Origin of the sequence: Coleofasciculus sp., from assembly GCF_046565525.1 — a bacterium.
Classification (GTDB): Bacteria; Cyanobacteriota; Cyanobacteriia; order Cyanobacteriales; family Coleofasciculaceae; genus Coleofasciculus.
The window spans coordinates 1-102556 of record NZ_JBKHUP010000012.1 but is presented as its reverse complement, the minus strand read 5'-3'; the positions used below and the strand labels follow the sequence as shown (position 1 = coordinate 102556).

The 102556-nt window shown below is 45.5% G+C and carries 85 protein-coding genes; 51 read left to right on the top strand and 34 right to left on the bottom strand.

The window, feature by feature from the left end:
• Window positions 1-371: 371 nt before the first annotated feature.
• Entirely contained in the window at window positions 372-581 is a 210-nt protein-coding gene (locus ACLGGO_RS06645; RefSeq protein ID WP_446335464.1) for a hypothetical protein, read from the top strand.
• 144 nt (window positions 582-725) lie between these two features.
• On the opposite strand, the gene ACLGGO_RS06640 is transcribed toward ACLGGO_RS06645, so the two are convergent.
• Complete coding sequence (locus ACLGGO_RS06640; RefSeq protein ID WP_446335465.1) at window positions 726-1121, bottom strand: PPC domain-containing DNA-binding protein; 396 nt, start codon at window positions 1119-1121, stop codon at window positions 726-728.
• A gap of 42 nt (window positions 1122-1163) precedes the next feature.
• On the opposite strand from ACLGGO_RS06640, the gene ACLGGO_RS06635 reads away from it, so the two are divergent.
• The gene (locus ACLGGO_RS06635) at window positions 1164-1490 is read left to right on the top strand and encodes a hypothetical protein (RefSeq protein ID WP_446418713.1); all 327 of its coding nucleotides are present in this window, start codon (window positions 1164-1166) and stop codon (window positions 1488-1490) included.
• Between the two features lie 104 nt (window positions 1491-1594).
• Here ACLGGO_RS06635 and ACLGGO_RS06630 read toward each other — a convergent pair whose 3' ends face one another.
• The gene (locus tag ACLGGO_RS06630) at window positions 1595-2173 is read right to left on the bottom strand and encodes a TIGR04376 family protein (protein WP_446335467.1); all 579 of its coding nucleotides are present in this window, start codon (window positions 2171-2173) and stop codon (window positions 1595-1597) included.
• Between the two features lie 308 nt (window positions 2174-2481).
• Between ACLGGO_RS06630 and ACLGGO_RS06625 the strand changes: the two genes are divergently transcribed.
• Both ACLGGO_RS06625 and ACLGGO_RS06620 read left to right on the top strand, forming a co-directional pair.
• Window positions 2482-5601: an MFS transporter gene (locus ACLGGO_RS06625; RefSeq protein WP_446418715.1), complete on the top strand. Its 3120-nt coding sequence runs from the start codon at window positions 2482-2484 to the stop codon at window positions 5599-5601.
• 184 nt (window positions 5602-5785) lie between these two features.
• Window positions 5786-6277 (top strand): BON domain-containing protein, encoded by a 492-nt coding sequence (locus ACLGGO_RS06620; protein ID WP_446418712.1) that lies wholly within the window; start codon window positions 5786-5788, stop codon window positions 6275-6277.
• Between the two features lie 123 nt (window positions 6278-6400).
• Here the strand turns inward: ACLGGO_RS06620 and ACLGGO_RS06615 are convergent, their stop codons facing one another.
• Complete coding sequence (locus ACLGGO_RS06615) at window positions 6401-7492, bottom strand: response regulator transcription factor (protein ID WP_446335470.1); 1092 nt, start codon at window positions 7490-7492, stop codon at window positions 6401-6403.
• Between the two features lie 250 nt (window positions 7493-7742).
• Between ACLGGO_RS06615 and ACLGGO_RS06610 the strand changes: the two genes are divergently transcribed.
• The 7 genes from ACLGGO_RS06610 to ACLGGO_RS06580 all read left to right on the top strand — a co-directional run bounded on the left by ACLGGO_RS06610 (window position 7743) and on the right by ACLGGO_RS06580 (window position 14839).
• Window positions 7743-9761 carry an AMP-dependent synthetase/ligase gene (locus tag ACLGGO_RS06610; RefSeq protein WP_446418711.1) on the top strand — a complete coding sequence of 673 codons (2019 nt, stop codon included), beginning with the start codon at window positions 7743-7745 and terminating at the stop codon, window positions 9759-9761.
• Window positions 9762-9900: 139 nt separating this feature from the next.
• Window positions 9901-10356 (top strand): YlqD family protein, encoded by a 456-nt coding sequence (locus ACLGGO_RS06605; RefSeq protein ID WP_446335472.1) that lies wholly within the window; start codon window positions 9901-9903, stop codon window positions 10354-10356.
• Window positions 10357-10526: 170 nt separating this feature from the next.
• Window positions 10527-11726, top strand: coding sequence for an NAD(P)/FAD-dependent oxidoreductase (locus ACLGGO_RS06600; protein ID WP_446418710.1), 1200 nt, complete (start codon window positions 10527-10529; stop codon window positions 11724-11726).
• Between the two features lie 151 nt (window positions 11727-11877).
• Entirely contained in the window at window positions 11878-12540 is a 663-nt protein-coding gene (locus ACLGGO_RS06595; RefSeq protein ID WP_446418709.1) for an HAD-IA family hydrolase, read from the top strand.
• Window positions 12541-12597: 57 nt separating this feature from the next.
• The gene (gene cofG, locus ACLGGO_RS06590; RefSeq protein ID WP_446418708.1) at window positions 12598-13557 is read left to right on the top strand and encodes a 7,8-didemethyl-8-hydroxy-5-deazariboflavin synthase subunit CofG; all 960 of its coding nucleotides are present in this window, start codon (window positions 12598-12600) and stop codon (window positions 13555-13557) included.
• A 29-nt stretch (window positions 13558-13586) separates the two neighbouring features.
• Window positions 13587-14345 carry a hypothetical protein gene (locus ACLGGO_RS06585; protein ID WP_446418707.1) on the top strand — a complete coding sequence of 253 codons (759 nt, stop codon included), beginning with the start codon at window positions 13587-13589 and terminating at the stop codon, window positions 14343-14345.
• A gap of 110 nt (window positions 14346-14455) precedes the next feature.
• The gene (locus tag ACLGGO_RS06580) at window positions 14456-14839 is read left to right on the top strand and encodes a TFIIB-type zinc ribbon-containing protein (RefSeq protein ID WP_446418706.1); all 384 of its coding nucleotides are present in this window, start codon (window positions 14456-14458) and stop codon (window positions 14837-14839) included.
• A 360-nt stretch (window positions 14840-15199) separates the two neighbouring features.
• On the opposite strand, the gene ACLGGO_RS06575 is transcribed toward ACLGGO_RS06580, so the two are convergent.
• Both ACLGGO_RS06575 and ACLGGO_RS06570 read right to left on the bottom strand, forming a co-directional pair.
• Window positions 15200-15514, bottom strand: a complete 315-nt coding sequence (locus tag ACLGGO_RS06575; protein WP_446335480.1) for a DUF2973 domain-containing protein — start codon at window positions 15512-15514, stop codon at window positions 15200-15202.
• Window positions 15515-15629: 115 nt separating this feature from the next.
• Entirely contained in the window at window positions 15630-15995 is a 366-nt protein-coding gene (locus ACLGGO_RS06570; protein ID WP_446418705.1) for a DUF2605 domain-containing protein, read from the bottom strand.
• A gap of 333 nt (window positions 15996-16328) precedes the next feature.
• On the opposite strand from ACLGGO_RS06570, the gene thrS reads away from it, so the two are divergent.
• A complete protein-coding gene (gene thrS / locus ACLGGO_RS06565; protein WP_446418704.1) occupies window positions 16329-18158 on the top strand; it encodes a threonine--tRNA ligase in 1830 nt (609 codons plus the stop codon).
• A gap of 91 nt (window positions 18159-18249) precedes the next feature.
• Here thrS and ACLGGO_RS06560 read toward each other — a convergent pair whose 3' ends face one another.
• Window positions 18250-19656 (bottom strand): hypothetical protein, encoded by a 1407-nt coding sequence (locus tag ACLGGO_RS06560; RefSeq protein WP_446418703.1) that lies wholly within the window; start codon window positions 19654-19656, stop codon window positions 18250-18252.
• An 873-nt stretch (window positions 19657-20529) separates the two neighbouring features.
• Between ACLGGO_RS06560 and ACLGGO_RS06555 the strand changes: the two genes are divergently transcribed.
• The 5 genes from ACLGGO_RS06555 to ACLGGO_RS06535 all read left to right on the top strand — a co-directional run bounded on the left by ACLGGO_RS06555 (window position 20530) and on the right by ACLGGO_RS06535 (window position 24462).
• Window positions 20530-21522, top strand: a complete 993-nt coding sequence (locus ACLGGO_RS06555) for a hypothetical protein (protein WP_446418702.1) — start codon at window positions 20530-20532, stop codon at window positions 21520-21522.
• Window positions 21523-21677: 155 nt separating this feature from the next.
• On the top strand, window positions 21678-22232 hold the full coding sequence (locus ACLGGO_RS06550; RefSeq protein ID WP_446335486.1) for a hypothetical protein: 555 nt from the start codon (window positions 21678-21680) through the stop codon (window positions 22230-22232).
• 434 nt (window positions 22233-22666) lie between these two features.
• The gene (locus ACLGGO_RS06545) at window positions 22667-23029 is read left to right on the top strand and encodes a response regulator (protein ID WP_446418701.1); all 363 of its coding nucleotides are present in this window, start codon (window positions 22667-22669) and stop codon (window positions 23027-23029) included.
• A 177-nt stretch (window positions 23030-23206) separates the two neighbouring features.
• Window positions 23207-23554 carry an aspartate 1-decarboxylase gene (gene panD, locus ACLGGO_RS06540; RefSeq protein WP_446335488.1) on the top strand — a complete coding sequence of 116 codons (348 nt, stop codon included), beginning with the start codon at window positions 23207-23209 and terminating at the stop codon, window positions 23552-23554.
• 50 nt (window positions 23555-23604) lie between these two features.
• Entirely contained in the window at window positions 23605-24462 is an 858-nt protein-coding gene (locus tag ACLGGO_RS06535; RefSeq protein ID WP_446418700.1) for a class I SAM-dependent methyltransferase, read from the top strand.
• Between the two features lie 78 nt (window positions 24463-24540).
• Here the strand turns inward: ACLGGO_RS06535 and ACLGGO_RS06530 are convergent, their stop codons facing one another.
• The 3 genes from ACLGGO_RS06530 to uvrB form a co-directional block, all read right to left on the bottom strand.
• Window positions 24541-24996: a pentapeptide repeat-containing protein gene (locus ACLGGO_RS06530; RefSeq protein WP_446418699.1), complete on the bottom strand. Its 456-nt coding sequence runs from the start codon at window positions 24994-24996 to the stop codon at window positions 24541-24543.
• A gap of 235 nt (window positions 24997-25231) precedes the next feature.
• Window positions 25232-25843 carry a transposase gene (locus ACLGGO_RS06525; RefSeq protein WP_446418698.1) on the bottom strand — a complete coding sequence of 204 codons (612 nt, stop codon included), beginning with the start codon at window positions 25841-25843 and terminating at the stop codon, window positions 25232-25234.
• A gap of 11 nt (window positions 25844-25854) precedes the next feature.
• Complete coding sequence (gene uvrB / locus ACLGGO_RS06520) at window positions 25855-27852, bottom strand: excinuclease ABC subunit UvrB (protein WP_446418697.1); 1998 nt, start codon at window positions 27850-27852, stop codon at window positions 25855-25857.
• Window positions 27853-27951: 99 nt separating this feature from the next.
• Here uvrB and ACLGGO_RS06515 point away from each other — a divergent pair, with 99 nt between their 5' ends.
• The 4 genes from ACLGGO_RS06515 (at window position 27952) to ACLGGO_RS06500 (ending at window position 30654) form a co-directional block, all read left to right on the top strand.
• On the top strand, window positions 27952-28929 hold the full coding sequence (locus ACLGGO_RS06515) for an outer-membrane lipoprotein carrier protein LolA (protein WP_446418696.1): 978 nt from the start codon (window positions 27952-27954) through the stop codon (window positions 28927-28929).
• Window positions 28930-29006: 77 nt separating this feature from the next.
• Window positions 29007-29609, top strand: coding sequence for a superoxide dismutase family protein (locus tag ACLGGO_RS06510; RefSeq protein ID WP_446335493.1), 603 nt, complete (start codon window positions 29007-29009; stop codon window positions 29607-29609).
• A gap of 458 nt (window positions 29610-30067) precedes the next feature.
• Window positions 30068-30301: a DUF433 domain-containing protein gene (locus ACLGGO_RS06505; protein ID WP_446378471.1), complete on the top strand. Its 234-nt coding sequence runs from the start codon at window positions 30068-30070 to the stop codon at window positions 30299-30301.
• Window positions 30301-30654, top strand: coding sequence for a DUF5615 family PIN-like protein (locus ACLGGO_RS06500; RefSeq protein WP_446418695.1), 354 nt, complete (start codon window positions 30301-30303; stop codon window positions 30652-30654). Before ACLGGO_RS06505 ends, ACLGGO_RS06500 begins: the two co-directional genes overlap by 1 nt.
• Before the next feature lie 500 nt (window positions 30655-31154).
• On the opposite strand, the gene ACLGGO_RS06495 is transcribed toward ACLGGO_RS06500, so the two are convergent.
• Both ACLGGO_RS06495 and ACLGGO_RS06490 read right to left on the bottom strand, forming a co-directional pair.
• Window positions 31155-31916 carry a TIGR03943 family putative permease subunit gene (locus ACLGGO_RS06495; protein ID WP_446418694.1) on the bottom strand — a complete coding sequence of 254 codons (762 nt, stop codon included), beginning with the start codon at window positions 31914-31916 and terminating at the stop codon, window positions 31155-31157.
• Window positions 31917-32036: 120 nt separating this feature from the next.
• Complete coding sequence (locus ACLGGO_RS06490; protein ID WP_446418714.1) at window positions 32037-33065, bottom strand: permease; 1029 nt, start codon at window positions 33063-33065, stop codon at window positions 32037-32039.
• A gap of 150 nt (window positions 33066-33215) precedes the next feature.
• Between ACLGGO_RS06490 and ACLGGO_RS06485 the strand changes: the two genes are divergently transcribed.
• Window positions 33216-34355, top strand: coding sequence for a glycosyltransferase WbsX family protein (locus ACLGGO_RS06485; RefSeq protein ID WP_446418693.1), 1140 nt, complete (start codon window positions 33216-33218; stop codon window positions 34353-34355).
• A 375-nt stretch (window positions 34356-34730) separates the two neighbouring features.
• Here ACLGGO_RS06485 and ACLGGO_RS06480 read toward each other — a convergent pair whose 3' ends face one another.
• Complete coding sequence (locus tag ACLGGO_RS06480; RefSeq protein ID WP_446418692.1) at window positions 34731-35207, bottom strand: DUF29 domain-containing protein; 477 nt, start codon at window positions 35205-35207, stop codon at window positions 34731-34733.
• Between the two features lie 176 nt (window positions 35208-35383).
• Between ACLGGO_RS06480 and ACLGGO_RS06475 the strand changes: the two genes are divergently transcribed.
• Window positions 35384-36973 carry an NAD(P)H-hydrate dehydratase gene (locus ACLGGO_RS06475; RefSeq protein ID WP_446418691.1) on the top strand — a complete coding sequence of 530 codons (1590 nt, stop codon included), beginning with the start codon at window positions 35384-35386 and terminating at the stop codon, window positions 36971-36973.
• A gap of 503 nt (window positions 36974-37476) precedes the next feature.
• Window positions 37477-38760 (top strand): dihydroorotase, encoded by a 1284-nt coding sequence (locus tag ACLGGO_RS06470; protein WP_446418690.1) that lies wholly within the window; start codon window positions 37477-37479, stop codon window positions 38758-38760.
• A 341-nt stretch (window positions 38761-39101) separates the two neighbouring features.
• Here the strand turns inward: ACLGGO_RS06470 and ACLGGO_RS06465 are convergent, their stop codons facing one another.
• The 3 genes from ACLGGO_RS06465 to ACLGGO_RS06455 all read right to left on the bottom strand — a co-directional run bounded on the left by ACLGGO_RS06465 (window position 39102) and on the right by ACLGGO_RS06455 (window position 41989).
• Window positions 39102-40583 (bottom strand): hypothetical protein, encoded by a 1482-nt coding sequence (locus ACLGGO_RS06465; protein WP_446418689.1) that lies wholly within the window; start codon window positions 40581-40583, stop codon window positions 39102-39104.
• A gap of 12 nt (window positions 40584-40595) precedes the next feature.
• A complete protein-coding gene (locus tag ACLGGO_RS06460) occupies window positions 40596-41336 on the bottom strand; it encodes a filamentous hemagglutinin N-terminal domain-containing protein (RefSeq protein WP_446418688.1) in 741 nt (246 codons plus the stop codon).
• A 284-nt stretch (window positions 41337-41620) separates the two neighbouring features.
• Window positions 41621-41989, bottom strand: coding sequence for a hypothetical protein (locus tag ACLGGO_RS06455; protein ID WP_446418687.1), 369 nt, complete (start codon window positions 41987-41989; stop codon window positions 41621-41623).
• 473 nt (window positions 41990-42462) lie between these two features.
• On the opposite strand from ACLGGO_RS06455, the gene ACLGGO_RS06450 reads away from it, so the two are divergent.
• Window positions 42463-45741, top strand: a complete 3279-nt coding sequence (locus ACLGGO_RS06450) for a plasmid replication protein, CyRepA1 family (RefSeq protein WP_446418686.1) — start codon at window positions 42463-42465, stop codon at window positions 45739-45741.
• A 166-nt stretch (window positions 45742-45907) separates the two neighbouring features.
• Here ACLGGO_RS06450 and grxC read toward each other — a convergent pair whose 3' ends face one another.
• Window positions 45908-46225, bottom strand: a complete 318-nt coding sequence (grxC, locus tag ACLGGO_RS06445; RefSeq protein ID WP_446418685.1) for a glutaredoxin 3 — start codon at window positions 46223-46225, stop codon at window positions 45908-45910.
• Between the two features lie 217 nt (window positions 46226-46442).
• Between grxC and ACLGGO_RS06440 the strand changes: the two genes are divergently transcribed.
• The 5 genes from ACLGGO_RS06440 to ACLGGO_RS06420 all read left to right on the top strand — a co-directional run bounded on the left by ACLGGO_RS06440 (window position 46443) and on the right by ACLGGO_RS06420 (window position 56539).
• Complete coding sequence (locus ACLGGO_RS06440) at window positions 46443-48896, top strand: CHASE2 domain-containing protein (protein WP_446418684.1); 2454 nt, start codon at window positions 46443-46445, stop codon at window positions 48894-48896.
• A 190-nt stretch (window positions 48897-49086) separates the two neighbouring features.
• Window positions 49087-52344 carry a two-partner secretion domain-containing protein gene (locus ACLGGO_RS06435; RefSeq protein WP_446418683.1) on the top strand — a complete coding sequence of 1086 codons (3258 nt, stop codon included), beginning with the start codon at window positions 49087-49089 and terminating at the stop codon, window positions 52342-52344.
• Window positions 52345-52502: 158 nt separating this feature from the next.
• The gene (locus tag ACLGGO_RS06430; RefSeq protein ID WP_446418682.1) at window positions 52503-53285 is read left to right on the top strand and encodes a Uma2 family endonuclease; all 783 of its coding nucleotides are present in this window, start codon (window positions 52503-52505) and stop codon (window positions 53283-53285) included.
• Window positions 53286-53295: 10 nt separating this feature from the next.
• Window positions 53296-55926 carry a CHAT domain-containing protein gene (locus tag ACLGGO_RS06425; protein ID WP_446418681.1) on the top strand — a complete coding sequence of 877 codons (2631 nt, stop codon included), beginning with the start codon at window positions 53296-53298 and terminating at the stop codon, window positions 55924-55926.
• A gap of 94 nt (window positions 55927-56020) precedes the next feature.
• On the top strand, window positions 56021-56539 hold the full coding sequence (locus tag ACLGGO_RS06420) for a DUF928 domain-containing protein (protein ID WP_446418680.1): 519 nt from the start codon (window positions 56021-56023) through the stop codon (window positions 56537-56539).
• A gap of 642 nt (window positions 56540-57181) precedes the next feature.
• On the opposite strand, the gene ppsA is transcribed toward ACLGGO_RS06420, so the two are convergent.
• The gene (gene ppsA, locus ACLGGO_RS06415) at window positions 57182-59638 is read right to left on the bottom strand and encodes a phosphoenolpyruvate synthase (RefSeq protein ID WP_446418679.1); all 2457 of its coding nucleotides are present in this window, start codon (window positions 59636-59638) and stop codon (window positions 57182-57184) included.
• The gene (locus ACLGGO_RS06410; protein WP_446418678.1) at window positions 59632-59865 is read right to left on the bottom strand and encodes a hypothetical protein; all 234 of its coding nucleotides are present in this window, start codon (window positions 59863-59865) and stop codon (window positions 59632-59634) included. Before ACLGGO_RS06410 ends, ppsA begins: the two co-directional genes overlap by 7 nt.
• 355 nt (window positions 59866-60220) lie before the next feature.
• Between ACLGGO_RS06410 and ACLGGO_RS06405 the strand changes: the two genes are divergently transcribed.
• The 3 genes from ACLGGO_RS06405 (at window position 60221) to rplT (ending at window position 63172) form a co-directional block, all read left to right on the top strand.
• Window positions 60221-62101: a tetratricopeptide repeat protein gene (locus tag ACLGGO_RS06405; RefSeq protein WP_446418677.1), complete on the top strand. Its 1881-nt coding sequence runs from the start codon at window positions 60221-60223 to the stop codon at window positions 62099-62101.
• Window positions 62102-62568: 467 nt separating this feature from the next.
• Window positions 62569-62766, top strand: a complete 198-nt coding sequence (gene rpmI, locus ACLGGO_RS06400; RefSeq protein ID WP_446335511.1) for a 50S ribosomal protein L35 — start codon at window positions 62569-62571, stop codon at window positions 62764-62766.
• A gap of 49 nt (window positions 62767-62815) precedes the next feature.
• Window positions 62816-63172, top strand: coding sequence for a 50S ribosomal protein L20 (gene rplT / locus ACLGGO_RS06395; RefSeq protein WP_446335512.1), 357 nt, complete (start codon window positions 62816-62818; stop codon window positions 63170-63172).
• Window positions 63173-63310: 138 nt separating this feature from the next.
• On the opposite strand, the gene ACLGGO_RS06390 is transcribed toward rplT, so the two are convergent.
• A complete protein-coding gene (locus ACLGGO_RS06390) occupies window positions 63311-63589 on the bottom strand; it encodes a hypothetical protein (protein ID WP_446418676.1) in 279 nt (92 codons plus the stop codon).
• Between the two features lie 117 nt (window positions 63590-63706).
• Between ACLGGO_RS06390 and ACLGGO_RS06385 the strand changes: the two genes are divergently transcribed.
• The 3 genes from ACLGGO_RS06385 to ACLGGO_RS06375 all read left to right on the top strand — a co-directional run bounded on the left by ACLGGO_RS06385 (window position 63707) and on the right by ACLGGO_RS06375 (window position 65692).
• Window positions 63707-64489, top strand: coding sequence for a transporter substrate-binding domain-containing protein (locus ACLGGO_RS06385; RefSeq protein WP_446418675.1), 783 nt, complete (start codon window positions 63707-63709; stop codon window positions 64487-64489).
• 44 nt (window positions 64490-64533) lie between these two features.
• On the top strand, window positions 64534-65061 hold the full coding sequence (locus ACLGGO_RS06380) for a tetratricopeptide repeat protein (RefSeq protein WP_446418674.1): 528 nt from the start codon (window positions 64534-64536) through the stop codon (window positions 65059-65061).
• Between the two features lie 217 nt (window positions 65062-65278).
• Window positions 65279-65692, top strand: a complete 414-nt coding sequence (locus ACLGGO_RS06375) for a hypothetical protein (protein WP_446418673.1) — start codon at window positions 65279-65281, stop codon at window positions 65690-65692.
• Between the two features lie 105 nt (window positions 65693-65797).
• Here the strand turns inward: ACLGGO_RS06375 and ACLGGO_RS06370 are convergent, their stop codons facing one another.
• Window positions 65798-66313: a DUF1499 domain-containing protein gene (locus ACLGGO_RS06370; RefSeq protein ID WP_446418672.1), complete on the bottom strand. Its 516-nt coding sequence runs from the start codon at window positions 66311-66313 to the stop codon at window positions 65798-65800.
• Between the two features lie 140 nt (window positions 66314-66453).
• Window positions 66454-67773: a dihydroorotase gene (locus ACLGGO_RS06365; RefSeq protein WP_446418671.1), complete on the bottom strand. Its 1320-nt coding sequence runs from the start codon at window positions 67771-67773 to the stop codon at window positions 66454-66456.
• 179 nt (window positions 67774-67952) lie between these two features.
• Between ACLGGO_RS06365 and lepB the strand changes: the two genes are divergently transcribed.
• The 3 genes from lepB to ACLGGO_RS06350 all read left to right on the top strand — a co-directional run bounded on the left by lepB (window position 67953) and on the right by ACLGGO_RS06350 (window position 75187).
• The gene (gene lepB / locus ACLGGO_RS06360) at window positions 67953-68555 is read left to right on the top strand and encodes a signal peptidase I (RefSeq protein ID WP_446418670.1); all 603 of its coding nucleotides are present in this window, start codon (window positions 67953-67955) and stop codon (window positions 68553-68555) included.
• A gap of 1020 nt (window positions 68556-69575) precedes the next feature.
• Window positions 69576-72194 carry a filamentous hemagglutinin N-terminal domain-containing protein gene (locus ACLGGO_RS06355; RefSeq protein WP_446418669.1) on the top strand — a complete coding sequence of 873 codons (2619 nt, stop codon included), beginning with the start codon at window positions 69576-69578 and terminating at the stop codon, window positions 72192-72194.
• A gap of 182 nt (window positions 72195-72376) precedes the next feature.
• A complete protein-coding gene (locus ACLGGO_RS06350; protein ID WP_446418668.1) occupies window positions 72377-75187 on the top strand; it encodes a CHAT domain-containing protein in 2811 nt (936 codons plus the stop codon).
• On the opposite strand, the gene ACLGGO_RS06345 is transcribed toward ACLGGO_RS06350, so the two are convergent.
• Window positions 75162-76001 carry a DUF928 domain-containing protein gene (locus ACLGGO_RS06345; protein ID WP_446418667.1) on the bottom strand — a complete coding sequence of 280 codons (840 nt, stop codon included), beginning with the start codon at window positions 75999-76001 and terminating at the stop codon, window positions 75162-75164. The genes ACLGGO_RS06350 and ACLGGO_RS06345 overlap by 26 nt on opposite strands.
• Before the next feature lie 199 nt (window positions 76002-76200).
• Complete coding sequence (locus ACLGGO_RS06340; RefSeq protein WP_446418666.1) at window positions 76201-76593, bottom strand: hypothetical protein; 393 nt, start codon at window positions 76591-76593, stop codon at window positions 76201-76203.
• A 754-nt stretch (window positions 76594-77347) separates the two neighbouring features.
• On the opposite strand from ACLGGO_RS06340, the gene ACLGGO_RS06335 reads away from it, so the two are divergent.
• Entirely contained in the window at window positions 77348-78685 is a 1338-nt protein-coding gene (locus ACLGGO_RS06335) for an AAA-like domain-containing protein (RefSeq protein WP_446418665.1), read from the top strand.
• 14 nt (window positions 78686-78699) lie between these two features.
• Window positions 78700-81669, top strand: coding sequence for a CHASE2 domain-containing protein (locus ACLGGO_RS06330; RefSeq protein ID WP_446418664.1), 2970 nt, complete (start codon window positions 78700-78702; stop codon window positions 81667-81669).
• 37 nt (window positions 81670-81706) lie between these two features.
• Here the strand turns inward: ACLGGO_RS06330 and ACLGGO_RS06325 are convergent, their stop codons facing one another.
• Window positions 81707-83578, bottom strand: a complete 1872-nt coding sequence (locus ACLGGO_RS06325; protein ID WP_446418663.1) for a protein kinase domain-containing protein — start codon at window positions 83576-83578, stop codon at window positions 81707-81709.
• A 443-nt stretch (window positions 83579-84021) separates the two neighbouring features.
• On the opposite strand from ACLGGO_RS06325, the gene hemJ reads away from it, so the two are divergent.
• A complete protein-coding gene (gene hemJ / locus ACLGGO_RS06320; protein ID WP_446335526.1) occupies window positions 84022-84624 on the top strand; it encodes a protoporphyrinogen oxidase HemJ in 603 nt (200 codons plus the stop codon).
• Between the two features lie 168 nt (window positions 84625-84792).
• Here the strand turns inward: hemJ and ACLGGO_RS06315 are convergent, their stop codons facing one another.
• The gene (locus tag ACLGGO_RS06315) at window positions 84793-85701 is read right to left on the bottom strand and encodes a cation diffusion facilitator family transporter (RefSeq protein WP_446335527.1); all 909 of its coding nucleotides are present in this window, start codon (window positions 85699-85701) and stop codon (window positions 84793-84795) included.
• 231 nt (window positions 85702-85932) lie between these two features.
• Between ACLGGO_RS06315 and ACLGGO_RS06310 the strand changes: the two genes are divergently transcribed.
• Both ACLGGO_RS06310 and ACLGGO_RS06305 read left to right on the top strand, forming a co-directional pair.
• Window positions 85933-86283 carry a hypothetical protein gene (locus tag ACLGGO_RS06310; protein WP_006100292.1) on the top strand — a complete coding sequence of 117 codons (351 nt, stop codon included), beginning with the start codon at window positions 85933-85935 and terminating at the stop codon, window positions 86281-86283.
• Window positions 86284-86363: 80 nt separating this feature from the next.
• A complete protein-coding gene (locus ACLGGO_RS06305; protein WP_446418662.1) occupies window positions 86364-86855 on the top strand; it encodes a hypothetical protein in 492 nt (163 codons plus the stop codon).
• Window positions 86856-87019: 164 nt separating this feature from the next.
• On the opposite strand, the gene ACLGGO_RS06300 is transcribed toward ACLGGO_RS06305, so the two are convergent.
• The 5 genes from ACLGGO_RS06300 to ACLGGO_RS06280 form a co-directional block, all read right to left on the bottom strand.
• On the bottom strand, window positions 87020-87154 hold the full coding sequence (locus ACLGGO_RS06300) for a hypothetical protein (RefSeq protein ID WP_446418661.1): 135 nt from the start codon (window positions 87152-87154) through the stop codon (window positions 87020-87022).
• A 22-nt stretch (window positions 87155-87176) separates the two neighbouring features.
• Window positions 87177-87419: a DUF4327 family protein gene (locus ACLGGO_RS06295; RefSeq protein WP_446335530.1), complete on the bottom strand. Its 243-nt coding sequence runs from the start codon at window positions 87417-87419 to the stop codon at window positions 87177-87179.
• Window positions 87420-87687: 268 nt separating this feature from the next.
• Complete coding sequence (locus ACLGGO_RS06290) at window positions 87688-89334, bottom strand: glycoside hydrolase family 3 N-terminal domain-containing protein (RefSeq protein WP_446418660.1); 1647 nt, start codon at window positions 89332-89334, stop codon at window positions 87688-87690.
• The gene (gene rbfA / locus ACLGGO_RS06285; protein WP_446418659.1) at window positions 89331-89735 is read right to left on the bottom strand and encodes a 30S ribosome-binding factor RbfA; all 405 of its coding nucleotides are present in this window, start codon (window positions 89733-89735) and stop codon (window positions 89331-89333) included. Before rbfA ends, ACLGGO_RS06290 begins: the two co-directional genes overlap by 4 nt.
• 118 nt (window positions 89736-89853) lie before the next feature.
• Window positions 89854-90057 (bottom strand): DUF751 domain-containing protein, encoded by a 204-nt coding sequence (locus ACLGGO_RS06280; protein WP_446335533.1) that lies wholly within the window; start codon window positions 90055-90057, stop codon window positions 89854-89856.
• 22 nt (window positions 90058-90079) lie between these two features.
• Here ACLGGO_RS06280 and ACLGGO_RS06275 point away from each other — a divergent pair, with 22 nt between their 5' ends.
• Both ACLGGO_RS06275 and ACLGGO_RS06270 read left to right on the top strand, forming a co-directional pair.
• On the top strand, window positions 90080-90556 hold the full coding sequence (locus tag ACLGGO_RS06275; protein WP_446418658.1) for a DUF924 family protein: 477 nt from the start codon (window positions 90080-90082) through the stop codon (window positions 90554-90556).
• A gap of 599 nt (window positions 90557-91155) precedes the next feature.
• Window positions 91156-92868 (top strand): ABC-ATPase domain-containing protein, encoded by a 1713-nt coding sequence (locus ACLGGO_RS06270; protein WP_446418657.1) that lies wholly within the window; start codon window positions 91156-91158, stop codon window positions 92866-92868.
• 183 nt (window positions 92869-93051) lie between these two features.
• On the opposite strand, the gene ACLGGO_RS06265 is transcribed toward ACLGGO_RS06270, so the two are convergent.
• Window positions 93052-93267 carry a hypothetical protein gene (locus ACLGGO_RS06265; RefSeq protein ID WP_446335147.1) on the bottom strand — a complete coding sequence of 72 codons (216 nt, stop codon included), beginning with the start codon at window positions 93265-93267 and terminating at the stop codon, window positions 93052-93054.
• Between the two features lie 81 nt (window positions 93268-93348).
• Between ACLGGO_RS06265 and ACLGGO_RS06260 the strand changes: the two genes are divergently transcribed.
• From ACLGGO_RS06260 to ACLGGO_RS06250, 3 genes are all read left to right on the top strand, one after another.
• Window positions 93349-93675, top strand: coding sequence for a hypothetical protein (locus tag ACLGGO_RS06260; RefSeq protein WP_446335148.1), 327 nt, complete (start codon window positions 93349-93351; stop codon window positions 93673-93675).
• A 9-nt stretch (window positions 93676-93684) separates the two neighbouring features.
• Window positions 93685-94224: a GIY-YIG nuclease family protein gene (locus ACLGGO_RS06255; protein ID WP_446418656.1), complete on the top strand. Its 540-nt coding sequence runs from the start codon at window positions 93685-93687 to the stop codon at window positions 94222-94224.
• An 88-nt stretch (window positions 94225-94312) separates the two neighbouring features.
• Window positions 94313-96115, top strand: a complete 1803-nt coding sequence (locus ACLGGO_RS06250; protein ID WP_446418655.1) for a protein kinase domain-containing protein — start codon at window positions 94313-94315, stop codon at window positions 96113-96115.
• Window positions 96116-96157: 42 nt separating this feature from the next.
• On the opposite strand, the gene ACLGGO_RS06245 is transcribed toward ACLGGO_RS06250, so the two are convergent.
• Window positions 96158-97081 (bottom strand): N-acetylmuramoyl-L-alanine amidase, encoded by a 924-nt coding sequence (locus ACLGGO_RS06245; RefSeq protein ID WP_446418654.1) that lies wholly within the window; start codon window positions 97079-97081, stop codon window positions 96158-96160.
• 243 nt (window positions 97082-97324) lie between these two features.
• Between ACLGGO_RS06245 and ACLGGO_RS06240 the strand changes: the two genes are divergently transcribed.
• Window positions 97325-97756 carry a nucleoside deaminase gene (locus ACLGGO_RS06240; protein ID WP_446335152.1) on the top strand — a complete coding sequence of 144 codons (432 nt, stop codon included), beginning with the start codon at window positions 97325-97327 and terminating at the stop codon, window positions 97754-97756.
• Window positions 97757-98096: 340 nt separating this feature from the next.
• Window positions 98097-99080, top strand: a complete 984-nt coding sequence (locus ACLGGO_RS06235; protein WP_446418653.1) for a hypothetical protein — start codon at window positions 98097-98099, stop codon at window positions 99078-99080.
• Between the two features lie 185 nt (window positions 99081-99265).
• On the opposite strand, the gene ACLGGO_RS06230 is transcribed toward ACLGGO_RS06235, so the two are convergent.
• Together ACLGGO_RS06230 and ACLGGO_RS06225 are read right to left on the bottom strand one after the other, a co-directional pair.
• The gene (locus ACLGGO_RS06230; protein ID WP_446364784.1) at window positions 99266-100015 is read right to left on the bottom strand and encodes a response regulator transcription factor; all 750 of its coding nucleotides are present in this window, start codon (window positions 100013-100015) and stop codon (window positions 99266-99268) included.
• A gap of 255 nt (window positions 100016-100270) precedes the next feature.
• On the bottom strand, window positions 100271-102391 hold the full coding sequence (locus ACLGGO_RS06225; protein ID WP_446418652.1) for a tetratricopeptide repeat protein: 2121 nt from the start codon (window positions 102389-102391) through the stop codon (window positions 100271-100273).
• Between the last annotated feature and the right edge of the window lie 165 nt (window positions 102392-102556).

The window sequence follows — 102556 nt, the reverse complement described above, 5'->3', positions numbered from 1 at the left end:
ACCTTCGGACAAAAAAAGACTGGCAGGATAAATCCTGCTCGCCTGGACGTTTTCTCGTTTTCATCCCCCGCTTAAAAAACGGGGGCTTTCAACTTCGATCTCTGTAAGATGAGTATATTCACTCAACCGGGTTATGTGAAGCTTGTATGAAGCTCAGTCTCACACAGACTTCGGCAACCTCCCATAACCTCGTGTTTTGTTCCAACTGAATTATGATATTTCGGTAAAGATGACGGGTAAACCTTACCAACTCCCGAAAGGGGTGGCATGATGATTGGTAGGAATCAGGGCATCACCAGTAAGCTATAGGCGATCGCTTCCTTACCCTAAATCACAATTTTTTTGACCACTAAGGGTATTACGAGCAAGCAATGATGATTACTAACGCCAACACCCCGATTATTCCTCCCCGGATTGATTATTGCCTCACCGCGACTGAGCAAGGATGGCAACTGACGGCTTGGGAACCCGCTATTGTTGGAGGAAATAGAGTTAAGCCCTATCTATGGAAGTTTAATTCAGAACTCCAAACCCTACAGGAAGCACATCGGGCGCTTCAGCTCATTCTAGGTGAGGAATAGTTTTTTATTATCCAATCGGCTTTGTGCGACTGTCTGAGTGAGTATTAAGCTCATCTGTTTTGAGTTTATGAGCCTAAATGACTGTGATAGACTGATTTGGCTAGATTTGAGGAAGACAGGTTTCAGCTTGTCCTATAGTAAACTTTATTTAGGTTTGATTTCTAGCTCTTTATATCCCGTCGTTTCATCTATTGTTCGCAGAAAAATTAAATTATCGCTGACGCCTATAATAATTTCAGCCGTCGTATAGATAATGCATCCCTCTAGGAGATGCCCCCCGATTGTTTTCCCTTTTTTATCCGACAGGGCAATGTGTAAATGGATACCATGGATAGACAGAGTGCCAACGAAGGAAACAATCTCGAAATGTTCCTTGAAGGCTTGAGCATAATTTTGACCCGAAAAGCGCAGGGTGGCTTGTTGTAGGCTGCCCACAGCTGTAATCATAAACCCAGCTTCAATCTGGTGCTGTGCGACGAAATGCCTTAAGCTTGTCATTAAATCATCATTGGGTTTTAAGCGAAGCGCAAAAATTTGCATGGTGTATGATTAGGGCGGCGGCGCTAATTTCAAGTCAGATATATGAGAGTTGTAATTACCACCTTTGTGGTATTATTTAGCCTAATAGAATTGTCTCAGTGGATGAGTCATTTTACCTTGCCCATGCCAGTATTAATTTTGGCAGGAGCGTTACTCGCGATCGCATCTAACTACGGTAAATCTCCCGGTTGGTTTGTCTCTCTACAATCCAGGCAATTCCCAACTAATCAAACTCAGGCTCCATCTGTGGAGAGTGCCAATCCAGCATCCAACTCGACGGCACTTAATCCATCGTCATCCACACTAATGCCTAAACTGCATCGCTCGATTTCCTTTACGATTCCTCGCCGTTCATCCGGGGATGGGTAAATGGGGAGAGGTAAGTTTAACCTAATATCTAGCCATACCTAGCCATGTCTACTCAAATTGCCCCTATCCCAATGTGGTGTTAGATATAGCCTTACCAAGGCAGATTAGCGCCCCATATTCCGTTTCATTTGATCTAACTCCTCATCGGTTTCCCAGCGCTGAAACTGAGACTCCAACGGATCTACACCTGATCCAATGTTGTAGTTTGAATTCTGGTTCCAAGCTGATGTCTGCCACTGAGATTGAGTTTGGGCTTGAGCGCGGGCGGCTTCTGCTTCTCTTGCCTTGGTATGCACTTCATTACGACGGGTTTGAATCTGACGCTGTAATGCTTTAGTCTGAGCAATTCTCTGTTTAACCCCTTCCATCTTGCCCCAGAGTTGATTACCTTGATGTAAAAGAGCGGCTTCTCGCTGTTGAGCGGCTTGGGCTAAATCAAGTCTGCCTTTCGATTGAGCCTTACTCACTCGTTCATGCCAACGCTGAATTTCTTGGGCAACTCCTAATATTTCGTCCTGGAGGCGCTTTTGCTGAAGTTGCAAATCAGCAATCAGTTTCAACGTGTCTTCTTCTTGCTCCCGTAACTGCTCTTCGAGTGCTTGTAACTCTAGATGGGGATTGTTGCGGAGAAATTCATCCAGGCGATTTTCCAGAAAGCGATTGAGATCCTCAAATAAACCCACGTCAAACTCCTAATACCCGTGCGCCTCGCTAACATACTATCTCATCCTTATAAGTACGGACACAATAAAAGTTGACTTTTGAGGTGAGATTGGGAACAGGGGACAAGAACAAGAGATCGAAATGAACTCACAAGTCACTCTATCGGTAGGCATAAATTTGCAACTTGCCCATAAGTTTCACCCCTTGGGGAGATGATTTTCAGCCTTTAGACAACGATTCTGGCATAAGGACTAGGATGATCTGCCAAGAAACAGGCAATGGTATTCCAGTCATCGTTAACACAACCGAAACAACGAGGAAGAAGATTATGGTTGAGAGTGTGGGACTAGTATTAGGACTCACGAGTTGGGCAGCTTGGATAGCACAAATACCGATAGAGCCAGAACTCGAGACCGTCGAAGATGCTGCACTCATCTTTGACGGACCCCAATTTTTTACCACATTAGTCGCTGGTGTAGTCTTAGCGTTTGCTTTCCAGATGCTATTAACGAATCTGGGTGTCGCGTTGGGAATTTCCTTTGCTGGAGGCGGAGACTCATCATCGTCTTCGTCTGATCATAAGTCATCAGAGACTATGCAGGGGACGATTCGCAAGATTGGTATGGCATTAGGGTTAGGAACATTAATTAGCGTTACCCTAGCACTATTTTTTGCCTGTCTATTTGCCGTAGAATTAAGCTTGCTGGAGAGTCCCGGCTTGGGTGCGATCGTCGGGTTGGTGATTTGGGCAACTTACTTTTCGTTACTGGTTTGGGTGAGTTCGACAACGGTTGGTTCTTTAATCGGCTCAGTAATTAGTACTGCTACCTCTGGTTTTCAAGCCATTTTAGGCACCGCCACAGCCGTAATGGGGGGTAATGCAGTCAGAAAAGAAATGGTGCACACTGCAGAAGCAGCGGCGGCGGCGGTACGTCGAGAACTGGGTTCTGCCATTGACCCAGAGACGATTCGCGAGAACCTAGAAGATTATATGCAGTCTATACGACCTCCAGAACTGAATCTGCAAAAGATTCGGACGGAATTAGAAGATTTACTCAATGACCCAAATTTACAAGAGATTGCTGGTAGTGAAAGCCTGCGTGATATTAATCGGCAGACATTTATTGAATTAGTTAGCAGCCGCAGCGATTTAGCCCCACGGGATGTGAATCGGATTGTTGACCAACTCGAAAACGTCTGGAAGAAAACGGTGAATCGGCTGCCTTCTTCTCAAGATGCTATGGCAGAATTTAGGGAGTATCTTCAGTCTGCCACGCCGGATCAGCTCGTTAGCGGTGAGTTTACCCAAAAGCTAGATGATTTGATAGCAGAACTCCGCAAGCGCCGCAAAGCCCAAAATCCAGGACCTCTGGCTCAGGCTGCATCCACAGGTTTGCATAGTCTGATTGGATTGGTGATGGGACGCACGGATCTGTCAGACTTTGATGTTGAGAAAATTGTTGGTCAGCTTAAAAGCGTCGGAAGCCAAGTCACTGAACAGGTTGATAAAGTTTCCGCTCAAATCAGTGGTAGTAGTAAGGATGAAGTTTACAGTACCGTGCGAGCAGATGTGGAAAATTACCTGCTCAATAAATATTCTTGGCAAATGCAGCAACCGACGCTGGATCGGGAATTCCGAGATGTGCTATATGATCCAGAAGCTGACCCAGCAACCGTGGTGCAGGAATTAGAGCAGCTAAATCGGTCAGATTTTGCTGACTTGTTGAGACAGCGGGGTGTTTTTACAGAAGAACGGATCAGAGAAATTTCTACCTGGTTGGATATTATTCGCTTAGAAGCATTATCTGTGGCGATCGCAGCCAGAGAACGCGCCGAGGCGATCGCACGGTTAGCCGCCATGGAGCAATATCTCCTATCCGCGCCGAAAGAAGCACTCACTCCTGAGAACATTCAACTGAATATCAGGGATATTCTCGGCGATCCGGACGCCGATTACGAACACCTAAGCAATCGTCTGGCTCAGTTTGACCGTCCCTTATTTGAGCGGTTGGTCGAGAAACGCCAAGATTTAACGCCTATTGAACAGGAAGCCGTAATCGTTGAGCTGGAAAAAGCCCGCGATCGCGTGTTGGATACAGCCAGAGAAACCCAAGAGGCGCTTAAGGCAAAAGTTGAAGCTCAGTGGCTGAAAGTTCAGTCTATATTGAGTAACACGGGTAAAGATCAACTGAATCCTCAAGCCATTGAACAGGAACTCAAATTACTCTTGGATGAACCCCAGGTGGGATGGCTACTGCTGCGTAAACGCGCCGAACGCTTTGACCGGGATACGTTGGTACAACTGTTAAGTCAGCGTCAAGATTTGAGTGAAACGCAAATTAACCAAGTTCTCGATCAGGTTGAGGGTACCTGGACTCGTGTTCGCCGCATCCCCCAAAAAATGGTGGATACAACTAAAGAGCAATACGATAAAACCATGTCGGCGATCGCTCAGTATCTGCGGAACACCGGGAAGCCAGAACTCAATCCAGACGGGATTCAGCGTGATTTAACCAAACTGCTGGATAATCCACAGCTTGGAGTCCGTTTAATCACAAATCGGTTAGCTTCAATGGATCGCGATACCCTGGTACAGTTACTCGCCCAACGGGATGATCTGAGTGAACAAGAGGTTAATCAGATCATTGATCAAGTTCTTTCCACCGTTCGCGGCGTAGTCAAATCCCCCCGACGCTGGGCGCTACGGACTCAGGAAACTGTACAAGATTTTCAAGCAGCATTTGCTGATTATCTGCGTTCTACGGGCAAAGAGGAACTCAATCCCGAAGCAATTAAGCGGGATGTGCAATTGCTGCTGAATGAACCCGGTGCTGGAATGTCAAGTCTGCAAGAACGCTTGTCCCACTTTGATCGCTCGACGCTGGTGGCGCTGTTATCCCAACGGGAGGATATTTCAGAAGAAGATGTGAATCGAATTGTCGATCAAATTGTGAATGTGCGTGACCAAGCGATCACCCAAATCCGAACGGTGCAACATCGCATCCAGTCGGTTATTGATGGTATTTTTGAGCGCATTCGCAACTACTTCAATAATTTAGAGCGTCCTGAGCTGAATTATGATGGCATCAAGCGAGATATCCAGACGTTATTTGATGACCCAGAAGCTGGGTTTGATGCACTGCGCGATCGCTTGTCTCACTTTGATCGGGATACCCTAGTCGCTATTATCAGTTCCCGTGATGATATCTCCGAAGCCGATGCTAATCGGATGATTGACCAGATCGAGCAGGTTCGCACTCGTTTGCTACAACGGGCAGAACGTATCCAAAAACAAGCTCAAATGCGTCTAGAACAGGTTAAGTATCAAGCACAACGCCAAGCCGAAGAAACTCGCAAAGCCGCTGCGATAGCTGCTTGGTGGCTGTTTGCTACGGCGCTGGTTTCGGCGTTGGCTTCCGCAGGTGCAGGGGCTATAGGTGTTGCTTAAAGATGTAGAGACGTTGCATGCAACGTCTCTACATCAGGGCGCGTCTCCAGGGATTCCCCCTTATCCCTGTTTCCTTCATTTTGTATCTATCTTTGGATAGAAAAGTAATTTATGACTGTAGAATGAAGTCTATTTTTGCATAAGTTGGTAACGTTAGCTGTAGAGTACGGAGAAAATGATAGTTATGGATATGATCAACTTATTAATGGTCATCACTGCCTTTGCGATCGCGAGTTTTGTTCTTGTTCTCGCTAAGCCAAATCGCCTGTTCCGCTCAGCTATGATGCTGCTGGGTGTTGTCATCTTTACATTTAATAGTGCTTTTCCTGCCTTAGCTGCACCCCCTCAAGCTGCTGTTGATTCCGCTCAAAATTCTCAACAACAGCAACAAGAAAGGGAGAAGTTGACAACCTCCGCCGTGGGCAGTCAGTATCAAGGAATTGAATATGTTGAATCGAGCAAAGGTGGAAACGAACTGAGTGATTCCCAGATTCAAGATAAGATTAAGTCCGATATTTCCGAGAACCTAGTCGCTGGCGTTGCTAGTGGTGCGGTTCGTCTCAGCGGAACCGTTAAAGACCAAGCAACGGCTCGTAAAATCGTTGAGAAGATTAAAGACATTCCTGGTGTTCATGAGATTACCTTCGATTTAGCCCTCGAAGAACTCCCTTCTTAATTAATCAGAAATTAATAAATATTCCGTCAATATCAAACGGAGTTTTTCTTGCTTAAATTGGTCTTGTGGAAGAGAACAAGACCAATTTTTTATTAGATATAGCAGTAGACACATCAGAGGCATTTAAAATCCCAATAAAAGATAGGTTTCATTTTCTTGTTGAGTAACGGTTTGTCTCCAGCTCATTTCCGGGGAGACATCTTCAAATAGGAGAAATAACTGATTATCAACATTCATGCTATAGATATCAATATACTCCGGTCGCTGAGGATTATGGGAACGAGCTACACCTTCGATCCTAAAATCTTCTGTTTTTCCTGCCAAAACAGCCAATAATATATCGTCTAAACCAATTAACTCTGGAAAACTAACACTGACTGACTTGCCAATAGTTAATTTTTCGGGAAAATCACAAAACCTTTGAGCCTGCTCAGAAATCTCTCGAATCGTTAAATCTGGATTGAGGATTAAATACTCCATCTGACGCATTGCCACAAACCGTTCCAGAATAGGATTGAGGGTTGATGACGAAGTTTGAAGTTCAGATAGCTCCTTCAGACGATACCCGAACCCATACACAGTTTCAATAATGTCACCTGCACCCGCTTTGTTAAGCTTGCGTCGTAATCCTTTAACATGTGCCTTAACCGTTTCCCGGTTTGGTGGCTCTCCGAGGGGCCAAAGTTTTTCGATAATATAATCTTGACTAAATATCCGGGTTGGAGATGACATCAACAAATATAAAAGACTGTATTCTTTGGGAGATAGACGCAAGGGCTGTCCCTGACAAGTCACTTCACAAGTACTAGGAGCTAATTCCAACTTTCCCCATTGCAAAGTTGGGGTGCTAGCCTCTCGGTTACGTCTGAGTAATGCCCGGATTCTAGCCGCTAACCCTTCAACCGGACAGGGTTTAATAATATAATCATCAGCGCCCGCATCTAACCCCGCCACCATATCTTGAGTCGCTACTGATGCACTTAATAAAACAATCGGACTGGTATTTCCGGCTTGTCTTAAACGGCGACAAAGGCTAATACTATTCAGATGAGGCAAATTAATATCAAGCAGAATCAGATCATAGTTATAGGCTAAAGCATTATCCAAACCTGTCTCACCGTCATCTGCCAGATCAACAACATAGTTTTGTTGAATTAACCCTGCCATAATAGTTTTGGCTAAGGTTGGATTATCCTCAACAAATAAAAGTTTCATTGTCTTCCCCCTTTGAATAATAGATGATCCTGAATCTTCCCTTGATACCCCCCCTAGTTCTGATGGAGGAAAATCCTCCCCTACCTGAACCTCAGCGTTCCCGACATCGTTTTGGACAATTTTTCAGGAGACACAGAGATGGGGCATAGGCAGAAAATCTATCAACAGACAGAAGACATTCTGTCCACTGAAACTCCTATTCTGACTCACAGCAAAAGAGTATGGTAAAAAAAACAAGGGATTGTAATAGATGTTAAACACAGAGCCGGCTGATTCTATGTCGTTGTCGATGAGTTCCCAAGAGCGTAACCTGCTCAAGCACCTAGTTGACTACTCCTCTATCCAGTCTCTGCCAGAAATTTGGTCGATTGCGGCGCAGCGATTTGGACAAATCATTGCCCTGAGAGATCCCCATGCCCAACCCGAGGTGATCCTAACGTACACCCAGTTGGTGCGCCAGATTCAACAATTCGCGGCGGGGTTACAAACCCTGTTCGACAATCCAGTAATTAAACAGGAACAAGACTCCTCGGATCTTCCTCCCCGTGTCGCCTTGATTGCCGATAACAGCCCCCGTTGGCTGATTGCCGATCAGGGGATTATGACGGCTGGGGCGGCAAATGTGGTTCGCAGCGCCCAAGCTGATCCTGATGAACTGCGGTATATCTTAGAACACAGTGGCAGTATTGCTTTAGTTGTCGAAGATATTAAAACACTAACTAAACTCAGACCTTATCTTGACGATTTGCAGATTCAGTTTGTGATCCTACTCTCCGATGAAGATCCACCTGCTGAAGACAAGCTCAAGGTGCTTAATTTCTCTGAGGTGATGAGTCTGGGGTCAAAAACAACTCTACAACCGGTTCAGGCAACCCGTCAAACCCTAGCCACCTTAATGTACACCTCCGGCACCACAGGTAAACCCAAGGGGGTAATGTTAAGTCATGGAAACCTGCTGCATCAAGTCACCACCTTTGGTATCGTCCTCCAACCCAAAGGAGGCGATCGCGTATTGAGTATTTTACCGACTTGGCATGTCTACGAACGCACCGTAGAATACTTCCTCCTATCCCAAGGCTGTACCCAAATTTACACCACCATTCGCCATGTCAAAGCCGATCTCAAAGCATTTAAACCCATCTACATGATCGGTGTTCCTCGGCTGTGGGAATCCATTTATGAGGGGGTGCAAAAGCAATTTCGTGAGCAACCGCCGAACAAGCAAAAATTAGTTTTTACCTTACTCGATATCAGTCAGCGCTATATTAAGGCGCGGCGAATCGCTCAAGGGTTAGACCTGAACCAGCTGAATACTGGTCCTTTAGAACGTATCAGCGCCAGCATCCAAGCCTCACTCCTGTTACCCGCCCATAAATTAGCCGACAAACTAATTTATCAAACTGTGCGGGCGGCAACCGGGGGTCAAATCAAAACCATTATAAGTGGTGGGGGTTCCCTGGCAATGCATTTAGAAAACTTCTTTGAAATTGCTGGGATTGAGATTCTTGTGGGATATGGACTCACCGAAACCTCTCCAGTCACCAACGTCCGCCGGATGGAACGGAATCTGCGCCGTTCATCCGGATTACCCATGCCTGGAACCCAGATTCGCATTGTTGATCTCGAAACCCACAAACCCCTACCTCCAGGCAAACGGGGGTTGGTTTTGGTGAAAGGACCCCAAGTGATGCAAGGGTACTATAAAAACCCAGAGGCGACAGCAAAAGCCATTGACTCCGAGGGATGGTTTGATACCGGAGATTTGGGATGGGTGACTCCCAACAATGACTTAGTATTAACGGGACGGGCAAAAGATACCATCGTATTGACCAACGGCGAAAATATTGAGCCGCAACCGATTGAAGATGCCTGTCTGCGAAGTCCTTATATTGAACAGATTATGCTAGTGGGTCAAGATCAGCGATCGCTCGGTGCGTTAATTGTGCCGAACCTAGAAGCCCTGCAACAGTGGGCAGCCGCTGAAAATGTTACCCTAAACTTGCCCAACTCCGATACAGAGGAGAACAGCGAGTCGTTCCGGACGACTATTGAACTCAAAAGTAAAGAGGTGCAGAACCTATTCCGGCAAGAATTGAACCGGGAAGTCAAAAATCGACCAGGTTATCGCCCTGATGATCGGATTGGTCAATTCGTGCTGATTTTAGAACCCTTTTCCATAGAAAATGGCATGATGACTCAAACAATGAAAATCCGGCGACCCGTTGTTACTCAACGATATCACGATATCATTAACGGGATGTTCGCCTGATTGATGGGAAATAGGGTGAAAGAGTCTGCTGGCAAGTTGCCTGTTGATCTTAATCCTCATGCCCCAAACTTTGGGTTATGCTATTACCCGGATTAACCCATATCCTTTTAATGTTTCAGACCTACCGAGAAAGAGCTATATGACTACAGAAGAATCTAAATCAAATCTACTCTTGAAGCGACCGGTTAATATTAAAGCCATTGTCACACCCCGTTGGAAGGAGGAGGTGCAACAACAACTTCAGGGACAAATTAACCAACTTGACTCTCAACTTCAACAGTTAGACATGCAGGGGCAACGGGCGATCGCGGAAATCCAAAAGCAAAGTGTGCAACCTCCAGGTCCTCAAGTCAAGCAGCAAATCGACAGTATTCAACTACAGGTCAATCAAAAGAAAAGTGAGCTACTAGAACAGAAAAACCAGCAACTCCAGCAACTTCAACAGGTACAGATGCTCGAACTTGACCAAGAAGTCAATCAAGGTCAAATCGAAAGCTTCTTCCGCGTCGAAGCCGGAGATAACCTGGTTCGCAAAATGCAGGTCGAAATTCTCCTGCGAGATGGCGTAGTCGAAGAAATTCGCGGCGATATCTAAACTTGTGAGGCAAGTAGGAGTGGGTGTGAGGGAAGGGTTTTTTGCTATTGATGATAACGTTACCTCCAACCCACCCTGCCTGTAGAGACGCGCCATGGCGCGTCTCTACATTGGGTATCTTGCTATCCTGAAGAGAGTTGCCCTACTATGGCTAATCTGCCCATTCAACGATGAGTGACCAACCGACCCGCTTATGTATTCTCGGTGGAGGCTTTGGGGGGCTTTATACTGCCCTGCGCTTAAGCCAACTCCCTTGGGAAAAATTACAGCAGCCAGAAATTATACTCGTTGATCAAAGCGATCGCTTCGTATTTATGCCCCTGCTGTATGAACTTCTGACAGGTGAACTGCAAACCTGGGAAATTGCCCCACCCTTTGAGGAACTCCTGGCAAATACAGGGGTACGCTTTACCCAAGCCACGGTGATGGGTATTGATAGTGAGCAACAGCAGGTACAATTGCAGGATGGCGTAGAATTTTCTTACGATCGCCTGGTCTTATCCTTAGGCGGAGTTACACCTATCGAGAGCGTTCCCGGCGTCGCTGAACATGGAATTCCCTTCCGCGCGATCGCAGATGCTTATCGTTTAGAAGAACGGTTACGCATTCTGGAAGAATCCCACCGGGAAAAAATTCGTGTCGCGGTTGTGGGTGGTGGGTACAGTGGGGTAGAACTCGCCTGCAAACTGGCTGAACGGCTGGGAGAACGAGGGCGCCTCCGGTTAATTGAACAGGGTGAGATGATTCTGAAAACCTCTCCCGAATTCAACCGTGAAGCTGCACAGAAGGCTTTAAATGAGCGAGATGTGTGGATTGACCTAGAAACATCAGTAGACTCGATCAGCGCTGACACAATTTCTCTGCTATACAAAGGACAGGTGGATACCATTCCTGTAGATATCGTACTATGGGCAGTTGGCACTACAGTAGCGCCGTTGGTGCGATCGCTCCCCTTTAAACAAAACCACCGGGGTCAGCTGATGATCACCCCAACCCTGCAAGTGGTTGATCATCCAGAACTTTATGCTCTAGGGGATCTCGCTGATTGTCGAGACGCCACAGGTCAACAAGTCCCCAACACCGCTCAATCAGCCTTCCAGCAAGCCGATTACGCCGCTTGGAATATCTGGGCATCCCTGACTGGGCGTCCCTTACTTCCCTTCCGCTACCAGCATTTAGGCGAGATGATGACATTAGGGACAGACAACGCGACACTGACCGGGTTAGGATTAAAACTTGATGGGGTCTTCGCCCACGTAGCGCGACGCCTTGCCTATCTTTATCGTATGCCCACCCTAGACCATCAGGTTAAAGTTGGTTTAAATTGGATTGCACAACCTTTATTAAATCTTCTCAAAGATGAGGGATAAGGAAGTTTTGACCTTTCACTTAGGAAAGAGGAAACCCGGTTGTGAATTTTGAATATGTAGGGGCGGGTTTTACTACTATCGTTTTTTACCTCACCCAGATGCAACTAAACCCGCCTTCACTATTTGACAAATGATAAATGACAAATAACAAATGACCAATCCAAAAGTCATTTTACTAGATGCCGTCGGTACATTGTTTGGGGTGCGTGGTAGTGTGGGTCAGGTTTACAGCCGCGTAGCTCGTCAGTTTAACGTGAATGTACCACCCAAACTGGTTAATGATGCCTTTTTCCAAGCCTTTGCTGCGGCTGATCCCTTAGTTTTTCCAGACACAGACTCACAAGAGATTCCTCAGTGTGAATTTGAATGGTGGCGCGTGATTGCCCTTCGCACATTCCAAAAAGTCGGTGTTCTGGAACAGTTTGCCGACTTTACCGATTTTTTTGACCACCTTTACACCCACTTTGCCACAGCCGAACCGTGGTTTATTTATCCCGATGTGATCCCATCCCTGGAGGGGTGGCGGCGGGTTGGTATTCAACTGGGTGTTTTATCCAATTTTGATTCTCGCCTTTACTTAGTGCTAAAAGCCCTGAATCTGGATGAGTTTTTTAGTTCAATCACCATTTCGACAGAAGCGGGGGCGGCTAAACCTGATCCCAAAATTTTTACCCATGCTTTACATAAACATGGATGTGAACCTTCAGAAGCATGGCACATTGGTGATAGTTTGCGGGAGGATTATCAGGGGGCTAAAGCGGCGGGATTGAGAGCGATTTGGTTGGAGCGTTCCGAAGATATGGCTGAGATTTAATCGTCATTAGTCATTTGTCAGGATAGAGGGAATTATACTTCAAATTCATAAACGGCAATGACCGATTCTCGAATTATTACCTATAGTCCCGCTTACACCCTGGTGCCTACATACGAATGCTTTAACCGTTGTAGCTATTGTAACTTTCGCGCAAATCCGGGTCAAAGTCCATGGTTGACTTTAACAGAGGCTGGTGAGCGCTTAACACAGCTTCAACCTCAGGGAATTTGTGAAATCCTCATCCTCAGTGGTGAAGTACATCCCCACTCACCACGCCGTCAAGCTTGGTTCCAGCGAATTTATGATCTATGTGAACTTGCCCTATCGATGGGATTTCTCCCCCATACTAATGTAGGACCGTTGCAGTTTGAGGAGATGCGATCGCTAAAATCGGTAAATGCATCAATGGGATTAATGCTGGAGGAGATAACACCCCAACTCCAGCAAACCGTTCACCGTCATGCACCCAGTAAGATACCACAGGTGCGGCTACAACAGCTTATTTGGGCGGGGGAATTGCAGATTCCGTTTACTACAGGCTTATTGTTGGGTATTGGTGAGACACCCGTTGACTGGTGGGAAACCTTAGATGCGATCGCGCAGCTTCATCATCAGTATGGTCACATCCAAGAAGTTATCTTACAACCCCACAGTCCCGGTCATCAACAAAATTGGCAAGCCCCCGCCTTTGATCCGCAGCAGTTACCCCAAGTCATTGCTAAAGCACGTCAAATTTTACCCGCCGATATCACCCTGCAAATTCCGCCCAATTTAATCCTAGATGATCAATGGTTACTCGCCTGTTTAGCAGCAGGGGCGAGAGATTTGGGGGGAATTGGACCCAAAGACGAGGTAAATCCCGATTATCCCCATCCTCACATTCAGCGATTACAAAATATCGTCGAACCAGCCGGATGGCATCTATCACCACGCTTACCCGTTTACCCGCAGTATAATAATTGGTTGTCCCCACGACTACAACAAGCCGTTTTGAATTACCAATTCCCTATTTCTTAACCAATTACCTCTTCCCCAATCTCCCCTGTATGTCTGAACTTGAAACTGCCTTAGAATTCATCCAAAACATTGAACAGAAAAACCCTAATAAATCAGCCTATGAAATCGCCAATATTTTGCGCGGCTATACCCGAAAAAACTATACAACAAGGTTATGGAGTACCGCAACAGGTTATCACCAAGACTATATTGAAGGAGAATTTCAAGGAAAACTGAACGGGGATGTACTCTTAAGTGGTGAAATGACAGATTTTGGTCATTTTCTGGCATCCTTGTCTGACCAAATTAATCAACCGGGGGTTCAATGGTCAGATTTAACCCAATGGACAGCCGATCATACAGCATGGGCGGGTGATATTGGTTCAGCGATTATTGTATATCGAACGCAATACGCTACCCTAGCTGTCAAAACTCTAGGGGAAGCCTTAACTCGCTTTGCTAGAGATTCTGACTATACCGCAGATGTCGCAGCTTGTGTTATCGGATCTCTGATTAATTCGGGTCGCTATCACTCGGTTTCTCAAGCCATTGCTGACTATAATTCTACCTCGTATTCCCAGCAAGTGAAAACATTTATTCGGAAACGTTTTGGCGGATCATTTCAAGGTAATCAACTCAATAATCCAGCAACTGTCGAAGCAAAAATGGCTCAAGTTGTCTTTTTATTCGTGCGGTTATCCAATGCTCCAGATAGGGTGAAATCAATGAAAGAGTTTTGGCAATCTCCAGAGCAATTAAGCTTAAGTAATATTGTGCAACCGCAACGGAGTGATATTCCCTGTTGCTAAAGAATTAATTTCGTCTTTTCGTTAAGTTTTAAAAACAAGCCTCTATCATTGGCAGAAAAAATTGCTAAACTACAGCAATCGAAAACAATCCCGAATGGAATGGTTGAAAAATGACTCAAATGAAATGTCCTAAATGTCAAGGAAGCTTAGAGGCTGTAGTTTATGCCGATATTGAAGTAGATCGATGCACGGATTGCCATGGCATTTGGTTTGATTCTCAAGAGGCTCAAATTCTCAAGAAAATAGAGGGCTCTGAAGTTATCGATACGGGTGATCCTAAAATCGGGAATAAATTTAATACCATCGAAGATATTAATTGCCCGAAATGCAAAGCAAAGATGACCAAAATGGTTGACCTAAAGCAGTCTCATATTTGGTACGAGAAATGCCCTATCTGTTATGGAATCTGGTTTGATGCGGGGGAATTTAAAGATTATAAACAGGAGGATGTTCAGGATATCTTTAAAGGAATCTTTAGTCGAGAAAGACGCTGATAGGTGCTGATCAGCTATTCAAGCAAATGGGGAGTTATTCGGGTTATCTATACTAGCGAATCATCAATCAAAATACAAAATAAGCGGGTTAAAGGGACTTACCTTACCCTCTGGGAAAGCTATACCTAAATCCCCACCTAACATTTGAGAGGTAGGGACTTCCTAGAAAACAAGTCCAGTAATCGGATCATCTACTTAAATTTTCCAAAACAAAATGGTGACATGAAGAGCTAAAATTTCCGATCTCTTGACCCTTTACGAGCTTCGAGGGTATGCTTTTTACTTCTTGTGACCACTAACTGCTATTACTGGACTTGACATTCTGGGGATTTTGTTAAAATAGCCTTTAGTTTATATACGCTAAATCTCTTCTGACTTATCCACGCTATGGCTGGGAGAGGCATTATATAAAGCATCAAGCTGGGTGCGGGCGTCTTCAACCGTCATTGATTTCATCACCAGCAGCGGCTCACTTGTTGGTTTACCTGCATCATCCAACAGTTCTGGGTGGGGTACACCAGTGTGATGAAAGCCAGACGCGGAAAATGATTGTCTTCCCGCAGGGGAGTAGTGCCGCTGAGCATCTATACTCAAGTTCAGCAAGCTGCGAATCAAATTCCCGATCGCAAGAAATGCAATAACGGTAAAGGCAATTACATAGAGTAGGTGTAACATGGCATCATCCTCAAGACTAAACCGTTGATTTGTTAATCGATTATCTTAGATGGGTCAAGAAATTACGTCTTTATCAGTAATCCGTTTAGCTTATCAAATCTCGGCAGAAATTTGATCACTCCCTCGACTCAATATTCACATTGTTGGAAACCTCCGACTCAGATTCTCCCGATTTCAATGAGCGCCAGCGCATCCCTACTTGCCAACATTCGTTGACTAATCGATGCCATGGCACTAATGTAGCGGGTTCAATCCCGACTTGACCATCCGTTGCTTGAAACAGTGTCACCGCCGCATTGACTTCCCGTTGAGCTGTTTTGACTCGATCGAGTAAATCCGTCTGCTGCTGTCGGCTGAAAAAGCTGATCTCCTCGGATTCGAGTAAAGAACGCGATCGCGAAAACCAATATTGAAAATCATCCAAGAGCGGTTGCAGTATTGACTTGAGCAGATCTTGCTCGTGAGGCTGAGACTGAGGCATGAATCTTAAGCGCTAATTCATCTGTAAACTTATCTTAACGCTAGTTACAATTCTTTACAATACGCAAACAACTGAGCAACCTGCATTGATTGAATAAGGTAGGTATCATGGAATGGAGCAAGGGAACCAGGGAAACCGGGCTAATTAGGTTCATTGTTCATCGTTTTGTTCACACACACCGATGAACCATGTAGCTGGCTTGGAGAGAAGCGAGTACCATGATCCATGATCCATGTAGTTTGCTTCTGTTGCCGGAATACGCTGGCATCCCCCATCTTTTCGTGGGATAAGCTTAAACCCGATTGCATAAGAACTGCTTTCAATCTCAACTCAATGGTACACTCACCCATGTCCAACGTAGAAGCCCCCCAAAAACCCGAAAAAATCCATTTGCCTCGGACTAGTGAATCCGAGAGCTTAAAAAAAATTCGCCATACCGCCTCCCACGTCATGGCGATGGCGGTGCAGAAGCTGTTTCCGGGGACACAGGTGACCATTGGTCCGTGGATTGAGAATGGCTTTTATTACGACTTCGCTAAACCCGAACCCTTTACGGAGCAAGACCTAAAAGCCATCAAAAAAGAGATGGTCAAAATCCTCAAGCGCAAACTGCCCCTGATTCGGGAACAAGTCACTCGTGAGGAAGCCGAACGCCGGATCAAAGAACTCGGAGAACCCTACAAACTAGAAATCCTTCAGGATCTAGAAGACCCAATTACGATATACCATCTCGGAGACGCTTGGTGGGACTTGTGCGCTGGTCCCCATCTGGAAACCACCGCTGACATTCATCCCAAAGCAATTGACCTAGAAAGTGTCGCTGGGGCATACTGGCGCGGCGATGCGACTAAGGCACAACTTCAGCGAATTTACGGCACCGCCTGGGAGACGCCGGAACAACTAACCGAATATAAGCGGCGCAAAGAAGAAGCCCTCAAGCGTGACCATCGCAAGCTGGGCAAAGAACTAGGACTGTTTATCTTATCCGACGCTGTAGGACCGGGATTGCCCTTGTGGACGCCCAAAGGCACTGTATTGCGGAGTACCCTGGAAGACTTCCTCAAGCAGGAGCAAATTAAGCGCGGTTACCAACCGGTGGTTACACCTCATATTGGTCGCGTCGATTTGTTTAAAACTTCGGGACATTGGCAGAAATATAAAGAAGACTTGTTCCCGATGATGGGTGAGTCAGAAGCCGAGGGCTTTGTCCTGAAAGCCATGAACTGCCCGTTTCATGTGCAAATCTATAAGCATGAACTGCGTTCCTACCGAGATTTGCCTATGCGCCTAGCGGAGTTTGGCACGGTTTATCGGTATGAACAATCGGGAGAACTGGGCGGATTAACGCGGGTTCGGGGCTTTACCCAAGATGATGCTCATCTATTTGTCACCCCCGAACAACTCGATGATGAGTTCTTGCGGGTGGTTGATTTAACTCTATCGGTGTTTGGCACACTAGGGTTGCAAGACTTTAAAGCCCGTTTAAGTTTCCGTGACCCCAGCCAAGACAAATATATTGGTTCAGATGAGGCGTGGAATAAGGCAGAGAACGCCATTCGTCGGGCAGTCGAAACCTTGGGAATGGCTCATTTTGAAGGCATTGGCGAAGCCGCGTTTTATGGACCAAAGCTGGATTTCATATTCCATGACGCCCTCGATCGCGAATGGCAATTGGGGACAGTACAGGTGGACTATAACCTGCCAGAGCGATTTGATTTAGAGTATGTGGCGGAAGATGGGACGCGCCAGCGCCCTGTGATGATTCACCGTGCGCCCTTTGGTTCATTGGAGAGGCTGATTGGCATTGTGATTGAGGAGTATGGGGGAGACTTCCCCTTCTGGTTAGCTCCCGTGCAAGCACGACTGTTACCTGTGAGTGATGAACAGTTACCCTTTGCCAAGGAAGTGGCACAGAAGATGCGCCTGGTGGGGGTTCGAGTCGAAGTTGATACCAGTGGCGATCGCTTACCGAAGATGATTCGCAATGGAGAAAAGGAAAAAATCCCGGTGATGGCGGTTGTCGGGGCGAAGGAGGTTGAGTCGAATAGTCTCAGTGTCCGGACTCGCACCGCTTTTAAGCCCTCCCAAGACTTAGGGGCGATTCCTGTGGCGCAGGTGTTAGAACGCATGGAGAGTGCGATCGCCAACCGCCAGAATTTTTAGGTTAAATCTCTCTCTATATATATGATGTAGAGACGTAGCATGCTACGTCTCTACAAGGTTTTGGCGTCTGGACAAAGTGGCTAACTTGGTATTAATCATGTTGCAATTGCTTAACCCTATTAATCGATAGAGGTTTATAGAGAGAACATAAGGCGACTTTTCGCTTTTCCAAAAGTTTAGCCACTTCATTCATAACAATGTCCACCAAATCGGTATCACAGCTAGCTAAAAACTCTTCCGACGTTATTGTTCCTTGAAAAAACTCCTGGGTGCGTTGCCACATCTGGCAAATCCCCTCAAATCCGATGTACTGGACAACAAAGCTAGTCAAAGGAGAGGTTTTGAAATCGAAGGAAATGCCTTGAGCGCGTCCCCCTGCCAATAACTGCCACACTTCGCATTCCAGCACAGTTTTAGGTCGATAAGGATTAATCAGAGTGGGAAACGAATCGCCCAAACGACCGATTGAACTGTGTTCATCTCCAAAATCTCCCATCATAATGCTTAAGGGAACATCTGAACCTAAACGCAATGATAAGGCTTCTAAAATAGCATTAGCCACCAACTTACTGTCTAAATATAGCCGCGCCACTTCTAAATTACGGCGAGCTTGCTCTACTAAATGGAGATAAATTAAATCATTGGGTTCGCCTCGGAACTGTCTAAAAATAAGTTCGGCGTTAAGGAATTTCATAAAAACTGCCATTTTTTGGATGGCAACTCGATAATCCCGCACCGTATACGACCCAGATTTGTTTAGATTATGGTTAGTTTCGGGTAATAAATTCCAAGTATTGGATAAAAAAACAGCCGAGCTGGGATGAGCAAACCCACCAACATCCCGATTCGCAAGTCTTACTGAACGCTTCACGCTTTCTAGAATTTCTGTATCCGTTAAGTTAAGATTAAATCGCTGATTTGTAGACTTCAAACACTGATATAATTCTTCGCTAGGACTTAACCCAAAATCGGATTGAGTGCGGAAGGGAATAGTCGCTTCGATACAAGCTATAACCTGCACAATCAATCCCGGCGTCAGTAAAGGCTCTAGTAGTTTAGCCGCAACAATCGCACTTAAAAACTCATTTTGTCCGGTAAAGGGAAATAGTTCCTCTCCTGGATTGACTTTAAACAGAGTGGCGACTATCTCAAAAAGGGTATCCTGTTCACCTGTATTTTCTTTTCTGACAAAAAACTTCCCTCTCTCCTCCTCAATAAAAGGAGCGAGATAGGGTGTCAGGTTAAACGGAATACATCCATCAACTTGCACGTAAATAATATCGTGAAACAAAGCCGCCAAGACTTCAATAGCGTCTGTCGATCCACCGACTTCTAAAATATGTTCTACGGAATGAAAATAGCGCCAGGGACCCATCATTGTTTGCACGATGATTCGGGCAATATGAGCAAGCTGACTTTGGCAAACTTTAACGTCGAGCTTATGGGTTGCCCAGATGAGCTTATGCAAACATTTCTGATAATTCTTATCAAAATTCATAATGTGAACTTAACTCATGGGAATATTTTAAAAGCGTCATTATAACTCTATACAGCATAAACAGCTATTGACCAGGAAAAGAGAGGGGAAACGGGCAAGCTTTTAGTTAATTAGGGAGGGTTGAGGGAGTACTGTTGATTCTTTTTCAAGAGCGATAGCTTAAAATTCTGCCCTTACTTTGAGTTTGGATTTCACTCCCCTACTTCCCCCGTTCAAGGATTTTCTATCTTTAAATCCAATTCGAGATGAGCGGCTTTCAATGAAATAGGGAGATTTTCGGATTGTCGTTGCCATGGCATGGTACTATAGTCTTTACTTTAAATTGTGAAGGTTTTTTAGCTGATTTTACCTCAGCCAGATGTTTGATTGCATCTGCGCCAATTTGCGGAATCTCTCACAAGAGAATTCTGAATCGGTTATGGTGAGGTTTAGATGCACACAGGAGCAGGGTAAAAATGTACCAGACGTGTCATGGCACATCTGGGAGCAGGGGATAAAGGAAGAGATGTCACCTGACCTTTGCGTATTCTTAGATACATTTTTGCTGTTGGATTTCTCCTGGCTACCAAGGTTTGTGATCTACGGAAAATCCCTTATCCTGGACTGAACGTCCTCTTAAGAGAGATTCATCTCAGCATAGTCTAATGAGTAATCAGCAAAAGGCAAACCGCCCAGCTCGATAGTCCGAATTTTTCTGGGTAATGGCTTGGAGCGCCAGTCAGCCAGACTTACCGCGCTCAAGCTACTCCTGAAAAATGCCCGATTCTGGCTAGCGATCGCTGAGCACGTTATCTCTTTCCCAATTGGCTGTTTGTGAGCGATGATCATACTATCTTAACCTAAATCCGCTGATTCGGACTCTCTGAAGATACTATGAGCAATCGCCCTCCCTTGAATGCATCTGCCCCAGCCTCCATCCTTTGGCAAGCCCAGCAGGAACTGTTACCGCCTCGTCAGTTCTATCGTCTGTGCCAACAAGCGCGTCAGCAATCCGATCAGACACAGACACGATTATACTTCTATGCTCCTGATTCAACGTTCATTGACTTAAAAAACAGAATTGGAGCGCGGGAAATTAGACTATTTCTCGACTATTTAGCCCGATATGTACGGGGGACTGTGCAAGAGGGCGATCGCTTTATATTCTACCTCAAACGAGGCAGGCTCCGGCTAAAACACAAAACTCAGACAATAATATTAATTAGAAAAGTAGGGGAGTATTCCCCACATACCCTATTTAAGCAAGCCATGAAAATTGAAGTAAAAATAGCTGGGGCTGGGATGATTGGTCGGGTCGCTCGTCTTAGGATAAATGGCAAAGATTTTGCCTTTAAAGCATTTTTTGATCCCGACTTTGTGTGGCAGCACGGACCTTGGGCAGAAATTCCCATCGGTATTCGCTTAAAATATTGTCAGGTAACTAAAGATATGCCGGAATTTTTGTTTTCTGGTCTGGATTGGGCAATATGGGAATGGATTTATCCCCACACTCATCCCCAATCCCGAAAACAGGGCATTACATACCAGCAGTTTGCTCAAACGGAAGGACTCACGACACTGAATCCCTTAAATCGAAATAACTATAATCCCCATAATATACGCCTTGATCCTGGAGGAATTCAAAAAAACTATTGGGGAAGGCGATTGCAGGATTTTTTCCGCAGCCTTATGTTTTATGCTCGGAAAGTTCGCACACAAGGATGGAAGTCCCTGACTCCATACCTGAAACCGGAAAAACTCCGCTATTTAGGGGTGCGGTTGGTTTCACTCAGGAGAACTGGGGGGAGTCCAAGGGCGGTATCGTCGATACCAGATTGGCACACCGTATTGACGAAGAAAACAAACGTAAAACACCGTGAACTATGATAAGCTGAGCAATCATTTTTTAACAGAAATTCGCGATTGACCTGCTCTAAAACTTAGAGTAAGATTATTTATTTGAGCAAGGATTGAGAATGATTGACCGCTAGCCGCAATGCTATCTCCGACTAAAAATCCGGCATCTAGCAAGGACATTCTTTATGCAGCCAGAACAGCTACAGCAAATCAAAGGCTACTATCTTGAGGCTGCTGAAGCACACCTGCAACTCATCGAGCAGCATTTGCAGCATCTGCGAAGCACGCTTAAAAACCCAGACCAAGTGAATGAACTGTGCCAAGCGGCTCGTTGTGGTATCGTAGGGGGGGCTAACCTACTGCCGATTAGTCAGCTTCATATTCAAGGCATTCATCAAATCGGTTTATGTTTGGTAGACTGTGTTAATTTGATTCAGCAGCAGGGTTTACTCCAGGTTGACCAAAGGCTGCAAGATTTGTTAATGCAGGTGTTTTATGCCTTGAAAAAATTAATTAAGGCGATGGACGAACCCTCTAGCTTAACGGATGAGCAGGTGAGGCAAATTATGTCAAAAACCGAGTCGAAGCGGGAACAACTCAAGGCTCACCTCAAAGGGTTAATTCAGCGATCGCGCCACAAGTCGTCTGCTAACGAGGAAGCCGCGTCAACACAGGAGACTGACACACCTTCCCTTGATGACTTACAATCCTTAATCGATGAACTCTTGCAGGATAGGTAAGTTGGTCAGTCGAAATCAATTTAACGATAATAAATTGTGTAAACGTCCCTCAACCCCTGACCAATGATAAAGGATAAAGGACAAATGAGGATGCGATCATTTTTTGTAATAGATTCGTAAATGCCCTTCCACTACAAGATTATCCAGTGTTATGATTGTCTGTTGAAGCCTAAACCATTATCTCTTCATTTGGGAATGCATCTTCATTTTTAAGCGAGCCAAACGCAGCATAAGAGGCGCGATGGAAACAGTAGGCGTGTTAATCTCAGGTTGCATTTTACACTTGTCCGGTTACAACTCTAGTCGGTAACCATTCAGAGGCGCAAGCCAAACGGCTGAGTTGAAAACTGATGCTGCGATCGCGTAGTCCTACGTTTTGACCAGGAGGCTAAGGTTTCACTTGTCCCTACTTTTCTGAATAGGAATCAGCCAACATGAGTACAGTTTTACTAGTTGAAGACAACGCCAGTCAGATGGATCTGATCGAGAACTACCTGCGCCAAGGGGGTCACACTGTTATCCGAGTGTCTAAGCCAAAAGAGGCGGTGACTCACGCAACGAACAAAAAACCCGATGTGATTATTACAGATGTTGTCATGCCAGGAATGAGTGGTTTTGAGTTGTGTCGAAAACTTAAAGGTCATCCGGCTACAGCTAATATTCCTATTATAATTTGTTCCTCTAAGAACCAAGAAATTGACCGTCTTTGGGGTATGAAACAGGGGGCTAAAGCTTATTTGACGAAGCCTTTTTCTCAAGAGCAACTCAATCGTGCGGTTAAATTGGCAATGGCATAATTTTAGTTCTGGTGTAAGGGTAAACCGGGTGCATCCCATTTTTAGGGAATAGGGAACAGGGATTGATTTTTTAAACTCACTTAACCCAATTTATGTTCAGTTACTTATCGGTAGGGCAGCTAGGTCACCGAGAAACATGAAAATATTGTAAAATTGAATTAGAGTTATTATTTAATAATGCTGATTACCATGTTTAAAAGCAAGTTGCATCGGGTAAAAGTAACCGATGCCTGCTTGTACTATGATGGCTCAATTACCATTGATGAAGAACTCCTGAAAGCGGCAAATATTTTGCCCTACGAAAAAGTACAGGTTGTCAATGTTAATAATGGTTCCCGTCTGGAAACCTACACCATTGCTGGCGAATGGGGAAGTCGTGTCATCTGCTTGAATGGTCCTGCGGCTCGTTTAAACGCTGTTGGAGACAACGTGATTGTGATTGCTTACGCTCAGATGACACCGGAAGAAGCACTCTTACATCATCCCAAAGTCGTCAAAGTGGATGAATCCAACAATCCCTTGTAGGTTTTTTAACTACACCTGGGTATTATGGGTATTATGACAGATTGAGTATTATGACAGATCAAGATTCGGCATCAGTAAAAGTATGGTGCAGTGAAATCACAGCCGCCTATACCTTAGAACAACGAAAACGCTGGTACAGTGATGTCGCCAATATCTATCATCAAGCCCGACCCCGCTATCCTAAAACCCTAATCCATCGCGCTGTTGAGTTAGCTCGACTTCCCGCTCAAGCTACCATTCTAGAAATAGGATGTGGTCCAGGAATTGCCACTGTAGAATTTGCTGAATTAGGCTTTTCCATGGTTTGTCTTGAGCCAAGCCCAGCCGCGTACAAACTTGCCAAAAGCAACTGTTCAGCCTATCCCAATGTGGAGATTATCAATACAACCTTTGAAGAATGGGAGCTAGAGCCTGGGCGATTCAACGCTATTCTTGCCGCGACTTCCATGCACTGGATTTCACCCGAAATTAGGGTGCAAAAATCGGCTGAGGCTTTGCAAGACAATGGGTCTATAATTATGTTGTGGAATACACCGCCGCACCCCAATGATGAAATTTGTCATCAATTAGATGAAGTTTATCAAACTCAAGCGCCATCTATTCCCAAATTTGCCAGATATGGATCTATAGAAACCCATCAAGCCAACCTAAAAGAAATTGAACAAGATTTTATCAACTCAGGTTTATTCCAGAATTTCTTGTCAGAACAGTTAGTTGGTGATACGACTCATAGCATTGATGAGTATTTGAGACTTTTGAGTACAATATCACCCTACATAAAGTTAGAGTCGCTGCAACGAACCGCCTTATTTTCAGGTGTGAGAGAAGTGTTAGAGAGAACCTGTACAGGAAAGCTAAAAACCTCCTATCTTTCAGCTTTGCAAGTTGCCCATGTCAATCACGGGTAAAAAAGAATGTGGGAGAAACTTGAAATAGGATGATCAGCCAGATAATTTTAGCTAAAAGAGTAACGATGACAATTTTTGCTAACTACACCCTTCCATTGACCGACTACCATTTGGCATAGTAGCTCCACAAAAGTTGGTTAGATAAACATTTGCGGTTTTAATCTTGGCTTGGCGTAAATTAGCGTTGACTAAGTTGGTACTAATTAACGAAGCATTACTTAAATCGACGCCTTTAAGGTTCGCACTGTTGAAGTTTGCCCCATTCAAATTAGCGCCATTTAGAGAGGCTCCACTCAAATCTGCTTCTGCTAAATTGGCATTACTCAGATTCGCACCATCTAATATAGCCTCCTTGAGATTAGCACCTTTTAAGTTGGCACCCTTGAGATCGACATTACTCAAGTCACAGCCAGGGCAATCTCTCGCTTTGGCTATCTTTGCTGGAACGTCAGAGTTTGTCTGTTCGACTGTCACTCCAGTACAAGCAGGTGTACTGAAAACGAATAGGGAAATAATTATGTTTAGGGGTTTCATATCACTTAAGCTTTTTAAGGTTCTACCACTTAAAATTTGGTCTGGGCGGGTTGAGTTGCATCTGTGGTTTATTAAATTCTAAGTTAAAATAGGAAGTTATGCATTTAAACGATAAGAATATCGAAACATTTTGAATTGGCGTAGGGGTTTGGTCTCCAAACCCTCTTGGTCTCCAAACCCTCTTGGTCTCCAAACCCTCTTGGTCTCCAAACCCTCTTGGTCTCCTACAGAATGATTACCATTTTGATGGGTTGTTTGGATGTAATTGATCATTTCCCCAACGCAATGGATTGTCAATTATATATTGCCTCAAAATGTTGAGCGTTTCTTCATTACGGATAATATGCTCATAATAGTTTTTTTGCCAAAATCTAGCTCCGATTGAATCTCGTTTTTGATTGATTAATTTAGTTGTTTGATATTTGAAATAAGCGATGATTTTGCCGAGTTGTGTTTTTTGCACAAAAAATGGATTGGGGGGTTTGGAGACCAAACCCGTACAGGCATTCGGGGAATTGGGGGGATTCGGGGAATTGGAGAAATTGGGAGGATTGGGGGGTTTGGAGACCAAACCCGTACAGATGATGATGCCGTGAAAATGATTGGGCATGATAACGGCAGCATCAATTTCTAGGTTGTCAAAATGATCGGGTAGATGGTGCCAAACATGATGAGTGATTTCGCCATATTCATTGAGTTGCAGTCTTTGATTCGTGATAGTGCTAAGTAAACATTCACGATTTTGAACACAGATTGTCACAAAATAAGCACCCTCCTGATTATAGTCATAGGATTTCAGGCGAATTGAACGTCGATGATGAATTTGAGGATTATATTTTTTAACCATTTCATTTTCCCTTACCGACCCACCAGTTTATCCCGCAGATGCTTAATTTTATCGCGATACTGGGCAGCTTCCTCAAACTCCAGATTCTTTGCCGCCTCCTTCATCTGAGTTTCTAATTGACTAATTAACTCAGGAATCTGTTCTAAGGGTAAATCCTCTACTTGTTCAGAAACCTTTGTTAACTGTTGATGATTCAACCGCCGCGACACATCCAAGAATGCCAAAATTGCATTACTGGATTTTTTGACAATCGGTTGGGGAGTAATTCCATGCATCCGGTTATATGCCAATTGAATTCCCCGACGCCGTTCTGTCTCATCAATGGCTTTTGCCATGCTATCAGTGAGATTATCAGCATAGAGAATGGCTTGTCCCCGAACATGACGCGCCGCCCGACCAATGGTTTGAATCAGGGATCGTGCAGCCCGGAGGAATCCTTCCTTATCAGCGTCTAAGATAGCCACCAAAGATACTTCTGGTAAATCTAACCCCTCGCGCAACAAATTCACGCCAATGAGTGCATCAAAATCGCCCTCCCGCAATGATTGCAAAATTTCAATCCGTTCAATTGAATTAATTTCCGAATGTAAATAGCGCACGCGAATGCCGCGTTCCTGTAAATATTCAGTTAAATCTTCTGCCATGCGCTTAGTTAACGTGGTGATAAGTACCCGTTCTTTTTTGGATGCCCGTTCCTGAATTTCCGCGAATAAGTCATCCACTTGACCTTCGGTGGGACGGACAAAGATTTCTGGGTCAACAACCCCCGTGGGACGAATTACTTGTTCCACTATCTGTTCTTGGGACTGTTCAAGTTCCCAATCTCCAGGAGTAGCGGAAACAAAGATACATTGGTTGACTTTTGTCCAAAATTCTTCTGCCTTCAGGGGACGATTATCTGCTGCACTGGGTAAGCGAAAACCATGGTCAATTAATACCCGCTTCCGGGCTTGGTCGCCGTTGTACATACCCCGAATTTGGGGTACGGTGACATGGGATTCATCCACGACTAATAACCAATCTTTGGGGAAGTAATCAATTAAACATTCTGGGGGTTCTCCCGCCCTACGTCCGGCGAGGTGGCGGGAATAGTTTTCCACACCATTACAATATCCAACTTCGCGCAAGAGTTCTAGATCATAGCGGGTGCGCTGTTCTAAGCGCTGGGCTTCGAGTAATTTGCCAGCCTGTTGTAACTGGGTGACTTGTTCTTGGAGTTCCGTTTCAATGGCGTTACAGGCTTCTTCTAATCGTTCATCTGGGGTAACAAAGTGACGGGCGGGGTAGATATTGAGGGCGTCGAGACTTTGGATAATTCCACCTGTCACGGGGTCAACATAGCGGATAGCATCAATCTCATCACCAAAGAATTCGACGCGAATAATTCGGTCTTCATAAGCCGGACCAATTTCGAGTACATCTCCCTTGACTCGGAACCGTCCCCGCCCCATTTCTATATCATTGCGGGAATATTGGACAGAGGCTAAATCGCGCAGGAGTTTACGCTGATTTAATTCTGTACCCACTCGCACCCGGATCGCGGCTTTGAGGTATTCTGAGGGAATGCCCAAGCCATAGATACAGCTAATCGAGGCTACCACAATCACATCTCGCCTTTCAAAGAGCGATCGCGTGGCGGAGTGGCGCAGCATATCGATTTCATCGTTAATCGCGGCGCTTTTTTCGATATAGGTATCACTGACGGGAATATAGGCTTCCGGTTGGTAGTAGTCGTAGTAGGAGACAAAATACTCCACCGCATTCTGGGGAAAGAAGTCCCGCAACTCGTTACAGAGTTGGGCGGCTAAGGTTTTATTGTGCGCCAGTACCAGAGTGGGTTTGCCCATCTGTTCAATCACTCTGGCTACGGTATGGGTTTTACCCGTTCCCGTCGCACCGAGGAGGGTTTGGAAACGGTTACCCGCTTTCAGAGAAGTTGTTAGGCGGGAAATGGCTTGGGGTTGGTCGCCCTTGGCTTCAAAGGGGGCTTGCAGATCAAAGGGTATCATTTGTCAGGGAAGGGGGAACAGGGAACAGGGAATAGAAAATTCATCATTCATGATGCCTGCTTTGGTTTAGGGTAAAAGGAATAACGATTAACTTTTGCAATGAACCGACTGCAAAAAGCCATTACAATTTTCGGCATAACTGCCACGGTGAATGCCTGGGGTATCATTCCCTCTATCTGCGACAACGGGACACTATTTAGTATAACTACTGCTAGGGCGGGACAAGATGGGGAACCGGGAGTTCGGGTCAAGCCTCAATCTAGAGAGGTTCAAGTTTCTCCCTCAGAATCAGTTGTCCCCAATCAAATCACTCAGTCGAATCCGACACCAGGAATGAGCCGTCCCTTGACGGATGAACTTGATGTCAGTCTTTTAGCCAGAACGGTTGCTAATTTTATTCAAGCCGAACGCTATCAAACGGAATCCGAAATGCAATTCAGTTTTGAGGCACAGGGTTTTACCGGTCAATTTTCGGTGTTGGTTAAAACAATTGCCCAATCTCCTCAGCAGTTTCGCACCGAAATTTCTACACCTGAGTCAGGTGGATTTGCCCAACCGACTTATATTCTGGTTTCTAATGGTGATCAGGTATGGATTTATAACCCGGAATTAAAGCAATACACCGTTATGGATTATGAACGTTTTGATCAGTCGAATAATAGCTTTTTTATTGGCTTTTCTTCGATGTTATTTCTAGAAATGTCTGCTCCTTTTAGGCAAGCCTTTTCTGACGGTGGAGTGACGGCAGAGGGAGTGATTGATCAGCTTGAATCGGTTTTTAAGGCGGAAGATGATATGCCATTGCAGGGTAATATTCTAAATTTAGAGGGACAAGACTACTATGCCTATAATTATAAAGATCGCAAAGCTGGATTTACGTTCACATTTTTGGTGGAACCGAATACAGCCGCAGTTGATCAGCTTCAAATTAGTGGGAAAGCGGACGGAATGGATATCAAGATGACCGAAGACATTATTCGCCGTGTGCCATCTCCTATTGTTGCTGCTGATACTTTTACCTTTTATCCGCCAGCCGGGGTGACTCAGGTGGAGTCTATGGAAATTGACATTTTTTAGGAAATAGCTGAGGATTAATAATAGCTTGAGTTTGACTTGTTAGATTCAAATTGTAGTGCATTACCATTTAACTGGAGATGACCTTGATTAATAGACCCCTAAGAATTATCGCGATCGCGTTTTTTTCGACGCTGCTGATGTTCGTGTACGGCTGTCAGCCAACAAACAATGTGACTGAGGAACCTGTGACAGAACCCCAAGAAGAAGTGACAGAACAACAAGCTAGCATCGCCACCGCCGTCATCAACAGCACAACTGATCCCTCAGAAGTTTTGGGGGAGGCTGAGTTTACCAACACGGCGGATGGTATGTTGATTGAAGTGACAATGACAAATGCTCCATCGGGAGAACGTGCTTTCCACATCCATGAATCGGGTAGTTGTGCGGATCAAGGGAATGCGGCTGGCGGTCATTTTAATCCAGATGATGTGAAACATGGATTAATTACCGAAGATGGGTTTGAGAATGCTCATGGGGGAGATTTAGGCAATATTACGATGGCTGAAGATGGTACTGGTACAAAAAGTATGACTGTTGAGAGACTCACGTTCACTGAAGGGAAATATGCGATTGGGAATCGGGCGGTGATTCTTCATGAAAAGCCAGATGATTTCGGTCAACCTACGGGTAATGCTGGTGGACGAGTTGGCTGTGGAATTATTGAAGTGACTGATTCGTAGGAGTCGGACAAAATTCAACTGGGTTATGGGTTGGTTGGCTGGCTTTCAAATCCAATGGCTTGTCCTCGAAGCCTCGCTCTAGCTGTTTAAAATGATTGATGAAGGTGAGATCCCCAATTTCTTTAAGAAGTAGGGGATTTAAATCTGAGGAGACGCGATCGCAGATTGCAGCTATAATTATCCATAAACCCTGATAAACTCTTATACCAAGCTGCGTTCTATCATGTCATTGGAGAGCGAAGCGTGACGCTTGCGCGATAGCGTTAGCGAAGCGGTAGCGAGGAACGAGCGTCGGAACGAGCGTCAGAATATGGACAGATGCGTGAGCATCACTCCGTTTCACGGCGTTTTGCTCAGCATGACAAATTCTACCTTAGACTGCAACTTGGTATTAGTCGTTCAATCATCACAGAAGAAAGCTTGAGAGCAATTATTGCTGAGACTAAACCTCTATACATATGGAAACCACCTTTTTAGCGCGAATCACGCTTGATCCAAATATTTGCCACGGTAAACCTTGCATACGAGGACTACGTTACCCGGTTGAATTCATCCTGGAATTGCTCAGTGCTGGTATGAGTATCGATGAGATTTTAGCCGACTACGATGATTTGGAACAGGATGATATTCTAGCCGCTTTGCAATTTGCCACGCGATTGACTCAGGTGAAAAGCATTTACCACATAGCTTGATGAAATTTTTAGTCGATGCCCAGTTACCAGTACGTCTGGCACGTTTTCTACAATCTGCTGGTTACGATACAATTCACACAAAAGATTTATCTCAGCAAAATGCTACAACTGATACCGAGATAAACGCCATATCAATCCAACAGAATCGGATTGTTGTTACCAAAGATAGAGATTTTTGTGATTCGTTTTTGCTGCGCCAGGAACCTTACAAACTATTGCTAATTACCACAGGTAACATCAAAAACAACGAACTTGAGGCGTTATTTTTGACTCATATACCACAGCTATTTACATTGTTTGATCAACATAGTTTTATAGAAATTAGTCGCGATGTCATAATTGTTCATCAATAGCCATGTAAGTTGGGTTGCAAAACGTAGGCAGAGCCTTCTAGTTGGTGGTAATAAAAATAGTGATCGCACTGTCATCGAAAACCCTTGACTTTTAATTATAATCAGTATAATGATAACTGAACCCTGATGAACCCAGAAAAAGTAGATAGGCAACTCACTAATGAAAACCACAGATATTGAACAAGCAGTCTTAAATCGCTTGCGTATACTACCCATTGAGAAGCAGCAAGAAGTCCTAGATTTTGTGTAATTTATTGGGCAAAAACTGGGAAAGCAAACACCTGATTCTAGTTCATCGTTTAAACTCCAACAAGAACACCCATCTCTGAGTGAAATCACCAAACTACCCATTGCAGAACGCCATCAAATTCTAGCTTCCTTCATTCCTGCTACAGCCGATGATTTCTTAAATGATCCAGATTTAACAGAGTTTTCCGTTCTAGATGGGGAAGATTGGGAAAGCGAATATGACTAATCCTAAAAGAGGCGTAATCAGGAACTTAGTAATAGTAAGGATTATCGGGTTCAGGGACTTTTTCCACCTCACTCGCGTCAATCACCAATTGCCGTTTACCTTTTAACGTTTCCGTAATCATTTTACCTTTCACTTGTATCCAGGTGTCCGGTTCATAAGCCTTACGATTTCCCGGAAGTTTCACGGGTAAACTGACCGGATAAGCATCTGCTGCACAGCAGGTAATCACAAAACGAGTCACTAATAAATAGTTCGAGGATAGGTCTTCGGGATAAACTACAAACCCTTTAACATTAACCGCTTGACCCGCATATTCATCAGGTTCAGGATAAACACTTAGGGTGCGAATCCATTCAATCAGCGATCGCGCTTCGGGTTTGCTAGCGCTGCGAAAGGATTGGGGCTGGGTGCGGGTGGCGGTTAAGGATTCCATGACACCTCGTTGAATCGCTATCTGGCTGGTAAAGACTTTGGGTTCCACCAATAGTCCTAAAATCGCCGTGGCTAACAACAATCCTGTACTCCAACCCGGTGGAAACCAGCTAATATGTTGCATCATCGGCATCGTTTTGGGATTTCGGGGTGGTAATTGACCGATGACTTGAATGGCTTTTAACACCGCCAGCACTAGCAAAAGTATCCCAGTTCCCAGAACTAAGGCAAAGTAATTCGGGTGAATGAGTAAATTTAACTCGCCACTGACCCAGTATTGAATTAATAAAATCCCCCAAATGCCTAGGGTGATAACATCTAATATGGGTAGCCAAAGATTTTGTCTTTTTATCATTTTTCATTCGTTAAATAATTCTTTCGTTCAAAATTGAGTTGGGGCGGGCGCGAGTCACATCGGGGTTAGGTGAGAAACGATAGTAGTGAAACCCGCCCCTACACATTCAAAACTTTATAACTAACTCAGATGTAAATTAACCATTAAGGTTAGCAAAAAGGTTAATTGGGCGGCGAGGGCAAATAAGTAAAAAATTGCCCTAGCTTTAAAGACGGAGAACATTAAACCAATTGCTTTGATGTCTATCATTGGACCGAATACCAAAAAGGCTAATAATGAACCACTGGTAAAAGTTGAAGCAAAGGCTAGGGCGAAGAAGGAGTCAACGGTTGAACATATAGAAACGACGGCGGCTAATACCATCATCGCCAGAATTGAGGTGAGTGGACCCGAACCCAAACTGAGGATGATTTCACGGGGAACGGCGACTTGAATCGTCGCCGCGATCGCACTCCCAATTATTAGCACAGCGCCTAACTCTCGTAACTCTTGCACGGTATTGTCTAAGAACAAGCGCCAGCGATCGGACCAAGGCTTACGGGGGGGGGTAGCGGCGAGTGAGGCTTGGAGAACTGTCGCATCCATGGGGATGGGGGTTCCCGGTTGACCCAGTAAAAATGTACCTGATTGCAGGAGGGCGGGTTGGGGTTCCTTTTGCACAGAAGGTTTGACTTTGCGTTCTTTGGGAAGCACCATGGAACGGGTGATAGTCTGTTGCAACAAAGGACGCATATCTTTCTGAACGCTGAAGACGCAACCGATAACTATGGCAATACTCAGGGAAAACAAGACCCGTAAGACCACAATTTCCGGCTGATCTCGAAAGGCGACCCAAGTTGACCAAATTACAATCGGGTTAATCGTGGGGGCGGCTAGCAGAAACCCGATTGACACCGATACAGGTGCCCCTTGTAGCAGCAACCGCCGTGACACAGGAACATTCCCACATTCACACACCGGGAAGAAAAATCCCGCACAACTCCCCACAACCGCCCCGAGGAAGGGGTTCTTCGGTAAGGAAGCAATCAGCCGTCCCTCATCGACGAACAACAGCAGTAAGCCGGAAAATAAGACGCCAATGAGTAAAAATGGGATTGCCTCGACCAGCAAACTCAAGAAAAGGGTAAAGGCGTTGTTTAACTGACTCATGCATTTAAGCGTTTCGCGATCGAGGGTCTTTTTACACGTAAGCGCTATTGTATCAGATAGTTTCCAGGGAGGGAGGGAATCAGGAACTCGAATGGCTTTGGTTAGGGGGGTTAATATTAAGCAAATGATATCCATGAGGACATTTCCGTAATGACAACCAACCCCTTAAAATCAGCAAAGGCTCGTCTAATTGCGTTTTATCTGCCGCAATTTCATCCCATCCCTGAAAATGATCAAGCCTGGGGAAAAGGCTTCACAGAATGGACAAACGTTGCTAAAGCCAAGCCATTATTCCCCGGACACAACCAACCCAAAATTCCCGCTGATTTAGGCTTTTATGATTTGCGTTTACCCGAAGCCCGACAAGCGCAAACGGATCTGGCAAGAGAGTATGGAATTGAAGGGTTTTGTTATTGGCATTATTGGTTTGCGGGTAAGCGAGTTTTAGAACGACCATTTAATGAGGTCTTAAAATCAGGTGAGCCGAATTTTCCGTTTTGTTTAGCTTGGGCAAATCAAACTTGGACGGGGATTTGGCATGGTTGTCCGGATCGGGTTTTAATTGAGCAAACTTACCCTGGTTTGGCAGATTATACGACTCATTTCTATACCCTCCTGGATGCGTTTACTGATCCCCGCTATATCACGGTTGAGGGTAAACCCCTATTTCTGGTTTATAATCCGGAGGAATTGCCAGACCCGAAACAATTTACGGACTGTTGGAGAGACTTAGCAATTAAATCCGGGTTAAACGGACTCTATTTAATTGGAGTTGCCCGACATGAATACTGGTTTCCTGAAGCCAATGGGTTTGATGCGTCTGTTATTATCAATCCGGATTACGTTTTTACGCAGTCTTCCGCCCGAATTTTACCAGAGAAGCAGGGTTTAACTAAAGTTAAGCAAAAGTTTAGTTCGTTCTCATCTCGGAGATTCTACCAAAAACATAAACAGTTTTCGGATTATCCGCTACTTTATTCCTACGAAAAAGCGATTAAGTGTGCTTTTAAGGGAAGTCACCCCTATTTTTTGACTTATCCCTGTATTTTTCCGAATTGGGATAACACGCCGAGAACAGGTATCTATGGATTGGTGTTTCTCAAATCAACTCCTGATTTATTTAGAGTTCATCTGCAAGAGGCAATTGACACTGTATCGGAACGGGAATCTGAAAAGCAGCTAATTTTTATTCGTTCGTGGAATGAATGGGCGGAGGGGAATTATTTGGAGCCTGATCTGAAATTTGGCAAAGCTTTTTTAGAAGTTATTCGCGATGAAATCTATAGTTGAAACTCAAATTAGAATCGGCGACTAGAAGTCACAACTACACAAACAAAGTCCGCCTGCGCGGACTAGATGATAAAGAGGTTTGTAAACCGGGATTCGCTATGATTGTTGTGTTCAATATTCAGCAAGCCAATGGAAAATTGTAGAGCATTAGCGAGTTGGGTGTATGTCAACGCAAGTAGGTTGGGCTCTTGGAACGTAGACGTGACGCGCAGCGATAGCGACGTAAGGAGCGTCAGCCTTCTCGTACTCCGGAGGAGAACCCGAAGGGTAGAGTAACCCAACGCCATCGTTAGTTTGAACTAAACTAAATGTTTGTTGTAACGAAGCAAACGTTGATGGCGAATACAGCGCAACTACGAATGTCCAACATTCGGCTTAAGTGTATTCCTCTGGCTCAAAAGTCTCTCCAGGAAAAACGTTGTTATTGAGAATCTGCTCCAGAGAATAAGGACATTCTGGGGGAAAGGTTTTGTAACTCAAAGATGTTTCGCGAACCGCTAAATCTAAGGCATCTTGATATCCATTCTCTAGGGCTTCAGGTAGGTAAGGTTGCAGACTGGGACTTTTTTTAAGCAGCCGTTCGACGCGACGGCGTTGTTCCCGGATAGTAGCAAACCAACTCCTTGAGCGCTTATCAGGCTGAAACTCCCACTTGAGCAAATGTCCTAATAAAATTCCCAAGCGATTTTCCAGCTCTTGCCGTTCCTGTCTACCCAATGCTTCTATCTCCTCAACCAAGTTGGGAATATCTAAATGACTCCACTTTTGTTCCTGGAGCAATCTCGCTTGTTCCTGTGTCCATCCATAAAAGTCGAGTTCGTAAGCTGGAGACGATTTATTGGTTGTTTTCATCTTGTTATTTTATGGCTAATCTATTGATAGTCTAAACAATTGCTTGTCACACCCAATCCGGGTTTATCGCGAAAGGCAGAAGGCTCCAGGGCAAAAAGGGGATTACTTCGGTTGGCAAGTTGCTAATCTTTCAGTGGGCTGATGCAAATCAGCATTTAACGGCACAATAATCAAAGATGGCGAAATGGGGAATAACTGCTGTGCAACCGACAAAGCGACGTGAACAAATTGAACAAATCGTAGTTACCGCTGAGCAGATGCGCGAGATTGAAGGGCGTATCTTTGAGGCGGGAATGCCTGTCGCCGCGTTGATGGAAAAGGTGGCGGGGTTGATTACGAGGCGGATTCAAACCCTTTATCCCTATCCGCAAACGCGGCGGGTGGGTGTGTTAGTGGGTCCGGGACATAATGGCGGTGATGCTTTGGTAGTGGCGCGGGAGTTACAGTGTCAGGGCTATGAGGTGCTGATTTATCGTCCCATTAATAAGCTCAAGGAATTAACCTCCCAACATGCTCAATATGCTCAGAGTTTGGGGATTCCCTTTTATGAGCAGATTCAGCCGTTGCTGGATTGTGATTTAATTATTGATGGATTGTTTGGATTTGGGCAAACGCGATCGCTCGCAGGAAATCTGGCGGATACGGTTAAGCAATTGAATCAACAATCCCTACCCATCCTTAGTATCGATTTACCCTCTGGGATGCACACGGATACAGGAGAAGTCTTGGGTACAGCGATTCGGGCAACTCGCACGTTCTGCTTGGGGTTATGGAAGCAGGCATTTTTACAAGATCAAGGATTGGATTCTCTGGGTGAGGCGGAGTTAATTGATTTTGGTATTCCCTTGGCGGATATTTGGGCAGTTTTGGGTCAATCGCCGGGACTAATGCGGGTGACTCCCTCCATGGTGCGGGATTGTCTACCTCTACAACGTCCAGCCGCTACTTATAAGTATAAAGAAGGGCATCTGCTATTGGTTTGTGGCTCAACCCAATATTCTGGCGGCGCGATTTTAACCGCACTGGGGGCGCGGGCGTCTGGGGTAGGGATGCTATCTGTGGCTGTCCCGGAATCGCTGAAACCGTTATTAGTCAGTCATGTCCCGGAATCGCTGGTGATTGGTTGTCCGGAAACAGCGAGTGGCGCGATCGCACAACTTCCTGATTCTGTAAACTTAAGTAAATTTAGTGCGATCGCCTGTGGTCCGGGTTTGACTCTGGATGCTAAGTCTTTGGTACAAGGATTAATGGGGGTAGAATGTCCTCTGATCTTAGACGCCGACGGCTTAAATAGTTTGGCAGAACTGAAAACGATTCCCACGTTAATCCGGCGTCAGGGGGCGACGGTGTTAACGCCTCATGTTGGTGAGTTTAAGCGGTTATTTCCCGATTCGGCTGAGTTGCTTCCCGATCGCGTGAGTGCGGTGCAAAAGGCGTCTGTGCTGAGTCGATCAGTGATTTTATTAAAAGGAGCCAGAAGTGCGATCGCGAATTCCCAGGGATCGGTTTGGCTGGTGCCAGAAAGTACACCCGCCCTAGCCCGTGGTGGAAGTGGGGATGTTCTCACCGGACTCATCGGCGGTTTAGTCGCACAGCCTGCTACAGCTAAGTTTCCCCTAGACGCCACCGTCGCGGCGGCGGCTTGGTGCCATGCCCAAGCTGGAATTTTAGCCGCACAGGAACGCACTGAGTTGGGTGTGGATGCTTTTACCTTGTCAGAATATCTCATACCCGTGTTCCAAGAAGGCAGAAAGCAGAGGGCATAGGTGTAGAAACGTAAGGCGTGGAACGATAGCGAGCCGGGGAGCAAACAAAGGACAAAGGACGAATGATGAAATGATGAATGACGTTCCCTAAATTTGAGATATAAGAGATTCAAATAGAAAGACCGGGGTAGGATAACACCAAAGATTTTGTGAACTTTTACTAAAGTCTACAGCCGTTAGACGAAATTCTCTACTCCAGAAGTGTTGATAGCAGTAGTTTTCCGGAAGGTTCACCCATTTATCGGTCTTCTGCTGCAATACTTCTCGGTATGGAAATCAGGCAAGCCATTCTTGAGCCTGAGTTTTTGTCACTCGATCATTACGTTTGCCTTGAACACTTGCCTTGACAAATCTTCTTCGCACGGCTAATATTTTTGACTTTGTTCAACAACCAACAATCATCAAATCCGGGGATTTCTTATTTGTCAAGTATTTGGCTGTCTGGCAACCGAACGATGAATGACTGAACCCTCCGTCCTTAAATCCCCCATTGTGTGTTTCCCATGACTAGTGAACTACTGCAACAAGTCCGACTATTAGATCCGGTTTCCGGAACCGACCAACTCGCTGATGTGCTGATTACAGATGGCATAATCAAAGCTGTTGCACCGAAAATTACGGAGTGGTCAAGCGATACTGTGGTGCGGGATTGCCAAGGTCTAATTTTAGGGACTGGCTTAGTCGATCTTTACAGTCATTCGGGGGAACCCGGATATGAAGAACGAGAAACTTGGTCATCACTGCTGGCGGCGGCGGCTGCTGGAGGCTTTACCCGACTAACCATTTTGCCGGATACAGTACCGCCGTTAGATAATCCTTCTGGACTTGCCCGTGTGCGCCAGCAGGAACGATACCATCCCAGCCAATCTTCCCCTCACCTGTATTACTGGGGTGCAATAACCCAAGGCGTGGAAGGACAACAGATGACGGAACTGGCTGAGTTAGCCGCCGCAGGCGTCGTGGGTTTTGCCGATGGGCGTCCTTTGTCTAATCTGGCTCTACTGAGGCGAGTGTTAGAATACTTGCACCCGTTGCAAATACCTGTGGCGTTATGGGCGTGTGATCTGAAGTTAAAGGGAAATGGGGTGATGCGCGAAGGGGCGAACTCCATCCGTTTTGGTATCCCCGGAAATCCCTCGATGTCAGAATCAGCCGCATTATCTGCCATCTTAGAAGTAGTAGGTGCGATCGCGACTCCGGTACATTTGATGCGTATATCAACCCGTCGCGGCGTGGAACTGATTCAAGAGGCGAAAGCACGAGGGGTTCCGGTAACCGCGAGTACCTCTTGGATGCATTTGCTGCTGGATACTCAAGATTTAAGTAATTATAATCCCAATTTACGCATCGAACCCCCATTAGGTAATCCCGATGATCGAATCGCCCTAATCGAAGGAATTCGGGATGGCGTGATTGATGCTATTGCCATTGACCATACACCTTACACCTACGAAGAGAAAACCGTTGCCTTTGCCGAAGCGCCACCAGGAGTCATTGGTTTAGAATTAGCGTTACCCTTGCTTTGGCAAAATTTAGTGGACACTGGCGTATGTTCAGCTTTGCAACTATGGCAAACTATCAGCACAAATCCAGCGTTTTGTCTAGGTCAATCCCCCGCCAAGATTGCCAATGAGCAACCCGCCGAACTGGTGTTATTTGACCCGCAGCAGAGTTGGATAATTGCACAAGATACCCTAAAATCCCTCTCTAGAAATACACCGTGGTTTGGGCAAAAGATTAGGGGGCGCACCGTTCAAACCTGGTCAGGATTGACGCCATTTTATTGAACCACCATCTGTAGGGAACCCCTCATTTAATCTTACGCCCGGAAACCGTAGGGGCGCACCGATGTGCGCCCTATTCAATGGTAAAATCTACTCCACAATTTTAGATGTGTCAATCCACTATAGGTTAAGGTTGAACGGGGTCTAGAGGACGGTACATTTTTTCATATAGCAATCGCCATAGCGGTTAGGACGCATCATTTGGTAGAGACGTTGCATGCAACGTCTCTACAACAGTTCGGAAAGTCCTATTTTATGTGTTACGTGTCCTGTAGGGGCGAGTCGCTGCACTATCGTGAAGGGGAAATCCATGAATTTTCTCGACTCGCCCCAGGCACCATTTATCAAGGTTTTTCCGACAGACAATTCGCTGGGTTCCACCCGGTTTCATGGAATGTTTCCATCGTTGGTTCTGCGGTAAGAATCACATTACCTTGAGCATCTCTGTACCACCCTTGAGCCTCAACAATTTGCCGGGGTTTCTCATCTGAAATTGATTCGCGGTTGATCATTATCGGTGACGATTGTATCGACTCAGTTGGCTCATATTCAACGTAATTGCCTAAATCTTCTATAACAGTATAACTGGGGAGCGGATCATCCGGGGATAAGGGTAAACCGCCACGTCCAGTGATGATAAATTTGTCACCTCTGGATGCTAGTCTGCCATTGGATGAACAACGGTTGTCAATTTGATTGGATATATCGATGAACGTGATGGGGAGGGGTGCTAAATCCTGGGTGGGGTCAATATCCGGGGTGTTTAATACAACTTTTCCCGTCGCCACAATATCATTGTCGGGGGTGCGTTGTTGGCGGAATTGCGTGCCAAAAATCCGTTGAGCATTGATTTGAATATTACTGCCAACGCTACGCCCAAATCCCGTGGCAACTATGTCGCTATCTTCGTTGGGTATAGCGATTAAAAAGGTTGTGTCGATAGTGATATTGCCATCAATTCCATCATTTCCGGCAACACCACTAAATGCAGAGATTAGACTATTACCGCGTAATAGGAGTACGTCTTTTACTTTGAGCTGGATGTTTCCGCCTCTTCCATTAGCCGATTCAGCATTTAGTCGTCCATTCTCTAAATAAATAGATTCAGCGATTACCGTTAAGTTGCCTGCATCGCCTGTTCCTTGACTTTCAACAGCGATTTGCCCACCATCCCGAACCACTACTTTTTTTGAATCAATAATGATACTACCGCCATTGCCACTAGAGTCTCCTCCTGTATCAGCAAACACTCCACTGAAATCTCCAGAGATAGTTAAGCTGTCTTCCACCTGTAATAAAATGTCTCCAGCATTCACCACTATATTACCCGCATTGCCTGTAGAATAAGCGGCTGTGGAAATCACTCCCCCATTCAATACCCGTAGCACGGGCGTCGTAACAGTCACATCTCCGCCGTCTCCGGTTGCATCACTCTCTGCAAAAAAGCCACTGGGTGAGTCTGTAAGTTCCACTAACTCCGAGGCAATCACCACAATATTTCCGCCCTTGTCTGCACCAAAAGTACTAGAGAATATCTGAGAAGCCTCTGCCAGAGTGATTTGCCTTCCCCACAGTTGAATATCACCCCCACCTTCAGCTACATCACCAGCAGTGGTGACAACAGCGCCATTGGTTAACGCTATATCGGCTCGCAGCATTTGTGGGGGAACATTCAATGAGAGGGTGTTACCATTAACATCTAGTCCTACTGTCCCCGAACCCGCAACGGCGGCTAATTCCACTCGACCTTCTATTGCAGTCAATCCGGCTCCAACGTCCAACTGGGGTAGATCAAATTGCCCATCAATCAGGATATCTCCACCCACCAGCAGCAGACTTTAACCATTAGGGACTCGCAAACCAGAGACAGGAAAGCCGAATGGGTCAAATCCTTCTGGTGTAATTGAGCGCGTTTCAATTCTCCCCGGCGTGATTTGATTAAACAGAAATGCCGAAGGATTCACTGTCAATAACGGCGAAGGAACCTCTGACTGGGTGGTACTAAAAAACCCCTGTTCCCCAAACTGAATCCCATTGGCTGTGGTTGCTACAAACGAACCCTGAACATCCAGAAAGGCATTGTCCCCAAAGATAATCCCATTGGGATTAATAAAAAACAGATTTGCCCCACCATTGACACCCAGCGTCCCCAGAATATCCGAGGCGTCATTTCCCCTTACCCGACTAAAAATATTTTCAATTCCTTGGGGAGAATCAAAATAGACATTCTGCCCTTCCCCGATATCAAATTGTTCAAAACTGTGAAATCGGTTAGCACCACGAGTTGCTCCCTGGGTAATCAAATCAACAATAGCGCCGTCGATATCACCTTTCTCAACCACCGATTGTTCGGTGCCCCAGGTTTCATCGGGGATAATCTGGGCAATGGCGTCACTACCCCAAGCTAGCCAAATACAACTGGTGAGCGCCACAGTCCCTACGCTGATGTATCCAGTCCGTTTTGAGCGATTCTTACCAATCAATCTACCGACAGACTTCAATATTTCCCTGGAACCTGGTTGTCCAGTTGCCTCTTTTATCTGTGCCTGTTTCGGCAACGGATGGGTTATTTTTGCCATCGCTTATCAGCCTCCTAAATTGCCCCTGTCAAGGTAGCTTGTTCCTAATTATACTGGTCAAATAGAATAAGTTTATATATCTGTTTCCTAAATTTAAACTCCGTATTATTGGGAAATATTCGCGATTTTCAGAACAAAATAGTTCGTCATTTGTTGGAGTTTATATTTTCTGACGATAAGAAAATAAATGAAGAATGTTATCGGTAAGTTGTAAAACAGGGAGGCTTTGCCTCCCAATGAACCTTCCCAGGCAGAGCTTGGGAAGGAGAGTTTCCCTGGAGGCTTCAATCTTGATCAATTTTGCCCTCATTACAGGGATTTTCGGTAATCCAAAAGCGAAAATCTAACATTGAATAGTCTTGTTTTTCCTGTCTCCGGGAACTGCCTCGGCATTCAGAACGGGTCAGGAAATTGGGCGAAGAAGGTCGAGGCTCTTTATTGCTACTTGTGGTTTTTTGATTCAAGGTTAGATCTCCTGCAAGTTTAATATTTAGTGTTTTTAGGTTTGGTAGAATCCCATGTTTTAAATTAGAACGAATAATGGCTTGTTTCGTTGATAAGTCGTTAAATACGGGCGTGGCATGACTAGCCGTGGCAACGGTTAAAGTTCCTAAAATGCTAATACCAGTCAGACGAAGTAAGCATTTCGTCATTGATTTATCGACCTAGGATTAGGTTATTTGTTTTTATTGTGGCATTATTTATTTCGGGAAAATTCGTTATTTTTGAGCAATTTTAAAATACTGCAATTCTGACTTTAATTTCATGGTTTAGGCTTTTGTCTCTGTTTTTGTCCTGAAGCGTTAACAACTTTTGAGATTGACCTCAATTATTTTAAGATTTACCTCAATTATCCTGAATTCAATCCGTCCTGAATTTAACTCAACCGGAAACCGTAGGGGCGCATCGACGTGCGTCCTTTCTCGACGTGCGCCCATAAAACCCGTAAAATCAATCGATTCCACGATTTTAGCCGTGCCACGCTAGTTCATACCAGGACACCCCCCTCACCCCTGCACCGCCATTTTTTTACAGGACGCTGCGATCGTTGGTCAACAAGCCCTATAATTAGTGTTCCTTTCCTAACCTATCTAGTTTGGCTACTAGATGTAGTGTAGTTTCCTGTATGACCCACTCAATCTCTAATCCCGTGAATTATCTGCAAGAATGGAACAGTAGCTGTATCGATGACCAACTCACCCGCCTGAACGTTATCCCTTTAACTGGCACTTGCCCATCAAACTATTTACTCTACGCGGATACATTACCACGACGCAATGATGGTCGTGTCAGTCACCGCATCCTCAAACGCTACGAACATACAGAACACGGCGGATGGTGGTGTTCCGGAATTGACCTACTCACAGGTAATGATGACCTCTGGGGTTGTTTCAAGCCCAGTTCTCCTCGGCACAATACTCAAACAGGAAAACCGATTAAATATGAACATCCGCCTCTAACCCCCACAGGTATCTTTGCCCTACGTGTCCCCCTACATCTGTGGCAAGGTATTGCTAATCGCTATAACATGACGCTTCCATTTGATCAGATCAATGTAGAGACGTGCCATGGCGCGTCTTGCCATGGTGCGTCTGGGGGCGGGTTTAATCTCAACACTCAAAACTCAGTCGGGGCGGGTTTGGTCACATCAGGATGGGAAAAAAACGATAATAGTGAAACCCACCCCTACACATCGGTCAGGGCGGGTTTTGCAGAAACGTTATCATCAATCGCCCCCACTCAGTCCCTAAACCCACCCCTACACATTCAAAACTATGCCCTCGAAGGCGGTGAAGGGTCAACACTTGCCAACGGATTTTGGCAGTGGCTTATCGCCCATCCAGAAGTTCCTTTGTGTATTACTGAGGGCGCGAAGAAAGCGGGGGCTTTACTCACCGCCGGCTATGCAGCCATTGCCCTCCCTGGTGTATTTGGGGGCTATCGTGTCCCTAGAGATGAACAGGGAAATCGTATCGCTAAGTCTCGCCTCATCCCCCAGTTACTCAAATTAGCAACGCCGGGGAGAACGATTTATATTGCCTTCGACCAAGACACTAAACCGAGTACGATCAAAACGGTTAATGCGGCTATTCGCCAGTTGGGATATTTATTAACCCAACAGAGATGTTCTGTCAAAGTAATCAGTTGGCATCCAGACCAAGGGAAAGGGGTGGATGACTTAATTGCCATCAGTACTCAGACAGCCTTTGACGCCGCCTATCAAACCGCCGTCCCCCTCGATACCTGGAAAGCCCAGTCCTTAACCCGCCTGACGTATCCGCCCACGGTACAGGTAAATCACCGCTATTTAGGGGAACTATCGATTCCTGAGGATGCCAAACTGATTGGGATTAAATCCCCCAAAGGGACAGGGAAAACCCAATGGTTAGAAACGATTGTCAAAGACGCCATCAAGCGCCAGAAATGGGTTTTGGTGATTGGTCATCGGGTGCGACTCGTGGAGGCGTTGTGTCAGCGCTTTGGCTTGAACTATATCACTCAGGTACAGGATGGGGATACAGGTGCTACGTTAGGCTATGGTCTGTGCGTTGACTCTCTCCATCCTACTTCTCAGGCTAGGTTTGAGGCGGTGAACTGGTCAGATGGGGTGGTAATTATAGATGAAGTGGAACAGGTTCTTTGGCATGGGTTGGATTCGGATACTTGCAGTAGTCGTCGAGTGGCGATTCTGAAATCCCTAAAGACATTGATGCAGAATGTTTTGGCAGGTGAGGGGCAAGTCTATGTGGCGGATGCGGATTTGAGTGATGTCTCTATCGATTACCTAATTTCTTTGTCGGGGGTTCCCCAAAATCCTTATATTATTCACAATACCTGGAAACCCAGCGAGTTGGAATCGTGGCGGGTAAACTATTATCCGGAACCTAAACCAGAACGATTGATTCAGGACTTGGAATGGCACATTGAAGCGGGTGGGAAACCCTTTGTTTGCCTTTCCGCCCAGAAACGGGGGAGTCAGTGGGGAACTTGTACGTTGGAAGCGTATCTGCGTTCTCGATTTCCTGAGGCGAAGATTCTCCGCATTGATTCAGAATCCCTAGCTGAACCGACTCATCCGGCGTATGGCTGTATGCGTGATTTGGATGGGGTTTTGAGTCAGTATGATATTGTTCTGGCAAGTCCGGTGATTGAAACGGGAGTCAGCATTGAGTTGGAGGGACATTTCACCTCGGTTTGGGGGATTGCGATTGGGGTGCAAAGTGAAAACTCGGTGCGTCAGGCGTTAGGGCGGGTGCGGCAAAATTTGCCTCGGTTCCTGTGGGTGGCACCTGGTGGGTTTAATCGGGTGGGAAATGGTTCAACGTCGATTCCCGCTTTGTTGACATCGGGACGGCGTTTGACTCAGCTTAATATTCGATTGTTACAACAATCCGATTTTGATGCCCTTGATGATATTGAGACGGGTTTTCAAGCGGAATCGCTATTGTGCTGGGCAAGAATGGCGGTAAGGCATAATGCGTCCATGTTTCAGTATCGCGAATCGGTACTGGCGGCGCTGCGGGAGGAAGGGCATCAGGTGGTTGAGGTTTCCGATCAACAGACGGGAGGAGAGGCTAACCAGACACAGGGGAAGGTTGAAGCGGATTCGCTGACGGCTGCGATCGCGGCGGTGAAAGACCAAAACTATCAAGCAGAATGTTTAGCGATCGCCCGGGCTAAAAATCTCAGTGATCATCAGTATAATACCGGGCAAAAACGATTAGTGAAAACCCTTGCTCAACGACGCGCGATTCGTAAGTATGACTTAAAGCAGCGTTATCGGATTCCGGTTACTGCTCAACTGGTGGCTAAGGATGATCAGGGTTGGTATCAAAAGCTATTGCTGCATTATTTTCTCACCTTAGGGCGAGACCATTTGGCGCAACGGGATGCGGCGATGGCACGTCGATTGATTGAATTAGGGGGTGGAAGTATTTTTTTGCCTGACTTTAATCGTTCTCAATTGGGGGCGGCGGTAGGGACGATGGAACTTTTGGGGGTGCCAGTTTTGCTGGCAGATAGGGGGCGTGAGTTACGAGGAACTGATCAGGATTTGAAGGCGATGGCGCGATTGGCACTATCGGATCGGGCGTCGATTAAAACGACGTTGGGGATTGGATTGGCGTCAAATGCGACACCCATTCGGATTGTCCGGCGTTTGTTGGATAAGATTGGCTATGGACTTCAATGTATTGGTCGTGAAAGTAAGCGTTTAAATCGCGTGCGCGTTTATCAGGTGGTTCATCCATCGGATGGTCGATTTGAGGTATTTCAGCAGTGGTTGGCGCAAAGCTGTGAGGTGTTAGAAAAGTCTCATCAACGACTGGATGCTTGTTCAACACAGACAAAAATTGATGCAGGGGTTGACTATGTGCAGCTTTGTCTTAATTTCTCGGATTGTTGATTGTCATTCGTTATTCGTCATTAGTCCTTTGTCATTCTGAATGGAGCGACAGCGGAATGAAGAATCTCATTAGTGCAGCATGGGAGAAATAACTGACCCGCTAAAATCTCCCCTGCTTGCAGGTAGTCAAAACAGAGACGTACCATGCTACGTCTCTGAGAGGGTTTCATGCTTGAGCCGGCTGATATAGTAATGGATCTAACTTGCCCTGACCGTCTAAACTGTAAAGTTCATCACAGCCACCAATATGCTGGTTGTTGATGAAAATCTGGGGGACGGTTCGTCGTCCGTTTGCTCGTTCTGCCATTTTGGTTCTGGCATTTTCATCGCCGTCGATTTTATATTCTGTGAAGTTGACACCTTTCCACGAAAGTAACATCTTGGCACGAATACAAAAGGGGCAAGTTTGCCAGGTGTAAATTTCGACATTAGCGTTGATGCGTTCGGGATGACGTCCGAGAAGGGAGTTGATATAATTGAACATTTTATCTCTATTTTCAATGTTTCTATTTTCTAGCTTAAAGTATTAAGTCTTGTTAAGCAAATCCTGCTTATTTGCCACGGCTATTGCCAGGGTAGTTTCAAATAGCTAAAGAGTAATATTAGATTAATTTATAGACCGACTCAACAGGGTTATTGCTGGGTTACGGCAATAGGGAATTAACGGTTGGAGATGGAGGAATTCAGAAGGGAGATGTCTGATGAGGTCAAGGCTGAAAACGTGGATTAAGCAATGGCAAGGAATCTTATTGATCACTCCTAGTGTGACTCTGATTATCCTTGCCCTTAATGGGGCGGGTTTATTTCAGCTATTGGAATGGGCAACCCTGGATCAATATTTCCGTCTGCGTCCCCAAGAATCCCCAGACTCTCGCATTCTCTTAGTCACGATTGATGAAACTGATATTAATCAGGTGGGACAGTGGCCCATTCCTGATGGAGTTTTGGCTGACTTAATTAATACCCTGAAAGCGGCTAAACCACGAGTGATGGGTTTAAATCTGTATCGAGATTTACCCGTAGAACCTGGACATCAGGAATGGGTGGAGGTGATGCAGTCTACGCCGAATCTAATTGGGGTCGAAAAAAGAGTGGGCGATCGCGTCGCCTCTCCACCCACCTTGGACGCTTTAGCCCAAGTCGGTTTGGCTGATCTGCTTGTGGATGCGGATGGCAAGATTCGCCGAGGGTTACTGTCAATTCAACCGGAGAATGAGGATGTGCAATTAAGTTTAGCCGCCCGTCTAGCATTACTGTACTTAGAGGATGAAGGTATTACTTTAGAGGTGATTAATGCCAATCAGCCGTATTATCGTCTCGGTAAAGCTATCTTTATGCCCTTCCAGAATCATGATGGGGGGTATGTGGATGCAGATGCGGGAGGGTATCAGATTCTTTTAAACTTTCGTGGTGTTTCCGCCACCTTTGATACCGTCTCCTTACGCGATGTATTAGCAGATCAAATTCCCCCAGAAAAAATCCGCGATCGCATCATCCTAATTGGTTCTAAGGCGCAAAGTACCAATGACTTATTTTTTACCCCTTATGATAGCACAATATTTGCCCCTCCCCGTCGCACAGCAGCCGTTGTTATTCACGCTAATTTAACCAGCCAAATTATCAGTGGTGCAATAGATGGACGCCCCTTCATTAAAGTCTTACCCACCCTGGTAGAAGCAGTACAGATTTTTTCTTGGTCGTTTCTGGGTGCAGCCGGAAGTTTATTCTTACTAAAGAATCAACGGTTGAACCCAAAAAGCGTACTCCAATTACTCGCCCTAGGCGTTTATATTTTACTGACGATTGGTTGTAGCTTAATTGGCACTTATCTCCTATTTTTGGCAGGGTGGTGGTTACCTGTAGTTCCCTCATTACTCGCATTAACGGGTTCAGCCGTCGTCACAGCCGATTATCAGAGTCGCCAGTTACAACAGAAAGCCCAACAGAAATATCGCCGTATTTTTGAAAATGCATTAGAAGGTATTTTTCAGACAACCCTTGACGGACGCTATCGCAGTGCAAATCCGGCATTGGCAAAGATTTATGGCTATAATTCTCCCGAAGAATTAATCAGCACGATTACCGATATAACCACCCAAATTTATGTTGATCCGAACCGTCGCACTCACTTTATTAAACTGATGGAACAACAGGGAGAAGTTGTCGGCTTTGAGTCTCAAGTTTATCGCCAAGATGGCAGCATTATTTGGATTTGTGAACATGCGCGATCGGTTTGTGATGATCAGGGCAATGTACTCTACTATCAGGGCTTTATTGAAGATATTACAGAACGTAAACAAGCTCAAGTCGAGCGAGAAGAGTTTACCCGCGAGCTTTTTCGGTTGAATCAATCGTTCTCCCAGTTTGTCCCCCGGCAATTCTTACAATTACTGAATAAGGACAGTATTTCTGATGTGCAATTAGGGGATCAATCCCAGCAAAACATGTCGGTTTTATTTGCAGATATTCGCAATTTCACGACTCTATCAGAAGCGATGACACCGCAAGAAACCTTTAATTTTATTAACCGTTATCTTTCCTACATGGAACCAGCAATTATTGAAAATCAAGGCTTTATTGATAAATATATTGGTGATGCAATTATGGCGTTATTTAGTGGGAGTGCCGATGATGCCGTCAACGCGGCAATTGCTATGTTGCAACACCTGAAACTCTATAATAAAGAGCGACAAAAAGCCGGGGAGTGTCCGATTGAAATCGGGATTGGCATTAATACTGGCTTGATGATGTTGGGAACAGTGGGCGGTAAAACACATATTAATAGTACGGTAATTAGTGATGCTGTAAATTTGGCATCTCGCTTGGAACACCTGACTAAAGAGTATGGAGTGTCGCTGCTGATTTCACATTACACCTTTGACCATTTGCGTGACCCCTCTGACTATTCTTTTCGTCTCATTGGTCGGGTTAAGGTTAAAGGTAAAACCAAACGTGTGTCTGTGTTTGATGTGTTTGATGCTGATCCTTCCTCAGTTCGTCAGAAGAAGTTGAAAACAAAAACGATGTTTGAACAAGCGTTATGCCTTTATTATCAAAGAGATGTGAGTAAAGCAGCTAAATTGTTTCAACAGTGTTTAGAATTTGTGCCTGAGGATAAAACCGCTAAAATCTATCTGCGGCGTTGTCAGAACTAGAAACGTAGAATGCTATGTATCTACAGAGCAACATGGCGTTTTAAATTTGATAAAAGTTTTAAATATCCCCAAAATTGTACGGGTATCCTTAGGATGAGACTGTATAGAGAAAAAGAACCGAATTAGTGGGTTTAAGTTCCTCTTGTCGAGGAATTTTACAGGGATTTTTTGATCAAATCCAGTTGAACTGATGAATCCAGTCGATTTTAACTCTATACTCAAAAGCCTAAACACTCAAAAAGCGTTAAAATGGTTCTGCTGTTTTGGACTTGTATCCAGTCAGATTTTTTATGCCGCAAAAATTAATGCCCAACTGATTCCTGATCACACTTTAGGTGCAGAAAATTCCATCGTTATTCCCCAGGAAGTGCGGGATTTGATTCAAGGCGGGGCAAGACGGGGGAGTAATTTGTTCCACAGTTTTAGTGAGTTCAATATTGATCAGGGACAGCAGGTTTACTTTGCCAATCCTGCGGATGTTAACCATATCCTCACCCGCGTCACGGGAACGAATATCTCGAATATTTTTGGCACTCTCGGTGTGGAAGGGGCGGCGAATCTAGTCTTAATTAATCCCAACGGGATTATTTTTGGACAAGACGCCAAATTAGATGTAGCCGGTTCATTTGTTGCGAGTACGGCTGATGGGATTCGCCTGGGTGAACAGGGATTATTTATGGCAAAAGAACCCCAAAAAAGTACACTCCTATCCATTCAGCCCGGGGTATTCTTTTTTAATTATCTAACTGATGAATCGGCAACGATTACCAATGCAGGGAATTTATCTGTGGGAGGGAATCTCACTCTAGCGGCTGATACTCTAAATTTACAAGGTCAGCTTATAGCTGGAGATCATCTTACCCTGCACGCTAATCATACCGTAAACATCCGAGACAGTCTTGCCCATCCGTTCGTTGCTAGGGCTGGCGGAAATTTGCAGATACAAGGCGATCGCACGATTGATATTTTTGCCCTGAATCATCCAGAGAGTGGTCTTTTCGCCAATGAAAATATGATATTCCATTCGGCTAATCCTGTTCAAGGGGATGCCCATTTCTGGACTGGTGGCGAGTTTCGCATCGAACAGCTTGATGGGAATCTGGGAACCCTCACAAGTCCTAATGATCCGGTGATTCGCAGTGGTGGGGATGTTTTGATCGGGGCTTATCAGGGCGCTTCACTGCATATTTTCGCTGGTGGAAGTGTGACGATTCCGGGTGGTGTTTTGATCAATAATGTCGATACCGAAAATGGCATTGTTGAGACAATTACTCTTTCCGATGGCACATCTATATTCATTGATGGGAAAACTCAACCCACCCTGGATATCCGGGCGGGAACGACTGCTTTTGATATTCCAGTCATTAAAGGTATTCCATCCCAGGGAATTATTGTTCCTCCTTTCCCCAATCTCCGGGAAAGTCCGACCAGTGCTACTATTACCATTGGCGATATCTTTAACCCAGGAGGCGCTGTTTTTTTAACCAATCAGTACCAGCCTAATCCATCCTTAGCCGGGGGTATCACCGTTGGTTCAATAAATACCCCAGGAATTATGACGGGGGGTACTATTATTATCGACTCCAAAGGATTAATTGATACCACGGCTGGCGCAATTGATACCCGTTCTTTTGGTAAAGCAGGTGACATTTCCCTCCAAGCCGTTGGTGATATTAGAGTGAGTAATATCAATGCCATTGGAGAACTTGGTGGTAGTATCTCTCTGAACAGTGGCGCAACGCTAACCCTGAATAATTCAATAATTAGTAGCCTCACCCGTTTAGGCAAAGGCGGTGACATTCAACTCTCAGCCCCGTCTCTGGTTTTGAGTGGTGGATCTAAAATTTTTAACGTGACGGTTGGTTCTGGACAAGGGGGTAATATTCAGATTATCGCTGATTCAATTCGTGCCGACGATAACTCTGATATTAATACAATTGCTGCCAGTATCAACGATAACTCTGATATCAATAATATTATCGAAATTCTTGGTTCGCCGAGCGGTGATATTGCCGTTCTCATCGAAGCTATCCCAGCGAACAACACATCTGTGACAGTTTCAGGATCAGGAGGTAACATTCAGGTTACCGCTGAATCCCTTACCTTGCAAGATGAATCGAATATTGCCACAGCCACCTTTGCTAATGGTGGACAAGCGGGAAATGTGATGATTAATGCGACTTCAGTCAACCTGCTGGATGATGGTACATTGGGTTCCCTTACTTATGGCTCTGGTGATGCTGGAAATTTAACCCTAAATAGCCGTCAATTACTTATCCGAAATACAAAAACCTACTCAGAGGTAGGAACGGGCATTTCTACAGCAGCTCGAACCAATAGCAGTGGTGATGCTGGGGATTTAACCATCAACGCCGAATCCATAGAAATTATTGGCAATCAACCGGGTGAAGCTGTCGCTCCAACTGACCTCAATAGCCTCTTAGAATTGGCTGAGTTGCGGACAGGTTTGACCTCCGCAACTCAAGGGAGTGGAGATGGCGGAAATATCACGATTAATAGCGATCACTTGGTGGTGCGAGATGGGGCTGGAATTGCCACCTCGGCTGATTTCACGAGTACAGGAACCGCTGGAAATTTGAGAGTGAATGCGACTCAGATAGAATTGCAAGGAAAGGGGGGTATAACAACATTAACCTTAGCATCTGGTGATACCCGATCAGGTGATTTGTACATCAATGCTGATCGCGTGACCCTTTTGGACGGAGCCGGAATTGGTACGGGAACGCGATCAGGAAACGGTGGCAATATTGTCCTCACTGGAACGGATTTATTACTGATGCGAAATAACAGTTTAATCAGTACCACGGCGGGACAAGCGGGGGCGGGTGGAGATGGTGGCGATATCGATATTGAGGCTAAGTTTATCGTGTCTATTCTAGAAGGAAATAGTGATATCACTGCCAATGCTTTTGAAGGAAATGGCGGAAATATTATCATAACGACTCAAGGTATTTTTGGCTTGCAGGTGAGTGATAAACTTACCCCAAATAGTGATATTACGGCTAGTTCTCAGTTAGGAATTGGGGGTACAATTACGATTAATACTCCCAATGTTGATCCATCTAGCGGATTAACTGAATTACCCTTAAATTTTACTGACCCATCTAATCAAATTATTGCGGGTTGTCCGGCTGACACAGGAAATCGTTTTACCGTTATCGGACGCGGCGGTATTCCCAATAATCCCCGTGACTATTTACCGGGAAATGCGGTTTGGCGAGATTGGCGAAGTGTTTCAGCGTTTCCTGATAATCAACCTGCTGTAAATCTCCCATCCGAGATACATGAAAAGCAACTGATTGAAGCTCAAGGTTGGATTGTGGATGAAAATGGTACGGTGATTTTGACGGCTGAATCGAGTGGAGAAAAAAGGGTAGTTTTTGGGGGAGTATCGTCTTCCTGTGGGGGGAAAAATGACTTAGACTAAATTTAATGGGTGAGATTGCAATTATATTTTTTTAACGCAGAGGGGCGCAGAGGTTTTCGCAGAGGGCGCAGAGGTGATTGAAGGATGGAGGCGATAATTTTATAGAATGGGGGAAATAACTGGAGATGATCGGACAAATAACAAAGGACGAATGACAAATGACAATAGTAACTCGTACTGATTTACCCCCAGCATTTCCTGATCATACTCAACTTCCCGAATCAGATGGTACGTTTGTGAAGAATTTCCAGGAGCATCCCCAAAGCATTATTTTAACCGATTCTATTGGTTCAGTTTTGCGGCAACTTCATCCTGATGGTCAATATGCTATTGGACAAGATTGTGGTATTTACTGGCGTGAAACTGACCCCCCCGAAAAAGGTGCTGAAGCACCCGATTGGTTCTATGTCGCCAATGTTCCGCCGCTTCTGAATGGAGAAATTCGGCGTTCGTATGTCCTATGGCGAGAATTTATGGCACCAACGATTGCTATCGAGTTTGCCAGTGGGGATGGAGAAGAGGAACGGGATGCTACACCTTTATCGGTTTCGGCTGAGGGGAAAACTACGAAACCGGGTAAATTTTGGGTTTATGGACATATTATTCGCATTCCTTACTATGCCATTTACGAAATTAAAAATGGCAAATTAGAGGTGTATCATCTGCAAGATTTTTCCTATCAACGAATAGAACCTAATGAACGGGGTCATTATTCTATTCCACCGTTAGGAGTAGAACTCGGACTTTGGCAAGGAACCTATCAAAATCAAATTCAACTCTGGCTGCGCTGGTGGGATAGTGAGGGCAACCTTTTACTTATTGGTGAAGAACGGGCGGAAATTGAACGACAACGGGCGGAAAAAGCCGAGCAAAAAGCGGCAAAATTAGCTGCACGATTGCGGGAAATGGGTATTGACCCTGACGCCGACGAGTTAGAGTAGAAGAGGGGTTATGAAGCGGTTGAGAATAAGTAGTAAAAAGCAAGTATTTTTCTGGGGATTACTCTTGGTAACCTGCTTAGTGGTGATGACGATTCATCCTGTCGCGGCACATAATTCTTCTCACCCTTTCAGTTTCAATTCTATAACCTCTCCCCCTACCCCTCTGCTGCAAGGAGAGGGGAGACAAATTGCCCAATTTATAGATACTCCTAACCTTGTCAGTCAAGGCAAAACCGATTATGATGCTGGACGTTTGGCTGATGCAATAAAGACTTGGCAAGAGGCGGCGCAGAATTATCAAAAAGTCGGCGATCGCATCAATCAGGCGTTATCGTTACATTACTTATCATTAGCTTATCAAGACTTGGGACAATGGCAACAAGCGGAAGCGGCGATTAACCAAAGCCTGGATTTACTCCAACCCCAAGCTAATCCCGCTATGTTAGCACGAGTATTAAATACAAAAGGGAGTCTGCAACTGGCAATGGGACAACCTGAGGCGGCGCTAGAAACCTGGAAAAAGGCAGAAAACCTCTATTCCCAAGCCGACGATGATATGGGGGTACTGGGGAGCCAAATCAATCAGGCTCAGGCATGGCAAAGTTTGGGAATGTTTCAGCGATCGCGGCAACTTCTCGAATCGGTGCAGCAACAGCTAAACGCCCAACCGGATTCTATCATGAAAGTGACCGGATTACGCAGCCTGGGTATTGTCTGGGAAGCCATCGGTGATTTGCTAGCCGCCCAGACTCTCTTAAAAGAAAGTTTAGCTATTGCACAAACCCTTAATTCTGCCCCTGATATCAGTGCAGCTTTGTTGAGTTTAGGCAATATTAGCCGCAACTTAGAAGAAATGCCAGGGGCATTAGAATACTATCAACAAGCCGCAGAAATAGCCACAACTCCTCTGTCTCAAGTACAAGCCAAACTCAACCAACTCAACCTACTGATTCATCTGGAACAGTTGAGCGACGCCCAAGAATTAGTTCCCCAAATTCAAACTAACCTTTCTCAGTTACCTCTTAGTCGAGAGGCTATTTATGCCCAAGTTAACTACGCTGAACGTTTAATCGAACTCGTCGCAAACTCAGAGGTGAGTTCTCCAGGAATTGCCAACTATCAAACCATTGCCCAACACTTAGCTAAAACCATTCAAGGGGCGAAAACCTTAAACGATAAACGAGCAGAATCTCTCAGTTTAGGAATTCTAGGGACATTATACGACAAAACTCAACAATGGTCTCAAGCCCAACGCTTAACCGAACAAGCCCTATTTTTATCTCAGAGTATCAACGCTGCTGATTTATCCTATCAATGGTACTGGCAACTGGCACAAATCCTGACAAAGATAGGTGATAAACCAGGCGCGATCGCAGCTAATCAACAGGCGCTTGATACGGTACAATCCCTCCGGGGTGATATTGTTGCCATGAATGCTGATGTGCGGTTCTCGTTTCAAGAGAAAATTGAACCCATTTATCGTCACTTCGTCAGTCTTTTATTAGACTCTCCCTCACCCGAACATCTGCAACAAGCCCGAAATGTGATTGAATCCCTACAATTAGCCGAACTGGAAAACTTTTTCCGCACCGCCTGTTTAGAGACTAAAACTGAACAAATTGATACTGTCATCGAAAAAGGTGAGGCTAGGGCGGCGGTGATTTACCCGATTATTTTACCCAATCGTTTAGCGGTGATTTTTTCCTTACCGGGACAACCTCTCAGTCATTATGATATAAAATTATCCCCCACAGAAATTGAATCCACAGTCAGCCGTTTGCGACAAACCATGAGTCCGGCTTTATCGAATAAAGAACGGCTTGAGCTTTCCCAAACAGTTTATGATTGGCTGATTCGCCCGATTGAAAATCAATTAGTCAGTAACCAGATTAAAACCTTAGTCTTTGTCCTAGATGGTGTTTTGCGGAATATCCCCATGACAGCGCTCTACGATGGTAACCAATATTTGATTGAAAAATACAGTGTCGCATTAACACCAGGATTGCAATTACTGGAGCCGCGATCGCTCAGACAAATTTCACTCTCTTCTTTAACAGCAGGCTTAACTGAAGCCCGTCAAGGTTTTGTACCATTACCGGCTGTTGAACAAGAAATTAAAGAGATTAGTAATGATTTACCTTCAGAAATTCTATTGAATGAAAATTTTACCCGTGCCACAATAGAAAAGGAACTAAAAAACCATTCCTTTAATATTCTCCATCTTGCCACCCATGGTCAGTTTAGTTCCCAACCCGAAGACACATTTATTCTTACCTGGAATGAACGCATTGATGCTAATATCTTATCTCAATTGCTTAAAACTAGAGAACAAAGCAATTCTGAACCGATTGAACTATTAGTCCTCAGTGCTTGTCAAACGGCGACTGGAGACAAACGAGCCGCTTTAGGATTAGCCGGATTAGCCGTGCGTTCTGGCGCTCGGAGTACGATTGCCACTCTCTGGTCAGTGAATGACCAATCCACCGCCAATACCATGATTGAATTTTATCGCCATTTGCGTCAAGGTGATGGTAACCGAGCGGAAGCCCTGCGTCAAGCTCAGTTATCACTATTGAAGCAAAAAGCCTATCAGCATCCCTATTACTGGGCACCCTTTATTCTAGTGGGAAATTGGCTATGATTATTGGCGCTAAAAAACAGGTTTTAAGAGCGATTTTTTCGGGTCAGAGGTTTTTTACTGAAAACCCAACATAAATCTGAGGAGGATTTAAATCATGAACCTAGTTAAATCTTTATCCATAGTAGGCATTGCTCTATCCTTGCAGCTTGTAGTCGTTCCGGATTTAATTGCACAATCTGAGTCAATTAATCCAGAGGTATGGGTAACATTTGATCCCCCAAAACCAGGAAAAGGAACTCCATCTGATACGACCGGCGGCGCATCTCGTGGAAATTGTCCGGGGGATGAAGTAATGGATGATCAAGGGTTATCTGCCTTGATGCCTACCTACAGCGAAACGGATGTTGAGCGTCCAAGTTTTGCAGTTTATCTTCCCAAAACTGGAGCAAACAAAGTATTTTTTAGCTTAAAAGATGCTGATGAAGACTATTTTTATCAGGCACAAATTACACTTCCTCAAACTCCGGGTACCTATCGTTTAGAGTTACCAGCCAATGCTCCGGCAATAGATGCTAACATACAATATCAGTGGTCTTTAGGGTTAATGTGTGGGCAAGCCGTCGATCCCAATGATCCAAGAGTCGGTGGGACGATTCTGTATAAGAGTCCCTAGAAAAATCACCATGCTAGATTCTCAGTCAGTCATTATCCAGTGATTGACCAGATGTCGGGGCGCACCGACGTGCGTCCTTGCATAGCCTGCGCTATTAATCCCCCTCATAAGTATAGAAAATTTCTCCCTTTTTTATAACAAGTTTAGTATTATTTTTTTGTTTAAACTTTTTCTTTAGATTCTGTATTTAAGTTAAGTTGATGGGACTGTAGAGTAATATCTTTAATTCCCACAAAATCTTTAATTTCAATTCTTTCCATAATTCAATATCGGTGATCTACTCTCAGTTTATTCACAAACCTGTTGTCAAACAAGAAGTTCAGCCATCGCAGCAGAAGATTGTACCCAGTAGAATTTTAACCGATCATCGTTCACACTATTACTGGATAAGGCGTTAAGCTAATTGTAGTACATCAGCATCATAAAAACTTCCCTATAAACCCAAATCTTGCAAATTCCTCTGCGTACCTCTGCGCCATCCTCTGCGTACCTCTGCGTTAAAAAAAGATAATTCTGATACAAACAGATTAAATATTGCGGGTTTTCTGGGCGCACGTCGGTGATAGGGCGCACGTCGGTGCGCCCCTACGATGCATTGGGTTTGTAGTCAAAGATGCTCACGTCAACCCAACAATGACAAAGCTATGATTCTACAAACTCACCCGACAAACTACTTTCAACCTCAGCCACCATTAACAGCGTTTTTAACACCGAATCAGGATTCAAACTCATCGAATCAATCCCCTCTTCCACCAAAAACTTGGCAAACTCCGGATAATCGCTAGGTGCTTGACCGCAAATACCAATCTTACGCCCACACTCTTTTGCTGTTTGTATCGCCAACTTCACCATCCGCTTCACACCACGATTGCGTTCATCAAAAATATGCGCCACTAACGCCGAATCTCGGTCTAATCCTAACGTCAATTGCGTCAAATCATTTGACCCAATCGAAAACCCATCAAACACCTCAGCAAACTCATCCGCCTCCATCACATTACTAGGTAACTCACACATCACATACACCTGCAACCCATTCACCCCACGGGGTAAACCATTTTTTGCCATCTGGGCTAACACCTGACGCCCCTCATCTGGAGTGCGACAGAAGGGAATCATCGGAATTACATTAGTTAACCCCATCTCTTCCCTTACCCGCTTTATCGCCTGACATTCCAAAGCAAAGGCTTCCCGGTAGTTCGGATCACAATACCGAGACGCCCCTCGCCACCCCAGCATCGGATTATCTTCCTTGGGTTCAAAACTCTGACCGCCTAAAAGGTTAGCATACTCATTACTCTTAAAATCCGACATCCGCACAATCACAGGTTTGGGATAAAACGCCGCTGCAATAATTCCCACCCCACGCGCCAATTTATCGACAAAAAATTGGGGTTTATCGGCATAACTCCTCGTCTTCTGGGCGATTTGCGCTCTCACCGATTCATCCCGCAATTGATGATAATGAATCAACGCCAGAGGATGAATTTCAATATGATTGGCAATAATAAACTCCAACCTGGCTAAACCCACACCATCGCAGGGAATTGCGGCTAAACCAAAGGCTTGATCTGGATTACCTACATTCATCAAAATTTGGGTTCGGGTGCGGGGTAAATTATCTAAAGGAGTTTCTTGCACTTCAAAGGGTAATAACCCCTGATAAACTCGTCCCTCATCTCCCTCCGCACAGGAAATTGTCACCTCTTGACCCGTAGTTAATACCTCCGTCGCCTTCCCACAGCCAACAATCGCCGGAATCCCCATTTCTCGCGCAATAATTGCCGCATGGCAAGTGCGTCCCCCTTGGTTGGTGACAATGGCGCTGGCTTTTTTCATAATCGGTTCCCAGTCGGGATCAGTGCGGTTGGTGACTAATACTTCTCCCGGCTCGAAAAGATGAATGTGAGATGCATCCATAATAATATGAGCAGTCCCTTGACCAATTGCCGCGCCCACACTACGTCCCGTAAGTAATACTTGGCTGCGTTGGTTCAACTGATATGTTTTGAGAACCTGTGCCGATTTCTGCGATTGCACCGTTTCTGGACGCGCCTGGACAATAAACAAATCCCCAGTTATCCCATCTTTTGCCCATTCAATATCCATGGGTGTGTAGAGTCCCCGGAGTTGAGAATAATGGTCTTCAATTTGTACCGCCCAACGGGCTAATTGTAAGACTTCTTCATCCTGAAGACAAAATTTCTTTTGCTCAGAGGGGGCGACTCGCACATTGCGCGTCAGTCTCGAACCCCCTTCGTCATATATCATTTCAATTTCTTTTGTCCCCAGGCGTTTTTCCAGAATCGGGCGACATCCCTGTTTTAATGTGGGTTTAAAAACCACATATTCATCGGGGTTAACCGCACCTTGAACCACCGTTTCGCCCAAGCCGTAAGCGGCGGTAATTAATGCGGTATTTTTGAAACCTGTTTCGGGGTCAATGGAAAACATCACCCCAGAACAGGCTAAATCAGATCGCACCATTTTCTGAATCCCCACCGAAAGCGCCACATCAAAGTGGTCAAATCCGTTATGTTCCCGATACGCAATGGCGCGGTTGGTAAACAGGGAGGCGAAGCATTTATGGGTAAATTCCAGAACCCCTTTGAAACTATTCACATTTAAATAGGTTTCCTGCTGACCCGCAAAACTCGCATCGGGTAAGTCTTCCGCCGTCGCTGAGGAACGAACCGCCACATCTGTCCCCTCCCCGTAGCGATCGCACAATTGTTGATAAGCTGTACGAATGGCTTGGGTCAGTTCTCTGGGAAACTCAATACTGAGGATTAACTGTCGCGCTTTTTTGCCATGCTGTTGCAGATTACTCACATCATCCACATTCAAATCTGCAAACAGGTGGCGCAGTTTGGCTTCTAAATCGGCGGTTTCGATAAAGTAACGATAAGCATACGCCGTAATCGCAAACCCGGTAGGAACATTGATTCCCTGGGGAGTGAGTTGTCCAATCATTTCACCCAGAGAGGCATTTTTGCCCCCAACCAAGGGTAGGTCATCCAGTCGGATTTGATCAAACCAGAGGATCAATAATTTATCTTGAGGGACTGGGGTAGAGGTCTGAGGGGTTGAGGTCAGCATAAACTTTTTTTCTTAAAGGGATAATTTAAGTTTAGCTTTATAAAATATTCGGGATCACTAATAGGTTGCGAAAAATTAACAGAAACCTTTGCCTTCCTCATACCCTGTTGCCATTTCGCGATCGCTAAAATTGGTGATTGGTGATAGGTAATTGGTGAGTAGGAAAAATTCTTCCTCATCTCCTCTTGCTCCCCAAGCAGGGCGGGTTTAGTGTAGAGACGCGCCATGGCGCGTCTCTACAAGGGGGTAACGTTATCAGTCAAACCCGCCCCTACAAATTGACGCCCCAGCTCCCCCAGCTCCCCCAGCTCCCCCAGCTCCCCCAGCTTCCCTCGACCCAAAATGCTTCCTAAAAAGTAAAAGATTGGCTGCTTATGTGTAGCCAATCTTGTCCAACATGTATTACAATTTCTCTTTCGACTGAATCTTAATTCACGGGTTCATCTTAATTCACGGGTTCAAAATAGCTCCAGATATCCTCTGGAGCTTTTTCTGTCGTGCTATCATAACAGATTTTTTGCCAAAATGGGGATTTTGCCCCTTGTGTCATAATTTTTGCACAGAGCGTCAGCGTGCATCGATATGGGCAAACTCTTAGCAGAATGTTACCAATTCATCAAAGTCCTGGATACCGATGAATTGGGTCACACCTATTTAGTTATAGATATTCACTTTCCCCAGCAGCCTAAATGCGTGGTCAAGCAAATCCGACTCCCGCCAAACTCCTCTCAAACTCGACAACTTATTCTCAGTCGTCTGGAAAAAACGTCGCAATTGCTGAAAAAGCTGGGTCAACATGACCAAATTCCCCGATTTATCACCTCATTTGCCCAAACGAACCAGTTTTATCTCGTTCAAGAGTTTATTCCCGGTTGTCCCTTAACCGACGAACTCATACCCGGTGATCCGCTGACCGAAAATCAGGTGATTACCCTGTTACAAGAACTCCTCCACCTCTTAGTTTTTGTCCATCAACAGGGTGTAATCTTAGGAAACCTCAAGCCTTCCACGATTATCCGTCGCCAAGGAGATGGCAAATTAGTCCTGACAACGTGGGGAGTTATCCATCAACTGAGTGCCCAAATCGCCCAATCATTCCACCAATCAGCCCCAAATCCGCGCCATCCTACTTCCGTTGATCAATCCTCCAAACCATTCCCAGAACACCTCCAAGTCAATGGCGACTTGTACGCCTTGGGAATAATCGCCATTCAAGCCATGACTGGATTATCCGCCAGTGAGTTAACGGAACTTAAACAAACGAACAATTCTCAACATGAAACCAGCGCTTGGCAAGCTTACACCCAAGTTAGCCCAGAGTTAGCCGCTATCCTGGAGAAAATGGTGCATTCTGATCGCCAGAACCGTTATCACAAAGCGGCGAGTGTACTAGCGGATCTCAGTGGTATCCCGGAGAGCAATCCAATTACTCAATTTTCCCTACCCTCGCTACCAGAAATCAACCCCGCGATCGCGACAATTACGTTTCCTACTCGTCAGTTTAAACCCCAGGTTATCCTCGCGGCTATAGCATTAGTGGGAATCACAGCGTTAATATTGGCTTATACCCTACACCTTCCCCAACGCCTAATGGCGCAATACTTTCTCCACCAAGGAAAAACCCAAGCACAACAGCCAACCTCGGCGATCCAATACTATACTCAAGCCATTGCCTATCAGCCGCAAAATGCTACAGCTTACTATCATCGGGGAAAGATTTACGCTGATAGGGGAAAATCTCAGCTAGCCCTGGCTGATTTGTCTCAGGCGATTCAACTCAATCCCCAAAATGCTGACGCCTATTACCAACGGGGAAATCTTCGCCTTGAGTTAAGCGATCGCCAAGGGGCTAAAGCTGATTATACCCAAGTTCTACAACGTGACCCTAATTTTACCCCTGCATGGGTGAATCGAGGTCAGATACAAGCCGAGTTAGGTAACGAAAAAGCTGCCATTGACGATTATACCCAAGCCATTCAACTTCAACCCAATCTCGTCACGGCTTACCTGAAGCGCTGTCGTTCCCGTTCTAACCTCGGTAACCAAAAGGGTGCCATTGACGACTGTACCACCGCGATTAATTTACGACCGCATAATGCCCTAGCTTACCAAAACCGTGGCTTAGCCCGTCAGCGTCGGGGAGATATTCGCGGGGCGATAACGGACTATACAGTAGCGATTCAATTGAATCCAGAGGCGGCAGAACCTTACTATAACCGAGGATTAGCCCGTCAGGAAATAGAAGATATATCCGGTGCGATCGCGGATTACACCCAAGCCATTAAACGAAATCCTAACTATGCCTCAGCTTACTATGAGCGGGGGTTAGCCCAAGCCCAACTGGGAAATCGGTTAGCCGCGATCAAAGATTTACAGCAAGCGGCTCAACTTTGCCATGATTTAGGTAAACTGGATTGTTATGAAGCGGCGCAGTCTCAACTGTCTAGAGTGTCGGTTCAGTAATAACACTTAGTTGCTCGTGACATTTAGCTTTTAATTTATTTAACCTGTACTACAATAGTAGCAAATTGAAAGTACTTTGACAACTATGAAACAAGTGACAACACGAGTATCAGATAGGGAATATGAGCATCTAGCCAAATTTTGCAAAGTAACAGAAAGAACCCAATCTGATGTACTCCGGGAACTGATACGCAAGTTGTCAATCTCTGGGGCGTTGGACCCCATCGATTGACCGCCTATCCATCTCGCGCCAATCTGAGTACAGATATGGCGTGAGGCTTTCGGCGTCTAGCTAAAAAATAAAAACAAAGTCTGCTTGACAAGAAAAGACAGGAAAAATAAGGGTTTGGGAACCCGCGCAGGCGGGTGCAAGGCAAGTGTAGTTGCGGTGGAAACTACCCTGTTAACCGTTAAGTTGACTGGGATAGTAGTAAAATTGGAGATTGTGTCCTTATTCAAAGTTGTTTATGCCGAAACTGAAAAGCCGTAGAGCAGCCGCCAAACGTTTTCGACCCACCGGAAGCGGTAAAATTAGACGACGCAAGGCGTTTAAGAGCCACTTACTGGAGCGCAAAAGCTCAGGACGGAAGCGGCGTCTGTCGAAATTGAGTTTGGTCAATGAACGGGATGCTGATAATGTGCGCCTAATGCTTCCCTATTTTTAGACCACTTAAAACGAATAACCATCTAGTTAGTATCAATTAGGAACAGTCAATGACAAGAGTAAAACGCGGTAACGTTGCACGTAAACGACGCAAGAAAATTCTCAAGCTGGCGAAAGGATATCGGGGTTCTCACTCCAAACTCTTCCGTACAGCCAATCAACAGGTGATGAAAGCACTGCGGAACGCTTATCGCGATCGCCGCAAGCGCAAGCGGGATTTTCGCCGTCTCTGGATTACTCGTATCAATGCGGCGGCTCGTCAGAATGGCATAAGCTACAGTCAGCTTATCGGTCAGATGAAAAAGGCAAATATTCAGATCAATCGCAAGATGTTGGCACAATTAGCTGTGTTAGATCCCGCCAGCTTTCAAAAGGTTGTAGAACTGGCTAGCCAAGGCGCAAAGTAAGTTCAATAGAGCGTTTCGGTTGAGGTAGCCAGGGAACGGGGGAAGTAGAGACGTAAGGCGGGAACATCTGCAAGTAGGGGCGAGATGGGGGAGATGAGGGCTCTTTTGAGGTAACGTTATCATCAATAGCTTGCGCTTTTATTCCCTAAACCCGCCCCGACAAACCAGATTCCCTGAGCGAAGCGAAGGCTCAAAACTCAAAACTCCCCAATCACCGGAAATAAAGGGTCTGAAGCCCCGTCCTTCTAGGACGGCTTTTATCCGGATAAACACCCCAGGATAGTATGATACAATGCAGTTGGCTTGCGGCGGCAAAGTCGAAGTCAACTTATCAGGTACGCCGGGACTCGGCGGAACCCAAACCGCAAAGGTTTGAAACGCCCAGCCCTGAATCGACAGGGTGTTAGGAGATAACACGATGCCCTAGATGGCGAATATCGTGTGCCTGGGAACCCGTTTACCGGGATATATGGAACGAAATTTCCATAGAATCTCCCTTCTTCTAGGAAGGAGAGCGTCAACAACCCCAGATAGATGATCGCCCAAAGGTTTTTCAATGTCGGTGTAGCACTTGGATTGATGGGGGTGGCTGTCGTACAACCCCCATCAGCTTATCCGGCTGAATTGGCAGAAATTGAGCAACGGGGTCAATTAATTGTTGCGGTAAAAGACAATGTGCGTCCTTTGGGCTTTCGCGATGCGACGGGAACGCTACAAGGACTAGAAATTGATATTGCTCGACGACTGGCGAAAGAACTGCTGGGGAGTCCAGAGGCTGTGGTTTTGCAGCCTGTGACGAATCGCGATCGCTTGAGTATGGTATTTGAGGATCGGGTTGATATTGCGATCGCTAGAGTAACGGTAACGGATTCTCGCGCTCGCTTGGTCGATTTCAGTATCCCTTACTATTTGGATGGTGCAGGGATTATTACGAAAGATGCCTCAATCAATCTGTTGAGCGATTTAGACAACCAAACCATCGCTGTCCTTAAGGGTTCGAGTACAATCGCGGTGATCAAGTATGCTTTACCCAATGCCCAATTAGTCGGCGTTGACTCCTACCAAGAAGCGCTGTTGCTCATTGAGGCGGGAGAAGCCAATGCATTTTGTGCCGATCAGAGTGTTCTGACTGGATGGGTGCAGCAATACCCAGACTATCGATTGCTCCCCTATCGCCTATCTGGTGCAGCCTTGGCGGTGGTGATGCCTAAAGGATTGCAGTATACCGCACTGCGACAACAAGTCAATCAGGCGATCGCACGTTGGCACGCCGAAGGGTGGTTAGCTGAACGTGCTGCCGCTTGGGGTTTACCATGAAGAGTGGAAACCCCTCCCCTATAGTTGCACGGAATTACAGGATTATGGATGAAACTCTGCCACAAATTTATCTAATCATATTGTTAGTCCTGCTTGGTGTTGCAGCTTTGGCAGTAATCCGCCAAGTCTTCAAAACCCGTAAAATCGAAAGCACCCTCTCAAAGCTGGAGAGAAAGCTGCAAAAAGAGCGGGGGACAGTCCAAGACTACTACGAGTTGGGCAGTATCTATCTAGACAAGAAACTCTTTGCTCAAGCCGTTATCCTATTCCAAAAGGGACTTAAAGCTCCAGATGCTTCAGAAACCAACCTAGCTCCTGTTCATAATGCCCTCGGTTTTGCCTACTTTGCTCAAGATCAGTACGATATTGCCATTCGCCAGTATAAGGAAGCCTTAAAACTAGAGCCAGATTATGTGACGGCTCTCAATAACTTGGGTCACGTTTACGAGCGCAAAAAGCTAACCGCTCAAGCGTTGGAGGCTTATGAAGCAGCGCTCAAGTATGAACCGAAGAATGAGACAGCCAAGCGCAGAGCTGAATCCCTCCGCAAGCGGTTAGTGCCATCCAGCTAAATTTTCTGCGGCTTGAACCCTCCATATATCCTATAGAGACGTTGCAGGCAACGTCTCTATATGCTGACAGGCTATTCCAGACTCATCTATTTTGTGCAGAAAAACTACCCAGATTATTACCTCACTCTGCTAGTTTTAGAATGCAATTTACATAATTCTTGATTATTGTTAACATAAAGTAACAAAGGTAATCAATTAAGGGCAGGATTAGTTCGCTATGGGATTTCTGAGTAATTTATTTGGGTTAAAGAGCAAGTACGTTGATGAGGAGACAGACGAAGTAGAACAGGCGACAGAAGCCCAAAAGCGACAAGCCTACTTCTTAGAGCCGGATGACGCCAAGACATTCGGTGATATTAACTATATGCGATCGCCCACATCTGTGAAGAAGCGATTTGCCAAAAAGAAAGACAACCTAGGGGAGGGTTTAGAACAGGTGTTAGAAACCTCTGCTTTTGGGCAAGTCATCCGTTCCAATAAGCAAATCAGCGCTACTCCTGAACCTCTACCAACTCCTCAAAACCAGCCAGTGAGTGAGCCACAGCCAAAGAGTTTTGAGCGCCGCCGCGCTAACTCTAGCGATTCGGGCATGGATATGTTCCGTAAAATGGCTCGTGACATGAAAAAGTAGGGGTTAACCAAACCCCTACGGCGTGGTGAGGATGTCAATCTAAGATAATTTTCACACCCTGACGGGGCGTTTGCTGTGCTTATCACCCCGTCAGAGAACTTACACTTAGCTTTGCAGTTCGTTGAATTTGGCGCGAATGGTTTCCACCCGTTGGCGGTTTACACCTAAATCGGATTGTCCTAAACGGGATGCCGAACGAACATGGATAACATTAGCACCTTCATCTAGGAAAAATTCTACATCATCGACAAATCCCATAAGCTTAGTTGTGAATTCAGCGTAGAGATAATTGTCGGTTTCCGTGATAATTTTGGTTCTCTCCATATTTTCAATCACGGTTTTGAGGTCAGCTATTGCCTTAGCTGGTGTTGATTTGTAGGTTAATGGCTCAATTTGATGTTGGGCATCTTGATCTTGAGAGTTGACACAATTTGGCGTACTTGGACAAGGAGTTAACTTCCCTGACTCAACACCAAGATTTGTGGGTCGTTTTCCAGCAAACATAGCTCCTCCCGAAACAGTTAAGGTTACGCCTATGGAACAGGCAACAATGAAAATTAAAGCAATACAGATGATTAGAATAGATCTAATCGGGGAGCGTTTTTGAGCTTCTAAGGTCATAGTATTTGTCCTTTGTCATTTGTCCTTTGTCCTTTGCCTTAATTCATCAATCAGACAGGCTGGGTTTGAGGGAAAGTTACCATCAAGAGCGAGAGGAAATCACATCAACCCGCCCCTACTCCCCTTAAAACTTCACCATTTTACCCATCAAACGTCAAGGCTTGACCACGTATATCTGTGTGCAGTTTTCCCCGTTCATAAACCACTTGACCCCCAACAATAGTCATCACAGACCATCCGGTCAAGTTCCAGCCTTCAAAGGGACTCCAGCCACATTTGGTTAACAGTTCTTCTCGCCGCACCGGACGGTAATTTTCTAAGTCTACTAAGACCAAATCTGCATCATAAGTGGGAGCGATCGCGCCTTTTTTGGGAATGCGATAGGCTTTAGCCACAGCCGTAGACATCCAGTTCGAGACTTGGGCAATAGTACAGCGTCCTTGTATAGCTTGGGTGAGCATTAATGCTAAGGATGTCTCCACTCCTGGCATTCCCGATGGACTATTGGGATAGGTTTGGGCTTTTTCTTCCAGGGTATGGGGGGCGTGATCCGTAGCAATAAAGTCGATGACACCATCTAATAGGGCTTGCCAAAGGGTGGCATTATCCTGAGGCGATCGCAAGGGGGGGTTCATTTGCGCTAAGGTGCCGATTTTCTCGTAGGCGCTGGTATTCAAGAGCAGGTGTTGGGGAGTGACTTCGGCGGTTACCCAACTGGGTTTATCCCGACGTAGTAACTCGGCTTCCTCCCCTGTAGACAGATGCAGAATATGCAGCCGTCGCTGATACTTTTTCGAGAGTTTTAGGGCGAGTTGAGTCGCATTCAGGGCGGCTTGATTATCTTGAATCTGGGAGTGAATCGCCGGATCATTAATGCCAGCAAATTTTTCCCGCCGTTCCCGGATTCGGGCTTGATCTTCAGCATGAACAGCAATCAGCCGGGTTCCTTGGGCAAAAATGGGTTCAAGGGATTCCTCGCTATCCACTAATAACCCCCCACGCATCGAACCCATAAATATCTTAATCCCACAGGTCGGCTGTGCCTCACGCAGATCGGGCAAATTTTCTGGCGTCGCGCCAATAAAAAAGCCGTAGTTAACCAAGCACTTCTCAGATGCCCGTTTCAGCTTGTCATCTAAGGCGGCTTGAGTCGTGGTTAGGGGGCGAGTGTTGGGCATTTCCAGAAATGAGGTAACGCCTCCCTTGGCACAAGCACAACTGGCGGTAAATAAGTCTTCCTTATGTTCTAAGCCTGGTTCGCGAAAATGAACTTGTGGATCGATGACTCCCGGCAACAATGTTAACCCAGTCGCGTCGATTTCCCTATCTGCCGAAGCTGAAATGTTTGGGGCAACCTGGACAATTTCTCGACCACGAGTGAGGACATCTGCGAGCAAAATGTCCCCTGTTGGCATGAGAATACGAGCATGGCGGATTAATAAGCAAGAGTCAGAGGACATAAGAAAATGCTAAAATTCCCAATAGCTTCAGTATTTCTACTTTAAAGCGAATTTTGTCCAGATACTAGAGGAACAGCTTCGGTTACAACCGCTTCGGTTAAATTAGAAGAGATGAGCCTCTAATTGGCTGATTTTCCTCCATCGTCCAACTCGTGATTGCTTAAGGTGATTAAACGGCTATGACTCGTGTCCCAAATCGAGATCCGGAAAAACAATCGGTACAAAAAGCTGAAAATCCGTGGGTAGAGGGATTCAAGACGATTGGCTTGAGTGTTTTTCTCGCGATCGGGATTCGCAGCTTTGTGGCAGAAGCGCGATATATCCCTTCTGGTTCTATGGAACCGACCCTACAGATTAACGATCGCCTGATTATAGATAAGATCAGCTATAACTTCCGTCAACCCCAGCGAGGAGATATTGTTGTCTTTTCCCCCACAGATGAGCTCAAGCAGCAAAATTTCAAAGACGCCTTTATCAAGCGGGTGATTGGGCTTCCTGGTGAAACCGTCGAGGTGAAAGGGGGACGAGTATATGTCAATGGTCAAGCATTGCGGGAACAATATATCGAAGAGGAACCCGAGTACAGCTACGGACCTGAAACTGTACCAGAGGGCAACTATTTGGTTTTGGGAGATAACCGCAATAATAGCTACGACTCTCACTACTGGGGCTTTGTCCCGCGTAAAAATATTATTGGCAGAGCAATTGTCCGCTTTTGGCCCATTAGTCGGGTTGGTGAAGTTGATGTGATCGAGTCTATTGCTCCAGAAGCTTCTCCTTGAACAGGGAACCTTGACCTCTCCCTGCATAAATGACCTCCATTCAGCGACCATCCCTAAAAAGGTGGCGTGGTGAGGAATCACCTTTCTTATAGGAAGGTGAGGATGTCAATAGGGATTCTATAAGGATACTACGGGACGGATTGAAATCACGTCCCTTTGCAACTCCCTAACCTGCCTTCATCCAGAGATACAAAAAACTGTCTGATCTTTTCGTCTCGTAAGTTCAACCATTTCTCTAGCTGTCTGCGGTAGGCTTTCGCCTTGTCTTTCCCGTCCGGGTTATTCAATAGCACGGTTATTTTGCCTGGTTAATATTGTCTGGATTGATATTCATTCTGCATATTCTCTTAGCAAAACCTTTTCGCACCAGACAGTTGATATTGTATTCTTGTTCGTACATCATTCCCACCCCTTTCACTCGCTCTCGGATTTCTACCAAAGAAAAAAATGATCCGAGTTTTTCTGCTTGATCAATCTGATAGAGATGTTCGATTGTTTTGGGTGTTATACCAAATCCGGGGAACGCTACCCCCGTTATAACCTAGTCCGCGCAGGCGGACGAAAGGCAAGTGTAGCAGCGATTTCAATCGCCTCCTCTTGCTGTTCAAACTGACCTCCGTAGCTGGCAAAGCTTAATATAGTTGAGTTTATTTTTACTAACTTACTTAAATTCCATGTTGCTGGGAAGAATACTAACCTACTCCATTGCATAATGTATATCTTATCAGTCTCGGCGATAAGATAGAGGAACAAAAAAATGATTAAATCTTAAATCTAATAGGTGGGGTTGAAAAGCTAGAATTAATCAAAAATCTAATAACTTAAACTTAAACTTATAATATAAATGGTATTATTTTATACAATTTAACTTCCAAATATTGTTAAATTTAGTATATTATTGTAACCTTACCCAATTTTAATGGTTATCTGGCGACAAATACAACTATTGGATAGAGTTGACGAGTATAATTTTTAACCAGCTAATCGCTTAACCGGGCAAACTGGGAAGAGGTTGATGATATGGAAAAAATAACTCATCTGTTTCGGACACAGGCACAGGAAAATGGGGAAACTGGAAAACTAGGTTCCAAGGGAATACTGAAGTCTTTGGGTAGATTGACTGGTAAGAGTTGCTCAAAATTGGCAGGATGCATCAGAGTAGGGACTGTGGCGCTCACCAGTTGCCTCTGGCTAGGTTGGGGTAGTGACGCCGTTGCCCAAATTATCCCCGATGAAACCTGGGGTACTGAAAAATTCGTTGTCACTCCCAATGTCGATTTTCTGATTCAGGCGGGAACAAGGCGTGGTTTTAACCTGTTCCATAGTTTTGAGCAATTTGATATCACAGAAGGAGGGAGTGTCTATTTTGATTCTCCCCAGGGAATTGAAAATATTTTTAGTCGGGTCAGGGGAAATGACGCCTCGGATATTCTAGGAACGCTGGGTGTCAATGGTGGGGCGAATCTGTTTTTTATTAATCCCAATGGGATTATTTTTGGCGACAATGCTTCCCTGAATGTTCAGGGTTCGTTTGTGGCAACCACAGCTAATGGGATTCAGTTTGGGGAACAGGGTTTTTTTACTACCACACAGTCAGAGGTTCCTTCTCCGTTACTGACGGTGAATCCTTCGGCGTTTCTGTTTAATCAAATCACGCCAGGGCGCATTGAATCGCGTTCAATTACACCAGAAGGAGTTGACATATTCGGCTTTCCTGTCTCTGGTTTGCGAGTCCCTGATGGTCAAAGTTTGCTGCTGCTGGGTGGAGATATCCTGATTGATGGACAATTTGATTTACCCCAATTGGGCGTTGGAGCCGGATTGACTGCATTAGAAGGTCGAGTGGAATTAGCCGCCGTTGCCGGTTCGGGGACAGTAGGACTAGATGTTAATGGTAACACCCTCTCATTGAATCTTCCCCCACAAATGCTAGGCGCGGATATAGCGTTAACCAATGGCGCTGTTGTCACCACGACTGGTGAAGGTGGGGGTGATATTCAACTGTGGGCAAGGCAAATCACTCTGGCAGAGGCTTCTCAGATATTCTCTGGTACTTTGGGTGCCGACAAGGGTGGAAATATCGTTGTGATTGCCTCGGAGTTAGTGGAACTTACAGACTCACCCAGTGGCTTTTTTGCAGACAGTGATGCAATGGGAGACGGCGGAGATGTGACTGTTACGACGCCCGTGCTACGGGTATTGAATGGGGGAGTGATTTCCACAGCCGCTTATTCTACAGGCAATGCGGGTAATTTAGTGGTGAATTCCTCAGAATTGGTACAAGTCAGTGGCAGCATGGATGTTTTTCCCAGTAGTCTGAGAACAGATACTTTCGCACAGGGGAATGGAGGAGATATAACGATTAACACCCCTGTACTTGTGATGGAAGACGGCGCTTTGATTTCTAGTAGCACTTTCTCTGAAAGTGAAAATTTCCCTGAAAGTACAGGTGATGGAGGAGATATAACTGTCGTTGCTTCGGAGTCGGTGCAACTGAGTGATAGCCGTTTAACCTCTCAAACTGCAGGGGAAGGCGATGCGGGTAACGTGAGGATTAAGACCGCTCAACTACAACTCGATAGTGGTGGACAGATTGAAAGTGGAACGTTGAGTGAGGGGGATGCTGGAGATATTTTATTACAGGTGGAAGACGGCTTAACTATCTCTGGAGATTTCAGTGGAGTGTTTGCTGATACAGGAGGAGACTCTAGTGGCAATGGCGGTAGTATTACTATCGAGACGAGAACAGTAGTTGTTCGGGATGGAGGGCAAATCACTGTTGATAGCCAAGGTACTGGAACAGGAGGAAATATTAGTCTTGAAGCTGATTCACTAATCCTGGATACTAAAGGTCGTCTTTCTGCTGAAACAGTAGCTAATACTGGCGGTAATATTACATTGACTATTGATGACTTTTTATTATTGCGCCGTAAAAGTCGCATCTCGACAAATGCTGGTACGGAAGAAGCCGGTGGAGATGGTGGCAACATTATCATTGAAGCTGATTTAATCGTTGGTGTTCCTAATGAAAACAGTGATATTACTGCCAACGCTTTTGAGGGAGACGGGGGAAAGGTCACTATCACGACTCAAGGTTTGTTTAATCTATTCATCCGCAGCAGCGAAGACTTAAAAACTTTACTGGAATCACTGGAACCCGATGAGCTATTAGACCCCAAGAACTTGCTATCTAATGACATCACTGCTATTTCACAAACCTCTCCTGAACTGAGTCGTATTCCTACCCTAATCTTGTTAGAACTTGACCCATCTCAGGGACTGGTAGAATTACCAGCAAAACTTGTAGACGTGACGCGGTTAGTTGAACAAAGTCTTTGTGCGGCTGCACAGGGAAGTGAATTTATCGTAACTGGACGCGGCGGTTTACCTAAGCCTCCAAATCAGGTGCTTGATGCTGATGCGACTTGGGAAGATTGGCGGATAACTACTGTGGGGGAATCAACGGAGGTGCAGCAATCTAACCAAAACAGTTATCAAGAAGTTACAGAGAATAAGCCAAATAAATTTGTTGAAGCTCAAGGTTGGTTTAAAGATGCAAATGGTACGATTATTCTCACCGCAGAACCAACGGTTGTGACACCATACGAAACGGGTGCGCCATCGTTCACCTGTCAATAGTTAAAGTTTTCGTGAAACCTTATGAAATCGAATATCGTTGACTTAAGCGAGGTTCGTAGTTGCGATGCGAGCGTTATAAATGGTGCGTTACGCTCCGCTCTCCTCACCCTACAATTGCCTGAGGTGTTTGTAGTAAGCACTTTAGTGCTTGTTACAAACATAAATCTAAAAGGTTTAATGATATGAAACGCCTAGTATCCTTATCTGTAAATAAAATATCAAAGGTCTGTGTTCCTCGGAAGTTGAGTTGGTTAGCAAAATGGGTAAATTTACGCTTTTTTGTACCGGTGCGATCGCTCAGGCTTGTAGTAAGCGCTGAAGCGCTTATGGCACTAAAGTGCCTACTACGAACGGCGCGATCGCTCCTGTTGGCTCTGTTGGGGTTAAGCTTAAGTTTGGGTATCCATACATTGCCCCAAGTCAGGGCAGAACTTCCTGTCGCCACGGAGACTCTAGCCTTAGTGCAAGTGGGCAAAAATCACTACGATACTGGACAATTTACCGAAGCCGTACAGATTTTGCAACAAGCAGCACAGGGGTATGCCGAGACTGGAAATACCCTCCAGCAAGCTCAAGTATTAAGCCTCCTGTCATTAACTTATCAGAAACTCGGACAGTGGCAAGCCGCTGAACAAGCAATTCAAACCAGTTTGTCTTTACTCGAAACTGTACCTCAAGCTAACCCAAGGGTTCGCGCTCAAGTCTTCAATGCTCAAGGGCGTCTACAATTAGCTACAGGCAACGCTGAAGCCGCTTTAGCTAGCTGGGAACAGGCAGAAACTCTCTATCAGCAAGCGAGTGATCCGATAGGAGCAATTGGTAGCCAAATTAATCAAACCGAGGCAATGCAATCCTTGGGATTGTATCGACGCACACAACAGCTTTATCAGCGGCTAGAACAAGCCCTTTTCGAGTTAGATGATTCACCCGTTAAGGTGGCTGGGTTGCAAAATTTTGGGACTGTTTTGCGACAAGGGGGGGATTTAGAAAAATCTCAAGATATTCTCAGCCAAAGTTTAGCGTTAACCCAAGCCTTAGGTTTACTGCAACAGGAAAGTCAAATATTGCTGAGTTTAGGCAATACAGAGCAAACCTTAGCCCAACGCGCTAAAGTGTTTGAAAATTCCTCAGGCAAAGACTATATCCAAGCTGCCCTGACTCACTACCAACAGGCGGCAATGAAAGCCACGATTCCTTTAACCCGAATTCAATCTCAACTTAATCAATTGAATTTATTGATTGAGACTGACTCTCTATCACCGGATCAAGAATTATTTTCCTCAATATCAACCGGATTATTAACTTTACATGCTAGTCGGGCTTCTGTTTATGCTCATGTGAATTTTGCTGAAAGTTTGCTCCAGATTCCAGAGTTAATGGCACAGAAGCAACGCACTAATGATATGGCGGCAATCTTAACGACAGCGATTCAACAAGCTGAAGCTTTACAAGACCAACGGGCGATATCTTATAGTTTGGGTACGCTAGGTAAGCTCTATGAAAAAACCCAAGACTGGACAAACGCCAAAAATGTAACCGAAAAAGCACTCCTGATTGCTCAACAGATGAATGCAGCTGATATCGCCTATCAATGGCAATGGCAAATGGGGCGATTACTGCAAGCCCAAGCCCAAGAGAATTCTCCAAATCTGCTTGTCAATTCAGACGCGATCGCATATTACAATGAAGCCGTTAAGACACTCAACAATTTACGCGGTGATTTAGTCGCCCTCAATCCCGAAATTCAATTTTCCTTCCGAGAAACTGTCGAACCTGTTTATCGTCAATTCGTCGATTTACTTCTGCGTTCCCCCACTCCCAATAAAGCCAATCTGAGCCAAGCCCGCGATATCATGGAAGCCTTGCAATTGGCTGAACTGGATAACTTCTTTCGCGATGCTTGTGCCACACCAGAAGCTGTGAATATTGATAACGTTGATCCTCAAGCTGCAATCTTTTATCCAATTATATTACCCAATCGCTTGGAGGTAATTCTCAAATTACCTGGACAAAATAACCTGCGCCACTATGCCCATCAAGGCGTCTCTGAACCTCAAATTGATCAAGCCGTGGAACAATTGCGCCAGGATTTAACCAAACGCAGTACGAGTATCAGTAAAATTAAACAGGATGCGGCACAACTTTACGATTGGTTAATTCGCCCCTTTGAAGCTGATTTAGATCCCGCAAACTCAGATAACCCCACCGTTAAAACTTTAGTATTTGTCCTCGATGGTTCCTTACGCAATATTCCCCCCTCGACTCTCTATGACGGAGAAAAGTATTTAATTGAGCGATATGCTGTGGCGTTAACGCCCGGTTTACAACTCCTAGAACCCAAACCCCTAAACCGCGAGAATTTCCGAGGGCTGATTGCTGGAACGACAAATGCACCCAGCTTTGAGCAAGAAGGATTTTCTACCCTAGACAATGTAGCCGATGAGTTAGCCGGAATCCGAAACCAACTCAACCTAAGTCAAAGCCTAGAGAATCAGGATTTTATACAAGATAATATCCGCAATCAGATTAATATGGCATCCTTTAATCTGGTACACATTGCCACCCACGGCAAATTTAGTTCTAATCCCCAACAAACCTTCCTCTTAGACTGGAGTGGGCGGATTAATGTTCAGGATTTAGATAGTTTATTACGCACCAATGAACCCAATCGTACTACCGCTATTGAATTACTGGTTTTGAGTGCTTGCGAAACAGCCGCTGGAGATAAGCGTGCAGCGTTGGGATTAGCAGGAATTGCGGTGCGAGCTGGCGCCCGCAGCACATTGGCGACATTGTGGCAAGTCAACGATGCATCCACCGCAGAATTTATGCGACGGTTTTATCAACAGTTAAAAGAGCCTCAACTCAGTAAAGCTGAAGCTCTGCGGAAAACTCAAATTGCTTTCTTAACCGAGTATCCAGATGATCCGGATAAAGATTACCTACGCCCCTATCACTGGGCACCCTTTATTCTGGTTGGGAACTGGTTATAACATTGCCTGGTATAACACTACCAGCAATGGGTTCTTGCTCAATTTCTTGTAACCCAATTCTTTCATCTCCCAAGAGTTCTAACCAGATACTTTCCAATGTGGCATTTTCAGGGTATTCCAAGCGTAATTGAGCCAATTCTGAGAACATATCATACCAAACGTCATGACGGGCGTAAGCGGCAACCCGTTCTAGGGGGTTTTTTGACAGATTTAATTCTGCCTCAAGTTCAGCAGATTGGGCAACTCGTCGCACAAATCCCGTCAGCGATGCTGGCGCCAGTCGAGTTGCTGCTTGCTGGGATTGTGCTGAACTAGGACAACTCATTTCAAAATACCAGCGATAGGTTTGACCTATTTCTAATGGCTTTTCTGTTGTGGGAACTGTTACACTGACAATTCCTGGTGTTGCTGGCAGTTTAAAGGTGGTGCGGTAAATATCATTTTCCCCCTGTTGGATGGAAAATTCTCCAGAGGATACTTTGTCTGAACCGTAGGGAACATAAACCCAAAAGGTGGGATAGTCACTCACGGTTAACTGAAAGTTCTTGCCACCTGCCATGCGAGTGAGGAAGAGATCTCCTTCGGTGTATTCGCAGTTACCACGAGTACCTGTTCCATTGCGGGTTGTAGGAGTACCACCACCATCCTTAGGCGGTAAATTGGGCAGGAGAGAGGGAATTGATATTGGTTCAAAAATAGTATTCGACGGCTCAACCTGTGCCGTCGCTGGGGAAAGATTAGTCATTAAACTAAGGATAATACCCATTGCTAATACGGGTTGGCGTCGAGATATAATAAATTTGAAAATGTTCATGTCTCAGTCCGTAACGATACTAGAGGATAGAACGTGGAGTTGTTGTCTGGGGAGTTCTCGGCGTGGGGAAGCCAGGGATACTTTAGAGTTCAATTATCCACTAGAAAATTTACTTCCATTGAGATGCTCCCCTAGACAATAATTTTGCGACAATGTTCAATTCTAGATGCACCCGTCACGTTTGCTGTTAGATTTAACCCTACTTTAAATGCACCAAATGGTTACTCTTGAAATGATATAACGGGTAGTGCTTAGAATAGGGAATGTGAGAGGTTGACGATAAAACTCGTGTGGGTTCAACTAAATTGCAAAGGTAAAAACTCATTGGGATGACAAGATCTGTGATATTGTCTTCTTCGTTTCCTTTGTAGGCTTCAGCTTTGTCTTCTTCAGTTGGAGGTTCATGATAAAGTGACGCAATGGAAAATTGCCTTGAAGTGGGAGGCACTGGAGGAGGACAACGACGATTACAGCGGCTCCAATGGCGACGAGAAGTTGCATTAGTGATATTAGCAAGAGAAAATTCTTGACTTTCTGGATAGAAAAGGTAAAACATATCCTGTTTGTATTTGCCCCAATAGTTAATACTCATCTTTGAACTACTTCTCCTTCATTTAGTGTTTTCGATGGGATAGCTGAGTCAATCAATTTTCTTTGCTTTCCCTTTTCGATTCTCAGTATCGGTGACAATTTACCCAAAGAGTTGGGAAAAATTCAGGACTTGAAAACTCAGGAAAATTCAGGGTGTTAGGGAAAGTTGAGGTTGATTTTCGTAAATATTAGGGATAATTTTATCGTACTTGTATCCTTATAATCATTAAATTTTATAACTCAGTGTAACGATTAGCTTAATGGCAACAAACGCGATCGCTATCCCACCCCACAATTCTTACAAACCTTGATACGAAAAAGATTGAGCCATTCCCACAAACTAACTGAACCCTAATTGTATCGAATATTACCTTTCAAATTCTGTCAGTGCTTCCCTGATAATTGTATCAATATGTAAAAAATATAGTCAATTTGCTATGGTTGAACTAGAAACTCTCTATGACTCTATTATGGCAGGCAGAGTCTCGCCAACGGCATTCCCAGCCAGAATGTCGAAAATGTAGAGACGTGGTGTCACCTCTGTAACAGGCGGCAAAACCGAGCTATTGGATGGTAAGGATTTAAAGATTACACAGCAATTATTACCCGACAAATTTCCATCTAAAATAAATCGGAATAATTCATGAAAATTCAGGTTTATGGCTTGTGTAATTTTCGCAAAATCTCACTTCATCTCAGGGTGTATTCGTATTTACTAAGATAAGATAAGTAGGTTAGTCTGAGCATCCCTGCCAATGAAATTTGATATAGATGACGCCATCCAAATGGCGAACCAAGCTGTATCATACAGCGCTCACCGCAGCTTGACGGATGTAGAAGTCATGGTTCTCAAAGGAGCATGGCAACGTCAAGAGTATGATCAAATTGCCGCCAAACATCAATATGCCACCAGCTATATTAGTCAAGATGTCGCTCCGAAGCTGTGGAAAATCTTAACCGAAGCCTTAGGAGAGAAAGTGAAAAAAAGCAATTTCAAACAAGTACTGGAGAGATATTGGAAACAGCACCAGGTTTCCCAGGCTTCCCCCAATCCAATTTCTCCAGCCCCAAACCCCTATATTCTTAACCCAACACAGTTAGAATCATTCACGCCCGACTACTATGTAGAACGCTCTCCCTTGGAAAGCACTTGTTATCAAACCCTATTACAACCGGGAGCGCTGGTGCGGATTAAAGCACCCAGTTTAATGGGTAAAACCTTACTCGTAAATCGGGTATTAGCTAAATTAGCCACTCAAGGCTACCGCACCGCTAGTTTAAGCTTTAAACTAGCCGATAGTCAGAGTCATTTCACTCATCTGGATAAATTTTTACGGTGGTTTTGTATTAATCTCACTCGCGAACTCGGCTTAGCCAATGCCTTAGACGATTATTGGGATGAAGAGGATATGGGTTCTAAGGTCAGTTGTACTACCTATTTTGAAGACTATCTCTTAGCCTCCACGAATAGTCCCATTGCCTTGTGCTTAGATGATGTACATTTACTCTTCCCGTATCCCGAAATTTATGAAGACTTTTTCGGACTCTTGCGCTCCTGGTATGAAAAAGCCAGAAGTCGCCAACGGTGGAAACTATTGCGGTTAATTATCGTCCATTCAACTGATGTTTATATTCGCCTCAACATTAATCAATCACCCTTTAATGTTGGGTTACCCATTGAACTTGCTGATTTTACCTTAGAGCAGATACAAGAGTTTGCCCAAAAATATGGACTCAATCCTGATCTGAGTTATCTTCAACCCTTAATCAACATGATTGGAGGACATCCCTATTTAGTCGAACGCGCCTTTACCTACCTAAAAAATGACCCCAATATGCCCCTCGATCAACTCTTAGCCACCGCACCTACAGACGCTGGAATTTATGCCAGTCATTTGCGAGAAAATTGGTTTTATCTGCAATCTCATCCTCAACTCGCAGAGGCGTTTAAAACCGTTGTTACCAAGACAACCCCTATACAAGTTGAACCCATGCAAGCCTATCAACTTCATAGTATAGGATTAATCAAACGGTCGGGAAATAAGGTCGAACCCCGCTGTGATTTATATCGTCAATATTTCTGCCATCATTAAGGAGTGAATACCGAATGTATGCTGATGAACTCAACGGGGCTGATCGGTATCATCTTGGCGGAAGTTTACCCGCTGATGCACCCACTTATGTGGTAAGAAAAGCAGATTCTGAACTCTATAACGGTTTACTATCCGGGGAATATTGCTATGTCCTTAATTCTCGGCAAATGGGCAAATCTTCCCTGCGAATCCGTACCATGTGCAAACTCACAGCCCAAGGAATTGCCTGTGCCGAAATTGAACTGAATGGTATTGGGAGTCAACAGATTAGCGCCCAACAATGGTACGGTGGGATTATCCAAGAATTAATTAGTGGTTTCGATTTACAAGTGAATCGACGTAACTGGTTAAGGGAGTATGAGGATCTCTCCCCGGTGCAACGTTTGGGCAAATTTCTGGAAACAGTATTGCTGGCACAGATTCCCAAAAACATCGTTATTTTTATCGATGAAATTGATAGTGTTTTGGGATTGAGTTTTCCGGCTGATGATTTTTTTGGACTGATCCGTAACTGTTATGACAAACGGGCAACTAAATCTGACTACAAACGCCTTACCTTTGCCTTATTGGGAGTTGCCACACCATCGGATTTAATTCAAGACAAATATGCAACGCCATTTAACATTGGTCGGGCAATTGAATTGAAAGGGTTTAAGGTTCACGAAAGCGCGGCTTTAATTCAAGGATTAGTCGGACGAATAAGCTGTCCCCAAGCTGTATTAAGCGAGGTATTGTATTGGACAGGGGGTCAGCCGTTTCTCACCCAGAAATTATGTTGGCTTCTGGTGAATCGTTGTAATCAGGAACAGAATGGACTCTGTATTATTCCTGAGAATGAAGCCCCGCGATGGGTGAAACAGTTTGTGCAAACGCAAATTATTGAAAATTGGGAAGCCCAAGATGAACCGGAACATCTGAGAACGATTCGCGATCGCCTGCTGGGACAACTTCACTGTTGTCAACGATCCCTCCAGATTTATCGAATCATTTTAGAACAGGGAAGTGTTGAGGCAAAAAATAGTCCTGAACATATCGAATTGCGGCTATCGGGATTAGTGAATAAGCACCAGGGTAACTTAGTGGTTTATAACCCGATCTATCAAACCGTTTTTAATCTAGATTGGATTGAAAAATATTGTCCCAAGGAACGGATTCTTGCCGTCGTCTTTACCGATGTGGAATCATTCTCGACAAAAATGGCAGCCGATGAGAAGCATACCATGGGACTGCTCCAAAGGGATTTTCAGCTTATCCGAGAATGCTGTGAGCAGTTTTCCGGCGAGGTACTCAAAGGGTTGGGAGATGGGTTGTTGATGCGCTTTGAAACTGCACAAAACGCTGTTGATTGCGCGATCGCGATCCAAAATTCGCTCAAAACCGCTGCGGCGAATTTACCCAAGCGGGACATTCTCCGCCATCGAATTGGTATCCATCTGGGGGAAGTGTTTTTCTTCCAAAATGATTTCGGTGTTTCACCCTCCCGTAATTTTATCAACGCCTATCAGGATGATGTGATGGGTAATGTGGTGAATGTGGCGGCGCGGCTGCAAACTGAAGCACCAGCGGGGGGAATTTGTATTTCCCAAACCGTCTACGAAGCCGTTAAAGATCATCTGAATGGAGTGAAGGAGCAGCAACAGCTTCAGATTACGAAAGCCGGAGAACGCCTTTTAAAGAATATTCCCCAACCTGTCGCCGTTTATATTATTACCCTTGATCCGTACCTGCAACCCTGGTGGTGGAAAATACTCATCGTCTTAATCACAGCCGCGATCGCGACAGGTATGGTTTTCGGGGTGCGATCGCGCGGTTGGTTGGAATCCTGGGAACTCACCGTATTCGATCACCTGATGCGGCTGCGACCCCATGAAGGACCCGATGAACGACTCTTAATTGTAGAGATTACCGAAAAAGACGTTCAGGCTCAACCCTCAGCCGAACGAGTTGGCTCATCTCTATCTGATCGAGCCTTTGCTCAACTCTTAGCCAAATTAGAGTCCTATCAACCCCAAACCATTGGCTTAGATATTTATCGCGATCGCCCTGTAGACGAAAACTATCCAGAGTTAGCCCAAGCCATGAAAAAGAGCGATCGCTTGTTTACCATCTGCCATTACGGGAATCCTGGGGTTTTACCGCCACCGGAAGTGTCAGCGGAACGACAAGGGTTTAATAATGTTGTCCTCGATACAGATGAAATTCTGCGTCGTCATCTTATAGCCGTTTCTGACGCCTTACCCTGTCAAAATCAATACGCTTTTAGTATACAGATTGCCGCTCATTATCTAAAGAGCCAAGGAATTAAACCGCAACTGAATCCCGAAGGTTACTTCCAGTTTGGCTCAACGGTATTTAAAACTCTAGAAAAAAACACAGGTGGCTATTCTAATATTGATTCGAGTGGTCACCAAATCTTACTCAATTACCGCGCCACTCCCCAGATTGCTGAGAAAATTACGCTCACAGATGTTCTGAATGGTCAACTCAATCCTAACCGAGTAAAAAATCGTATTGTTCTGATTGGCACCACCGCTCCCAGTTTTAACGATCATCGTTGGCGTACTCCCTCTAGTGGAGGACAGAATACCGTTCAAACCCTGACCGGGATTGAAATTCAGGCGCAGATGGTCAGTCAAATTCTCAGTGCTGTTTTAGATCATCGACCCCTGATGTGGTGGTGGTCCCAACCCATTGAGATCCTCTGGATTGGCGGCTGGTCTTTAGTTGGAGGAATACTCGCCCACAATTCTTGTTCACTATTAGGTTTTCTGAGCCGAGGCGGAGTCGCTACAGGTATTTTATACGGAAGCGGGTGGGTTCTTTTCCTGCAAGGGGGTTGGATACCGATAGTTCCCGCCGCTTTAGCCTTGGTCATGACTGGAGGTATACTGATTGTTTTCGGGAGTATGTCAGGGAAAGCACGCAATATTCCAGCTAACCGGATAAGTTGGGTTTCGTTTCTCAACCCAACCTACTTGCGTTGACATGCACCCTTGTTTTCTCTGAGTTGAAATCTCCATTTTATGACTGATTAGTTTTTTGGTAGGGTGGGGAAGAACCCGCTGGACATTGAATAGTATTCTCCACTACTTCAGGTTGAGGGGGAGGCGTTTGTGACGGTTGATTCGTCTGGCAAATTTGATCAATCGCCGATTCCCCAATCACAAACACCGCCCCGGTATAACTCTTTAAATCCGGCTTCTTCGCTTGAGCCGTAACCAGCGCTTGCTGTTGATTCGCTGAGACAATCTCATACTCATAAGATTCGGGCTGCGATTGCAAGGGAATTGCCAACTCATCTAAGCTTGAGGCAAATTCTTCGTGTTGTAAATAGAAAATTTGTTGGCTTTTATTCACCGAATTAATAAACGATTTGGCTTCTAATTCTCCCGCTAAATCAATTGGTGGCAATGGTGAAGGAGTCAGGAGAGTGTGGGTAGGTAAAATCGGTTGAGGTTCATTTAGAGACAGAGAAGATTTTGCCGTATTTTGATTTTCTGGGACGGGTGAGGCGCTATTCCTTGGGGTTTCTGTGGGCTGAGAAGACAGCTGATTAGAAAACGGGCGCTGTTGCCAATACCAATACAGAGAAGTCACCGCCCCGCCAAAAATAAGTAAGACAACTCCTGCTACCCATTTCGCTTTTCGCCCTTTCAGCAGCTTGAGCCCATTCAACTGAATCGGTGTTTTTGTTAGGGGGGATGATTTAGAGGGATTGGACCTTGAAGCGACTGCTCTGCCTTGATTCGGAGCCGATTCATCCTTTAAAATCTGCGTTGGTGCGTCCGGGGCATAATCCCATCGCGCCGTAGAATCTTGGCTATAACTATTTGTCCCTGATGGGGGATAGTTGACCGCTGAATTCCGAGAACGTTTCCCAGATGTCCCCGCCGAATTTTCTCCTGTCCCGGTCAAAGATTTTGCCGGATTCCTCATTCCCGACTTGCTCATTTTTCCGGTGGTTTTATCCAACATCTTGGTTGGGATCTGGGTCAAATTTTGTCCTTTGGTTCTCGCCCCTTGAATAGACATTCCTTGCCCAGGAGAGGATGTGATAATACCCGAATTGTAATGAGATAAATTTTTCAGATCAGCTAAGACTGCTGTGACGGATTGGTAACGCTGACGGAAGTCATAGCGCACCATTTTATCGATAACATAACCCAGACCTGGGCTAATATTCAGTTGATCGCGCCAGAGAAATTCACTGGTTTCAGGGTCTTGTTGTAGTTCTTTTGGGTGTAACCCGGTCAAAGCTTGGATACCAATTATCCCCACCCCATAGATATCACTGCTAAAGCGCGGTTTTCCGGCTAATTGTTCGTTAGGCATATAGCCGGCTGAACCAATGGCAATCGTCAGCGCCGTTGGTTCCTTGGTTTCGACGGGTTGAGTACTGATTTGTTTAACCGCGCCAAAATCAATTAAAACAATTTTATGATCGGATTTGCGTTTGATGATATTCGCCGGTTTGAGATCCCGGTGAATAACTTGATGCTGATGAACAAACTCCAGAGGTTTTAAAATTTCTTGTAATAGTCGAATAACAATTGCCTCTCTCAACGGCTTACCGAGGGGTAAAAGTTTAGATAGACTATCACCTTCGATAAATTCCTGGACTAAATAAAATTCTTGATTTTCTTCAAAGTGAGCGAACAGTCGGGGAATTTGCTCATGGTTTCCTAATTTATACAGAACCTCGGCTTCGGTATTGAATAAACGTCTTGCTGTCTGCAACATCGCCGGATCAGTGGTTTTTGGCTTCAGTTGCTTGACAACACACCAAGGATAACCGGGTAATTGTCTATCTTCTGCGAGAAAGGTGGTTCCAAACCCACCCGCCCCAAGCTGACGGATAACGCGGTAGCGCCCACTAAGTGTAATATCGGTCATGAGAGTTGTATCGAGGTTGTCAGCGTAAGCCATCTGATCAAACGAGACTGCAAATTGTACATTAGCCTAACTTCATTGTCGCTGCTAATCTGGCAATGTAACAATCAATCTGTGATAAGTGCATCAGGAATTACTCTATGGCATCCTAGCACCCAGAATCGGTTATAGCGCTTGGCGAGCAAAGCGATGAGCGCTTCCTTTCTTAAATTGGATTCGATAGAGAGTATTGCACCCCTCCTTTTTCAGGATAATCGCAATCGGGCTACAGTTGAAAGGTTTACTCTATCACGAGGTCTATCAGGAGTCCCCAATCGGGTATTCACAGTTTGACCGATCTAGTTAGTGATTGGTTTGAGTTGAGAATGGGGCAAAATCTGAATAGGATAGACATACTAACAGATTGCCCACTCTAATCCAATCACTCAATTGTAAAGGAATAATTTATGGCTTACTTCTGGTTTAAGGCGTTTCACCTAATTGGCGTTGTTGTCTGGTTTGCTGGGTTATTCTACCTCGTGCGTCTTTTCGTCTATCACGCAGAAGCCTCGCAGGAAGCGGAACCCGCGCAAACGATTCTGAAAAATCAATACCAACTCATGGAGAAACGTCTCTACAACATCATTACCACACCGGGAATGATTGTGACTGTCGCCATGGCAATTGGTTTACTCACCACTGAGCCAGAGGTTTTAAAGTCTGGTTGGATGCACGCTAAGTTGGGGTTTGTCGTGGCGTTGCTGGCTTATCATTTTTACTGCGGTCGGTTGATGCGACGGTTAGCATCTGGAGAATGTCAATGGACCAGTCAACAGTTTCGCGCACTCAATGAAGCCCCCACTGTCCTACTCGTCGCGATTGTTTTACTTGCCGTGTTTAAGAATAGTTTACCCACAGATATCACGGCTTGGGGAATCTTTGCCCTGATTATTGCTATGGCAGCATCGATTCAACTCTATGCTAAAAAACGGAAGCGGGATAAGGAAAAAAGTTTGGCAGAAGCGTCCCCAGCAACCAGTGAGGAGATGACCGAACAGGTATCTGCCTAAGGACAAATGAACTGTGGTAGAGACGTTCCGGCTGAACGTCTCTTCTGGTTAAGAAGAGTAAACTTTGGGATTAATATTTCCTTATCTTTTGTGGAAAACTAAGCGGTTTCTGTGGAAAAGTGGCAATATCTGTGGAAAAGTCAGGCTTTTTCCAGGGGGTATGAGTGATTAAAAGGTAATCTGATCCGACTCATAAGCTGGGGGTTCAACATGAATCAACACTCGCACCGGATGAAAGCGTTCTTCTAATCGATCCTCCACAGCTTCGGTAATTTGGTGGGCGGTTTCCACGTCTTTGGCATCAACAATCAGATGCATTTCCAGAAAGACTTGACGCCCCAAAACGCCACGAGAGGCGATATCGTGGCAGTTGATTACTCCAGGAACTTGCATAACAATGACTTGAATCGCTTCAGGTGCGATCGCGACTTCATCCACTAACCAGGGTAAGTTATCTGTTAACACCTTCCAACCACTGCGAAAGACTAACAGGGCGACAGGAAAGGCGAGAATCACATCTAGCCACTGGAGTTGGGGCAGATTCCATACTTCTCCTTGCCAGATGCCAATCAATCCTAGCAAAACCGTAATGGTTACCCACACATCACTCATCGTGTGTTGAGCATCCGCTATCAAAATCGCACTTCCCACCCGCTTCCCGACATTTCTTTCATAGAAGGTGACGAAAATATTCACGCCTAAGACAATCAGCAGTAACCACAACTCTGTCGGTGCAATCTTGATCGGCGTCAAACCGTTGACAATCCTCTCGATTGTGCCTTTGAGAATTTCAAAACAGGCGATGCCCAAAAACGCCGCAATCCCCAAAGCGCCCACCGCTTCAAACTTCTGATGACCATAGGGATGTTCGCGATCGGGGTAAGGAGACGAAAATCGATTCGCCACTAAGCCCAAAACATTATTGGCACTATCGGTGACACTGTGCAACGCATCAGCTTGTAAGCTCAAAGACCCTGTTAAAATGCCAACAACGGCTTTCAATGCCATCACGAATACATTCAACACCAGGGTAATCAGCAAAACCTTGCGAACTTCAGCACGTTTGTCGGCTGGCATTATGTTTGCCCCTAAATAACTAATTTCCCCTATCTTTAGTTTAGTCGGGAAAATGACTGAAACCCTTGTCATTTAATGCTTTTAATTCTCTAAGCCCCCTAACTTTTTGTAGGCTTCTTGCGAGTTTTTCTAGGCATTGTGTGCCAAGACGCCTAATTCTTTGGTAGATTTTCGGAGGGACTTAGTTACCATCTTCTATCAGTAAGCGCTCATTATTAAGATTTATTGCTCATGGTTCCAGCTCAACTTACCCTCAATCTGGCTCAAGGGTCTGTATCGTTCAAATTTACGCCGGAAGCTGCCCAAAATTTACAAAAGGCTCTTGCCCAACTTGTACAAACCTTAAAAGCTACGGCTCAAGCCCCAGGCAGTACCAGCAAGCCCAGTCCACAAAAACCGATAGAGTACCAATATACTGGGGATGTTTTCTTGGAAATTTTCTGCAATCCCAATATTTACCCCAGTCCCTTTGCGGCTAAAGTCCTAATTACACTGCGGGATGAACGCATCCGTTTGAGTACGGAAGCCGAACTGACTCGGGTGATTGAGGATGTCAATCAGTATCTAGAACAAGTTGGCTGACAATTTAAGGTAGGGCAGCTTTACAGAAGTGTCAAGTATTGTAAAATAAGCAAGGGGTCAACCCTTCTCGTGGTTGACTGATGCTGTGGACTTGTCGAGTGCTGACACCGAAGCGAGTGAAGCTCCAAAGTAAACGGCAGAATTTACGCCCGTATATGCCCGTTGCCAAGGACAAAATTATGAGTTCTAACAATATCCAAGACGTTTTCCAAACCGGCTTCCGTGTATCCTTGGGGGCTACCACTTCCCTCATCGAAAGCCTTCAGGATCAGCAAAAGCGGGAAGAAAACCTGTCCCTGCTGAACTTAGACTTCAATCAACAGGTTGCTGAGTTGTCAAAAAAAGGCGAAAAAACCGAGCAAGAGGCTCAACGCTTGATTGAACAGATATTCAACCAAATGAACCAACCGACAGAATCAGCTACACCATCAACGCCCAGCGAAAGTGGTTCAACACCATCAACGGGAACCACATCTCGCAGTACCCAACAAGAACTTGAAGAACTGACGGTACAAATCGCCCTGATCCGAACCGAGTTGGAGCAGATGCGTAACCCTGACTCGAACAAATAATACCGAGTTGTGCCTCATCGTAGCCTCATCTTAATAGATAGGTTAACTGGGGCTCCTACAGTATTTCAGGTTATCCAAATTTTAATATGCAATTACATTGCTGCTTTGCTAAGCTGCATCCTTTTTTTTAGGGTTGTATCAGGAGCGAGAGCTATGGCTTAAGCCTAAAGCCGAAAGGGTTTCCCCATGTAAATCGGCACTTGTTTCTGACTCGCCAATTCACCAATGACCAATAACAACGAGCCGATAACGACACTTGACAGAGTAAATTTGTACAACTCATATAAGCGCCGAGCCACAATCCCTCTCAAATAAGGCTATTTAATCGTTTTCCCATTCTTCGGAACCAATTAAATCACCAATCCGGTCTCTAAGCAAGAAATCACACTGTTCTAGTTCGCATTCGATACATACCCACTCGCGAGCTGGAATGTACTGACAAAGAACGTAGATGGGCTGCTGACGGCTGACCACTCCTTTTTCCACGAGTTGACGTGCTTCTTCTTGAATCACATCAATGGAGTATCGAATAGAGGGAGTAGAGGGAGCAGTTTGAAGACTCATCGGGCTCATAGATACCATCCTGACTAAAAACTAAGCTACGTTCTAACTATATACGAATTTGGCTAGCCTGAAAAGGTATCTCGTTCCGTATAGAAAGTTACAAAGATCTTCGAGTTATGAATAAAAAATACCAAAGATACAAATTGTTTCAGCTTTTAATCGCTAGCGACTAAAAGCTGAAACCCTTGCTATACCGTTAAATTGGCAGTTGATAGTGGGGCTGCCTCTGAGATTCCTCTCTCGATCATGGCAAGTTAATTAATAAAACTTAAATAAACTCTGTTAAGCTATAATCACATTCAATCTGATCAAATAATACCTCAAGTGCGATCGCCTGCGCCTCTGGCATCTGTCCGTAGGAGTAAACATAAGGCGTCTGGGCGGGGAGGTCAGGTAAGAACTGCTCTAAGGTGTATGGACTACCGTAAATCACCAATGCCTCTAAGACTTGATCCGTTAATAATCGCTGTAGCCAATCTGCAGCCACAGCAGTTAAAGAAGCCGTACTCCGAAACGGATTTCCACGAATAAAAAGCTGTAGCAGCGTCTGAATCGGGAGCTCATTGTGATCCCTCAGCATCGGTGGCGTATGGCAATCCACCCATTGCAATTGGTAGCCAAACTGTTGGGGTAGGGTAACGGCTGGAGCATTTCGCCCCAAAACATCACAGGTTAAAATATCATCCACAATGATGAGGTTGCGCCCCTGGCGACTATTCTGGAGCGGTTTTGAGCGCAGGGGTAGGGAACCGCCAACTTGTTGAGAATCACGGAGGATATTAGTAACCGTATCAATGGCAGTCGGTTGAGCCAGATGACCCAGAAACGATAAGGGTTGAGCTTGATCACTTCGGTTCCCTGACACCTGTGTCCCCCGGCTGATCTTCGCCTTCGCCTGCCAAATCCGTTCCACAGATGCCAGAATGCGATCGCGGGAAATCCGTCCTGCCGCTACAGCATCACAGACGGCTTGAATGGCGGTTTCTGGGTTAACGGGCATGAGTAAAATATCAGCCCCAGCTTCAACCGCTTTTACAGGGGCTTCCGTTGCGCCATAGCGATTAGTGATCGCACCCATAATTAAGGCATCGGTGACTATCAACCCCTCAAACCCCAACTCTTGGCGCAGAACTTGGGTTAAAACTTTTTGTGATAACGTCGCTGGATAGTGATCATCCAAGCTAGGGATCAACAGATGAGCCGTCATCACCGCATCCACACCCGCCGCCATAGCCGCTTGAAACGGGGGAAACTCCACCTGTGCCATTCGAGATCGCGAATGGGATAAGATCGGCAAATCTAAATGGGAATCGATCGCGGTATCCCCATGACCGGGGAAATGTTTCGCCGTGGTTAACACCGGATAATCTTGCGTCCCTCGGATAAACTGACAAGCCAATTGACTCACGATTTCCGGCGTCTCACCATAAGCCCGCACATTGATTACCGGGTTTTGGGGATTATTATTAACATCTACAACAGGCGCAAGAATCCAGTTAATCCCAATCGCTAAGGCTTCTTGGGCAGTAATTGCGCCCTTTTGTTTAGCATAATTTTGGGCTTTTTGCAAATCCTGACGGGCAATCGCCCCTATTGCCATCGGTGGCGCAAACCAAGTCGCCCCAGCAAAGCGTTGACCGACCCCTTCTTCAATATCAGCGGCAATCAACAAGGGGATTTGGGCATACTCTTGTAATTGTTGCGATCGCAGCGCTAGTTCCCCAGCACTCGCACCCAGTAAAATCACCCCTCCCACGCCCCAATCCTGTATCCAATGCTGCAACCTAGCGGAGGGAGGTTCCCAAGCCGGGTACTGAATTTGGTGGTCAAACAGGTAGCCAGATGCCCGCACCACAACCATCTGTGCCACCTGTTGTGCCAAGGAGAGAGACTGGATATCGGGTAAGGAATTCACTCGTTTTCTTCTGCCTCAGGAACCTGATCATCGAGTTCCTTACTATGACGTTCTTGTGAGAGTTGATTCAGCAGTGTCAACATGCGATCGCCGCGTTCCAAGCCTCGGTCTTCAATAAAGACGACCTCTGGGGTACGACGCAAGCGCACCCGCCGACCTAATTCGCGACGGACAAAACCCGTAGCTGATTGTAAACCCGCCATCGTTTCTGATTTTGCCTCTTCGGTGCCATAGATTGAGACATAAATTTTGGCATGTTGCAAGTCACCCGAAACATTTACATCCGTAACGCTGACTATCCCAGCACCGACACGGTCATCTTTGATATCGTGTAACAACATTTGACTGACTTCCTGCTGAATCAGCGAGGAAACCCTAGACACACGGCGATTTGTAGCCATAACGCCCCCTTTACTATGAGTATGGGCAGTTGGAGACCAACGATTTCTAGTGTAAGCTTCCCCGCTCTAAATACACAGGGCTTCCCGCTTCGGAGGTATCTTGTGACATACTGACCCGCTAAACTGGGTTCAGTCCTAGCATGGCACGCAGGGTGAAAGCCAGGAATAAAAACGTCCCCACCACCAAACCCACCAGCGCGATCGCACTCACGGGATTACTCAATACCGGCTTAAAGCGCTCAAATAGGGCAAAGAAGATGCCCAAGGTTATGCTAATCAAGTAACGGGGGTAACGGCTAATATTTTGTAAAAAGTCTTTCATTGCAACTTGCTACTATCTTTAAATGACAAATGACGAAATTTTAGCATTTTGGTTTGGAACGCCCGATGACCCAGCTTATCGGAAGCCCCGTCAGGCTTGGTTTACCAAAAATCCCGGCTTTGACGAAGAGGTGCGATCGCGCTTTTTGGAGGATTATCAACAAGCGGCGGCGGGTCAACTCAACCATTGGCAGGAATCTCCCCATACTTGTCTGGCGCTGATTTTACTGCTGGATCAGTTTCCCCGCAATATGTTTCGCGGTCAACCCCAAGCCTTTGCCACTGACTCTCAAGCGTTAGCCGCCGCCCAACATGCGGTATCACAAGGGTTTGACCAAACCTTGATCTCTGTGCAACGCTGGTTTATTTATATGCCCTATGAACATAGTGAGAACTTAGCACACCAGAAGAAGTGGTGTTTCTTAAACAACCGGGTTCCTCGTTTTGACGATGGGTGTTGTGGGGGTGAACCCCATAATGAACCACTCGAATCCACTTAATTTACTCAGCTCGCCCTCTACTCCAATGCTTGAGAGACTTTTTGTCAAATTTTAGGGGAGAACAACATCAGCCCAAAAACTGATTCCATCGCCCTTTGTAAAGTTTTTTTCCTGGTGCGTAGAAGGCAGCCATATTTCCAGAGTAACCAGTGAAAGGGTCATTTATCGAGGTAACTTATGTTAAAGCAACTGCCTTTAAAACGACTAGGGCTAACCCTACTGATGGCGTCTAGTGCTAGTTTTGCCATGTATGCCTGGAGGTGTTGGTGTCCTAACTTATGCGAATGGTGAGGTTTATAGGGGAAATTGGAGCGAGCGCCGTCGGTAAGCGATGCGTCATCTAGCCTGTGTGGTTAATCTAATCAGTTATAGTTAGATCCCTGACTTCTTGAAGAAGTCGGGGATCTGGTAATAGACAAGTCGTCACTACAGATTGACCCCCTTTGCTCTCCTTAACCGAAGCCTATTGCCATGTTCCCTGGATATCGCCAATGGCTCTAACTTCCACCTGAGAACGTCAACTCAATGCAGCCAAACCACGAGACGCTCAGATTTGGTAGTAGTCTGAAAATAGCTATTACCCAACTTATTGCTACATTATGAGTAATCGCGAGAAACTACGCCAACTTCTACTCCAACTTGACGACAAGAGCTACAAAGCCTACAAGGATATCAAAGGACGCTATCACTTTTCTGATTTCACCTTAATTATCGATCGCGTCCAAGGTGATCCCTTTGCCAGTCCTAGTCATGTCCGAGTGCAACTGTCTCAAGCTGTAGCGGAGTTTCCCAGAACCCTTTACCAAAGTCGTAGTCGAGAAATCGCCTTACGGGATTACCTGACACGCCAGTTTGATTTAGTGGCGCGAGAGTTTAGTTCCCACCGGGGAACGGGGAATAGTGGGAGGATTGCGATTATGTCTGTGGGACAATCGGTAATCGAGCGAACGGCTGTATTTGTCAACGATGAACTCATAGAAGTTCGCTTCGTCGTCGGATTACCTGCACGGGGAAGGCGCATCTCTGGGCGTCAGGCGGCGGAAATGTTGTGTGATGATATTCCTGAGATTGTTGATCAAGCGCTTAAGTACGAGTCTCTGGATGCAATAGAGATTAAACAGCACGTTGAAACCGTTGAAGATGCAGACGGGCTGCGTCAACAGTTAACCGAACGGAATTTAGTCGCATTTATTGCTGATGATGCGATTCTACCCCGACGCAGTGGTGTGGATGATCGCCCGTTAGATGAAAATGCTTTACCTTTCCAATCCCCAGAGACATTACGGGAAACTTTTAATTGTCCGAATCGAGGTGAGGTAACGGGGATGGGGATTCCCGCCGGCGTTACCTTAATCGTCGGGGGTGGCTATCATGGCAAATCTACCGTCTTGCGATCGCTAGAGGTTGGGGTCTATAATCACATTCCTGGGGATGGACGGGAATTTGTGGTGACTCAAGCCTCAGCGGTGAAGATTCGGGCAGAAGATGGTCGTAGTATTGCCAGTGTAGATATTTCGCCGTTTATTAACCAATTACCCCAAGGTCGGTCTACTCGTCAATTTTCCACCGCCAATGCGAGTGGGAGTACCTCCCAGGCGGCGAATATTATTGAAGCGTTGGAAGCCAATACCCAGTTATTACTGGTGGATGAGGATACGGCGGCGACAAACTTTATGATTCGCGATCATCGGATGCAGCAGTTGATTGCCAAATATAAGGAACCGATTACGCCGTTTATCGATAAGATACGCCAACTCTACACCGATTATGGGGTATCCACAATTTTAGTCATGGGCGGTAGTGGTGATTACTTTGATGTCGCCGATACCGTCATCGCCATGGATAACTTCCAGCCCTACGATGTTACCGAAAAAGCCCGCGCGATCGCTCAGCAGTATCAGACGGAACGGATTCCCGAAGGCGGAAAGGAGTTTGGCGATATTGCGCCGCGTATTCCGTTACCCGAAAGCATTGACCCCAGTCGCGGTTCACGAGACGTTAAACTGAAAGTGCGAGATGTGGATGAAGTTGTATTTGGCAAAGAGGAAATCGATTTAGCCGCCGTTGAACAGATTGTCGAAAAAGGGCAATTACGAGCAATTGCTGAGGCGATTGTTTATGCCAAGCGACACTATATTAATGGGCGCAATACAGTTACCGAAGTACTAAATCGGATGATGGCAGATATTGAGTCTCAGGGATTAGATTTGCTGGGGAATTTACCCGAAGGAGACTTAGTTTTATTCCGGCGATTTGAGTTAGCAGCAGCGTTAAATCGACTGCGGACTTTGCAAATACGGGAGCATCCTTAACATCCTCTCCCACTCGTCTGAGTCGGGGCGGGCGCGAGTTACATCGGGTTGCCACCGAAAAGATAGTGGTGAAAGTGATCCCCTACACAATTAACACTCACGTTGCGCCACATAAATACTGTGAAAAGTCAGCTTGAGGCTCTGCCTCCCATACTAGCGGCGCAAAGCACTCTTTTCAATCATTTATTTCCCAGATAAATACTGGAAACAATCTCGAATCCGTTCTAAAAAAGTTTTTAATCGTTGTTTATGGGGAAAAGGTAAAACGTTTAGCAACTCATCGGCTTCTTCTAAAATTTGTTCTTGGGCTTCAGGTAAAAGATTTATCCCATTCGATTGGGATAAATTCCGTCCTTTACTCAGAGACTCTAAACCCTTGTGTAGCAAAGCATTAAACATTCATACTGCTATGGCTAAGAAAGCTATACTTGTGCGGTATAATCATCCCAGTCGTCAACTTGCTCCTAATTCTGTCAAACTATGGCTAGCTTAAAAATTGTTAACAATTTTGATGGCAGCTTTGTCCTCGAACCAGACGCCCAGAACCATCTATTTAACTTGTTGAACGGTGAAGCCTTCCGCCAGCAAGTCGCGGGACAACTGCACTGTCAAGATTTGGAATTCACCGAGTTACTGTTTCAACCTGTCCCCTACAGCGAAGGGACTCCCAAAGGTATGCCACGGGAGTTTGAACAGTATCACGAATCTGACGATTATGCAATTATAAATGTCCCTCCCAATTTCATGTTCAAAGCCAAAATCTTTAACCCCAGCCGCCTCTGCGCGATTTATCGAAAAATAGCCTAATTATTGCTGATGAGTTCTGAAACGCCAATTCCTGCTCTCTCTGACTTAGAATATATCCCCTATCTGGACGAGGGGGGTAATCTCCCGGAATCTTTATCCGGAAAAATCGGCGTCTATGCCATTTTTGACCAGGAGAAAACCCTGCAACTGGTCAACTATTCTCGCGATATTTATGTCAGCTTAAAACAACATTTAGTCCGTAAACCTCAATTCTGCTATTGGTTGAAAGTGGAAACCATTGAGCGCCCCAATCGCACTCGCTTGGAAACAATCCGCAAGGCTTGGATTGAAGAAAATGGGGAAATCCCGCCAGGAAATGGTGGAGATGAAGCCATTTGGAATCATCCTATTGATGCTAAAAAGACGATGACGGATGAGGATAAATTAACCTATAACAAGAGTGAAGAATTAGGGCAAATTAAGCTATTAAAGAAAATAGCACGGCGAGTCGAAGCGGAAATTTTAGAACAATTAAAGGCTCGTGGTGTGCAAGATGAGATTCGTTTCAACCCCAAATTAAAAGAGCAGGGATTACTGGATTTAAAATAAAAGTCATTAAGGAAGGCAGAAATGAACTTGTTTGTTTTGCGGTCACAACTTATATTCATAATTCATAAACAGCTTGACTAAATCGCTCATGATGCCAACGCTGCTCAATAATCGCTATCGCATCCTCCAGACGCTGGGGGCAGGTGGGTTTGGGAATACCTTTCTCGCTGAAGATACTTACATGCCTTCGGGACGTAAGTGTGTGATTAAGCAGCTTAAATTCATGACTCATGATCCCCAGAGCTATCAGCAAGCACAAGAGCGATTTCAGCGGGAAGCAGCGGTTTTAGAAGAGTTAGGTGAAAATAACTCTCAAATTCCCCGATTATTTGCTTATTTTTCCGAATCTGGACAATTTTACTTAGTTCAGGAATGGATTGAAGGGGATACCCTGACTCAAATTGTAGAACGGGAAGGTCAGCTCAATGATAGTCAAGTCAAGGCAATTTTGTTGAGTCTGTTGCCTGTACTGGATTATGTCCACAGTTGCCACATCGTTCACCGTGATATTAAACCGGATAATGTCATTGTGCGACAGCGAGACGGATTACCTGTCCTGATTGACTTTGGTGCTGTTAAAGAAGCGATTAAAACCGTTGTTCATTCTCAAGCCAACGCCACCCCATCGATAGTCATTGGCACACCTGGGTTTATGGCAGCCGAACAAGCGGCAGGACGCCCTCGCTATGCTAGTGATCTGTATAGTTTGGGATTAATTGCGGTATTTTTGCTAACGGGCAAATTACCGCAAACCTTAGAAACTGATACCCGCAGCGGCGAAATTTTATGGCGTCGGGATGCACCGAATTGTCACTCTCATTTAGCCACCGTGATTGATCGGGCGATTCGCTTCCATCCGCGCGATCGCTTTGCGGATGCGAAGGAAATGCTGGAAGCCTTGAGTGCCCATCCGACAACGATCGCGACAGCCACGTTATCCCTTTCTCGCACAGATGTACCCCCTGCAAGTAAATCGGCGGTTCCGCCAACCGTTCCCATCCGCAGAAAACCCCTGTCAACAGACGAGGGACACCCCTCTCGGCGCTTCGGCGGTTTAATCGCTGGCGGCTTACTCCTGAGTGCTATGGCTATTGGTTGGGGTTTAAATCGTATTCTAGAACCCTCAAGTCGCGTACAGCCACCCCCAGAGTCCGTATCCGCCTCTTCTGGAAGTACCCCTTTGCCCTCAACTACAGCGACAACCACACCTTTACCTCTGCCAACTCCTTCCCCAAAACTGGTGAGTCCAGAATCGCCCACACCCCTGTCCCCACCTGATCCCACATTCCGTATCCAAGAATCTCCAGAATTCCTGCCTTCTCCCGATCTCCCCACGCCGTTTGCCTCTGAACCCTTAGTCTTACCCTTCCCCTCTCCTTCTGTGTCTCCTGTTGCTTCCCCAACCCCCATACCGACACCCTCACCGACACCCTCACCTGCGCCCGAAAACCACACCCCTAAACCACCTCTATCGGACAAAATTCCCGGATTTACCCCAGGAACGCCTCGAAAAGTGGTGGAAGCCGCCTTAGGCACGCCAACCCAGCTTTCCAAAGGTTTATGGTACAATACCCAGGCATTGACTTATGAAGACTTTATTGGCGATCGCGTCAGTCTCGGTTATCTGTTTGACCGCGATACTAAACGTTTGCGCCAAACTGAGGCGGCATTTGCCCAATCTGTGGGATTAGAAACCATGGCAGACACCTTAGATAAAATGCTCAGTCGCAATCTCTCACCAGAGATTCGCCAAGGACTAACCCAGGTTTATCAGCGTCAATCCAATCGCTATCGTTTTACCAGCAGCAACGGTTCTCCCTTGAAAGGGTTGATTGAACGCAATGAGCGCGATCGCATTTATATTGGAGTGTGGGAAGCCGATTTGCATTAAGTAAGGGTTTGGTTACCAAACCCCTACTCTCGACGGGTTGACTCAATCAGCCAGTAATTTGCTCCAACTTTGGGAACCGATTATGCCATCAGCCGTGATCCCTTGTTGCCGTTGGAATCGGGCAACGGCGGCGGCTGTCCCCGGACCATATATTCCATCGGGTGTCGTCCCGATACGACGTTGCAGATATTTGACGACAGAACCTGTGGCATGGTTTTCTCGCAGGACTGGCATGGCTAAGATTTGAGTAATGATCTGCCAGGTTTTAGCATCGGCAGTACCTGTGGGTGTGACACCAACGATCGCCTGAAAGGTTTTAAGTGCTGCTGTAGTATCCGCTTCGTTGGAACCATCTTCTTTTAATGGTGTACCTTTGGGACTTCTGATTTTGAGTCGATTTAAGGCTTTTTGAAGGTCAACAATTGGATTTTGGGAAAGGGGAATCGTCGGTGATGCGGTTTGTCCAGTTAATCCTTTGACAATTGCATTTGCCACGGCTTCGGCATCGTAGCGATCCATGTCCTCTTGATTATCGCAGAAACAGCATTCAACTAGAATCGCTGGCATTGCGGTATTCCGGAGAACGTACAAATGGGAACCATCTTTAATCCCGCGATTGAAGTACCCTAGCTCAACAATATTATCTAAGATCGGCTTAGCCATGTCCTTCCCCGTATTGCTCACGGCAAAGACTTCTGCGCCTTTAGCTTTGCCGTTAAAGGCATTAAAATGAATGGATACAAATCGATCGACACGATTGGTATTCGCCGTATTACACCGTTGTTGTAAAGAGTTGCTCACACTCGAAGCGCGACTAGGTGTACAGTCTACCACTTGATGATTCAGGGATTTGAGCTTCGAGATCACTCTCGTCCCTACCGCCTTGGTCATATCATCTTCTTTGCCGATATTGCTAGCACCAGTATCTGGAGGGCAATTATGTCCGATATCAATTCCGTATTTCATCCTAATCTTTGACTCCCATTGGTGATGAGATGTTAATTCACAGCAACTATGATGATGACCGATGACTGAACCGATGTACTAGGGGTTGACATCCCCACCACCCTTTTGTTCCTTTTGTGAAATCGGCAATAGCGGTTCAGAATGTCTTTCTCCATCTCCCCAATCCCGATAACCTGCTCCGGAGAAAATTCTACAGACGTACTATTTAGCGAGAAATTTGGAGAATTCTAGGATAGCAAGATTATGGATGAGTTTATGGCAGCCGCGATCGCCCAAGCCCAACAGGGACTTCGGGAAGGAGGAATTCCCATTGGTTCTGTCTTAGTCAAAGACGGTCAGATTATTGGTCGGGGATATAATAAGCGCGTTCAGGATGATGATCCTGTTACCCACGCCGAAATTGATTGCCTGCGCCATGCTGGCAGAATCGGTAAGTATAACGACACAATCCTTTACTCCACATTAATGCCGTGCTACCTCTGCGCCGGGGCTGTGGTGCAATTTGGCATTAAAAAAGTTATTGCTGGGGAGTCTAAAACCTTTGCCGGTGCCAGAGAATTTATGGAATCCCATGGCGTGGAGGTTGTTGATTGGAATCTAGAGGAATGCCAACAGATGATGAGCGACTTTATTCAAAAGAACCCAACGCTCTGGAATGAAGATATTGGCGTTTAACCTCATCCCACGCTTACCCTAGCCAGAGTACGATGTTCCTGGGTTCACAGGAGCACAGGAGTAGAGGGTTAAGGGTGTAAATAAATGACATAAACGAATGACAAATAACTGGTTAACGAAAATTCACCAGAACTTCACTAGGTTTTTCTGTGACTTTATCTGGACTTGATGGACGATTCGCTAATCTGGTAAATAAGCTAAGGCAATCGATTCACACCCAAGCAATCTCTCCTGCCAAATGGCTTAATCAGCATCGGCAATTTGCAATTTGGTGAAATTTGAGAAAGACGCCTTGTGTAATACGACTGATACTGGAAATTATCACTAGGAATTATCAATCATGACTGGCTCTCCTTTACGAAAATTTCTCTTTACGCCGATAATACTTTCGACAGCCGTGTTCTCAGTTTTGACCTTACCCCTAGCATTCTTCGGAGATAAAGAGGTCACGATCCAATTTCAGGGAGAGCCTGTACATCATGGACAACTCCGGGATATTGCTACTCCTTACCTAGGATTGGCAAGTGTTTTGGGTGTAGGTACGGGAATTGCTACGGTAGCCGTAACTGGCTGGCTTCAGTCTTCTCGAAAGTCGGCTCACGCCGAAGAACAGCTTTCGGATTTAGAGCGAAATCTTAAAGAAAAAGAACAACTTTTAGAAGATCTGAAACTTTCTAAATCTCGACTCGCAGCGGCTGGACTCAATAACTTTTTAGAGCAAGAACTCGAACAGGAATTAGCCCAGCCTTCTGATCACGAAGTTCAACACCTGGTTGAAGAAACCGTTAAACCGGAACCGGAAATAGTTCAGCTTTGTGATCACGAAGTTCAACACCTGGTTGAAGAAACCGTTAAACCGGAACTGGAAATAGTTCAGCCTTCTGATCACGAAGTTCAACACCTGGTTGAGGAAACTGTTAAACCGGAACCCGCACCAACACATGCTGTGGTGAAATCCCAAAAACTCCAGATGAGTAACCCTTTCATCATCACCACACAACCCTTCTACACCCAACCCGCTACCACTCATCCAGTTAGCTCTCAAACAGCATCGGCGAAATTTGCCTCAGCTCAAAGCTTCTTAGGTTATCAGACAAAAACATCTGTCCCATCGGCAAATGTTACCCAACCTACCGAGTCTGAGGTTGAGCAACTTCAGGTTCAACTGCAGAACATAATGTCTCAGATGATTGTCATGCAAGCCGAACTACAGGCAGTTCAAAAAACGGCTCAGTCTCAGGGACATGCAACCCAGCCGCGCCATTCAACATCACTCAAGGTAGTTCAGTCTTGGTCGGAACACCCTCATGCAGTAATTAAATAGTCGATACCCCCCCCTTTTTTTGGGTAAATTAAATAGTCAATACCCCCCCTTTTTTTGGGTAAGCTGTTATGCATTTAAATTGGGTATTAGTAGCGAGCAAGATGCTCGCATTACAAGGATTTCGCCATTATTGACATTAAGGTTTAAATGCCGAACAGCTTATACGTCAAAACTCAAAACTCAATCTATTCCGATTTCGCTGAGTTCGATGATCCCACCTCGGCGGTTTCTTCACTACTCGGTAACTCGAGGCAGTATCCCGCACCGTATACTGTTTTAATATATTTGGGATGACGGGGATCAGGTTCGAGTTTGGTTCTCAGGTGGCGAACATGGACGCGAATGGTTTCAATATCGTCATCTGGATCATATCCCCAGACTTCTTTGAGAATTTCACTGGGAGAAACCGTTTGACCATGACGCTGCAACAAGCAGTGTAGCAGTTCAAATTCCAGGTGGGTTAATTTCACCGTCTGATTAAACCAAATCGTCTCAAAGCGTTCTGGAATCAGGGTCAAAGGACCATAGTTAAGGATTTCCGTATGCTTAGCGGCTTGGGGGATGCGATCAGTGCGTCGCAGTAAGGCGCGTACCCGTGCTAGCATTTCTTCGAGTTCAAAGGGTTTGGTTAGATAATCGTCCGCACCGGCATTGAAGCCTTCCACCTTATCCTGAGTTTGACCCAACGCCGTCAACATCAACACGGGAATATCCGTGGTGCGTTCATCTCGACGCAACCGTTGGCAAACGGTAAAGCCATCGACTCGAGGGAGCATCAGGTCTAGTATAATCAGGTCTGGCTGGAGTTGCAGCGCTAGCGCCTGACCTTTGATCCCATCTGGCGCTTGGTGAACTTCGTAACCTGCCATTTCTAGGTTAATGGAGACAAGTTCTGAGATTGCAGGGTCGTCATCGATTAATAGTATTCGAGGCATCACTAAGGGGTTACTAATAGGACTTGTTAAGCTTGGATAAGAACTGTCACAGGAAACTAAGAATACTGTACCGATTATAAGCGCTGATTCTAAACTATTTCTGAAGAAAATAGAGATTTACTGAATGTTTGGGGGAAATCAGGTATAATGGCAGGTTAGCTTTGCCCAGCTTGAAAGAGGGGGACAGGGGGAGCAGTAGTCCAAAGGTGATGCCAGAAGCGTCTGAAAACATTTGACGGGTGGGTACAGCCTGACTTATCTCTTTTTGTCGTCTTCGTCAGATGACTCCTGATACGATTGATTTTTCAACTCCTCAAGTTGACGCTGAGTTTGGTCTTTCCCCTGCTTTGCCTCTTTGTAATCAGGTTTATAGGTCAAAGCGTTTTCATAAGACGTCAAGGCTTCACTATATCGCTTCAGGTTAACTAGGGCATTGGCGCGACTATTCCAGGCTTGGTAATGGCTGCGCTTATGGGCAACAGCTTGGTTGTATGCTGCGATCGCGTCTTGGTATTGTTGTAATGTATAGAAGACATTACCCCGGTTATACCAAGCTTGATCAGAATTGGGTTTGACTTTAATCACCCTCTCGTAAGCCGTTAAAGCTTCCTGATAACGCTCCAATTTATGCAAAGCCCAAGCCCGACCATACAACGCTTCATAGTTATTAGGCTGGAGTTTCACCGCTTGGTCAAAGGCGGCTAAAGCCTCTTGATACTGGTTTAAATTATTTAAAATACTGCCCTGACTGTACCATGCTCGGTAAAAATCCGGCTGGAACTGAACCGCTTTCTGGTAGGAGTCCACGGCTTCGCGGTATTTGTTTAAATTGACAAAAGCATTACCCCGTTGATACCAGAATTCGGCAGAATCGGGCTTATGTTCCACCGCTTTGTCATAAGATTTAATCGCCTCTTCGTACTGTTGTAAATTATGAAATGCCCAGCCTCGCCGATACCAGGCTGAGGCATAATTGGGTAGAATCTCTAAGGCTTTATCGTAAGATGCGATCGCAGCCGAATAGCGCTGTAACTTCATCTGCACAATCCCGCGACGTTCCCAGGTTTCCACATCCTCTGGTTGCAGTTTCGTCACCTGATCAAACGCACTAATCGCTTCTTCATAACGCTGCAATGTGGCTAACGCCTCTCCTCGTCCTTTCCAAGCCTCTGGATACTCGCGCTGAATTTGAATGGCTTTATCATAAGCATCCAACGCCGCCTCAGGTTTACCCAATGCCAAAAGCGCCTCTCCTTGACCTAGCCATGCTTCACCATAGTCGGGTTGCAGTTCAACCGCACGATTATAGGCGCTGAGGGCGTCTTCATACCGCCTCAACTCCAGCAGCGTTTCGCCTCGGTTATAGGATTGGGTTGCATTGGTAGAATTAATCCAGTTGATCATCGCTACTGTCGCCCCTCCCCCACCAGCAATTACCGCCAGGGCAATTAATAGGACAACTACAATCGGTTTGTTCCGTTTAGAGGATTGATTAACAGGCGGTGAGGATGGGGAATTGGTACCTAAAGCCACCGTCGCCCTCGTGGGTTGAGTTAGATCCTCTAACGCCTGCAGAGCCGCCTCCGCTGAGGGATAGCGTTCGCGAAAATCGTAGCGGATCATTTGATCCAGGACTTTAGCCAACTCTGGGCTAACTGAGGTGCGATCGCGCCAGCAAATTTCCCCACTGTCTGGATCAATTGGGAGTTCCTGAGGTACTGCACCCGTTAAAGCCTGAATCCCCACAATCCCTACTGCATAGATATCACTACTCAAACGGGGATTCCCATTCGCTTGTTCACTGGGTCGATATCCCGGCGTACCAATCGCTACTGTAAAGATAGAGGATTGTCCCTGCACTATCTGAGTGCTAACTTGTTTAACCGCGCCAAAATCAATTAAAACTAACTTGCCATCGGATTTACGCCGGATCAGGTTGTGGGGATTAATATCTCGGTGAATGACATGATGCTGATGGACATAAGCTAATATAGTCAGGATTTCCTGCAACAGCTCAATAACCTGCACTTGTGACAACGACGTTCCCGGCGTCAATTCCTGACTCAGATCATCCCCTTCAATCAGTTCCTGCACCAAATAGAACTCTTGACTCTCTTCAAAATAGGCAAATAGCTGGGGAATTTGGTTGTGATGTCCCAACTGATGCAGGATTTTGGCTTCCGTTTCAAACAAACGCCGCGCCGTCTGTAAGGTAAACGGGTCAGTCGCTTGGGGTTTGAGTTGCTTCACCACACAATTGCGATCGCTGGGTAAGTGTTGATCGTGGGCGACAAACGTTGCGCCAAACCCACCTTGTCCCAGTTGTCGAATGATATTATAGCGTCCACCGATTGTTTGTCCGAGAGCCAAGTTCATCTGGTTTCACCAAGCTAATCCCAGCATTGCTGTGCAGTAATGATTTGACATCCTCCCCACCCTCCTGAGCCGGCGAAGGATCTGCTGAGGGTGGGGATTCCCATCATCACTGACGGGGTTTCCTGGCTCTACGAGTAACCTTACTTTTTGGAGTTTCCCCCTCCA

Coding starts and splice junctions, on each gene's coding strand:
- ACLGGO_RS06645 (WP_446335464.1), top strand. CDS start 372: ATGATGATTACTAACGCCAACACCCCGATTATTCCTCCCCGGATTGAT.
- ACLGGO_RS06640 (WP_446335465.1), bottom strand. CDS start 1,121: ATGCAAATTTTTGCGCTTCGCTTAAAACCCAATGATGATTTAATGACA.
- ACLGGO_RS06635 (WP_446418713.1), top strand. CDS start 1,164: ATGAGAGTTGTAATTACCACCTTTGTGGTATTATTTAGCCTAATAGAA.
- ACLGGO_RS06625 (WP_446418715.1), top strand. CDS start 2,482: ATGGTTGAGAGTGTGGGACTAGTATTAGGACTCACGAGTTGGGCAGCT.
- ACLGGO_RS06620 (WP_446418712.1), top strand. CDS start 5,786: ATGGATATGATCAACTTATTAATGGTCATCACTGCCTTTGCGATCGCG.
- ACLGGO_RS06615 (WP_446335470.1), bottom strand. CDS start 7,492: ATGAAACTTTTATTTGTTGAGGATAATCCAACCTTAGCCAAAACTATT.
- ACLGGO_RS06610 (WP_446418711.1), top strand. CDS start 7,743: ATGTTAAACACAGAGCCGGCTGATTCTATGTCGTTGTCGATGAGTTCC.
- ACLGGO_RS06605 (WP_446335472.1), top strand. CDS start 9,901: ATGACTACAGAAGAATCTAAATCAAATCTACTCTTGAAGCGACCGGTT.
- ACLGGO_RS06600 (WP_446418710.1), top strand. CDS start 10,527: ATGAGTGACCAACCGACCCGCTTATGTATTCTCGGTGGAGGCTTTGGG.
- ACLGGO_RS06595 (WP_446418709.1), top strand. CDS start 11,878: ATGACCAATCCAAAAGTCATTTTACTAGATGCCGTCGGTACATTGTTT.
- cofG (WP_446418708.1), top strand. CDS start 12,598: ATGACCGATTCTCGAATTATTACCTATAGTCCCGCTTACACCCTGGTG.
- ACLGGO_RS06585 (WP_446418707.1), top strand. CDS start 13,587: ATGTCTGAACTTGAAACTGCCTTAGAATTCATCCAAAACATTGAACAG.
- ACLGGO_RS06580 (WP_446418706.1), top strand. CDS start 14,456: ATGACTCAAATGAAATGTCCTAAATGTCAAGGAAGCTTAGAGGCTGTA.
- ACLGGO_RS06575 (WP_446335480.1), bottom strand. CDS start 15,514: ATGTTACACCTACTCTATGTAATTGCCTTTACCGTTATTGCATTTCTT.
- ACLGGO_RS06570 (WP_446418705.1), bottom strand. CDS start 15,995: ATGCCTCAGTCTCAGCCTCACGAGCAAGATCTGCTCAAGTCAATACTG.
- thrS (WP_446418704.1), top strand. CDS start 16,329: ATGGTACACTCACCCATGTCCAACGTAGAAGCCCCCCAAAAACCCGAA.
- ACLGGO_RS06560 (WP_446418703.1), bottom strand. CDS start 19,656: ATGAATTTTGATAAGAATTATCAGAAATGTTTGCATAAGCTCATCTGG.
- ACLGGO_RS06555 (WP_446418702.1), top strand. CDS start 20,530: ATGAGCAATCGCCCTCCCTTGAATGCATCTGCCCCAGCCTCCATCCTT.
- ACLGGO_RS06550 (WP_446335486.1), top strand. CDS start 21,678: ATGCAGCCAGAACAGCTACAGCAAATCAAAGGCTACTATCTTGAGGCT.
- ACLGGO_RS06545 (WP_446418701.1), top strand. CDS start 22,667: ATGAGTACAGTTTTACTAGTTGAAGACAACGCCAGTCAGATGGATCTG.
- panD (WP_446335488.1), top strand. CDS start 23,207: ATGCTGATTACCATGTTTAAAAGCAAGTTGCATCGGGTAAAAGTAACC.
- ACLGGO_RS06535 (WP_446418700.1), top strand. CDS start 23,605: ATGACAGATCAAGATTCGGCATCAGTAAAAGTATGGTGCAGTGAAATC.
- ACLGGO_RS06530 (WP_446418699.1), bottom strand. CDS start 24,996: ATGAAACCCCTAAACATAATTATTTCCCTATTCGTTTTCAGTACACCT.
- ACLGGO_RS06525 (WP_446418698.1), bottom strand. CDS start 25,843: ATGGTTAAAAAATATAATCCTCAAATTCATCATCGACGTTCAATTCGC.
- uvrB (WP_446418697.1), bottom strand. CDS start 27,852: ATGATACCCTTTGATCTGCAAGCCCCCTTTGAAGCCAAGGGCGACCAA.
- ACLGGO_RS06515 (WP_446418696.1), top strand. CDS start 27,952: ATGAACCGACTGCAAAAAGCCATTACAATTTTCGGCATAACTGCCACG.
- ACLGGO_RS06510 (WP_446335493.1), top strand. CDS start 29,007: ATGACCTTGATTAATAGACCCCTAAGAATTATCGCGATCGCGTTTTTT.
- ACLGGO_RS06505 (WP_446378471.1), top strand. CDS start 30,068: ATGGAAACCACCTTTTTAGCGCGAATCACGCTTGATCCAAATATTTGC.
- ACLGGO_RS06500 (WP_446418695.1), top strand. CDS start 30,301: ATGAAATTTTTAGTCGATGCCCAGTTACCAGTACGTCTGGCACGTTTT.
- ACLGGO_RS06495 (WP_446418694.1), bottom strand. CDS start 31,916: ATGATAAAAAGACAAAATCTTTGGCTACCCATATTAGATGTTATCACC.
- ACLGGO_RS06490 (WP_446418714.1), bottom strand. CDS start 33,065: ATGAGTCAGTTAAACAACGCCTTTACCCTTTTCTTGAGTTTGCTGGTC.
- ACLGGO_RS06485 (WP_446418693.1), top strand. CDS start 33,216: ATGACAACCAACCCCTTAAAATCAGCAAAGGCTCGTCTAATTGCGTTT.
- ACLGGO_RS06480 (WP_446418692.1), bottom strand. CDS start 35,207: ATGAAAACAACCAATAAATCGTCTCCAGCTTACGAACTCGACTTTTAT.
- ACLGGO_RS06475 (WP_446418691.1), top strand. CDS start 35,384: ATGGCGAAATGGGGAATAACTGCTGTGCAACCGACAAAGCGACGTGAA.
- ACLGGO_RS06470 (WP_446418690.1), top strand. CDS start 37,477: ATGACTAGTGAACTACTGCAACAAGTCCGACTATTAGATCCGGTTTCC.
- ACLGGO_RS06460 (WP_446418688.1), bottom strand. CDS start 41,336: ATGGCAAAAATAACCCATCCGTTGCCGAAACAGGCACAGATAAAAGAG.
- ACLGGO_RS06455 (WP_446418687.1), bottom strand. CDS start 41,989: ATGACGAAATGCTTACTTCGTCTGACTGGTATTAGCATTTTAGGAACT.
- ACLGGO_RS06450 (WP_446418686.1), top strand. CDS start 42,463: ATGACCCACTCAATCTCTAATCCCGTGAATTATCTGCAAGAATGGAAC.
- grxC (WP_446418685.1), bottom strand. CDS start 46,225: ATGTTCAATTATATCAACTCCCTTCTCGGACGTCATCCCGAACGCATC.
- ACLGGO_RS06440 (WP_446418684.1), top strand. CDS start 46,443: ATGAGGTCAAGGCTGAAAACGTGGATTAAGCAATGGCAAGGAATCTTA.
- ACLGGO_RS06435 (WP_446418683.1), top strand. CDS start 49,087: ATGAATCCAGTCGATTTTAACTCTATACTCAAAAGCCTAAACACTCAA.
- ACLGGO_RS06430 (WP_446418682.1), top strand. CDS start 52,503: ATGACAATAGTAACTCGTACTGATTTACCCCCAGCATTTCCTGATCAT.
- ACLGGO_RS06425 (WP_446418681.1), top strand. CDS start 53,296: ATGAAGCGGTTGAGAATAAGTAGTAAAAAGCAAGTATTTTTCTGGGGA.
- ACLGGO_RS06420 (WP_446418680.1), top strand. CDS start 56,021: ATGAACCTAGTTAAATCTTTATCCATAGTAGGCATTGCTCTATCCTTG.
- ppsA (WP_446418679.1), bottom strand. CDS start 59,638: ATGCTGACCTCAACCCCTCAGACCTCTACCCCAGTCCCTCAAGATAAA.
- ACLGGO_RS06410 (WP_446418678.1), bottom strand. CDS start 59,865: ATGGCGCGTCTCTACACTAAACCCGCCCTGCTTGGGGAGCAAGAGGAG.
- ACLGGO_RS06405 (WP_446418677.1), top strand. CDS start 60,221: ATGGGCAAACTCTTAGCAGAATGTTACCAATTCATCAAAGTCCTGGAT.
- rpmI (WP_446335511.1), top strand. CDS start 62,569: ATGCCGAAACTGAAAAGCCGTAGAGCAGCCGCCAAACGTTTTCGACCC.
- rplT (WP_446335512.1), top strand. CDS start 62,816: ATGACAAGAGTAAAACGCGGTAACGTTGCACGTAAACGACGCAAGAAA.
- ACLGGO_RS06385 (WP_446418675.1), top strand. CDS start 63,707: ATGATCGCCCAAAGGTTTTTCAATGTCGGTGTAGCACTTGGATTGATG.
- ACLGGO_RS06380 (WP_446418674.1), top strand. CDS start 64,534: ATGGATGAAACTCTGCCACAAATTTATCTAATCATATTGTTAGTCCTG.
- ACLGGO_RS06375 (WP_446418673.1), top strand. CDS start 65,279: ATGGGATTTCTGAGTAATTTATTTGGGTTAAAGAGCAAGTACGTTGAT.
- ACLGGO_RS06370 (WP_446418672.1), bottom strand. CDS start 66,313: ATGACCTTAGAAGCTCAAAAACGCTCCCCGATTAGATCTATTCTAATC.
- ACLGGO_RS06365 (WP_446418671.1), bottom strand. CDS start 67,773: ATGTCCTCTGACTCTTGCTTATTAATCCGCCATGCTCGTATTCTCATG.
- lepB (WP_446418670.1), top strand. CDS start 67,953: ATGACTCGTGTCCCAAATCGAGATCCGGAAAAACAATCGGTACAAAAA.
- ACLGGO_RS06355 (WP_446418669.1), top strand. CDS start 69,576: ATGGAAAAAATAACTCATCTGTTTCGGACACAGGCACAGGAAAATGGG.
- ACLGGO_RS06350 (WP_446418668.1), top strand. CDS start 72,377: ATGAAACGCCTAGTATCCTTATCTGTAAATAAAATATCAAAGGTCTGT.
- ACLGGO_RS06345 (WP_446418667.1), bottom strand. CDS start 76,001: ATGAACATTTTCAAATTTATTATATCTCGACGCCAACCCGTATTAGCA.
- ACLGGO_RS06340 (WP_446418666.1), bottom strand. CDS start 76,593: ATGAGTATTAACTATTGGGGCAAATACAAACAGGATATGTTTTACCTT.
- ACLGGO_RS06335 (WP_446418665.1), top strand. CDS start 77,348: ATGAAATTTGATATAGATGACGCCATCCAAATGGCGAACCAAGCTGTA.
- ACLGGO_RS06330 (WP_446418664.1), top strand. CDS start 78,700: ATGTATGCTGATGAACTCAACGGGGCTGATCGGTATCATCTTGGCGGA.
- ACLGGO_RS06325 (WP_446418663.1), bottom strand. CDS start 83,578: ATGACCGATATTACACTTAGTGGGCGCTACCGCGTTATCCGTCAGCTT.
- hemJ (WP_446335526.1), top strand. CDS start 84,022: ATGGCTTACTTCTGGTTTAAGGCGTTTCACCTAATTGGCGTTGTTGTC.
- ACLGGO_RS06315 (WP_446335527.1), bottom strand. CDS start 85,701: ATGCCAGCCGACAAACGTGCTGAAGTTCGCAAGGTTTTGCTGATTACC.
- ACLGGO_RS06310 (WP_006100292.1), top strand. CDS start 85,933: ATGGTTCCAGCTCAACTTACCCTCAATCTGGCTCAAGGGTCTGTATCG.
- ACLGGO_RS06305 (WP_446418662.1), top strand. CDS start 86,364: ATGCTGTGGACTTGTCGAGTGCTGACACCGAAGCGAGTGAAGCTCCAA.
- ACLGGO_RS06295 (WP_446335530.1), bottom strand. CDS start 87,419: ATGAGTCTTCAAACTGCTCCCTCTACTCCCTCTATTCGATACTCCATT.
- rbfA (WP_446418659.1), bottom strand. CDS start 89,735: ATGGCTACAAATCGCCGTGTGTCTAGGGTTTCCTCGCTGATTCAGCAG.
- ACLGGO_RS06280 (WP_446335533.1), bottom strand. CDS start 90,057: ATGAAAGACTTTTTACAAAATATTAGCCGTTACCCCCGTTACTTGATT.
- ACLGGO_RS06275 (WP_446418658.1), top strand. CDS start 90,080: ATGACAAATGACGAAATTTTAGCATTTTGGTTTGGAACGCCCGATGAC.
- ACLGGO_RS06270 (WP_446418657.1), top strand. CDS start 91,156: ATGAGTAATCGCGAGAAACTACGCCAACTTCTACTCCAACTTGACGAC.
- ACLGGO_RS06265 (WP_446335147.1), bottom strand. CDS start 93,267: ATGTTTAATGCTTTGCTACACAAGGGTTTAGAGTCTCTGAGTAAAGGA.
- ACLGGO_RS06260 (WP_446335148.1), top strand. CDS start 93,349: ATGGCTAGCTTAAAAATTGTTAACAATTTTGATGGCAGCTTTGTCCTC.
- ACLGGO_RS06255 (WP_446418656.1), top strand. CDS start 93,685: ATGAGTTCTGAAACGCCAATTCCTGCTCTCTCTGACTTAGAATATATC.
- ACLGGO_RS06250 (WP_446418655.1), top strand. CDS start 94,313: ATGATGCCAACGCTGCTCAATAATCGCTATCGCATCCTCCAGACGCTG.
- ACLGGO_RS06245 (WP_446418654.1), bottom strand. CDS start 97,081: ATGAAATACGGAATTGATATCGGACATAATTGCCCTCCAGATACTGGT.
- ACLGGO_RS06240 (WP_446335152.1), top strand. CDS start 97,325: ATGGATGAGTTTATGGCAGCCGCGATCGCCCAAGCCCAACAGGGACTT.
- ACLGGO_RS06235 (WP_446418653.1), top strand. CDS start 98,097: ATGACTGGCTCTCCTTTACGAAAATTTCTCTTTACGCCGATAATACTT.
- ACLGGO_RS06230 (WP_446364784.1), bottom strand. CDS start 100,015: ATGCCTCGAATACTATTAATCGATGACGACCCTGCAATCTCAGAACTT.
- ACLGGO_RS06225 (WP_446418652.1), bottom strand. CDS start 102,391: ATGAACTTGGCTCTCGGACAAACAATCGGTGGACGCTATAATATCATT.